Annotated in this window: 82 protein-coding genes and 3 pseudogenes (1 of these 85 cut by a window edge); 24 read left to right on the forward strand and 61 right to left on the reverse strand. The window is 63.6% G+C overall.

What is annotated here, in order from left to right:
* The 3 genes in view from QUV11_RS05935 to QUV11_RS05945 are tightly spaced (at most 8 nt apart) and all read left to right on the forward strand, a layout consistent with a single transcriptional unit that may run on beyond the window.
* A protein-coding gene (locus tag QUV11_RS05935) for a TonB-dependent siderophore receptor (protein ID WP_300881051.1) crosses the window boundary here: on the forward strand, positions 1 to 2,172 show its 3' portion. Its footprint begins 318 nt before the window's first position; only the last 2,172 of its 2,490 coding nucleotides appear in the window; its start codon lies off the left edge, out of view; it ends in the stop codon at positions 2,170 to 2,172.
* A gap of 8 nt (positions 2,173 to 2,180) precedes the next feature.
* Positions 2,181 to 3,317 carry a glycoside hydrolase family 68 protein gene (locus tag QUV11_RS05940; RefSeq protein WP_300881052.1) on the forward strand — a complete coding sequence of 379 codons (1,137 nt, stop codon included), beginning with the start codon at positions 2,181 to 2,183 and terminating at the stop codon, positions 3,315 to 3,317.
* Positions 3,307 to 4,194, forward strand: coding sequence for an ROK family protein (locus tag QUV11_RS05945; protein ID WP_300881053.1), 888 nt, complete (start codon positions 3,307 to 3,309; stop codon positions 4,192 to 4,194). Before QUV11_RS05940 ends, QUV11_RS05945 begins: the two co-directional genes overlap by 11 nt.
* Positions 4,195 to 4,200: 6 nt before the next feature.
* On the opposite strand, the gene yghU is transcribed toward QUV11_RS05945, so the two are convergent.
* The 4 genes from yghU to QUV11_RS05965 all read right to left on the reverse strand — a co-directional run bounded on the left by yghU (position 4,201) and on the right by QUV11_RS05965 (position 6,975).
* Positions 4,201 to 5,088 carry a glutathione-dependent disulfide-bond oxidoreductase gene (gene yghU, locus QUV11_RS05950; RefSeq protein WP_300881054.1) on the reverse strand — a complete coding sequence of 296 codons (888 nt, stop codon included), beginning with the start codon at positions 5,086 to 5,088 and terminating at the stop codon, positions 4,201 to 4,203.
* Positions 5,089 to 5,259: 171 nt separating this feature from the next.
* A complete protein-coding gene (locus tag QUV11_RS05955; protein ID WP_300881055.1) occupies positions 5,260 to 5,484 on the reverse strand; it encodes a hypothetical protein in 225 nt (74 codons plus the stop codon).
* A 421-nt stretch (positions 5,485 to 5,905) separates the two neighbouring features.
* On the reverse strand, positions 5,906 to 6,289 hold the full coding sequence (locus QUV11_RS05960; RefSeq protein ID WP_300881056.1) for a DUF1428 domain-containing protein: 384 nt from the start codon (positions 6,287 to 6,289) through the stop codon (positions 5,906 to 5,908).
* Entirely contained in the window at positions 6,286 to 6,975 is a 690-nt protein-coding gene (locus tag QUV11_RS05965) for a glutathione S-transferase family protein (RefSeq protein ID WP_300881057.1), read from the reverse strand. Before QUV11_RS05965 ends, QUV11_RS05960 begins: the two co-directional genes overlap by 4 nt.
* 152 nt (positions 6,976 to 7,127) lie before the next feature.
* On the opposite strand from QUV11_RS05965, the gene QUV11_RS05970 reads away from it, so the two are divergent.
* The 5 genes and pseudogenes from QUV11_RS05970 (at position 7,128) to mobF (ending at position 14,003) form a co-directional block, all read left to right on the forward strand.
* Positions 7,128 to 7,799, forward strand: a complete 672-nt coding sequence (locus QUV11_RS05970) for a helix-turn-helix domain-containing protein (RefSeq protein ID WP_300881058.1) — start codon at positions 7,128 to 7,130, stop codon at positions 7,797 to 7,799.
* 75 nt (positions 7,800 to 7,874) lie between these two features.
* Positions 7,875 to 8,516: pseudogene (locus QUV11_RS05975) on the forward strand (magnesium chelatase domain-containing protein); the annotation flags it as partial.
* A gap of 536 nt (positions 8,517 to 9,052) precedes the next feature.
* Positions 9,053 to 9,388: a hypothetical protein gene (locus tag QUV11_RS05980; RefSeq protein WP_300881059.1), complete on the forward strand. Its 336-nt coding sequence runs from the start codon at positions 9,053 to 9,055 to the stop codon at positions 9,386 to 9,388.
* On the forward strand, positions 9,385 to 11,196 hold the full coding sequence (locus QUV11_RS05985) for a type IV secretion system DNA-binding domain-containing protein (protein ID WP_300881060.1): 1,812 nt from the start codon (positions 9,385 to 9,387) through the stop codon (positions 11,194 to 11,196). Before QUV11_RS05980 ends, QUV11_RS05985 begins: the two co-directional genes overlap by 4 nt.
* Positions 11,196 to 14,003 (forward strand): MobF family relaxase, encoded by a 2,808-nt coding sequence (gene mobF, locus QUV11_RS05990; RefSeq protein WP_300881061.1) that lies wholly within the window; start codon positions 11,196 to 11,198, stop codon positions 14,001 to 14,003. The genes QUV11_RS05985 and mobF overlap by 1 nt, the downstream gene beginning before the upstream one ends.
* A 131-nt stretch (positions 14,004 to 14,134) precedes the next feature.
* Here the strand turns inward: mobF and drt3b are convergent, their stop codons facing one another.
* From drt3b to QUV11_RS06005, 3 genes are all read right to left on the reverse strand, one after another.
* On the reverse strand, positions 14,135 to 16,165 hold the full coding sequence (drt3b, locus tag QUV11_RS05995; RefSeq protein ID WP_300881063.1) for an antiviral reverse transcriptase Drt3b: 2,031 nt from the start codon (positions 16,163 to 16,165) through the stop codon (positions 14,135 to 14,137).
* Between the two features lie 40 nt (positions 16,166 to 16,205).
* The gene (drt3a, locus tag QUV11_RS06000; protein WP_300881064.1) at positions 16,206 to 17,543 is read right to left on the reverse strand and encodes an antiviral reverse transcriptase Drt3a; all 1,338 of its coding nucleotides are present in this window, start codon (positions 17,541 to 17,543) and stop codon (positions 16,206 to 16,208) included.
* Between the two features lie 284 nt (positions 17,544 to 17,827).
* Positions 17,828 to 19,639 carry a recombinase family protein gene (locus QUV11_RS06005; protein WP_367279843.1) on the reverse strand — a complete coding sequence of 604 codons (1,812 nt, stop codon included), beginning with the start codon at positions 19,637 to 19,639 and terminating at the stop codon, positions 17,828 to 17,830.
* Between QUV11_RS06005 and QUV11_RS06010 the strand changes: the two are divergent.
* Positions 19,572 to 20,453 (forward strand): annotated as a pseudogene (locus tag QUV11_RS06010) (YifB family Mg chelatase-like AAA ATPase); the annotation flags it as partial. The gene QUV11_RS06005 and the pseudogene QUV11_RS06010 overlap by 68 nt on opposite strands.
* Before the next feature lie 39 nt (positions 20,454 to 20,492).
* On the opposite strand, the gene QUV11_RS06015 reads toward QUV11_RS06010, so the two are convergent.
* The gene (locus tag QUV11_RS06015; protein WP_300881065.1) at positions 20,493 to 21,275 is read right to left on the reverse strand and encodes a 3-hydroxybutyrate dehydrogenase; all 783 of its coding nucleotides are present in this window, start codon (positions 21,273 to 21,275) and stop codon (positions 20,493 to 20,495) included.
* A gap of 151 nt (positions 21,276 to 21,426) precedes the next feature.
* Here QUV11_RS06015 and QUV11_RS06020 point away from each other — a divergent pair, with 151 nt between their 5' ends.
* Genes QUV11_RS06020 through QUV11_RS06030 form a run of 3 tightly spaced genes read left to right on the forward strand, consistent with a single transcriptional unit; the run spans position 21,427 to position 24,067 of the window.
* The gene (locus tag QUV11_RS06020; protein WP_300881066.1) at positions 21,427 to 22,515 is read left to right on the forward strand and encodes a patatin-like phospholipase family protein; all 1,089 of its coding nucleotides are present in this window, start codon (positions 21,427 to 21,429) and stop codon (positions 22,513 to 22,515) included.
* A 47-nt stretch (positions 22,516 to 22,562) separates the two neighbouring features.
* Positions 22,563 to 23,318, forward strand: coding sequence for an acetoacetate decarboxylase (locus tag QUV11_RS06025; RefSeq protein ID WP_300881067.1), 756 nt, complete (start codon positions 22,563 to 22,565; stop codon positions 23,316 to 23,318).
* A gap of 11 nt (positions 23,319 to 23,329) precedes the next feature.
* Positions 23,330 to 24,067: an acetoacetate decarboxylase gene (locus QUV11_RS06030; RefSeq protein WP_300881068.1), complete on the forward strand. Its 738-nt coding sequence runs from the start codon at positions 23,330 to 23,332 to the stop codon at positions 24,065 to 24,067.
* A gap of 62 nt (positions 24,068 to 24,129) precedes the next feature.
* On the opposite strand, the gene arsC is transcribed toward QUV11_RS06030, so the two are convergent.
* The 4 genes from arsC to QUV11_RS06050 all read right to left on the reverse strand — a co-directional run bounded on the left by arsC (position 24,130) and on the right by QUV11_RS06050 (position 27,306).
* Positions 24,130 to 24,477: an arsenate reductase (glutaredoxin) gene (gene arsC, locus QUV11_RS06035; protein ID WP_300881069.1), complete on the reverse strand. Its 348-nt coding sequence runs from the start codon at positions 24,475 to 24,477 to the stop codon at positions 24,130 to 24,132.
* Between the two features lie 17 nt (positions 24,478 to 24,494).
* Positions 24,495 to 25,046 carry a single-stranded DNA-binding protein gene (gene ssb, locus QUV11_RS06040; protein ID WP_300881070.1) on the reverse strand — a complete coding sequence of 184 codons (552 nt, stop codon included), beginning with the start codon at positions 25,044 to 25,046 and terminating at the stop codon, positions 24,495 to 24,497.
* 71 nt (positions 25,047 to 25,117) lie between these two features.
* On the reverse strand, positions 25,118 to 26,974 hold the full coding sequence (locus tag QUV11_RS06045) for a ferrous iron transporter B (RefSeq protein ID WP_300881071.1): 1,857 nt from the start codon (positions 26,972 to 26,974) through the stop codon (positions 25,118 to 25,120).
* Positions 26,971 to 27,306 carry a ferrous iron transport protein A gene (locus QUV11_RS06050; protein WP_367279844.1) on the reverse strand — a complete coding sequence of 112 codons (336 nt, stop codon included), beginning with the start codon at positions 27,304 to 27,306 and terminating at the stop codon, positions 26,971 to 26,973. The genes QUV11_RS06045 and QUV11_RS06050 overlap by 4 nt, the downstream gene beginning before the upstream one ends.
* 62 nt (positions 27,307 to 27,368) lie before the next feature.
* On the opposite strand from QUV11_RS06050, the gene QUV11_RS06055 reads away from it, so the two are divergent.
* The gene (locus tag QUV11_RS06055) at positions 27,369 to 28,964 is read left to right on the forward strand and encodes an NAD(P)/FAD-dependent oxidoreductase (protein WP_300881072.1); all 1,596 of its coding nucleotides are present in this window, start codon (positions 27,369 to 27,371) and stop codon (positions 28,962 to 28,964) included.
* A 133-nt stretch (positions 28,965 to 29,097) separates the two neighbouring features.
* On the opposite strand, the gene QUV11_RS06060 is transcribed toward QUV11_RS06055, so the two are convergent.
* The 3 genes from QUV11_RS06060 to QUV11_RS06070 form a co-directional block, all read right to left on the reverse strand.
* Positions 29,098 to 29,451: a multidrug efflux SMR transporter gene (locus QUV11_RS06060; RefSeq protein WP_300881073.1), complete on the reverse strand. Its 354-nt coding sequence runs from the start codon at positions 29,449 to 29,451 to the stop codon at positions 29,098 to 29,100.
* 11 nt (positions 29,452 to 29,462) lie between these two features.
* Positions 29,463 to 30,269 carry a MerR family transcriptional regulator gene (locus QUV11_RS06065; RefSeq protein WP_300881074.1) on the reverse strand — a complete coding sequence of 269 codons (807 nt, stop codon included), beginning with the start codon at positions 30,267 to 30,269 and terminating at the stop codon, positions 29,463 to 29,465.
* 126 nt (positions 30,270 to 30,395) lie between these two features.
* Complete coding sequence (locus QUV11_RS06070; protein WP_300881075.1) at positions 30,396 to 31,628, reverse strand: UbiH/UbiF/VisC/COQ6 family ubiquinone biosynthesis hydroxylase; 1,233 nt, start codon at positions 31,626 to 31,628, stop codon at positions 30,396 to 30,398.
* A 139-nt stretch (positions 31,629 to 31,767) separates the two neighbouring features.
* Here QUV11_RS06070 and QUV11_RS06075 point away from each other — a divergent pair, with 139 nt between their 5' ends.
* Positions 31,768 to 34,104, forward strand: a complete 2,337-nt coding sequence (locus QUV11_RS06075; RefSeq protein WP_300881076.1) for a DNA translocase FtsK — start codon at positions 31,768 to 31,770, stop codon at positions 34,102 to 34,104.
* A gap of 9 nt (positions 34,105 to 34,113) precedes the next feature.
* On the opposite strand, the gene QUV11_RS06080 is transcribed toward QUV11_RS06075, so the two are convergent.
* The 8 genes and pseudogenes from QUV11_RS06080 to QUV11_RS06115 all read right to left on the reverse strand — a co-directional run bounded on the left by QUV11_RS06080 (position 34,114) and on the right by QUV11_RS06115 (position 39,637).
* Entirely contained in the window at positions 34,114 to 35,142 is a 1,029-nt protein-coding gene (locus QUV11_RS06080; protein ID WP_300881077.1) for an AI-2E family transporter, read from the reverse strand.
* A gap of 188 nt (positions 35,143 to 35,330) precedes the next feature.
* On the reverse strand, positions 35,331 to 35,504 hold the full coding sequence (locus tag QUV11_RS06085) for a DUF1328 domain-containing protein (protein ID WP_188512619.1): 174 nt from the start codon (positions 35,502 to 35,504) through the stop codon (positions 35,331 to 35,333).
* Between the two features lie 115 nt (positions 35,505 to 35,619).
* Complete coding sequence (gene erpA / locus QUV11_RS06090; protein WP_300881078.1) at positions 35,620 to 35,964, reverse strand: iron-sulfur cluster insertion protein ErpA; 345 nt, start codon at positions 35,962 to 35,964, stop codon at positions 35,620 to 35,622.
* A gap of 145 nt (positions 35,965 to 36,109) precedes the next feature.
* The gene (locus QUV11_RS06095) at positions 36,110 to 37,225 is read right to left on the reverse strand and encodes an OmpA family protein (protein ID WP_300881079.1); all 1,116 of its coding nucleotides are present in this window, start codon (positions 37,223 to 37,225) and stop codon (positions 36,110 to 36,112) included.
* 50 nt (positions 37,226 to 37,275) lie between these two features.
* The gene (locus QUV11_RS06100; protein WP_300881080.1) at positions 37,276 to 37,614 is read right to left on the reverse strand and encodes a hypothetical protein; all 339 of its coding nucleotides are present in this window, start codon (positions 37,612 to 37,614) and stop codon (positions 37,276 to 37,278) included.
* 246 nt (positions 37,615 to 37,860) lie between these two features.
* Positions 37,861 to 38,190 (reverse strand): annotated as a pseudogene (locus QUV11_RS06105) (terminase family protein); the annotation flags it as partial.
* A gap of 446 nt (positions 38,191 to 38,636) precedes the next feature.
* On the reverse strand, positions 38,637 to 39,170 hold the full coding sequence (locus tag QUV11_RS06110) for an MmcB family DNA repair protein (RefSeq protein WP_300881081.1): 534 nt from the start codon (positions 39,168 to 39,170) through the stop codon (positions 38,637 to 38,639).
* Between the two features lie 80 nt (positions 39,171 to 39,250).
* Complete coding sequence (locus tag QUV11_RS06115) at positions 39,251 to 39,637, reverse strand: hypothetical protein (protein ID WP_300881082.1); 387 nt, start codon at positions 39,635 to 39,637, stop codon at positions 39,251 to 39,253.
* A gap of 257 nt (positions 39,638 to 39,894) precedes the next feature.
* Here QUV11_RS06115 and QUV11_RS06120 point away from each other — a divergent pair, with 257 nt between their 5' ends.
* Together QUV11_RS06120 and QUV11_RS06125 are read left to right on the forward strand one after the other, a co-directional pair.
* Positions 39,895 to 40,737: a TorF family putative porin gene (locus QUV11_RS06120; protein WP_300881083.1), complete on the forward strand. Its 843-nt coding sequence runs from the start codon at positions 39,895 to 39,897 to the stop codon at positions 40,735 to 40,737.
* 131 nt (positions 40,738 to 40,868) lie between these two features.
* Positions 40,869 to 41,609, forward strand: a complete 741-nt coding sequence (locus QUV11_RS06125) for a 7-carboxy-7-deazaguanine synthase QueE (RefSeq protein ID WP_300881084.1) — start codon at positions 40,869 to 40,871, stop codon at positions 41,607 to 41,609.
* On the opposite strand, the gene QUV11_RS06130 is transcribed toward QUV11_RS06125, so the two are convergent.
* From QUV11_RS06130 to QUV11_RS06150, 5 genes are all read right to left on the reverse strand, one after another.
* Positions 41,610 to 43,316, reverse strand: a complete 1,707-nt coding sequence (locus tag QUV11_RS06130) for a DUF87 domain-containing protein (RefSeq protein WP_300881085.1) — start codon at positions 43,314 to 43,316, stop codon at positions 41,610 to 41,612.
* Between the two features lie 106 nt (positions 43,317 to 43,422).
* Positions 43,423 to 44,187 (reverse strand): TIGR02186 family protein, encoded by a 765-nt coding sequence (locus QUV11_RS06135; protein ID WP_300881086.1) that lies wholly within the window; start codon positions 44,185 to 44,187, stop codon positions 43,423 to 43,425.
* Entirely contained in the window at positions 44,184 to 45,101 is a 918-nt protein-coding gene (locus QUV11_RS06140; protein WP_188512633.1) for a sulfite exporter TauE/SafE family protein, read from the reverse strand. Before QUV11_RS06140 ends, QUV11_RS06135 begins: the two co-directional genes overlap by 4 nt.
* Before the next feature lie 160 nt (positions 45,102 to 45,261).
* On the reverse strand, positions 45,262 to 45,864 hold the full coding sequence (locus QUV11_RS06145) for a hypothetical protein (protein ID WP_300881087.1): 603 nt from the start codon (positions 45,862 to 45,864) through the stop codon (positions 45,262 to 45,264).
* A gap of 535 nt (positions 45,865 to 46,399) precedes the next feature.
* Positions 46,400 to 47,944, reverse strand: a complete 1,545-nt coding sequence (locus tag QUV11_RS06150) for a DUF389 domain-containing protein (protein ID WP_300881088.1) — start codon at positions 47,942 to 47,944, stop codon at positions 46,400 to 46,402.
* 141 nt (positions 47,945 to 48,085) lie between these two features.
* Here QUV11_RS06150 and QUV11_RS06155 point away from each other — a divergent pair, with 141 nt between their 5' ends.
* Positions 48,086 to 49,399, forward strand: a complete 1,314-nt coding sequence (locus QUV11_RS06155) for a hypothetical protein (RefSeq protein ID WP_300881089.1) — start codon at positions 48,086 to 48,088, stop codon at positions 49,397 to 49,399.
* Between the two features lie 131 nt (positions 49,400 to 49,530).
* Here QUV11_RS06155 and QUV11_RS06160 read toward each other — a convergent pair whose 3' ends face one another.
* The 5 genes from QUV11_RS06160 to QUV11_RS06180 all read right to left on the reverse strand — a co-directional run bounded on the left by QUV11_RS06160 (position 49,531) and on the right by QUV11_RS06180 (position 67,142).
* Positions 49,531 to 49,953, reverse strand: a complete 423-nt coding sequence (locus tag QUV11_RS06160; RefSeq protein ID WP_300881090.1) for a VOC family protein — start codon at positions 49,951 to 49,953, stop codon at positions 49,531 to 49,533.
* Between the two features lie 13 nt (positions 49,954 to 49,966).
* Positions 49,967 to 50,488 (reverse strand): invasion associated locus B family protein, encoded by a 522-nt coding sequence (locus QUV11_RS06165; protein WP_300881091.1) that lies wholly within the window; start codon positions 50,486 to 50,488, stop codon positions 49,967 to 49,969.
* A gap of 24 nt (positions 50,489 to 50,512) precedes the next feature.
* Entirely contained in the window at positions 50,513 to 64,366 is a 13,854-nt protein-coding gene (locus QUV11_RS06170) for an MBG domain-containing protein (protein ID WP_300881092.1), read from the reverse strand.
* The gene (locus QUV11_RS06175) at positions 64,363 to 66,099 is read right to left on the reverse strand and encodes a ShlB/FhaC/HecB family hemolysin secretion/activation protein (RefSeq protein WP_300881093.1); all 1,737 of its coding nucleotides are present in this window, start codon (positions 66,097 to 66,099) and stop codon (positions 64,363 to 64,365) included. The genes QUV11_RS06170 and QUV11_RS06175 overlap by 4 nt, the downstream gene beginning before the upstream one ends.
* Before the next feature lie 335 nt (positions 66,100 to 66,434).
* Positions 66,435 to 67,142: a methyltransferase domain-containing protein gene (locus QUV11_RS06180; protein WP_300881094.1), complete on the reverse strand. Its 708-nt coding sequence runs from the start codon at positions 67,140 to 67,142 to the stop codon at positions 66,435 to 66,437.
* A gap of 154 nt (positions 67,143 to 67,296) precedes the next feature.
* Between QUV11_RS06180 and QUV11_RS06185 the strand changes: the two genes are divergently transcribed.
* From QUV11_RS06185 to QUV11_RS06195, 3 genes are all read left to right on the forward strand, one after another.
* The gene (locus tag QUV11_RS06185; protein ID WP_300881095.1) at positions 67,297 to 68,103 is read left to right on the forward strand and encodes an enoyl-CoA hydratase/isomerase family protein; all 807 of its coding nucleotides are present in this window, start codon (positions 67,297 to 67,299) and stop codon (positions 68,101 to 68,103) included.
* A gap of 160 nt (positions 68,104 to 68,263) precedes the next feature.
* Positions 68,264 to 69,439, forward strand: a complete 1,176-nt coding sequence (locus tag QUV11_RS06190) for an acyl-CoA dehydrogenase family protein (RefSeq protein ID WP_300881096.1) — start codon at positions 68,264 to 68,266, stop codon at positions 69,437 to 69,439.
* 111 nt (positions 69,440 to 69,550) lie between these two features.
* On the forward strand, positions 69,551 to 70,654 hold the full coding sequence (locus QUV11_RS06195) for an acyl-CoA dehydrogenase (protein WP_300881097.1): 1,104 nt from the start codon (positions 69,551 to 69,553) through the stop codon (positions 70,652 to 70,654).
* 127 nt (positions 70,655 to 70,781) lie between these two features.
* Here QUV11_RS06195 and QUV11_RS06200 read toward each other — a convergent pair whose 3' ends face one another.
* Positions 70,782 to 71,579, reverse strand: coding sequence for a sterol desaturase family protein (locus QUV11_RS06200; protein ID WP_300881098.1), 798 nt, complete (start codon positions 71,577 to 71,579; stop codon positions 70,782 to 70,784).
* Positions 71,576 to 72,679 carry an alkene reductase gene (locus QUV11_RS06205; RefSeq protein WP_300881130.1) on the reverse strand — a complete coding sequence of 368 codons (1,104 nt, stop codon included), beginning with the start codon at positions 72,677 to 72,679 and terminating at the stop codon, positions 71,576 to 71,578. The genes QUV11_RS06200 and QUV11_RS06205 overlap by 4 nt, the downstream gene beginning before the upstream one ends.
* A 73-nt stretch (positions 72,680 to 72,752) precedes the next feature.
* Between QUV11_RS06205 and QUV11_RS06210 the strand changes: the two genes are divergently transcribed.
* Positions 72,753 to 73,661, forward strand: coding sequence for a DMT family transporter (locus QUV11_RS06210; RefSeq protein WP_300881100.1), 909 nt, complete (start codon positions 72,753 to 72,755; stop codon positions 73,659 to 73,661).
* Positions 73,662 to 73,693: 32 nt separating this feature from the next.
* Positions 73,694 to 74,371 (forward strand): COQ9 family protein, encoded by a 678-nt coding sequence (locus QUV11_RS06215; RefSeq protein WP_300881101.1) that lies wholly within the window; start codon positions 73,694 to 73,696, stop codon positions 74,369 to 74,371.
* Positions 74,372 to 74,404: 33 nt separating this feature from the next.
* On the opposite strand, the gene fliS is transcribed toward QUV11_RS06215, so the two are convergent.
* The 18 genes from fliS to QUV11_RS06305 all read right to left on the reverse strand — a co-directional run bounded on the left by fliS (position 74,405) and on the right by QUV11_RS06305 (position 90,100).
* Positions 74,405 to 74,797 (reverse strand): flagellar export chaperone FliS, encoded by a 393-nt coding sequence (gene fliS, locus QUV11_RS06220; protein WP_300881102.1) that lies wholly within the window; start codon positions 74,795 to 74,797, stop codon positions 74,405 to 74,407.
* A 25-nt stretch (positions 74,798 to 74,822) separates the two neighbouring features.
* Positions 74,823 to 76,223 carry a flagellar filament capping protein FliD gene (gene fliD, locus QUV11_RS06225; protein ID WP_300881103.1) on the reverse strand — a complete coding sequence of 467 codons (1,401 nt, stop codon included), beginning with the start codon at positions 76,221 to 76,223 and terminating at the stop codon, positions 74,823 to 74,825.
* Between the two features lie 60 nt (positions 76,224 to 76,283).
* Positions 76,284 to 77,426: a flagellar biosynthesis protein FlhB gene (locus QUV11_RS06230; RefSeq protein ID WP_300881104.1), complete on the reverse strand. Its 1,143-nt coding sequence runs from the start codon at positions 77,424 to 77,426 to the stop codon at positions 76,284 to 76,286.
* Positions 77,427 to 77,430: 4 nt separating this feature from the next.
* Positions 77,431 to 78,213, reverse strand: a complete 783-nt coding sequence (gene fliR / locus QUV11_RS06235; RefSeq protein WP_300881105.1) for a flagellar biosynthetic protein FliR — start codon at positions 78,211 to 78,213, stop codon at positions 77,431 to 77,433.
* Complete coding sequence (locus tag QUV11_RS06240) at positions 78,210 to 78,482, reverse strand: flagellar biosynthetic protein FliQ (protein WP_054135646.1); 273 nt, start codon at positions 78,480 to 78,482, stop codon at positions 78,210 to 78,212. The genes fliR and QUV11_RS06240 overlap by 4 nt, the downstream gene beginning before the upstream one ends.
* A gap of 54 nt (positions 78,483 to 78,536) precedes the next feature.
* Positions 78,537 to 79,370 carry a flagellar type III secretion system pore protein FliP gene (fliP, locus tag QUV11_RS06245; protein ID WP_300881106.1) on the reverse strand — a complete coding sequence of 278 codons (834 nt, stop codon included), beginning with the start codon at positions 79,368 to 79,370 and terminating at the stop codon, positions 78,537 to 78,539.
* Entirely contained in the window at positions 79,367 to 79,720 is a 354-nt protein-coding gene (locus QUV11_RS06250; RefSeq protein WP_300881107.1) for a flagellar biosynthetic protein FliO, read from the reverse strand. The genes fliP and QUV11_RS06250 overlap by 4 nt, the downstream gene beginning before the upstream one ends.
* Positions 79,721 to 79,792: 72 nt before the next feature.
* The gene (gene fliN / locus QUV11_RS06255; RefSeq protein ID WP_289620216.1) at positions 79,793 to 80,143 is read right to left on the reverse strand and encodes a flagellar motor switch protein FliN; all 351 of its coding nucleotides are present in this window, start codon (positions 80,141 to 80,143) and stop codon (positions 79,793 to 79,795) included.
* Positions 80,144 to 80,150: 7 nt separating this feature from the next.
* Positions 80,151 to 81,095, reverse strand: a complete 945-nt coding sequence (locus QUV11_RS06260) for a FliM/FliN family flagellar motor switch protein (RefSeq protein WP_300881108.1) — start codon at positions 81,093 to 81,095, stop codon at positions 80,151 to 80,153.
* A 34-nt stretch (positions 81,096 to 81,129) separates the two neighbouring features.
* Positions 81,130 to 81,696: a flagellar basal body-associated FliL family protein gene (locus QUV11_RS06265; protein WP_300881109.1), complete on the reverse strand. Its 567-nt coding sequence runs from the start codon at positions 81,694 to 81,696 to the stop codon at positions 81,130 to 81,132.
* A gap of 37 nt (positions 81,697 to 81,733) precedes the next feature.
* On the reverse strand, positions 81,734 to 83,197 hold the full coding sequence (locus tag QUV11_RS06270; RefSeq protein ID WP_300881110.1) for a flagellar hook-length control protein FliK: 1,464 nt from the start codon (positions 83,195 to 83,197) through the stop codon (positions 81,734 to 81,736).
* The gene (locus QUV11_RS06275) at positions 83,194 to 83,619 is read right to left on the reverse strand and encodes a hypothetical protein (RefSeq protein WP_300881111.1); all 426 of its coding nucleotides are present in this window, start codon (positions 83,617 to 83,619) and stop codon (positions 83,194 to 83,196) included. Before QUV11_RS06275 ends, QUV11_RS06270 begins: the two co-directional genes overlap by 4 nt.
* Positions 83,616 to 84,947, reverse strand: a complete 1,332-nt coding sequence (locus QUV11_RS06280) for a FliI/YscN family ATPase (protein ID WP_300881112.1) — start codon at positions 84,945 to 84,947, stop codon at positions 83,616 to 83,618. The genes QUV11_RS06275 and QUV11_RS06280 overlap by 4 nt, the downstream gene beginning before the upstream one ends.
* Positions 84,944 to 85,624 carry a hypothetical protein gene (locus tag QUV11_RS06285; RefSeq protein ID WP_300881113.1) on the reverse strand — a complete coding sequence of 227 codons (681 nt, stop codon included), beginning with the start codon at positions 85,622 to 85,624 and terminating at the stop codon, positions 84,944 to 84,946. Before QUV11_RS06285 ends, QUV11_RS06280 begins: the two co-directional genes overlap by 4 nt.
* Positions 85,617 to 86,663, reverse strand: coding sequence for a flagellar motor switch protein FliG (gene fliG / locus QUV11_RS06290; protein ID WP_300881114.1), 1,047 nt, complete (start codon positions 86,661 to 86,663; stop codon positions 85,617 to 85,619). The genes QUV11_RS06285 and fliG overlap by 8 nt, the downstream gene beginning before the upstream one ends.
* Entirely contained in the window at positions 86,656 to 88,440 is a 1,785-nt protein-coding gene (gene fliF, locus QUV11_RS06295) for a flagellar basal-body MS-ring/collar protein FliF (RefSeq protein ID WP_300881115.1), read from the reverse strand. The genes fliG and fliF overlap by 8 nt, the downstream gene beginning before the upstream one ends.
* Positions 88,441 to 88,443: 3 nt before the next feature.
* The gene (fliE, locus tag QUV11_RS06300) at positions 88,444 to 88,785 is read right to left on the reverse strand and encodes a flagellar hook-basal body complex protein FliE (RefSeq protein WP_054135656.1); all 342 of its coding nucleotides are present in this window, start codon (positions 88,783 to 88,785) and stop codon (positions 88,444 to 88,446) included.
* Positions 88,786 to 88,807: 22 nt separating this feature from the next.
* Positions 88,808 to 90,100 carry a sigma-54-dependent Fis family transcriptional regulator gene (locus QUV11_RS06305; RefSeq protein WP_300881116.1) on the reverse strand — a complete coding sequence of 431 codons (1,293 nt, stop codon included), beginning with the start codon at positions 90,098 to 90,100 and terminating at the stop codon, positions 88,808 to 88,810.
* 368 nt (positions 90,101 to 90,468) lie between these two features.
* Between QUV11_RS06305 and QUV11_RS06310 the strand changes: the two genes are divergently transcribed.
* Positions 90,469 to 91,296: a flagellin gene (locus QUV11_RS06310; RefSeq protein WP_300881117.1), complete on the forward strand. Its 828-nt coding sequence runs from the start codon at positions 90,469 to 90,471 to the stop codon at positions 91,294 to 91,296.
* 271 nt (positions 91,297 to 91,567) lie between these two features.
* Here the strand turns inward: QUV11_RS06310 and QUV11_RS06315 are convergent, their stop codons facing one another.
* The 8 genes from QUV11_RS06315 to QUV11_RS06350 all read right to left on the reverse strand — a co-directional run bounded on the left by QUV11_RS06315 (position 91,568) and on the right by QUV11_RS06350 (position 98,072).
* On the reverse strand, positions 91,568 to 92,293 hold the full coding sequence (locus QUV11_RS06315) for a sigma-70 family RNA polymerase sigma factor (protein WP_300881118.1): 726 nt from the start codon (positions 92,291 to 92,293) through the stop codon (positions 91,568 to 91,570).
* A 45-nt stretch (positions 92,294 to 92,338) separates the two neighbouring features.
* On the reverse strand, positions 92,339 to 94,450 hold the full coding sequence (flhA, locus tag QUV11_RS06320) for a flagellar biosynthesis protein FlhA (RefSeq protein ID WP_300881119.1): 2,112 nt from the start codon (positions 94,448 to 94,450) through the stop codon (positions 92,339 to 92,341).
* Between the two features lie 5 nt (positions 94,451 to 94,455).
* Positions 94,456 to 95,253, reverse strand: coding sequence for a transglycosylase SLT domain-containing protein (locus QUV11_RS06325; RefSeq protein ID WP_300881120.1), 798 nt, complete (start codon positions 95,251 to 95,253; stop codon positions 94,456 to 94,458).
* A gap of 310 nt (positions 95,254 to 95,563) precedes the next feature.
* A complete protein-coding gene (locus tag QUV11_RS06330) occupies positions 95,564 to 95,872 on the reverse strand; it encodes a hypothetical protein (protein ID WP_300881121.1) in 309 nt (102 codons plus the stop codon).
* Positions 95,872 to 96,159 (reverse strand): flagellar biosynthesis anti-sigma factor FlgM, encoded by a 288-nt coding sequence (flgM, locus tag QUV11_RS06335; RefSeq protein WP_289620278.1) that lies wholly within the window; start codon positions 96,157 to 96,159, stop codon positions 95,872 to 95,874. The genes QUV11_RS06330 and flgM overlap by 1 nt, the downstream gene beginning before the upstream one ends.
* A 115-nt stretch (positions 96,160 to 96,274) precedes the next feature.
* Positions 96,275 to 96,820 carry a flagellar protein gene (locus tag QUV11_RS06340; protein WP_300881122.1) on the reverse strand — a complete coding sequence of 182 codons (546 nt, stop codon included), beginning with the start codon at positions 96,818 to 96,820 and terminating at the stop codon, positions 96,275 to 96,277.
* A gap of 57 nt (positions 96,821 to 96,877) precedes the next feature.
* Positions 96,878 to 97,357 carry a hypothetical protein gene (locus QUV11_RS06345; protein ID WP_300881123.1) on the reverse strand — a complete coding sequence of 160 codons (480 nt, stop codon included), beginning with the start codon at positions 97,355 to 97,357 and terminating at the stop codon, positions 96,878 to 96,880.
* A gap of 13 nt (positions 97,358 to 97,370) precedes the next feature.
* Positions 97,371 to 98,072, reverse strand: coding sequence for a MotA/TolQ/ExbB proton channel family protein (locus QUV11_RS06350; protein ID WP_300881124.1), 702 nt, complete (start codon positions 98,070 to 98,072; stop codon positions 97,371 to 97,373).
* Between the two features lie 243 nt (positions 98,073 to 98,315).
* On the opposite strand from QUV11_RS06350, the gene QUV11_RS06355 reads away from it, so the two are divergent.
* A partial coding sequence (locus QUV11_RS06355) for a flagellar basal body protein (RefSeq protein ID WP_300881131.1) occupies positions 98,316 to 98,406 on the forward strand: 91 nt, incomplete at its 3' end.

The raw sequence follows: 98,406 nt of genomic DNA on the forward strand, positions 1-98,406 counted from the left end.
GTACGCGGCCTGCCGATCGCATCAGGCGGCGCCAAGTTCCTGCAGCTGCAGGAAGACGGACTGCCGATCCTCGAATTCGGCGACATCACCTTCGGCAACTCCGACATCTTCCTGCGCGCCGATCTCAACATCGCGCGGGTCGAAGCGATCCGTGGCGGTTCGGCGTCGACCTTCGCCTCCAACTCGCCCGGCGGCGTGATCAACATGATCTCCAAGACCGGCAAGGACCAGAACGGCGGCACCATCCAGGCGACGCTCGGCCTCGATTACGACGAGAAGCGGTTCGACTTCGATTATGGCGGCAGCCTGGGCCAGGACCTGTATTTCCATATGGGCGGCTTCGTGCGTCAGGGCGAAGGGCCGCGCGACATCGGCTATAACGGCAACCGCGGCGGCCAGATCAAGGCCAACATCACCAAGGAATTCACCGGCGGCTATATCCGCTTCTACGGCAAGTATCTCGATGACCGCGCGGTCGGCTATCTGCCCAATCCGGTGCAGGTGACGGGGTCCAACGCCAACCCGAACTATTCCAACGTTCCCGGCTTCGACATCCGCTCGGACAGCCTGCACTCGCGCTTCTTCCGTTCCGCGCTGAGCCTTGACGGCAACAACCAGCCGCGCCGGTTCGATATCACCGCCGGCCAGCGCCCCTTGGTCAAGGCTTTCGGATTCGAAGGCGAGTTCGAGGTCGCCGATGGCTGGACGGTCACCAACCGCTTTCGCTTTTCCGACGTGTCGGGCGGCTTCGTCTCGCCCTTCCCCGGATCGTTCGACACCGCCGCCAACACCGCGTCCGCGATCGGCGGTGCAGGATCGCGGCTGGTGTTCGCCAACGGTCTGCAGGCCGGGCAGAACGTCCCCAATGGAGCGCTCGTGGCCAGCGTCGTGCTGTTCAACACCCGGCTCAACAGCCTCGACAACATCACCAACGATCTGCGCATCACCGGCGATTTCGCGGTCGGCAGCGGCACCGCCACGCTAACCGCCGGCTTCTACAAGTCGCGTCAGGACATCAACACCGACTGGCTGTGGACGTCGCACCTGCTCGAGGTGCGCGGCGGCGGCGACGCGGCGCTGATCGATGTGGTCAATGCGGCCGGCACGCGCCTCACCGACAATGGCACCGTGGCCTATGGCGCCAGCTTCTTCGGCAACTGCTGCCGCCGCAGCTATGATCTGCAATATGATACGAACGCGCCCTTCGCCTCGCTCTCGCTCGAATTCGACCGGCTGACGCTCGACGGCAGCATCCGCTATGACTTTGGCGATGCCTCGGGCCGCACCTTTGGCTCGGATCTGGGGGGCGGCCGCGTTGGCGTGACGGCGTTCGATTTCAACGGCAACGGCGCGATCAGCCCGGCAGAGGCGCAAACCGCGACCATTCCCTTGGGATCGCCTGCGCTGGTCGATTACAGCTACGACTATTTCAGCTACTCGTTCGGCGCGAACTATCGCTTCACCGACAGCCTCGCCGCCTTTGCACGCTACAGCCGCGGTGGCCGGGCCAACGCCGATCGACTGCTGTTCAACAACGACAACGTGAACTTCGTCACCGGCGCCATCGCGAACGAAGGTATGGCGGTCGACTTCGTCAAGCAGGCCGAAGCGGGCATCAAGTACCGCTCGGGCGGCGTCGCGGTCTATGCCACGGCCTTCTACGCCGAGACCGAGGAAACCAACTTCGAGGCGACCACCCGCCAGACCTTCGACCGCGTGTTCAAGGCCAAGGGGCTTGAGGTCGAGGCGTCGTACCGCACAGGCGGCTTCACGCTCAGCGCCAGCGGCACCTATACCGATGCCGAGATCAGCCGCGACCGGATCAGCCCGGCGAACGAAGGCAACACCCCGCGCCGCCAGGCCGATTTCATCTATCAGCTGAGCGGCCAGTACGAGCAGGACATGTTCAGCCTGGGCGCGAACATGGTGGGCACCACCGATAGCTACGCCCAGGACAACAACCTGCTGGTGCTGCCGGGCTTCACCCAGGTCAACGCCTTCGTCGCGGTCCGCCCGATCGAACGCGTGCAGCTGTCGATCAACGCCAACAACCTGTTCGACACCCGTGGCTTTACCGAAGCCGAGGAAGGCGCGATCCCGGCCAACGGCTTTGTCCGGGCGCGCTCGATCAACGGGCGCACCATATCCGCCACGCTGCGCTACGACTTCTGACGCAGCCCATGACGACTGCCTGGACCGCCGCGCACATTGCCGCCATTGCCGATCAGCCCATGCCTGCCATGGGTCTGATCGGCGAGGCCGAAGCGGCGCGGATACTGCCCGATCTGCTGCTGTGGGATATGTGGCCGCTGCAAATGCCCGACGGCCGCCTGGCTCCGGTGAACGCCGGCAGCCTGTGGATGGTGCTCGCCGCGCACGATCGCGGCGATCCGATCCTGCGGCATTTCGAGGCGAAAATCCGGTTGCTCCACCTGGATGCCACCGGCTGGCACGACCTGGGCGACATGCTGCCGCAGGGGCTGGGCGATCATGAGCGTGAATGGTCGGGCTCTGCGGTGCTTGAGGACGGCATCGTCACCTTGTATTTCACGGCAGCAGGCTATGCGGATACCCCCGGCGGCTTCCAGCAGCGGCTGGTGGAGACCACCGGCACGCTTGAGGCCGACGGGCGGATCACCGGATGGACCGCTGTGCGCGAGTGCTTTGCCGCGGATGGCACGGTCTATCTTCCTGCCGACAGGCACGATGGCGCCCCCGGCACCGTCAAGGCTTTCCGCGACCCCGCGTTCTTCATCGACCCTGAAGACGGCGCGCGCTATCTGGCATTCACCGCATCGCTGGCGGCATCGGACAGCGCGTTCAACGGTGCCGTCGGTTTGGCACGGATGGAGCAGTCAGGCCGATGGCAGCTGCTGCCTCCGGTCGTTCATGCCGATACGCTCAACAACGAGCTTGAGCGCGCGCAGATCATCGCGCATCAGGGGCTCTATTATGTCTTCTGGTCCACCCAGCGCAGCGTGTTCGCCCCCGATGGCCCCAGCGGCCCGACCGGCTTTTACGGTATGGTGGCGCAGACATTGTCCGGCCCCTGGCGCCCGCTCAACGGCACCGGGCTGGTAATCGCCAACCCCGAGATCGAGCCGATGCAGGCGTTCAGCTGGTATGTCAGTGCCGAGCTTCTGGTGTGCAGCTTTGTCGACCATTGGGGGTTGGGCGGCCGCGACCCCGCACAAAGTGCGTTCACCACGGCCGAGACCTTCGCGGGCACGCCTGCGCCGATGGTGCGGATCGCGCTCGACGGCGAGACCAGCCGCATCGTCGAGAGTTTCCCGATGGACCGCCTTCATGCCCGCTGATCGCCCGCTGCTCGGCGCGATCGAGGCGGGCGGCACCAAATTCGTGCTCGGCGTCGGCCATGGGCCCGATGCCATCATCGAGCAGACACAGATCGCGACGCGCGACCCTGCAGCGACGCTGGCTGAAACCCACGCCTTTTTCGCGCAACATCCCGGTATGGCCGCGATCGGAATCGGCTCGTTCGGCCCGCTCGAACGCGATACGAACGCGCCCGATTGGGGCCATATCCTCGCAACCCCCAAGCCGGGTTGGAGTGGGTGCGATATTGCGGGCAGCGTGGCGCGCGCGTCCGGCGCCCGAGTCGCGTTCGATACCGATGTCAACGCGGCGGCTCTGGCCGAAGCACGGCTGGGCGCGGCCCGCGAGGCCAGGGTCAGCGTCTATGTCACCATCGGCACCGGCATCGGCGGCGGCGTGATCGCCGATGGCCGTATCGTGGGCGGCATTGGCCATCCCGAGCTGGGCCATATGCGGCCGCGCCGCGCCGCCGACGACCGCGACTTCGAAGGGATCTGCCCGTTTCACGGCGATTGTCTCGAAGGACTGGCCAGCGGACCTGCGATCAAGGCGCGCTGGGGTCAGTCGCTCTCGCATCTGCCAGCCGAGCGTCCGGCCCATGCGCTCATCGCGGGTTATCTGGCAGAAATGTGCAACACCCTGCGTGCCGCGCTGGCACCCGACGCGATCACACTGGGTGGCGGGGTGATGGACACGCCGGGCCTGTTCGAGCGGATCGTCGAGGCGGCCGCCGCCAGCGACGGAGGCTATTTCGCATCCGCCGCCGCGCAGGTCATCCGCCGCCCTGCCCTCGCCCCCGTATCCGGGTTGGCGGGAGCATTTCTGCTGGCAGCGGACATGCTCCAGGCGGACGGCTGAGCGCGATCAGGTTGCGGCGGGCTCCGCCAGCTTGTCCTGTGTGCGCAGGTCGAAATCGCTGGCATCGTGGCGCTCGTGCAGCTGCTGGCTGAGGTCATCGCCCCAGGCGCGGTTGACGATCTTGCCGCGTTGCACCGCGGCCCGCTGGCCGACCCTGTCGGCCCAGCGCAGCAGATGGGTGTAGTCCTGCGCCTGCAGAAATTCTGCCGCATCATAGACGACACCGGTCGCCACGCCGCCATACCAAGGCCAGATCGCGATATCGGCGATCGAATATTCGTCGCCCGCCATATAGTCGTTGTCCGCCAGGTGCCGGTTGAGAACGTCGAACTGGCGCTTGGTTTCCATGGTGAAGCGGTCGATGCAGTATTCGATCTTGATCGGGGCATAGGCATAGAAATGCCCGAAACCGCCGCCGAGATACGGCGCGCTGCCCATCTGCCAGAACAGCCAGTTGATCGCGGCTGCCCGCTTGGCCGGATCGGTCGGCAAGAAGGCGCCAAACTTTTCCGCCAGATACAGCAGCATCGAGCCCGATTCGAACAGGCGAGTGGGTTCAGGCGTGCTGTAATCGACCAATGCGGGGATCTTGCTGTTGGGATTGATCGCCACGAAATCGCTGCCGAACTGGCCGCCCTGGCGGATGTCGATCAGCCAGGCGTCATATTCCGCGCCCGAGTGGCCGGCTGCGAGCAGCTCTTCGAGCATGATCGTGACCTTCTGGCCGTTCGGAGTCGCCATCGAATAGAGCTGCAGCGGATGCTTGCCCACCGGCAGCGTCTTGTCGTGTGTTGGCCCGGCAATGGGCCGATTGATGCTGGCAAAGGCCCCGCCATTGTCCTTGTCCCAGGTCCAGACGGCGGGCGGCGTGTAATCGGCGGGGAAATTGGTCATGGGCTGGTGCTCCGCATCGGGGGACGGTTGAGGCAGGGAGGTGCGAAACCCGACCATAGGGGCGGACCGCCGCCGCAATCAACCGACGCGCGCCCAAGCGGCAACAAAAAAGGGCGGCCATTGCTGGCCACCCTTTTCCGAATCAGTTCCTGAACTCTTCTTGCGAAGAAATCAGGGGCTGTTGGGCTCATCATCATCAGCGATGATGATGATGCCGCCGATCACGGCGGCAGCAGCCACGACACCAATGATGATGCCGGTGCTGCCCTCTGCGTCGCTCTCTTCGCTCGAGGCGCTGGACACGCGAGCTGCGGAAGTCGCAGCCTGTGCCAGAACCGGAGCGCCGACCATCGTGGTCAAAGCAAGCGCAGCCAGTGCGGTCTTTGCAAGTTTCATAGAATTGTCCCTTCAGACATGCTGCTAGCAGTCGCCATATCCCACAACGAATTCGCAAATGCAACATGGATTGGGCACTCAGCACGGGAGTTTCATCGCTCTTTTCAGTCGCTTCGTCATAGCCCCAGAACGAAGGAAATTCTCGCGCAATCAGTGATGTAACGTTAAGACCGATATCGCATCCTATGCTGTAACGCCGCGCTCGGCGCGCAACGATTACATGGGCCCGGGGCCATCATGGCAGTTTGGACGGGCGATCACCTTGTCTGTTCTGCGTATTGCCTCGTGCAACCTCGCTTCGTTCGATGCACGCCGCCCGGGTCAAGCGAGCGCCATGGAATGCGCATGCACCATCGGCATCGGGGGTCATCAAATCGTACCAGAGGAAATCGCCGTGCCTGTTGGTCACGGCCGGTCCTCCTCAGGCTGTCAGGTCGACCACCGGGACAAAGCCGCCGAAGATCATTCTCTTGCCGTCGAACGGCATCGGATTCTTGGCAGGATCCATGCGCGGATCAAGTTTGGCGGGATCGGACATCATCTCGGTCATGTGCGCCATCGCCGCATCGCGCGTGGCCTTGTCGGGCCATTCCACCCAGCTGAACAGTACCGCCTCTCCCTCTTCGGCTTTGACCGCCATGCGAAAATCGGTGGTCTTGCCTGCGGGCACATCATCGCCCCAGCACTCGGTGATTCGCAGCGCGCCCATCTCGATGAACATGGCATCGGCGGTGCGCGCGTGTTCGATGAACTTGTCCTTGTTGGCTTCGGGGCAGGCGATCACGAATCCGTCGATATAGCTCATGCGGCTTCTCCTTGCTGTGCGCCGGGTGGCGGGTCGGGGGTGAACGCGGCGATCTGTGCGCCGAGCGCGCGGGCGAAGGCGGGGCGCGCGGTGGCGCGTGCCAGATAGCGCGCGAGAACCGGCCGCTCGGCCAGCAGACCGGTATCCTGCGCCTCGCGCAGCACCGTCGCCATCGCGATGTCGGCGATGCTGAAGCGGCCGGTCAGCCAGTCCCGCTCCCCCAGTGCCGTCGCCAACCGGTCAAACCGCTCGCCGATGAACGCAAGCAGGCTGGGCTTGCGCAGCTCGGCCCAGGGCTCTCCGGCGGCAAACAAGGTGACCTGGCCCAGCTCGAACATCATCGGCTCGATGCTGTTGAACGCGGCGAACAGCCACGACAGCGTGTCGGCGCGCGGCTGCGGCTCGACCGGCAGCAGATGCGGGTGCCTTTCGCCCAGGTGCAGCAGGATCGCGCCCGATTCGAACAGCCTGATACCGCCGTCGTCGATCACCGGAACCTGGCCCCATGGCTGGTCGCGATAATGCGCGACAGGCCGATCGACCGCGCTGATCAGCCTCTCGGCGTAAGGCAGGCCAATTTCCTCGCACGCCCAGCGTGGACGCAGATCGCGAACGAAGCCCTGCGCAAAATCGGGGACCCAGTCGAAGGCCGTGATGACAAGGCTGGCATTGGGATCAACCGGCATGATCAAGCTCCTGCTGCCGGATAGTGCGAGGTTCGTGCGGCTGTCCCCACCTCGTCCGGGATGCGACTCGCATCAGGCTTGTGCAGGGTCTCAATACCCCTTAGAAAAAGCAACTGGAAAGTTATCTTTAATAACCTAGACGAGCCATGCCCTTGAAAAAACGTCAATACGATGATGCCTGCGCGGCCACCCATGCCATCGATATGCTTGGCCAGCGCTGGGTGCTGCCGGTGATGCGCGAACTGATGCTGGGGCCGAAGCGGTTCACCGATCTCAAAAGCGATCTGCGCACGATCAGCGCCAATGTCCTCACCCAGCGACTCGAAATGATGGAAGAGCGCGGGGTCATCACGCGATTGCGGCTCGCGCCTCCGGCTTCGGGCCAGGCGTACGGGCTTACCCCCTGGGGCTACCAGGCCGCGCCGATCTTCCAGACCATGGCCCGCTGGGGCGCGCGGTCGCCCGAGCATGATCCGGCCGCCCCGATGAGCGCAACCTCGCTGGTGCTATCCTTGCGTTCCATGGTCGATCCCGAACGCGCCGCCGGGTTCTGCGCGCTGGTCGGCCTGCATCTCGGACGCGAGACCTTCACGGTCGATTACAATAGCGGCGCGGTGGCTATCGCGCGCCGGACGCTGCCGCAGGACCTTGATGCCGTGATCACCGCGGACCCCGATGCCGTTGCCGCTCTGGTGCATTGTGCGGTGCCGCTGATCGATCTTGAAACGCATGGACGGATGGCGGTTTCCGGCGACCGCTTCGTGATCGAACGGATGGCAACGCTCTATCCGCCGTGTACGCGGGCACAACTTCCACCAGAATGACGCAAACCTCGCGAATCCCCTCGACCCCACGGCATGGACGCGTCAGTCTCGCGCCAGAACAAACAGGGGGCATTGATGGTCGCCATCGTCCAGACCGTGGCGTATCTGGGGCTCGAGGCGCGCAGCGTCGAGGCGCAGGTGCGGATATCGCCGGGGATGAACAAGGGCATCGCGGTGGTCGGCCTTCCTGACAAGGCGGTGGGTGAAAGCCGCGAACGCGTTCGCGCCGCCATCGCCTCGCTGGGTCTGGCGCTCCCTCCCAAGCGCATCACCGTCAACCTGTCGCCCGCCGATCTGCCCAAGGAAGGCTCGCATTGCGATCTGCCGATCGCGCTGGCGATGCTGGCGGCGATGGGGATCATCGATGCCGAATTGGCCAGCGAATATGTCGCGGTGGGCGAACTCGCGCTCGACGGACGGATCGCCGCCTCGCCCGGCGTATTGCTCGCCGCGCTGCACGCCTCTGCCACCGGACGCGGGTTGATCTGCCCGGCGGCGCAGGGGGCGGAAGCGGCTTGGGCGGGCGGCATCGACGTGATCGCTGCGCCCGATCTGCTGACCTTGCTCAACCACCTCAAGGGCAATGGCCGGCTCAGCCCGCCCAAGCCCGGCATCGCCGAAGCGCCCGCACCGGGCCCCGACCTCAAACAGGTCAAGGGGCAGGAGACCGCCAAGCGCGCGCTCGAGATCGCGGCTGCCGGGGGCCACAACATGGTAAGATAATATACGGTTACACCCATGAGCCGGAGCAGTCTGCAACGGCATGCTGGCAGGAGCCTAAAATGGGTCGCAAACGCAATGTATGTTATGAAGTAGTGCTTCGTGATGGTGGTGGGGGGTATTGGCTCACGATTGAGCCGCAGCACCGGACATTCTCCGATGAATTTCTCCTGAGCAAATCCGAGCTACACAGTAGGGCGGTCGCAGTCGTAAGCTCCTTAGGCACGGTCGTCCTGCGAGATGAGACAACCGAAGACGGGTCGGGTGCTGAACGAACTGGGCGCTATTTTGCTGCCCGCGCACCTTGGGCAAACAACGATTACGCCCCTCCGATCACCGATGATGAACCGACCCTCTTCGATGCTCGTCTCATGCCTGATTGGTATTATCGACGCTAAGCAGGGATGCTTCGCATCCCAATTTCAAGCCCCACACCTTTGCACGCGTGCAGCCCCAATTTCCGACGTTGTGATCGTATTGGCCTGTATTGAGTGATCCAAAACCCCTAATTTACAGGTATTGACGAAATACACATGGCCGCCACCACCGTCATTCAGACCCGCATCGTTCCGAAGCTTGCTATGCTGCTAGACAGCCGCGCCGCCGAAGCAGGGATCACACGCGCCGAGATGGTCCGCATAATGTTAGAAGCGGCGCTTGATTCCCCGCAGCCGGTTCGCGCCACAGTGACCGATCCGCTGCTAGGCGAGATCGCTGTAGAGCTGGGTGCGCTCATAGCCCGGGTAGATGCGTGCGAAACCAGCGCACACAACGCCCATGCCACCGCTCGCCTTGCTGCGCTCATGCTCCTACCCGCCGAGCGCCAGCAAGCGTTCATTGACAAGCTCAAGCAGGCCATTCGCTCATGAGCCGTGCGACTGAACAGGCGGGGCGTGGCCATGCCATCGAGAAATGGCGCTTGCGTTCGACGCTCATTCTGTTGCGCACAGGCGTAGCCTTCAGCCTGCTGGGCATGGTGAGCGGTGTAACGTTGGTCGGCCTCGCATCAAACGATACAGACCGCCAGCACGCAATCTCATTCACGAAAGCTAAAGCCTCACAGCATCTGGATGCTGCCATACAGATTGATCCCCGTCGTTCCGTTGCAGCGCCCACAGTTCTAAATAGAGACGCGCCGGAGCGTATCGCTGCGGTCCGACTCTTCTCGCGAATGGCCATAGCTGGCGGCCTCCTCGGACTTCTGCTCGGCATTGGTGGGGTTACGCTTTTGCGGGGCCACTGGATTAAGGCGGCCCAACACGCAGCTCTCGATCAAGTGCTGCGCGGCAACCGGGTCGCGACCGCCGATGAGCTCACGAGGCTTGTCATGAAGAACAAGCCGTCAGAACCTTTGCGCATCGGAGGGGTGCCAATCCCGCCGCAAGACGAGGCTCGGCATTTCTTGGACATTGGTAAATCGGGCACCGGCAAAACCAGCGTCTTGCAAGATCATCTCAGCCAGATCGTAGCCCGCGGAGAAAATGCACTAATCTTCGATCCGGATGGCAGCTACGTTGAACGCTTCTTCCAACCCGAACGCGGCGATATAATTCTGAATCCTTGGGACGGACGCAGCCATCGCTGGAACATGCTCGCCGACATCGCCAGCTTGGACGATGCCCACCGCATCGCCGCCATCTTGCTCCCCAAGCCCTCGAAAGTTGGCGAAAGCAATTTCTGGTTCGATCAAGCCCGAGCCCTGCTGGCCCATATCCTAGATCATACGGCCCACACTGAGTCCGCAAGTTTGGATGCGCTCTCCTCTATCCTTAACACCACCACCGCTGAAGATTTGCGCACGATCGTGACTAACACGGCGGCAGCCCGCATTTTCGAGTCGGGGGGTGAACGAGCCACCGCTAGCGTTCTGTTTATGATGACAATGGCCGCCCGCACCGTCGCAACGCTAGCCACCATCCCGGAGAACGCACCTACCTTCAGCTTCGACTGCTTTTACGCTGGCCTCGCCGAACATGAAGGCCCGAAGCCAATGATTTTCTTGGCGGTACCGCGTCGATATCGCGACGCTGGCGGACCTATAATTGCGGCGTGGATAGATGCGGCAGCGTCGGCCATCCTTCAGCGCAACCCCGGAGACGCGCCAAAGGCTTGGTTGTTTCTGGACGAGTTAGCTTCACTCCCTCCGGTCCAATCCTTGCTCACTCTGCTACCAGAAGGCCGCAAGCACCGAGCCTGCGTCGTCATCGCCTTTCAGTCTATCGCGCAGCTGAGACAGACGTATGGCAATGACGGCGCGGAAATCATTTCCGGCCAAACCGCCACCCAGTTCATTATGGCACCGGGCGATGCGGCAACTGCTAAGTGGGCTGTCGATCTATTCGGCTCGGCTGAGGTTGAGACCCAACGCGCCAGCGAATCCCTGGGTGACGACCCCAAAGCGCACGGGTCACTTGCCATCCACCGCGAGCGCAAAGCCATTGTTATGGACAGCGAAGTCACCAACCTCGCCACCGGCGAAGGCTTCCTGCGTCTGTCAGGCTACCCAATCGCTCAAGTGCTGATCGCGCCGCCTAAAGCCCTGGACATTATTGCGCCAGCCTTTGTTCCTGCGCGCCTAACTCCCCGCACCTGTTCAACTTCGTCCTGCAGCGCACCACCCGTGGACGCAGTTCGGATAGAGGACCGCGATGACTGGTTGTCGATGGGAGGGCTATGATGGTAGCTAAGCCCATCAAACTCACCGACCCCGCTGCGGCTTATAATTATTATCAGGCCGACGATTATTGGAGCCGCGAAGCTGCAGGCCAGTGGAAGGGTCGCGCTGCGCGGGCCCTCGGTTTAGAAGGGGAAGTCGACCCCGACCAATTCATGAGCCTGCTCAAGGGGCAGTTGCCAAATGGCACCCAGATCGGCACTAGCCGCAAAGGCGTGCGCGAGCATACCCCGGGTTTCGACCTCACCATGAGTGCACCCAAGTCAGTATCGGTAATAGGGCTAGTCGCGGGTGACCGCCGAGTCATCGACGCACATGCTCGCGCGGTCGATGTTGCTCTAGGATATGCCGAACGTCATATCGGCGTTACCCGTATTCGCAATGGGGAGACGGTCGAGCGGATCGCTACGGAGAAGCTGGCCATCGCGCAATTTTTGCACGTAACCGCCCGCGAAACCGAAAACGGCACGCCTGCGCCGCAGATCCATTCGCACAACGTCATCCTAAACATGACTCAGGACTGTGACAGCAACTGGCGCAGCCTTGATGCACGTGACCTCTATCGCCTCCAGAAGCACATTGGCGCGGTCTACCATATGGAACTTGCAGCCGAATTGCGGCAGCTTGGCTACAGCGTAATCGTCGCGCCCGATACCACCTTTGAGATTGATGGCGTGCCCGAGCATGTGTTACGCGCCTTCTCGCCCCGGTCCCGTCAGATCGAGGCCGCCTTGGCCGCACGAGGGCAGACCCGCGCCAATGCATCAGCAGCCGAGAAGAGCGTCATTGCGCTGAAAACCCGCGCACCCAAGCGAACTGTCAATTATGCCACGCTCGCCGCCACTTGGCGCACCCAAGCCGATGAACTAGGACTCGACGAAGACGCCCGCCGTGCCCTCGTCGATGCAGCCGAAGCCCAAGCGGTCGGCAGACCCAATCTGGGCACAATCCGACGCATGGCCGAAGCAGACAAGGCCGTTTCTTTCGCCATGGCCAAGCTCTCCGAGCGCCAGGCAGTGTTCACTGCAGCCGATCTTGAACGTGAAGCAGGGCAAAAAGCTAGCGGCGCTGCAACTCATGGTGATGTGGTCGCCGCCATCGCTCGAGCCGAGCGAAAACAGGCCCTTATGGTTCGTGCCGCCCCTCGCATGGCAAAGGGCATTGTAGGCTATACAACCCGCGAGGCCGTCATCACGGAACAGGCAATGCTCGCGATGGAGACGGAAGGACGCGAAACTGGCAAGCCGATAGTTGGACTGGTTAGGGCTGAGGCCGCTATCGCATCGGCTGAGCGCCGTTCAGCCCACGCTTGGACCGAGGGACAAAAGGTGGCAACTCGGCAGTTGCTCCTGTCCTCGTCCGCCGTCACTGGCCTGCAGGGCCATGCCGGAACTGCCAAGACGACAACCGTTTTAAAGACGGTCGCCGAAGCAGCACGCACCCAAAAGAAAACGGTGCGCGCTCTTGCCCCCACCGCAACGGCTGCCGATGTATTAGGTCGCGCGATCAAGGCGGAACCTACAACGGTCGCGAGGATGCTATCCCATTCAAGTGAATTGTCCGAACCAGGTACCGAGGTCTGGATCGTGGACGAAGCTTCTATGCTGTCAGCGCGCGATGCCCGGCGCCTAATTGCCCGCGCCCGCGATGCTAAGGCTAAACTAATTCTGGTTGGCGATGTCGAACAGCTCGGCTCGGTGGAGGCAGGGCGCGCATTTGGGCAGCTTCGAGAAGCGGGCATGGAAACGGCCGTGATGGACGAGATCGTGCGCCAATCAAATCACCACACCCGGAAGGCAGTCGAGGCCATGCTGGCAGGCGATGCCTCGGCGGCTTTCGATGCGCTCGACGCTGGCGGTGGGTCGATAGTCGAGCATGAAGAAGACGATGTGCGCCATGCGCTGATGGCGAGGGATTTTGTCAAGCTGTCGCCTGAGGAGCGCGCGGCCACTATAGTCTTGGACACAACCCGCGAGGGCAGGCAGCGACTCACGGCATCAATAAGATTTGCCCTAGTTAGAGACGGCACACTCGGAGAGCAGGCCATGATCGCGAAGGTGCTAGAGCCTGTTGGTTTCACCCGCGCCGAAGCGCGCAACGCTGCAAGCTATCAGCCAGGGCAGATCGTGACGTTCCGTAAAGGGGCCGGTAAAGGGCAGCCGCGCCCCGGCATCGGATATAAGGTGGACGCTGTTGATGCCGACGCCGGAACCGTGCGGCTGATTGGCGAGAAGGACACGCCGATCATCTGGTCACCGGCGATGTCAGGCGGCGATAGGGCTGAAGCTTTCGTTGAAGTTGAACAGGAATTCCGTGCTGGTGACCGCATACAGTTCACCCGCAACAACTATACTGCCAATCGACTCAACGGCCACACTGCTACGGTGGTAGAACTTGATCCCATCGGCGGCTCGATGGTTGTAGAGCGGCAGCGCGATGGAAAGCTCCAGCGGCTCGACCTGCATCATTTGGCCGATCGCTATGTCCGTCATGGTTGGGTGCAGACCATCCACGCCGCCCAAGGGGCAACCTCTGACCGGGTTATGGCGCATATGGAGTCTTTCCGGACCAACACTGTGGACACTCGAGCCGCCTACGTCGCCATTAGCCGGGCGAGGTCCTATGCAGTGCTCTACACCGATAGCAGGGCCAAACTCGCGCAAGCTCTCGGCTCGCGAGACGTTGCGCAAGTGGGAGCGATCGATGAATTGGATACTACGAAAGGCCAGTTAAAAGACGCTGCTCGAAAAAGCGCCGAAATTTCTTACACAACGAACAAGCCAACGTTTAACGAGGCATATTCAGTTTGATACGCCTGTGTAGATTAATTTGACGGCCCGCTCCTGCCGTCATTTAACCCGACCGCCGGTTGATACGGAAATCGAGATGGCGCTTGTGTGTGGGCTGCCAACAGCCATTTGGTTTGAGCGGAGCGCCAATTTCAATATACGTCACGACTACGCTTCGCGTCCAGTTCCTTTGTGAGATCAAATTTGTCGCCCCAGGCCGTGAACCAATGACTGTTGACCGCCTGAAGCTCTGCCAACTGAGCGGCATCCAAACCGAAGATGGCACCCGCAGAATTTTGAGTAGCGACCGACACGTAAGGACAAACAACTAGGTCCAGAAATAGCATCAAAGCCTCAGCATCATTTGGACAATGCGTCTTGACAAAATCGAGCTTCGCAAGAGCCTGAGCTTCAATAAAGGCGCGAAGTTTTGCATACCTCACTTTATTCTTTACGTATGACAAGAGAACGGTGATTGAAAAGTGATTTAAAAATTTCTCGCGCAGATAAACTCCCGATTTCTCATCCCATTTTATAAGGAAGTGGCTAGCTACAGCCTCTTCCGGAAGCCAATATTCGCGACCAATTCCAGATAGCACTATCAGCAGATACAAGCTCTCAATCTCTCTGTGAGAACTCATTTTATTCTTAGCCAGCATCTCGCGAATATTATCATGCACGAATTTGAAAAGCAGATGCTTGAGCTCATGAGGAAACTGACGACTGGTTAAAAAACCGACTGCTGTCGCCACCATTCGACACATTCTAATAGTATGATTCACTTTCGGACTTGCTGAATAAGCAAAGAACGAAAACTCGAGAAGAGCTATAATAGCATTTACCATTCGGCGGCGATCAATGTGATCCCCATCACTAGCCAAATAAGCCCCGATAATTATGTCAACTTTGTTTTCAATAATTGCGAACGTGTAATTCAATAGATCAGAGTATTCTACTTTCGACTCTTTTATTACTGTCTTGTAACCAACAATTAATCGATTGGCGTTTAAATTACAGCTAAATCTCTTAACAATCTCGCCCCCAGTATCACTATTATCGGTCTCTTCCACAGACGGGTCAATAACTGAATTCATCAAGGTCGAAATATGCTCTTTCGCAATTGTAATTTCAGTTATTATGGGCTTAGGATATACTTTTAACTTTGCGGGATTTATCGCTAATTTTTTCGATTTCAAAATTTCTTGAAGCTCCTCAATGACGTGAAGCTCCGTCGATTTATCATTATAGAAAACAAAAAAATCATCGACGTATCGGAAAATCTCATAATGGCTTTTGTGCTTTAAATTTGCCCGATCGAAAAGAGCGCGCTCCAGTTCAACGTCAACAGACTGAAGAATGATTTCGGCAAATATTCTAGAGAATTCCGGGCCTATTACAATTCCATTAGTCTCATTCTGATTTAGCTGCTGCATCACAGCATCAAAACGACCGCCAAACGTAGATTTTGATCCATCGAGATTAAACTTCGTCTGATTTTTTCCCATTACAGCCCAAGGCATTGAATGGGTGTAAATGCTATCAAAGCATTTACTTATATCTATCTGCATCATTGCGTCATATTTTTTTTCGCAACGATGATATTTATAGGATTCAAAAAACTTGTGTATATTACGATATTTTTGATATACAAAATAGGAACCGATCTGCTCGTATTCCCGGCCATATTCTTCTACCCCGCCTGAGATACTTTCAAGATCTTGGTCGTGAAGCTTGTCCTTAAAGAATGCATATCGCGATACTGAAACTGGTCGACGAATAGAAAAGGAGCTTAGCGATGTATAATATGTGATCATCGCACTGTGGCGAGCATAAAATTCGGCAATACGAACCTGATTACGCGGATGAACAACACTAAGAGTCCGCCCCTCAATTTTATGCGCAACCCGAAAATTAAATGGTATTGTTTCCATTCTGCAGGATTTTAACGGCACACTGCGGCGAGTTATTGGCTTAACAGCCCCCCACTCTTTCTGTGTAGTTGTTTCCACGACAACATTTTTCTTTACGCCGAATATTAGCTTGATGGTTCTTTCCAGGCCAGGCCCGCGATCTATCCATCGAACCCGGCCGTCCTCGATCTCAACCTTATGATCCCGTAAAAATGCAAAAAATCCGCGATTTGTGAAAGTTGGTGGAACTTCGAACGGCAGCATATCGGTCATCACTGCACGCTGCCTACGGTGCGTTAGAGCTACACTTCGTTTAGACATGCCGCCAAGCCTTTACAATTACCTTAAGCTCATCTGCGCTAAAATTATGAAATCGTCGCTGCTCGAATCCAGATTTAAACCGATACCGGTTCAATGAATTCCTCAGTTTCGGCCGCTTTATCTTTAAGATCTGCTTTTTTAGCAGTGTATCTAGAGGATCGTATTTTTTTAGATTTGTGATAATTGGACTATTATAGTATATGCCAGTTGTCGCGCTCGACTTACTATTCTTCAATCGCGCGTTTCCTGTCAGAAATTTCAACCTAGCTACGATCTCGCGGTAGGCCTGACGTTGTCTCGTGGGAACGTCCCGCCAATACTCGGCGAATGCGGCATCAACCCTACTCCTCAGTCTCTCAATCTTTGCATCACTGGGCTCAATTTCTAGTGTTCTCAATGTTGCTGTATAACTGTAACCAAGATAATCAAACTTCTTTGGAGGACCCTTGTCTCCCAAATTAAAATCTTGCGTCTTTTTTACGTTGTTGGTCAAACTATGCTTATTAAGTATCTCTAGCACCAAGTCCTTGTAACTTCCGCTAGCTGCACCGACCGGAGGCCTTGCAAAAACTGCAAAAATGTCATCCACATAGCGGCAGTAGAGGACAGCTCCAGGTAACTCTCTGATAGCTCGGTCAACGGGTCGGAGAAATAGCTCGGCCAAATAGGCGCTAATACCCACACCGCGGGGAATTCCTTTTGGGCTACCGCTGATTTTCCCGTAGGAGGTAAATATCTGACGGATGAATCGCTTGGACGATGAACTCAGCAATTGATCGCTATCGAGTGCTCTATATAGCTTATCTCGATCAATGCTCTCGTAGAATTCAGAAACGTCTGTCCGGACAAATTCGAATGGAAATCCCGTTCCAATCGTATCACGAACGCGACACGCAAGTTCATGCCGATTTGACTGCTTAACTTTATAAATACGATAGATATTCCACTGCAGCTGCTTCACCACAAAGAACGTTTCAGCTGTGCTATCGATGCAGTAGACGGGCTTTCCATTCGGCCCGGTCTTTTGAGAGAGCGTCAATCTAAATTCAGGCTTGGCGACCTCAGCGCTGAGCTTTTCCATCTCGACATCGACGGCATTCGACTTCGTGGCTTTCAATTCGGCAAGCTCGGCCTTTATTTTCGACTCTGCCGTCTCAAATACCGAAGCAACCAAGGATGCTTTGCCCTTCCTCAATTTTCTGAGTTCGGCAACCTTATCTCGAACAGCACCAGTCATTGGGCAAAGATGCGGAAAGTATCTGCCGACGACATCCAGCCCCTTGCGATTTTCCCTGTCGAATATTCGCCGGAAATTTTCGGCCGTGAACATCTGATCTAGCAACTAGCCGTCCCCCATAATATCACGGCTTTTAACCGCCGTTCGGCCCTTAGTCTCCACGCATACGCTGCCATGCTCGAATAAGGGACGCCAGCTAAATACACATTTCCCGTCAGATTGAAGTCAGTTTCCCCGGGAGCCACCCGGAAGCTAGCTGAATGTCAAAAAGTGAGATGGCGCCCCTCACAGCCAGCCGCACTTGCAGCGATCGGCGCGAGCCCTCTGGCTCCAGGCTTTAGCCCTGGATTTCTGTAAGCACCGCTAGCCGTTTCTGATCACGTGTCTTCCCGCCTTGCTGACCTGCGAGCAGCCAGCCCCTTTTGGAGGACGCCCTTTATGGTCCGTAGCTGACGCGGGCTTAGGCCTTCGCGTGACAATCGCCGTCCGCTCACGTAAAAATCTAGCGCAATACTCGTCGTTTTCGCGTCGATCACGACCGTCCGAACACCTGATTTAAAACGAATGCCGACCCTTCGGGCTTTGTGATGGAAACTCATTTTTTCAACTAATTCGGAGATAGCCACGCGAACTATAGACCGCGCCGGAAATCTAACATTCTCATCAGAGGAGTGGATTTCGTTTCTCAATACTTCAATTCGTTTTGCGTGCTCATCTGGCGAAACAGCGCCGCGCGCTTGAACGAGCGATGCGTTCAAATGGGCAATGAGCCCCTCTTGCGCATCGAACAATTCGATCATTTTCTTGTATTTTTCCAGCGTTTCTTCACGTCGCATGCTAATATGCGTCTCAAGCGCGCTATCTGCGCGAGCACGTAGTCGTTCGAGTTCTAATTTTGCTATGGCGCAATCATGTGCAATATTGGCAGCTTGACGCGGTGCGGCAAAATGAGCGTCACCAACAGCATCTGAAAGAATCGCATTGAGCACGCCTTGTTCGACTGACGAGTAATTGAACCGAACGTTATTCTTACATTTGCCTCCGTGGTCTTGAATAATGCCGCGCTGCATCGCATCGCAGACAAGATAGTCCTCGTAAACGACACGACTATCTGCCCGCTTCTTCTGCCCTTTTGATCTTAAGGTCATCTTAGCACCGCACCCAGCACAGTATGCCAGGCCAGAAAAGAGATTAGCCAGGCGCCGACCCTGCCCCATATTTAGCCGAGCCTTATCTTGCATACTAACCCTCGCACGGGCGTAGAGGTCGGCGCTGATAATCGCGGGGTAATAGTTTTTAATAGGGTCGCCAACTAGTGAACGTTTGCCACTACCCGACTTCTTGCCTAGTTGAAATTCACCTAGCACGGCTACGTTGTTCAATATCTTTTGAATGTAAGAAGCATGCCAAGCCTGTGATTTTCCAAACGTTGGCACCTCCTCTTCGTTCAAACGGCGTGCAATATGATGCTTCCCAAACCCTTGCGCTGTCTCTTCGAAGATACGGACAACGACCTGCGCACGGTCTGCAATAATTTTGAAACCCTTTCGTCCCTCACCCACGAGCAACCAAGCCGGCGCTCTGGACGTGAGGATGACATTCTCGCCAGCAAGAATCCGCGCACGCTTGTCGTCCCATGACGCTGTAATGCGCTCACTCTTTTTCAACGACTCGCGGTGAGCAAGATCGGCCTTGACCACCAGCTCGATTATGGTCGCCATGTCGAGATTATCTTGCCGATATTGTCGGTCCCCCTCGACGGTTGCTACGATCACCCCGAGGCTTGTGATTTGCTCCAACCAAGTGAAGACCTTTTTCGGCTCTTCTCGGGATAGGCGGTCCAGGTTCTCGACCAGCAACACGACCCCGTCTTTGAATTCCCCATCCTCTATTCGGGCCTGAATATGCGACATTTTGCCTGCCCGCCGGTGTCCTCCAGTGAATGCCGAAACCCCCTCCTCTATGATCTCCTCGACAATTTTCCACCCACGCACGCTTGCATGCTCGCGGCACCTTTCGAGCTGGCGGACCTTGGATGAACCGGCTGACTGTTCTGCACTGGACCAGCGCACATATAGTATGGTATTCATTTGTAACGATTTATCATAAGGAGTAGCTTGACACAACAGGGTGATGGTCGGGCCGCCGGGCGCGGGCAAGTCGCTGATGGCCTCGTGCCTTCCTGGCATTCTGCCACCGCTGACCCCGGAAGAGGCACTCGAAGTCTCGATGGTCGCATCGGTCGCAGGCACGCTCACCGACGGCCGGATCAGCCGCGCGCGCCCGTTCCGCGCGCCCCATCACAGCGCCTCGATGGCGGCACTGGTCGGCGGTGGGCTCAAGGTGCGCCCGGGTGAGGTCAGCATGGCGCATCTGGGCGTGCTGTTCCTCGACGAACTGCCCGAGTTTCAACGCACCGTGCTCGATTCGCTGCGCCAGCCGCTCCAGACCGGCGAGGTCAGCGTCGCGCGCGCCAATGCGCACGTCACCTTTCCGGCGCGGGTGCAGATGATCGCAGCGATGAACCCGTGCCGTTGCGGGCACCTGGGTGATCCGGCGCTCGGCTGCTCGCGCGCGCCGCGCTGCGCTGCCGACTATCAGGCCAAGGTGTCGGGCCCGCTGCTCGACCGCATCGACCTGCATGTCGAGGTCGAGGCGGTGACCGCTGCCGACCTGACCCTGCCCCCGCCCGCCGAGGGCTCGGCCGAAGTCGCCGCCCGCGTCGCCGCCGCCCGCGCGCTGCAGACCGCGCGCTACGCCGATATCAAGGCGCGCACCAATGCCGAGATCGACGGCGAGGCGCTGGAGCGGTTCGCGACCCCGGATGAGCCAGCGCGGCAGCTATTGGCCCGCGCCGCCGAAGCGATGCGGCTCTCGGCGCGGGGGTATACGCGGGTGTTGAGAGTAGCGCGCACAATCGCGGATTTAAGCGGCGCGGAAACTGTGGGCCGGGTGCAGGTGGCGGAGGCTTTGAGTTATCGGCGAAGGGCGCCGGTGGGGTGAGGCAGCGGAGCCCCCCGACCCCGCTGCCGTCGTCGCATGTTACTGCGCAGTCCAGCCGCCATCGACGGGAATCGCGGTGCCGGTGATTTGCGCTGCCGCTTCGCTCGAGAGGAACGCGGCGAGTTCGCCCATCTGTTCGGGGGTGGCGAACTGCTTGCTCGGCTGCTTTTCGATCAGCAGCTTTTCGGTCGCGGCTTCCACGCTGATGCCCTGGTCGGCCGCCATCGCCTCGATCTGCTTCTGCACCAGCGGGGTGTGAACCCAGCCGGGGCAGATGGTGTTGCTGGTGATCCCGGTGCCGGCGTTCTCAAGCGCGACGACCTTGCTGAGGCCGACGACGCCATGCTTGGCCGCGACATAGGCCGCCTTGTGCTTGCTGGCGATCAGGCCGTGCACCGATCCGATGTTGATGATGCGGCCGAAGCCCTTGGCCTTCATGTGCGGGAGGGCCGCCTGGATGGCGAAGAAGATGCCCGACAGGTTGATCGCAATCACCGCATTCCATTTGTCCGCGGGAAAGTCCTCGACCGCGTCGGTGTGCTGGATGCCGGCGTTGTTGACGAGGATGTCGACCGAGCCCAGCTTTTCGACGCACAATTCGACCATCGCCTTGACATCATCGGGCTTGGACATGTCGGCGTTGCTGTAGACGACCTCGACGCCATATTTGGCGGCGAGGCCGGCGCGCTCCTTTTCTATTTCATCGGCATCGCCGAAGCCGGTGATGACCAGATTGGCACCCTTGGACGCCAGAACATTGGCGATGCCCAGACCAATTCCACTGGTCGAGCCGGTGACGACGGCATTCAGTCCCTTAAGCATGTGAGATCCCCTCGATACGGTTGCGCGGTGCGGCCCGGAAGCATTGTTCGCAAGTGCAGCGAATCGCTCTTGCCGACTCGTCTAACGTGAGTTACCCCTACGTTCCAACGGAAATATACGGGTTTCGCATCAGTTTCTGGGGGGAAATGCGATGGCGACGGCTGACCCGTTGACTGCGGCAGATGCTGCGGGTGCGAAATCCAAAAGTGACAAATATGTTGCGGCCGCGAACAGCAAGCCGGTCAACCTGGCGCTACAGGGCGGCGGTGCGCACGGGGCGTTTGCCTGGGGGGTGCTCGACCGATTGCTCGAGGATGGGCGGCTCAAGTTCGATGCGGTGAGCGCGACCAGCGCCGGCGCGATGAACGCCACTGTGCTGGGCTATGGCCTGACCATCGGCGGCGCCGACGGGGCGCGCGAAGAGCTCGAGAAATTCTGGAAGAAGATCAGCGACGAAGGCGCCAAGGGCCCGCTGCAGCCATCGTGGATCGACAAGGCGATGGGCAACCACAGCCTCGATTTCAGCCCGGCGTTCCTGATGATGGACATCCTCTCGCGGGTGATGTCGCCGTACGAGCTCAACCCGTTCAACCTCAATCCGCTGCGCGATGTCCTGCAAGGCGCGGTGGATTTCAACGTGCTGCGCGAGGGCTGCCCGATCAAACTGTTCCTCTCGGCCACCAACGTGCGCACCGGCAAGGTCCGCATGTTCGAGAACCACGAGATCGGCCCCGATCAGGTGCTCGCTTCGGGCTGCCTGCCGTTCATGTTCCAGACCATCGAGATCGATGGCGAGGCCTATTGGGACGGCGGCTATATGGGCAACCCGGCGATCTTTCCGCTGATCTACGGCAGCCAGACCAACGATGTCGTGATCGTCCATATCAATCCGCTCAACCGCGAGGAAATCCCCAAGACCGCCAAGGATATCCTCAACCGGATCAACGAGATCAGCTTCAATTCCAGCCTGATGCGCGAGATGCGCGCAATCGCGTTCGTCACGCATCTGATCGATGACGGCCAGCTCAACGACGACAAGCACCGCCGGATGCTGATCCACTCGATCCAGGACGAGGTCTTCATGGAAAGCCTTGGCGTCACCAGCAAATTGAACCCCGACTGGGGCTTCATGAAGAAGCTGCGCGATGTCGGCCGCGCCTGCGCCACCAAATGGCTCGACGAGCATTTCGACGATGTCGGGGTCAACTCGTCGACGGACATCAAATCCTTTTTCCTGTGAACTGCCGTTTTCTCTGAACCTCTGGTCAAAAAGGGGGCTGCCTGACCATGACACCTCAAGACATCCTCAAACTGCCGTCGATGCCCGCGGTCGCGCCCAGCTATCCGCTCGGGCCATACCGCTTCGTCAACCGCGAATTCATGATCGTGACCTACGAGACCGATCCGGTCGCACTGCGCGCCGCGGTGCCCGAGCCGCTCGAGCCCAACGCCGACAATCTGGTGCTCTACGAGTGGATCAAGATGCCCGACAGCTCGGGCTTTGGCGACTATACCGAAAGCGGCATCGTCATCCCCTGCACCTATCAGGGCGAACCGATCAACTATACCGCGCAGATGTATCTCGACGACGAACCGCCGATCAGCGCGGGCCGCGAGATCTGGGGTTTCCCCAAGAAATACGCGCTGCCCAAGTTGATCGTCGCCTCGGACACGCTGACCGGGACATTGTCCTATGCGGGGCAGACCGTCGCAATGGGGACGATGGCCTATAAGTGGCAGGAAAGCCCCGGCGGCTGCGAGGCGCAGGCCAAATCGATGACCAAGACATCGTGCAACCTCAAGATCATCCCCGACGTCGATGGCAGCCCCAAGATCTGCCAGCTGGTCGCATACAACCTCGAGGACATTACGGTGAAGGGCAGCTGGGTCAGCCCGGCGCGGTTGCAGCTGATTCCGCATGTCAACGCGCCGGTGGCGGACCTTCCGATCCTGCGCATCGTCGGCGGAAAGCACTTCGTCAGCGATCTCACGCTACCGCACGGGCGGGTGCTGTTCGATTACATCAAAGACGCCGCGGGCTGAGGGAGGGACATATGAACAAGCAGGATGTGCTGCAGCTCAGCTCGATGCCGCTGCAAAGCCCGACCTATCCGGTGGGCCCGTACAAATTCTTCGAACGCCAGTACATGATCGTCAACTATCGCACCGATCCGGCCAAGATCCGCGCGATGCTGCCCGAGCCGCTCGAGCCCGATGGCGATACCGTATCGATCCAGTGGCTCGATCTGCCCGATGGCGAGGGCTTCGGCGCCTATTCGGCGGTCGCGCAGGCGATCCCCTGCACGCTCAATGGCGAGAAGTGCAGTTTCCTTACCCAGATGTATGTCGACAACTGCCCGCCGCTGGCAGGTGGACGCGAGATCTGGGGCTATCCGATGAAGTACGGCATCGCCAAGCTCGACACGGTCGGCGACACGCTGACCGGGGTGCTGACCTATGCCGGGCAGACCGTCGCCAGCGGAACGATGGTCTACAAGCACGGCAGCCCGACCGATCCATCGGCGATCGAGGCGCTGCTCAAGCGCACCCAGGTGACGCTCAAGCTGATTCCCGACATCGACGGGTCGCCCGCGATCGCGCAACTGGTGGGCATCACCTTTGCCGATGTCGTGATCAAGGGTGCGTGGACCGGCCGTGCGCGCGTCGAACTGGTCGATTCGGTCAACTGCCCGCTCGCCGACCTTCCGGTGCTCGAACATACAGGCGGGCTGCATCTGGTGACCGACATGACGCTGCCGTATGGCCGCGTGCTGCACGATTATCTGGGCTGAATCGCCCCACGCGTCCGCTCCGAAACCCCGGCACGGTTACGGCCGCGCCGGGGTTTTCGTGTTCAGAGCAGTTCGGCCACCGTCTCGCTGGGACGGCAGAGCCTCACCGCTGTGGGCGTCACCACGATCGGGCGGTTGATCAAGATCGGATGCGCCATCATCGCATCGATGATCTGCGCGTCGGAGACGCCGGCGTCATCGAGCCCCAGGTCCTTGACCAGGGGCTCCTTGGCACGCAGCAGGCCGCGTGCGCCGCCGTCAGCGCGCGCGATCAGGCTTTCCAGAGTCTCGCGCGAGGGCGGGGTCTTGAGATATTCGATGACCTCAGGCTCATGCCCCGCCTCGCGGATTGCGGCGAGCACGTTGCGCGAGGTGCCGCATCTGGGGTTGTGATAGACGGTGAACGACATCGCCTGGTGCCCTCGGATCAGAACGGCACGTCGTCGTTGAGGTCGTCGTCGAAGCCGCCGCCGCCGCCGCCCCAGTTGCTGCCACCGCCTGAACCGCCGCCCGAACCGCTGTCGTTGAAGCCGCGCGCGCCACCCGAGCCACCGCCCGAAGAGCCGCCGCTGCTGCGTCCGCCACCGAAGTCACCGCCGCCGCCGCCGCCGCCGCCGCCGCCGCCGGGCTTGCCGTCAAGCATGGTCAGCACCGCGCCCGGGCCCTGCAGCACCACCTCGGTGGTGTAACGGTCGGCGCCCGACTGGTCCTGCCACTTGCGGGTGCGAAGCTGGCCTTCGACATAGATCTTGGAGCCCTTGCGCAGGAAGCGCTCGGCCACGCCGGCAAGGCCATCGCCGAAGATCGCGACATTGTGCCAGTCGGTGCGTTCCTGCTTTTCGCCCGAGTTGCGGTCCTTCCAGGTCTCGGTCGTGGCGATGCGCAGATTGGCGACCTTGCCGCCGTTCTGGAAGCTGCGGACTTCCGGGTCGGCGCCCAGATTGCCGATCAGAATGACCTTGTTGACGCTACCCGACATATGCTTTCCCCGGAAATGTGATGCTGTGATGGATGGACCGGGCAAGGTTTCGCGCCGATCGGTTGTGCCGTTTATAGCCCTAAAGCCGTCGCGGTCCAGAAGGTAATCCCAGCCGCGACCCAGGCCAGCCCAAACAGATAGGTCAGCATGAAAATCGGCCATTTCCAGCCGTTGGTCTCGCGCTTGGTCACCGCGATCGTCGAGATGCACTGCGGCGCGAACACGAACCAGGCGAGGAACGCCAGCGCCGTGGGCAGCGACCAGCGCCCCGCAAGGCGTTCGCCCAGCGCCAGCGCCTCGGTTTCCTCGTCGGGCGCATCGATCGCATAGGTCGTCGCCAGCGCCGAGACCGCAACCTCGCGCGCCGCCATCGCCGGGATCAGCGCCAGTGCGATGTCGCGGCTGAACCCGATCGGCGCCACGACCGGTTCGAGCACGCCTGCGATTCGTCCGGCAGCCGAATATTCGGACTGGCTCATGCTGCTGCCTTCGGGCACCTGCGGATAGGTGAGCAGCAGCCACAGGCCGATGGTCACCGCAAAGATGATCGTGCCCGCGCGGCGCAGGAACAGCCAGGCGCGCTGCCACAGCCCCATCGCCAGATCGGCAATGCGCGGCATCTGGTATTTGGGCATTTCCATCAGGAATCCGCTCGCGCCGCCCTTGGCGACGGTCGAGCGCAGCACCAAAGCGACCACCATCGCGCCGATGATGCCGAAGACATAGAGCCCGAACAGCACGAGCCCCTGCATGCCGATCCCCGGGCCCACCGCGGTGGATGGGATGAAGGCGGCGATGATCACGGTATAGACCGGCAGCCGCGCCGAGCAGGTCATCAGCGGTGCAATCAGGATCGTGGTCAGCCGGTCCTTTTCGTCAGAGATGCTGCGCGTCGCCATGATTCCGGGAATCGCGCAGGCGAAGCTCGACAGCAGCGGGATGAACGAACGCCCGGACAGGCCGACGCCCGCCATCATCCGGTCCATGATGAACGCCGCACGCGCCATGTAGCCGGTCGCCTCCATCAGCAGGATGAAGAAGAAAAGGATGATGATCTGCGGCAGGAAAACGACGACCGAGCCGACGCCGGCGATAACACCGTCAACGATCATCGATCGAAAAAAGCCCTCGGGGATCACCGCGCTGGCGAACTCGCTCAGCGCCGCAGCGCCCGCCTCCAGCCCATCGGCAAAGGGCGAGGCCCAGCTGAACACCGCCTGGAAGATGATGAACAGCAGGGCAAACAGGATGATCGGCCCGGCAAACGGATGCAGCAGCACACCATCGGCGCGGTCGGTCCAGCGGCGGCTGTCGGTCTGCGAGACAATGGCAGCGTGCGCGATGGTTTCCGCGCGTCTGCGCCGCGCGCGCATGTCGGGCTCGCCCAAGGGTGCGTGCGGTGCCTGTTTGGCGAGGATCACCGTATCCAGCGCAGCCGCAAGCTCGGTGAGGCCCTTGCGCCGCACCGCGACGGTGGGGATCACCGGGACGCCAAGATCCGCCGCCAGCCGCGCCGGATCGAGCGTCAGGCCATCGCGTTCGGCAAGGTCGACCATGTTGAGCGCGACCACGGTGGGCAGGCCCAGCGCGAGCAGTTCGAGCGCGAACACCAGATGCTGGTCGAGATTGGCCGAATCGAGCACGATGATCAGCGCCTCGGGCTGGCGTTCGCCCGCCTGGCAGCCCATCACCACGTCGCGGGTGACCGCCTCGTCGGGGCTGGTCGGGTCGAGACTGTAGCTGCCCGGCAGGTCGATCAGTTCGCCCGGCCGGCCATCGGCAAAGCTGAACCGACCCGATTTGCGCTCGACCGTAACGCCGGGATAATTCGCGATCTTCTGGCGTGCGCCGGTGAGCGCGTTGAACAGCGCGCTCTTGCCAGCGTTGGGGTTGCCGACCAGTGCGATCAGCGGCTGGTGAAGGGTCATTCGGCGGCTTCCGGTAGGTCAGCAGGCACGGCTTCGAGAGGGCGCAGCGTGATCGCGCGGGCGTGGACACGGCGGATCGCCACCGTCATCCGCCCGATGCTGAGCGCGATCGGATCACGCCCGAAAAAGATGCCGCGATGGCGGATGGTGACGCTCGCGCCTTCGTCGACGCCCAGTGCGCGCAGCCTTTTGCCTTCGTCTGAAGGCAGGACGCTCCAGTCGATCGCGGCAATTTCCGCGCGCTGGCCGGTTGGGAGCTGGTCAAGAAGCATGATGGTGTTGCGAACCGCTATCAATATCCGCTGCGCGACGCCAGCGATTTCTTGTGACACCATCTCCTGGCATGGGCTCGACGAGGCTTGGCGCGACCCGGACGGCGGGCTAGGCCAGACAGATGGCACACGATCCGTCCCAGCCTGACGCGCTTATCATCGGCGGCGGCCACAACGGCCTGGTCTGCGCCTTCTATCTGGCGCGCGCGGGCATGTCGGTGCGCATCCTGGAAGCGCGCGAAGTGGTCGGCGGGGCTGCGGTGACGCAGGAATTTTACCCTGGCTTTCGCAATTCTGTGGCGAGCTACACCGTCAGCCTGCTGCAACCGCGCGTCATCGCCGACATGGGGCTGGTCGCGCGCGGCTATCGCGTGATCGAGCGGCCGGTCTCGAACTTCCTGCCGCTGCCCGATGGCGATCATCTGATTCTGGGCGGTGGCCTGGAGCGGACCCAGGCGGCGTTCGCACGCTTCTCGAAAGCCGATGCCGAGGCGCTGCCCGGTTATTATGCGATGCTCGAGCGGGTCGCCGATGTGCTGCGCGATCTGGCGCTGCGCCCGCCGCCCAATCTCGGCGGCGGCGTCGCCGGGCTGATCGAGGCGCTGACCACCGGGCGGCTGCTGTCGCGCCTGCCGTGCGAGGTGCAGCGCGACATGCTCGACCTGTTCACCAAGTCGGCGCGCGAATTCTTGGCACCCTGGTTCGAGAGCGCGTCCGTGCAGGCGGCGTTCGGGTTCGACGCGGTGGTCGGCAATTACGCCAGCCCGGATACGCCGGGCTCGGCCTATGTGCTGCTCCACCATGTGTTCGGCGAGGTCAACGGCAACAAGGGAAGCTGGGGGCATGTCATCGGCGGCATGGGCTCGATCACGCAGATGATGGCGCAGGCGTGCGCCGAGCACGGCGTCGAGATCAGCCTCAACAGCCCGGTCGAACAGGTGCTGGTCGAGGACGGGCGCGCCACCGGGGTGCGACTGGCGAGTGGCGAAGAGCTGCGCGCGCCGCGGATTATCGCCAATGTCGGGCCGAAGCTGCTCTATGGCCGCATGGTGCCGCGCGCCGCGCTTCCGCAAGATTTCGCGCGGCGGATCCAAGGCTATGTCTGTGGATCGGGCAGCTTCCGGATGAACGTCGCGCTCGACCGGCTGCCGAATTTTGCCGCGCTTCCCGGAGACGGCGAACATCAGCGCGCCGGGATCGTGATCGCCCCCAGCCTCGATTACATGGACCGCGCGTTCAGCGACGCCAAGGCGCATGGCTGGTCGCGCGCGCCGATCGTCGAGATGCTGATCCCCTCGATCGTCGACGACAGTCTGGCGCCTGCGGGGCACCATGTCGCCAGCCTGTTCTGCCAGCAGTTCGACCCCAAGCTGGACTGGACGCCGCAGCAGGAAGCGGCGGCGGCCGATACGATCATCGATACGGTCGAGGCGCATGCACCGGGTTTCCGCGCCTCGATCCTTGGGCAACAGGTGCTCAGCCCCAAGGGGCTCGAGCGCACCTTCGGGCTGATCGGCGGCGACATCTTCCACGGGCGGATGAGCCTCGACCAGCTCTGGGCGGCACGGCCCGTGCTGGGCCACGCCGATTATCGCGGGCCGCTCAAAGGCCTGTATATGTGCGGATCGGGCACCCATCCCGGCGGCGGCGTCACCGGCGCACCGGGGCACAATGCGGCGAAGGTCGTGCTGGCGGATCGCAAGTGGCGGCGAGGATGAGCCTCTCCCCTCCCGCGTGCGGGAGGGGTGGCCGAAGGCCGAGGTGGGCCTGAACTGAACGATCGCGCTTTCCAGGCCCACCCCCGGTCCGGCAAGCCAGACCTGCCCCTCCCGCCTGCGGGAGGGGAGAGGTTTACTGAACGATCTCTTCCTTCACATCGGCCTCGGGCGGCGTCGTGAGATACAGCCCCGTCGTGCCGATCAGCGTCAGCGCGATGAACCCCGCCTGATAGAGATTGATCGACTGGCGGAACACCAGCCAGCCGATCACCGCCACCGCCACCACGCCGACGCCCGACCAGATCGCATAGGCGATGCCCATCGGGATGCGGGTGAAGGCGAAGGCCAGCAGCCAGAAGCACAGGCCATAGCAGGCCATCGACGCCATGCCGAAAGCCGGCTTGCTGAACCCTGCCGACGCCTTGAGCAGGCTGGTGCCTGCGATCTCGCAGACGATGGCCAAGGCCAACAGCACCCATGCATTCATTGTCTGCCCCTTCACCCTGGCTGCTTGGGCAGCGCAAGCGAAACGCCCGCGAGCATCCGCGCCGCGGTCGCCTGTTTCATGAACGCCCAGACCTCGGTATCGAAGCCGGGATCGGCCTGGACCGGCCAATTGTCCATGTCGTCATACATCTTCATCGTGCCAGTCCACATCGCGGGCGAGGCGACATCGGTGAACGGCTTGAGCAGGTCGAACCAGCGTTGGACGAAGCCCGCGGCCGCCTCGCCCGAAGGGTCCATCGGCAGCGCTGCCTTGATATCGTCGCCCAGCGCCTTCCACTCGGCAGCATAAGCGTCCTGATCGAAATCCTCGCCCAGCGCGCCCATGCGGTCGGCCCATTCGGCCTGTTGCTCGGGGGTAAAATAGCGGTCGGTAACCGCCTTCCATTGGTCTTGAGACATCGTGGTACTGTCCTGTTGTTCGTGTCGGATCAGCGAGCAAAAGGTCTCGGCATCGATGGGCTCGCCGCGATCGATGCGTGACTTGACGGAAACGAGCAGCGTTTGCGCCTCGGATATGCGCCGCGCCTGCGCCTCGAGATGGTCGAGCTGCGCGGTAATCAGGCCGTGCAGGTCGATCCTGCGGTTGGCGGTCAGCCGCTGGATCTGCGCCAGCGTGAGCCCTGCCTTCTTGAGCGACAATATCAGGTTGAGCCGCTCGAGCGCTGCGGCATCATAATGCCGTCGCCCCGACGCGGTACGCAACGGCTGCACCAGCCCGCGCGCCTCGTAGAACCGCAGCGCGCGGGCGGTGAGACCAGTCAGCCGGGTGACGGCGGCGATGTCGAGCGAATCAGCCATAAGCGGCTTATGCCACTTGACGCAGCGTCAACATCAAGGGGTTTTCTCAGGCGCGAACGGCGGCCGTGCACCGGCACAGGACAGGCCGGCGCTTCACGGCGACGGGCACCTATCGAATGATCAGCCTCAATCGTTCGCCAACAGCAGGTCGGGCAGGTCGCCGCTCGCGCCGCGTGCCTCATCGATGATGAACCGCCGGATCAGGCCGGTGCGCCCGACAATCTGCATGCCCAGACGCCGCACCAGCGACGGCCCGCTTCCTGGCAGACCGTAAAGCCGGTTGAGCACATCGGTCGCACCAGCCATCATCGCATTGTCGAGCATCCGCCAGTTCTGATAGCGCTTGAGCTGGGCCAGATCGCCGGGATCAAGCCCCAGCCGCGCGCCTTCGCCCAGCACCTGCGCCAACGCGGCGGCATCGCGCAACCCAAGGTTGAGCCCCTGCCCCGCGATCGGATGAATGATGTGGGCGCTGTCGCCTACCAACGCGATCCGCGGCGCGACCATGGCGCTGGCCTGACACAGGGTCAGCGGCCAGCTGCTGCGCGGCGCGACGGGCGTGATATCGCCCAGAAACCCGCCGCTCATCTTGGTCAGCGCAGCGCCGAAGGCCCGGTCGGACAACGACACCCAGGCATCGGCCTTGCCTTCGGGCACCGTCCAGACGATCGACGCCATCGCGCGGCCCTCGTCGTCATCGTTGAGCGGGAGAATGGCGAGCGGGCCATCGGGATAGAATATCTCGAACGCGGTGTTCTGGTGCGATTTTTCCAGCGTCACCGCCGTCACGATGCCGCGCTGCCCATAGGACCATTGGCCCAGAGTGATCCCGGCCAGATCGCGCGTCGGCGACTGCCGGCCTTCGGCGCCGACCAGCAGCGATGCGGAAAATGCGCGCCCATCAGCAAGCGTGATCGTGGCGCGGTGCGCATCGACTGAACGGGTGGCGACTTCGGCAGCCATCACCAGATCGATGTCCGGGTCGGCGCTCGCCGCTTCGAACAGGCACGCGCGCAACAGGCTGTTGGGCAGCATCACCCCCATGCCCTCGACCCCGGCATCGAAATCCAGTCCGCCCTTGCGCAGCCCATCGCTGACGGCAATGCGATCGATCGGGCAGGCATCGCGCCACAATGCGTCGGCCAGGCCCAGATTGTGCAGCATCTGCCAGCTCGTGCTCGCCAGTGCCGACGCGCGCCCGTCAAAGGCGGGGTCGGCCAGCGTTTTTGGCGTGATCCGGTCCACCACCCGAACGCTCATTCCGGAACGCGCCAGCGCCAGTGCCAAGGCAAGGCCGACCGGCCCTGCGCCCATGATGAGGATGTCGCTATGCTGTGCTGAAGTGGGGGTCTGGGTCATCGCGCCAATGTAGGACGCAAGATGCCCGCTGAACAGGGGCTTTGCCGCCCGGACTCGCGCTTAAGTCCTTGCTTGACGCGGAGTCCGTCCTCTGCGCAAAATGGGAGATATTTACCATATTGCCGGAGTAATGCAGGACATGGCCAGTCGCGCCGCCACCAGAAACGCGCCCGATTGGCGCGACCTGATGCGTCAAAGCCTGTTGCGCAGCGGCAGCCTGATCCTGTCGTTGACGCTGTTTACCGTCGCGGTGTTCGTGGCGATCTCGATGATCACCTATGAGCAGACCGATCCGTCGTTCAACACCGCGGCAGGCGGTCCGATCGATAACTGGATGGGGGCGACCGGCGCCTGGATTTCCGATCTCATGTTGTTTCTAGCAGGGCCTGCCAGTGCGCTGATCCTTCCGATCACCGCGGTGCAGGCGCACCGGATGTGGATCAACCGCCCCTTGGGCCATTGGCGCCGCGCCTTTCTGGCAACCTTGGCCAGCATCCTGCTGCTCGCCGTGGCGGCGGCGATCTTTTTCGGCGAGTCTGCGCAAGCCTTTCCTGCCGGGCCCGGGGGTCTTGCCGGATTGATCGGTGCGCGCGGCGTCGCGGCCCTCGGCAATCTGCTCCCACCGGCGGGCGCTGTCTGGGGGATCTATGGCAGCGCAAGCCTGTTTGCCCTGGTCGGAACGCTTTTGGGCTGGAAGGCGCTCGGTCTCGAACGCGGGCTGCTGCGGATGCCGCCGATCAAGGTCAGCGTGCCTGAAGCGCTGTTCCGTAAGCCCATCGGTCCGGTGATCGATGAAGACGACGCTGACAGCCTCGACAACGCGCAGGAGCCTCAGCGTCCTGCGCTGGCCGCGCCGCGCAAGGAAGCCGTTCCCGACAACCGTCCGCCGCCGGAAATTACCGAACCTTCGCTGCGTCCGGCCAAGGCCCAGCTTGGCCCCAAGAGCAAGCAGGGCGATTTCTTCGGGCCCTATGACCTGCCCTCGGTCGACCTGCTCGATCCGCCGCCATCCAGCACCGGCCCGGCGCTCGACAAGATCGCGCTGGAGCGCAACGCGCGGCTGCTCGAGACCGTGCTCAGCGACTTCAACGTCAAGGGTGAGATCACCGCGGTCCGTCCCGGCCCGGTCGTCACCCGCTACGAGCTGCTGCCCGCGCCCGGCATCAAGGCCAACCGCGTCATCCAACTGGCCGACGACATCGCGCGCAACATGTCGGCGCGGTCGGCGCGCGTCGCAGCGATCCCGTGCCGCAAGGAACTGGGCATCGAGTTGCCCAACCAGCACCGCGATGCCGTGGTGCTGCACGAAATGATCGGGTCGAGCCACTTTGCAGAGAACACCGGCCAGCTTCCGGTGATCCTGGGCAAGAACATCTCGGGCGACCCGGTGATCGCCGACCTGGCGCCGATGCCGCATCTGCTGATCGCGGGGACCACCGGATCGGGCAAGTCGGTCGGCCTCAACGCCATGATCCTGTCGCTGCTCTACCGGATGACGCCGGAGACGCTGCGGTTGATCATGATCGATCCCAAGATGCTCGAGCTGTCGATCTATGACGGCATCCCGCATCTGCTCTCGCCGGTGGTCACCGAGCCGCAAAAGGCGATCCGCGCGCTCAAATGGGCGGTCGAGCAGATGGAAGAGCGCTACCGGATGATGAGCGAATTGAAGGTTCGCAGCCTGGTCAACTTCAACGACAAGATCCGTGTCGCCAAGGCCAAGGGCATTCCGCTGGGCGAAGAGGTCCAGACCGGCTGGGATCCTGTCAGCGGCCAGCCGCAATATGAAAAGAAGCAGCTCGATTACGAGCCGATGCCCCAGATCGTGGTCATCGTCGACGAGCTCGCCGACTTGATGATGACCGCGGGCAAGGAAGTCGAGTTCCTGATCCAGCGGCTGGCGCAGAAGGCCCGCGCAGCAGGCATCCATCTGATCATGGCGACGCAGCGTCCCTCGGTCGACGTTATCACCGGCGTGATCAAGGCCAACCTGCCCACCCGGATCAGCTTCCACGTCACCAGCAAGATCGATTCGCGCACCATCCTGGGCGAACAGGGTGCCGAGCAGCTGCTGGGCAAGGGCGACATGCTGTATATGTCGGGCGGCAAACAGGTCGAGCGCGTCCACGGGCCGTTCGTGTCCGATGAAGAGGTCCGCCGGGTTGCCGATCACTGGCGCTCGCAGGGCGCGCCCGACTACGTTCAGGCGGTCACCGAAGAGCCCGAAGACGGCGGCTTTGCGCTCGATGGAGCAAGCCTCGATGATACGCCCGAAGAGCAGATGTACCGCAGCGCGTGCCAGATCGTGTTCGAAAGCCAGAAGGCCTCGACCAGCTGGCTGCAGCGCCAGTTGCGGATCGGCTACAACAGCGCGGCGCGGCTGGTCGAGCGAATGGAGGAAGACGGCTTCATCAGCGCGCCCAACCATGTGGGCCGGCGCGAGGTGTATCGCGACAAGGACGGCAACCCGCTATAAGGTCGCGGGTCACTTCTGACCCGCGACCTTGATATCCTTGTCGAGCAGCGTCTTCACATAGAGGCGCTGAACCATGACGAAGATCACGACGGTCAGCGGCGCCGCCAGCAGGACGCCCATAAATCCAAAGAGCAGCCCTGCGGCAACCACGGCAAACAACAGCACCGCAGGGGGCACGTCTACCGCGTGCTTCTGGATCATCGGCTGCAGCAGATTGCTCTGCAGCTGCTGGACTATGATGTACAGCACCAGCGTCCAGAGTGCGATCGTGGGCGAAACGGTGAACGCCAGCAGCACCGCGGGGACGGCCGCGATGATCGGGCCGACCATGGGGATGATGTCGAGTAGACCAGCGATCAGTCCCAGACCGCCGGCCGCGGGGACACCCAACAGCGCAAGTCCCGCCGCCGAAAACATGGCGACAAAAATCGACGAAACCGCCTGCCCCAGCATCCAGCCGCGCAATCCGCGAGCTGCATCCTCAAGCGCATCATCGAGCGGCTTTTCCGCACGCTGCGGCATGAGCAGGACGACGCCGCGCCGATAGACCTGAGGGTCGCTGGCGATGAAGATCGCGCCAAAGAAGATGAGCAGAAAGTTGGCGAGACTGTTGGTTGCCGTCATCGCGAACCCGCCAAGGCGCGATGCCATGCTGGAGATGTCGCCGCTACCCTGCTTGAAGAGGTCGCGGGCCGATTGCCCGAGACCGATCTGGTCGAGCTGGGCTTCGACACTGTTGATGGCGGGCGGGATGCTCTGCTGGATGGTATCGAACTGGCTGGCGAGCTGTGACCCGAACAGGGTGAACACGCCCGCGAAAACGCCCAGCAGCAGGACCACCGAAATCGCCAGGGCCGGGCCGCGGCTCATACCGGTAACGCGACACACGCCACCTGCGATCGACGAAAGGATAGCTGCAAGCACTAGGGCGGCAAACACCATCATGAGGAATCCGGCGAGTTCCACCAACAGCCACGCGAGGCCCAAGATGGCCACGACGACCATCGTCATGGCAGCGACCCGGCCCATTCCCGTCATGCGGTCAGGCCCATCACGGTTTGCAGGCTCCATTATGTCAGACTTTCACAAGAGAGCAGCGCCACTGGTACCTGACCAGTGGCGCTGATGATTAGAATGAGGTGAATACCATCGGTGATTGACTTGGAAAAGCAGGGACGATACCCGGCACCAGATCGATGTCGCAGAAGCGCGAAGCGCTGGTGGCTTCAGGTTACCTTTTTGTAGATGAAGGTACCGATGACGAACAGGGCGACGGCTATCACCACCGCGATCCAGAACAGGATTTTAGCAAGGTCCCAGGCGAAGCCAGCCAGTCCGCCAAAACCCAGCACCCCCAGAACAAGTGCAATGATCGCGAAAATGAGGGCGGCTCTAAGCATGGGAAGTCCTTCCAGCGGCGGTTGGCAATAACGTTTCGATTTACGTTACGCGACGCTGCGCCGAAAGGTTCCCCACCAGCGACGGTTGCCTGTCATCAGGCGAACGCTTTAGGCCTTAGATGGAGAAACTCGACCCGCAGCCGCAGCCGGAGGCAGCGTTCGGGTTGGTAACCTGAAAGGCAGAACCACCGAGCGATTCAACAAAGTCGACCGCGCTGCCGCGTACCAGATCGAGGCTCATCTCGTCCACAACGAGCGACACGCCGTCCTGGACCGCGATGGTATCCCCTTCCTCGGCAGCATCCGCCAGACCGAAGCGGTACTGGAACCCCGAGCACCCTCCGCCTTCGACCGACAGCCGAAGCACGGCCGGCTTGCCCTGCTTCGCGGCAATCGCCGCGACGCGGTTCGCGGCACTTGGGGTGAGGATGATATCGGCGGTGGCTGTCTGCTGGTCCATGGCTTCAACATAAGCCTTTCGGCTCGCAGCGACAAGCGGCGTGCATCAAATGCCCAACTTCGCTGTGCGCGCCAGACACAAAAAAGGGGCCGGTCCGAAGACCGACCCCGATTTTGTTGCCAGATCTTGCGATCCAGCGAGTGGCTTACATGCCCGAACCCGGACCGTACGTGATTTCCACGCGACGGTTCTGAAGTTCGCGAACGCCATCGGCGGTCTGCACGCGGTTCTGGGTTTCCCCGAAAGCCTGAGTGCTGATCGCGCTTGCCGGGATGTTCCGCGAGACCAGGTAGGCCTTGACGGATTCGGCGCGGCGCTGAGACAGACCAACGTTGTAGGTAGCCGGACCCGAACGGTCGGCGTGACCTGCCAGCATGACCGGAACCGAACCACAGCTGCCATAGGCTGCCACGGCGTTGTCCAGAATGGTCGCTGCTTCCGGCGTGATGTTCGACTTATCGAAGTCGAAGAACACGATGTACGGACCCTTCTCGCAAACCGGCGGAGGCGGCGGCGGAGGAGGCGGCGGGGGAGGCGGGGGCGGCGGGGGCGGCGGCGGCGGGGGAGGCGGCGGAGCCACTTCTTCACCACCGAAGTTGTAGATGATGCTGCCCAGGACCGAGTGGCTGCGGAAGCGGCCATCGAAATCACGTCCGGCGCTATCGATCAGGCTGACCGAATCGCTGTTGAAGAAGCGATACTTCAGACCAACGTCCCAGCTGTCGCTCAGCGGAGCGCGAACGCCTGCCAAGATCTGCCAAGCAAAGCCGGTGTCGGAATCGTCGACAAAACGACCGGTGCCGGGCTGGGTCGAACCGTTGATGTCGGTACGAGCCACGCCGACGCCGCCGCCGACAAAGCCCTGAAGGCCGTCATCGGGGCCGAAGTCGACCAAGCCGTTGAGCATGAACGAAAGCACGTTCGCGCTGCCGACTGCGTCAAAGCGACCAGTCTGGAGCGGACCGACGCCACGCGAGATGCCGACGCCATTGGCCTGAACGCCGTTGATATCAGCTTCACGATAGCTGACTTCGGCTTCCATACGGAACGGACCGAAATCGTAACCCACGATGCCGCCGACATCATAACCGGTTCTGGTATCGGCGACCACAGCATTGCTGACCGCACCGACATCAAATTCGATGTCCTCGACGAGCATGGCGCCGCCTTCGACGCCAACATACCACTGGCCATCACGGGCAAGCGCCGGTGTGGTCAGGGCGGTAGATGCCAACGCCAGTCCTATGACTAACTTTCGCATAGATATTCCCCTTATAATTAGGATTTGGAAACGACAACTCGGCAACGTTACTAACCCCAACAAGGTTGCCACGCAAGCGCGGTTTTGCCGATAGTGTTGCCGAAATGTCGCCATTTCAGGGGGTGCCTGACAAAAAAAGGCGTTGCTGGCGTACCAGCGGCGACGATGCACGCATCGGCCTCGCCCAGCGAATCATAGTCCCATAATACCCATGAGATCAATCGTGTAGCGTTGATCAATTCCAGGTCGCGCAGCGCCGACAGCAGCGCTGCCACCGTCGACCGTGCCTGGGTATAGACGATGTCTCCGCCTGCAGGGCCGCAGACCGCGGCCGGCGTTATCCACGTAATGCCACCAAAGATCCGAACGATGGCGCTGGTCCGTTCCAAAGACCCGCATTTTGACGGCGGGCGGCGCAAACCGCCAGCCGCCGGCAGTGAAGACGTCCATTGCAGTTGCGTGGTAAGCTAAAAGGCTGACGGGCGAAGGCCCGACAATCCATGCTTGCCTGCATCGGCATTTACCCCGTCCGGGATCAGCCGCCATCCCTTCGACACAGCCGCACCACGCATCGATCACCACGAGCGCCTCGTTGTTCGTGATTTCCTTTTGCGACTCCGAGGCGAACTCGGCTGTTGTGGACCGCGCAAAATTTCGCGCTCGGCGGCCGAGCACAGCGTCGCCTGCGCCCCGCCCGGTCAGCGCAGGCGGCGCAGCGACGGTTTCCAGCGCGGGCATATGGCGGCCGATGCAATCGGCCAGCAACCCGTTTTGTCCCTCAACCATCACTTTGCGCGCTTCGCCCGGACTGGCTCCGACCAAAGTGGATCGGGCTTCGCTTCGCCATTCGCGCGAGCCCACTCGGCGCCCGCCCGCGTCTTGCCAAAGCCCCTCCCCGCCATGGTCAGCCATATCCACCACGGGCCAAGCGGCGCGATCTGCCTGGGCCGTGCCCAGAAGGGCCAGCAGCGCACAAGCCCTGAGCCCCCGAGCGTCATCGTATTGGGTCGCATTGCCAATGCTGGCATCAGGGCGCCTGACCGGTTTTGCGCGCCGCGCCTCGCGGTGTTAAGCATCCGGAGCTCAAGGTCGCCATGGTCGGCAGCGATCGCGTTTTGCCGCCCGCTGCGAAACGCCGGACTGCTCACGCGCAGCCAATGCACCGCTGAGCGCGACACTCCGGCACGCTTCGCCGCGACCGAACGGTTGAACGCTTCGGCCAGATGATCGAGGAACACCCACAGGCAATCCTCTTATATCAAATCGGACAACAGGCGTATCCGCAAGGGGCCGGGCATGTCGCACGGCATCGCCAATCCCGATCACGCGATCGACCCGATCCTCTCTTTCGCAATGTTCCTGTCTTACTCCTGATCAGCATCACAAAGTTGACAGTAAACCTATACGGTTATCAATAGAGCCCATCAGGTGGTGCGGGGTCATGCAGCTGGTTCAGTCGGCGCAGCGCAACGCAGGCCAATCTGGCGGTTTCGCTCTTGCGCCGAGCCGGAGCGAGGGGCCGGGTAGACGCGGGGCGAATGATCTCTGCGTCATAGGCATCGGCAATGATCAGCCCCGTCGTCTCGGGTAGGAAGGCGGGCAACTGGACCAAGCCCGAATCCAGTGTCGGAGGAAGGCCCCAATAGAAGCGATCGCAATGATCGAGATATTCGGGCCATTTGGCATCGCCCAGCAGATCGGCGCGTGCGACCTTGATTTCGACGATTACGATTGCGCCACGCGAATCGATTCCCATCAGGTCGGCCCGGCGGCCGTTGGGCAGCGCGATTTCGGGCGCCACCCAGATCTGGTTGCGGCGGAAAAGGCGCGCTATGCCCCGCGCCACCGCCGCTGCGCCCTGCGGCGGGCCGCAGCTATCGATCGGCGCCTGCAGAGATTGGGTATCTGCCGGAACAGACATGTGATGGAGCACGGCGTCGGTCATGCCGCAGCCCTAATACAAAACAAGAACAAATGAAAGTCTGCGGTGCAAGCCCCATTGGAAAGCTGGGCGGGATCGCGCGATCAGAGGAGCGGTGGGTATCCAGCATCGGCCAGGATCTGCCGATAAGCCTCGTCGGATTCCGTGTGGAGCAGTCGGGCGGCAGCGTGGCTAAACCGTCCTTCCGCCCGCGCCTTGTCGAGCGCCATGATTCCTGCCTGCAGGACAACCCCCAGTGTCTCGAGGTCGTAGGCAACGATCCGCCGGAGCTCAGGTGACAACGCGACCAGCAATCCGGACAGGTCCGCGCCCAGTGCCAGCGGGTCGGTGGCGGGTTTCAGCGGGCACCCTGCCAGCCGCGCGACGGTTGCCATAACCGGTGCGAGCGCCTCGACTCGCGCAGTGATGCCCTGCGTCTCGGCGCTTGCATCGGCATCAGCAGCCAGAATCGGGGCGAGTGGGGCGAACATGGGAATCAGTCATAGCCAGACGGGGTTAACACCTCTCTAAAGGTCCGATGCGGGCACTTCATCGTGGCGAGAAAGACACAATCTTTCGCCAAACTTGATGTTTTTAGCATTTTCCTCTTGTGCAGCGCAGCATGACACGGCAGCATTACTGTCGCTGATCATGAGCACCCCAATCTAGCGCCCAGGGACGCTGTATTAAAAGAGGGTCGCCATCGCAGCGCAGGCGGGACGAAACGCATCCAGTTGAAAGGAAAAACATGCGTACGTCCAAATTCCATCGGGGCCTTGCTGGCCTCGCCATCCTCATATCGTCGGCCGTTGCCACCCCTGCGTTCGCGCAGGAGGAAGAGGCATCGCCGCCGGTCACCATCTCGGGCTCTGTCGGTCTTGTTTCGGACTATCGCTTTCGCGGCGTATCGCAGTCCGATGAAGGCGTCGCGATCCAGGGCGGTTTCACCGTCAGCCATGAATCGGGCTTCTATGCCGGCACATGGGGGTCCAACCTCGCAGGCTGGGGAACCTTCGGCGGACCGAACCTCGAGGTCGATCTGTTCGCAGGCTATGCAACGACTGTCGGTTCTGCCGGCATCGACGTCGGCGTTACTTGGTACATGTACCCCGACGGCTTCGACAACACCGACTTTTTTGAAGGCTATGCCAAGCTCAAGGGCACGGCCGGGCCGGTCGGGCTGACGGCGGCTGTGTATTATGCGCCCAAGCAGGAAGCGCTGGGCAACTTCTCTGCCACACCGTTCAGCCGCGGACAGAAGCAGGACAACCTGTATCTCGCAGGGGACGCGGCGATCGCCATCCCCGACACACCGCTGACGCTGACCGCGCATATCGGCTATTCGGACGGCAACCCCGGCCTCGGCCCAAATGGCACCAGTATCGCCCCAACCGGCAAATACTGGGACTATTCGTTTGGGGCAGCGGTCAACGTCTATGGGCCACTGACCCTCAGTGTCACCTATGTCGACACCGACATCACCCGCGCCGAATCGGCCTATCTGTTGCCCAACTTCCAGAAGTTCCGCAACGGTGGCGGCGGACAGATTGCCGACTCGGCAATTGTTTTCGGGGTAACCGCAGCGTTCTGATCCACGCCTGACTTCAAATGCTTTCCTTTGGGGGGATGGCCGCATCTGTCTGCGACGGGTGCGGCCAGTCTTTTTTGGTCGGTTTGCTTTGTTTGGCAAACCGGCGGCTTTTTCGCTAAAGGCCGGGGCGCATGACCAGATTGCGCCTTGCCACCACGACACCGGGAGAGCCCGAGATATTCCATTCGCTGCAGGGCGAGGGGATATCCGCAGGCAGGCCGTCGGTGTTCGTTCGCCTGTCGGGATGCAATCTCGCCTGTCAGTGGTGCGATACGCCCTACACCTGGTATTTTACGGGCCATCCGGGCAAGCATCGCGGGGACCAGACCTACCAGCGCCGCGACAACAGCGTGACCCTCGATATCGCCGATGTGGCCGATCAAATCGCTGCCCATGAGTGCCGGCATATCGTCTTCACCGGCGGCGAGCCGCTGCTGCAGCAGCCCGCACTCGCGGCGCTGTGCGATCTTTTGGGGCCGGATTATCATATTGAGATCGAGAGCAACGGCACGGTCGCGCTGGCAGCGGGCTTTGATCGCCATGTCGATCAGCTCAACCTGTCACCCAAGCTTGCGCATTCAGGCAATGATCCGGGCCTGCGGATGAATGAGGCAGCGCTGGTGGCCTATGCCCGCGACACCCGCGCTTGGTTCAAGTTCGTTGTCGCCCAGCCGCACGATGCGGAAGAGATCACCGCTTTGGCCGACCGCTGCGGCATCGCTTCGGACCGCATCCTGCTGATGCCCGAAGGCACCTGCGCGACCGATCTGCACGCACGCAGCCGCTGGCTGGGGCCCTTGTGTCTCGAGCGTGGCTGGCGCTTCACCGACCGGCTGCACATCCATCTGTATGGCGATACGCGCGGAACATGATCAGCGTAGGGCAGTGAGGTTGCCCTGATTGCGCCAGCGGCCGACAACACGGGCGACCATCTCCTCTTCGCCGCCGTGCTGACACCACAACGTGCTGAACAGTGGATCGTCCGATGCCGGGCGGCGGGCCTCGGCCAGATCGTCGAACGACACGCGAATCGGGATCGACACGCCCTCGCCGCAAATGATGCACTCACGGTTGCGCAGCGCGGGGATCGAATCGAGAAAGCCACGTGCCCCTTCGGGCATCGCCGAGCGGACATGCGCCTGGTCGCGGTCGTTGTTCAAACGCATCGCGATGATGGTGCCACACTGCGACAGCACCCCTTCGGAAAGATCGGACGGACGCTGGGTGATCAGGCCGAGCGATACGCCGTATTTGCGGCCCTCCTTGGCGATGCGGCTGAGCACATTGCGCACCGCGCTGTGTTCGAGCACCCGGTCGGAAGGAATGTAGCGGTGCGCCTCTTCGCACACCAGCAGCACCGGGGTGATCTTGTCCTTGCGGCTCCAGATCGCAAAGTCGAACACCATACGGCTGAGAACGGCGACAACCGTCGAGGTAATGTCGGAAGGAACGCCGGACACATCGATGATCGAGATCGGCTTGCCATCGGCGGGCAGGCGGAAAATCCTGCCGATGAAGTCGGCCATATTGTCCCCAACTAGCATGCCGGAGAACATGAAGCTGTAGCGCGGATCGGCCTTGATCTCCTCGATCTTGCCCTTGATCCGCAGGAACGGCGCGCTCGATGTCGCCTTGTCCAGCCTGCCCATCTCGTTCTGGATGTTGGCGACAAGGTCGGACAGCATATAAGGAATGGGGGTATCGACCGTCACGCGCGAGGCGCCCTGCGCCGCCCTGCCCTTCAGCCGCGCGGTCAGCAGGCACTTGGCCAGAATTTCGGCATCGGTCTGCCGCTCGGCGCCCGAGGAGGTGAGGAACACCTCGCAATGCTCCTCGAAATTCATCAGCCAATAGGGCATCGACAGATTGCCGACATCGAACAGCGCGCCATTTTCGGCAAAGGCAGTGGAATACTCGCCATGGGGATCGACCATCACGATATGGCCTTCGGGCATCATATCGCAGATGCGGTGAAGGATCAGCGCGGCAGCGGTCGATTTTCCGGTGCCTGTGGACCCAAGCAGTGCAAAGTGCTTGCTCAGCAGCGCGTCAACATACAGTGCCCCGCGGGTGTCCAGGGTCGGATAGACCGTTCCCACCTCGATATGCGGACGGGCATCGGCAGCGTAGACCTGTTTCAGGTCGGCGCTGGTCATCGCGAAGAGCGGCGTTCCGGGGACCGGATAGCGTGTCACCCCGCGCCGGAAGTTGAAGATTCGCCCGGTCAGCTTTTCCTCTTCGCCCTCGCCGAGAAAATCGATCTGGCAGACGATCAGTCCGGCTTCGCGCTGGTGCATCCGCTGCGTGCGGACATTGGCCACCAGCCAGCGTGCACCCATGCGGATCTTGACCTGGCTACCCACCTGGCCTGCCATCGACACGCTGGGATCCTTGTGCGTCATCAGCGTGGCAAGGCGACTGGCATCGAGCAGCACCTGCGAGCTCGACCCGGCAATTTCGATGACCTCGCCGATCTTGAGATGCTCGACAGGACGGTGGACCGTCCGCTCCAGCGAGGGAAGGTCGGCAGGGTCGGCTGGTGCGCGATCCTGGAAATTGCGGGGATTAAGTTCAACCATCGCGCCGTCCGGAGCCTTTCTGAAGCAGGTACACCCCGCTCTCTAACCGGATTGGGTAAATTTTCCCTCTATGCTGAATGGCTTGGATGGACGGCAGAAACCCGCATCAAATCTTGCGGAACACCACGCCGCCCAGCCAGCCGAGCAACAGGGAGATCAGCACGGCACTGACGCCATAAAAAAAGGGCTGATATTCCGCCATCGTCGCCACAAACCGTTCGAAGCCAAACTTGCGGATCTCGATCTCACGCACCGCTGCGGCGAGAACCTGACCATCCCGGACGAGAAACGTCTCTGCCGTGTAGGTGCCTGTGGGAACACTGGCGGGAATCGAAAGCCGTGCCTGATACAGCACGCCTTCCAGGATCTCGACGCTGCCTTCCTGCTGCTTGTAAAGCCCTTCGCGCCGGTTGAGGTCGACCAACCCGGCCAGAAAGCGCTGCTGCTCCTTGGGATCGATCGAGCCGGCGGGCGACAGCTGCAGGTTGGGCAGGCCGAATTCGTAAATGGCTGCGGTGCGCTCATCGACGATCTTTTCGATCGGGCGCGACGAGGCCAAGGCGTAATATCCGGGTGCCGAACGGAATTCGGTGCTTGCAGCGTTGATCCATATCCCTGCTATCTGCTGCTTCTCGCGCAGGATGATCGACTGCGGCGGGCCCTTGAGGATCACCACAATATCGCTGTTGCCCGAAGGCGGGGTACCGCCGGGGTAGACGATCGCGCCGAACAGCAGCAGCTCTGCGCCGGTAAAGCCGTACTGGATCTGGATGTCGCGCTGCGACACTTCGGGCACCAGCACCGGTTCGGTCGCAGCAGAGGTCATCAGCCACGTCCCCAGCAGCAGGGCCAACCACCGCAGCGCGCTCATGGCAGCAACTCTACCGAATAGATTTCCGCCGGGCGGAAGCCCAGCCCGATCCCCAACCGCAAAGCCACCAGCAGCACCAGCACCGACAGCAGCAGTCGCAGATATTCGGGCGGCAGCTTCTGCGCGAAACGCGCTCCGATCTGCGCGCCGGTGACGCTGCCGATCAGCAGCAGCACTGCAAGCACGATGTCCACCGCTTTGGTGGTCAGGCTGTGGACCATGGTCGAGGCGAGGGTCACGAACAGGATCTGGAACAGCGAGGTACCGACCACGACCTGCGCGCCCATGCCCAGCAGATACAGCATCGCAGGCACCATCACGAAGCCGCCGCCCACGCCCAGCAGGATCGTCAGGATACCCGTGGCAAAGCCCAGGATCAGCGGCGCGAGCGGCGAGATGTACAGGCCCGAGCGATAAAACCGCCAGCGCAGCGGCAGGTTGGCGACCAGCGGGTGATGCCGCCGCTTCTTGGCGGGCAGCTTTTCGCCGCGCCGCATCGCCAGCACGCTGGCCAGGCTTTCGCGCGCCATGATGCCGCCGATCGACCCTAGCAGCAGCACATAGACGATGTTGATCACGGTATCGATCTGGCCGAGCTGCTGCAGCGCCCGGAACAGCGCGGCGCCGGCAAACGTTCCGAATATCCCGCCGACCACCAGCACCCCGCCCATCTGGTAATCGACCCCCTTGCGGCGGCTGTAGGCGATGACGCCCGACACGCTCGATCCGGTGACCTGGGTGGAGGCGGAGGCCGCCGCCACGGTCGGCGGAATGCCGTAGAAGATCAGCAGCGGTGTGGTGAGAAATCCACCGCCCACCCCGAACATCCCCGACAGAATGCCTACAAGCCCGCCCAGCCCGATGATGACGAAGCCGTTGACCGAAAGATTCGCGATGGGAAGATAGACGTCCATGGTGTGCGATCGACGCTAGACGCTTTGCAGGCTCAGCAGAAGGGGGCACGCGCCCTTCAACGCGCACCTTGGGCTTAAAAACCGGTGGACAGCGTCGCTGCCGCGCCCGAAGCGGGCTGCGCGTTGCCATCCACCCGCTGACGCCAGTCGAGCGCGACCGTCATCTGGCTGTCCCCGAGTGGCATCGCCAGCGCTGCGCGCGGCCCCATATCGACCCAGTGGACCCAACGCAGCGCACCATCGGAATCCGATTCCTGCTGGCCACCGGCCCAGAGCCCGCCGCCCACCGATACAGTATGCCGATCGCGCGCCGCAACCTGCCGCGTGGACACCATCTGCCCATCGAAAACCCCCGGCGGGTGTTCAGGCCGACAACACCTGCCTGCGCAAAGGCTTTGACCTTAATCTGGCTACGGCCCAGCCTGGTGGCACCACCGGACACCAGCATCGCTGCGAACCGGGCCTTCTGGCCTTCGAAGAGGCCGAAGCGCCGCTCCACAGCCAGCTCGAGCGGAATGTTGCCCCATGGCCGCGCAGTGATGCCCAGCGCCAAGGTGCGGTCATCGGCACGTGCAAGTGCAGTGGCAGCGCAGGCATAGAGCGCAGACGCCTGCCCGCCATCGCCCAGGGCATGGCGCACGATCAACCCTGCCTGACTGCCGCCATACTGAGCGCCCAGCGCCAGCGCTGCGCTTCCGCCATTGGGGCGCACCAGCGACCAGGCATAGATCCACCAGCTTTTTTGTCGGGCCTGCAAAGCCAAGGCCCGGCCCCTATCGCCGCCGCCATGATCGCAAGGACATTGCCGACATGAGCGCGAGGGATCGACCACAGCGCCTGACGACAGCCAATTTGTGCTGCTACACGAATACCGCACCACCATCCGCCACGCCAGCATCAGGCCTGCCGATCAGAAGGATGCTGAACACCGGGTAAAGAGGCGCAGGCGGATAAATGCCGGCACCCGCACACGCACCTGCGCGGGCGTTCAGCCAGCACACGAGCCCGCAATACCCCGCGATCACTCGCATCGCCAACAGCACAGAACGCCGGTCGTGCGCGCGCATCCAGATACCGGCGGTGCTGCGGCCCTAAACGGTACGCTCCCAGCCGCTAATTGCGTTGTAAATGGTCCATCGGGTCTTTTGCCGCACCGACGCGGTCGGCTCACCCGGAACATAGAAACAGGTTGCGATTAGATCGCCCGCCGCTCTGGTGAATGTGAATGCGAAAGGTGATCGCCAAGTTGCTGTTCGGCCGTCCCAAGAATTCCGCCCGGCGGGCCGGTCATCGCCCTGTCAAAGCGCCCAGGCCATCGGCAGGGAGCCGTCTGAATTGCGCGATCCGCTACTTTGTGCCTGAATGCCTGCTTCGCGCAATTTCGTCATAACATAATCGGTGGCATCGCCGCTGCCTCCTACCGTCACCGTCAGCCCCGTGCGCCGCCCCGCCCAGATCGCCAGCGCAAGGTTCGATGCCCCTTGCGTGTCGGGCGCGTCGCCATCGAAACTGACCGAGGGCAGCGGCACGGGGGGCGGGATCAGCTGCATCTGCCATTGCGGCTCGGCCTGGGCGAGACGCTGCTCGAGCGCACGATAGGTGGCAAGGCTGGCCCCGGGCAATGGCAGCGCGCGGACCTGCGCCAGCCTCTTGTCGCGATCCACCAGCACCGCATCGGGCGAAACGCCCGCCATGATGGCCAGTTCGCGCCCGACCAAAGCCACGGCCTGCCGCTCCTTGCTGGCCTTGTCCCGCGCGGACGCCGAGGCGAGCTGGGCCGCTTCGGCATCCCCTGCCGCGGTGCCGACCCGGAACTGGTCGAGGCTCAACTTGACCGGCCGTTCCAGCAATTTCTGCAGCGAGGCTTCGCCCAGCCGGGCCGCGTCGTTGCGGTATTCGGGGGTCAGGATCGTCGCCCTGACCAGCAGCGGATCGGTCGAAAAATCGATATCGAGCTGATCGATCTTGGCCTGGCCGGGGAATTGGTCGGCCAGCGCATCGCGCGTCTGACGCTGGGCACGGGCTTCCCAGGCGATCTGGCTGAGCGAATAGCCCAGCGGGATGGCCAGTGCCAGAAAAGCGGCGGTAATGACCGCCGCCTGGACGCCGCTCTGGCGGCTGGTCAGCTTCGGGCCGAACCCATACAGCCGCGCCATCACGGCAGCGGCGATCGCGATCGTCATCAGGTTGGTGACGAACAGCATGAGCGCCCCGAAGAATACCGTTCCGTTGAGCGTCGCCAGCCCGAAGCCGACGGTGGCCAGCGGCGGCATCAACGCGGTGGCGATTGCCACGCCGACGATGGTGCCTTCGCGCCCGCGAATCATCGCATAGGCGCCGGCAAGGGCGGAAAACAGCGCGACCAGCAGATCGAACAGGTTGGGCCGGGTGCGCGCGACGATTTCGGGCGTGATGTCCTTGATCGGCGAGAAGAACACGATCAGCGCGGTAAACAGCACCGCCAGCAGCACGCCGCCGGCCAGGCTCATCGCCGTGCGGCGGATCTCGTTGCCGTCGACCAGTGCCATCCCGAAGCCCAGGCCGATGATCGGGCCCATCAGCGGCGAGATGAGCATGGCGCCGATCACAACCGCAGGCGAGGACAGCAACAGCCCCAGCACCGCGATGCCTGCCGACATCAGAATCATGAACGCATAACGCGGGGTCAGCCCGGACTCGTCATCGACCTTGGCGATGACCGCGCGGTGCTCGATCGAGGGGATCACCGATCCGCGCCACCATCGGCCGAGCGGGCCGGCGATCTGCACGGCAAACGCTTCGAGGCGACCGGCAATGCCACCGCGTCTTTGCGCGATCACAGTCTGGTCGGGCTGGTCGGTCATCGTCTCTCACCATCTGCGGCCTGGCCAGGGGTGGACCGGCTAAGGCTTTGGCGATAGACGGATAAGGCCCGCCGTGCCAGATGCCCGCAGCGTTTTTTGCCGCGACGCGACCGCGAATGACAGTAAAAAGGTGACACAGCCATGACCAGGATCAACCGTTTCGGCCTGCTGGTGCTTTTGCTGCTGTGCGCGGCTTGTGCCCCCAAGACCGGACCCCAGGCGACGGCCAGCACAGATCCGATCGACGATATCGCGCGGCAATATGTCATGCTTTCGCTCGAAATCGGCACGCACGAAGATGGCTATATCGATGCCTATTACGGCCCGGCGGAGTGGAAACGTGCGGCCGAGGCCTCGCCGCGCGCGCTACCTGCGCTCGCCCAGGCAGTCGATGCGCTGGACGGGCGGATCGCTGCACTTGATGTGACCGGCCGCGAAGCGATGGTACAGCGCCGGGTCACGTTCCTGCGGGCCCAGCTCAACGCGGCGCGGACCCGGCTGCGGATGCTGCGCGGCGAGACATTGAGCTTCCGCGAGGAATCGCTCGGCCTGTTCGGCGCCACCCCGGACATCCAGCCGCTGGCAAGCTATGACCCTGTGCTCAGCCGGATCGAGGCGCTGCTCCCGGGCGCGGGCACGCTCGCCGAGCGGGTCGATGCGTTCCAGGAGCAATTCGTCATTCCCGCCGACCGGCTGCAACCCGTGTTCGACCGCGCGATCGCCGAATGCCGGGCGCGCACCGCGGCCCACATCCCGTTGCCCAAGGGCGAGAGCTTCCGCATGGAGTTCGTCACCGGCAAGCCGTGGAGCGGGTACAATTATTATCAGGGCAACCTCGCCAGCCTGATCCAGATCAACACCGATCTGCCGATCCGCATCAGCCGCGCGGTCGATCTGGGCTGTCACGAAGGCTATCCGGGCCATCACGCGCTCAACTATCTGCTCGAACAGCGACTGATGCGGGGACGCGGCTGGATGGAATACAGCGTCTATCCCCTTTACAGCCCGCAAAGCCTGATCGCCGAAGGCTCGGCCAATTACGGGATCGACCTGGCGTTTCCCGGCGACCAGAAGCTCGCCTTCGAAATGCGCGAGCTTTATCCGCTGGCGGGACTGGCCACCACCGATGCGGCGCGTCTGGCCGCGCTGCAGGAGGCGTTGACCGGCCTGCGCGGCGCGCGTTTCACGATCGCGCAGATGTATCTGGATGGCCAAATCGACCGCGATCGTGCCATCGCCCTGACGCAGAAATACCAGTTGATGAGCGAGGCGCGGGCAAAGCAGTCGATCGGCTTTACCGACACCTATCGCAGCTATGTCATCAATTACGGGCTGGGGCAGGACATGGTGGGCGAATTCGTCGAGGCCGCAGGATCCGATGCCAAATCCCGCTGGGCGGCGATGGAACGCGTGATCAGCGAACCGACTTTGCCCGCTGATTTGGCGGTGCGCTAAGCACCACTTCCGTCATTCCCGCGAACGCGGGAATCCCGCTATTGCGCCAAGGGCAGCGCACAAGCGGGACCCCCGCCTGCGCGGGGGTGACGTGGTGAGATGCAGCCATCCAAGGCTATTGGAACGCCCGGTCAGCTTGCAAACAGCATCGCGTCGTCGGCAAACGCCTTGAACTCGAGCGCATTGCCGGCCGGGTCGTGAAAGAACATCGTCGCCTGTTCGCCGACCTGGCCGGCGAACCGGATATGCGGTTCGATGACGAAGCGCGTCCCCGCCGCATGCAGCCGCTCGCCCAGCGCCTGCCAATCCGTCATGGTCAGAACGACGCCGAAATGCGGAACCGGCACATCATGGCCATCGACGGGATTGTGGTGCGCTCGCGCGCCGCTGGCTGCGGGATCGAGATGCGCGACGATCTGGTGACCGAACAGGTCGAAATCGATCCAGTGATCGGACGATCGTCCTTCGCCGCAGCCCAGCACATCGCGATAGAAGCGCCGCGCGGCGTCGAGGTCATCGACCGGGAAGGCGAGGTGAAAGGGTCTGAGAGCCATGAATACGCGCGGCTCAGAAAGTCGCCAGCGCGGCGCCGAGCCCGGTGGCCACGACGTTGATGACGATCGGCTTGCCTTCAAGGTCGAGAAATACCAGTTCGAGCTTCTGCGCTTTCTTGAGGTGGTCCATATCGGCAACGGCCAAGGGCTTTTCCGCAATGCAACCTTCGGGCAGGCAGCGGCTGAACACGATCTGGTCGATGCCCTTTGCCTTGTCGCCGTCGATCTGGATCAGCGCGCCGGTGTCCAGCCGCACGCCCAGCGGTACCTTGACCAGCAACCCGGTCTTGCCGGTCGACTTCTGCTTGGCGATGGCGACGCGGATCACTTCCTTGCCGTTGGCCTCGTCGATCAGCGACTGGACGGTATCGCAGATTTCGGCCTCGCCAGCGCCCTTGCATCCGGTGGTCCAGGGCTTGGCGCCATCGGCCACCTTCTGGGCGGCGGCAGGCGCTGCCTGCTGCGGCGCCTGCTGGGCCGCCAGAGGTGCGCCCATCAAGGCAACGGGCGCAAGACAGATAAGGGTGCGGAGCATGAAGCGCATCACATCAAACTTTCTTCATTGGGCGGGCTGAAACGTCCACAGCGGTACCGGCGCAGCCGAGCACAGGCTGATATACGTACAGCCGGTACGCTGTCCACCGCCCCGCGACGGATCGCCGGGCTGCGCGGAATCGAGCGGACGGGTTTCGGGCGCGAGCAGCACCGGCAACGGCGCGGCCAATCCCTGGAGGACCTGGAGCGGCGATGTCGCATTGGGGGTCTCCGGCATCGCAACGCTACCCTGACCGGGCAATGCGATCACCGGCGGAGGAGGGTTTGCCGGCACAGGCGTCGATGGCGCTGCATCCGATCCAGCCCCGGGAGGCTGGGCCACCGGGTCGTCGCCGGTCGTTCCGCCCCCGGCCGGAGGCGGCACGATAACGGGAGGATTGGCGGCTGGCGGGTTAGCGGCCGGCGGATCCTGCGTCGGTGGCATGATCGGTGCGAGCACGGTCATCACGCCGGGACGGTAGGTGATCTGATAGTTGCGCGCGGTACCGCGCGAGGCGTTGATGACATACTGGCCGGAGGCAGCGCTTCCGCCACCCGACGAGCGCAGCACCAGCCCGGTGACGACATCGCCAGTATCGCCATTGCGCAGGCCCGAATAGCTCACCGTCAGCACCGGATCGCCGCTGCCTTGCTCTGTCACCAGGCTGTTCGCGGTGATCAGCAGCCGCGCGCGATCGATTGTCAGGCGACCGGCCGTGTAAGCGAAGTCGTAGTTCAGCGCTGAAGCACCCGATGCGGTGATTGCGTAGCTGCCGACATCCGAGCCGATGGAGGCAACGGTGCCGAACGTCAGGCCGCTGACGACATCGGCGCGATCGCCGTTGCGGAAGCCTGTGATCATCGCGCCGAATGCGGGGTTGTCCAGTCCGTATTCACGATTGGCATTGCTGACCCGCACCTGCAGCAGCGCCTTGGTGATGGTCAGCGTGCCGGGGATGTAATCGAAACGGTAATTGGCCGCCGTGGCTCCCGATCCGGTGATCACATAGTCGCCGACGTTAGTCCGCACGATTGCCCCGGTGCGCAGCCTGAGCCCTGAGACCACCGCATCGGTGTCACCATTGCGGAACCCGGTGATGCTGGCGGTCAGCGCGGGGTTGGCAGAGCCATACACCCGGGTTTTGCTGTCCACGGTCACCGTGAGCGGCGCAGGCGTGATCGCCAGCGTGCCGGGGATGTACGCGAAGTCATAGTTCAGCGCGCTGCCGCCTGATACGCCTATGCTGTAATTGCCGACACCCGATGCATTGGTCGCAGGGGTCGCAAGCACCAGCCCGCTGATCACAGATGCGGTGTCGCCATTGCGAAGGCCAGCGATCGTGCTGGTCAACACAGGATTGGCAAGGCCGTATTCGCGAGCCAGGCTGTCCGCGCTGATGGTCAGCAGCGCCCTGGTGATCGTCAGCGTGCCCGGCACATAGGCGAAGTCGTAATTGGTGGCAGATGCCCCCGATCCGGTGATGACATAGCTGCCGACATCCGATCCCGCCGTGGCGGGGGTACCGTACACCAGCCCGGAGATCACGCTCGCGGTATTGCCGTTGCGCAGGCCGGTCACCGATCCGGTGAAGCCCGGGTTGGCCAGGCCATATTCGCGCGTCGCATCGTTGGCGGTCACCGTCAGCAGCGCCCGCGTGATCGTCAGCGTACCGGGCGTATAGGCAAAGTCGTAATTCGCCGCCGCGCCGCCCGATCCGGTAATCGCGAACGTGCCGACGTCGGACGCGGCGGTGGCCGCCGAGCCGTAGACCAGACCCGAGACCACGCTGGCGGTATCGCCCGCGCGCAGCCCTGTGATCGATCCAGTGAACACCGGGTTGGCGAGGCCGTATTCGCGGCTCGCATCGTCGGCGGCAACGGTGAGCAGCGCCCGCGTAATCGTCAGTGTGCCGGGAACATAGCTGAAGTCGTAATTGGTGGCGGACGCCCCCGAACCTGTGATGGCGTAGCTGCCAATGCCCGAGTTGAGCACCGCGTTGCTGCCATAGACCAGCCCCGACACCACGCCGTCATCGTCGCCATTGAGGAACCCGCTGATCGAACCGGTGAACGCCGGGTCGGCAAGGCCATATTCGCGCGTGGCATCGTCGGCGATCACGGTGAGCAGAGCCTTGGTGATCGTCAGCGTGCCCGGAACATAGGCGAAGTCGTAATTGGTGGCAGATGCCCCCGATCCGGTGATGACATAGCTGCCGACATCCGATCCCGCCGTGGCGGGGGTACCGTACACCAGCCCGGAGATCACGCTCGCGGTATTGCCGTTGCGCAGGCCGGTCACCGATCCGGTGAAGCCCGGGTTGGCCAGGCCATATTCGCGCGTCGCATCGTTGGCGGTCACCGTCAGCAGCGCCCGCGTGATCGTCAGCGTACCGGGCGTATAGGCAAAGTCGTAATTCGCCGCCGCGCCGCCCGATCCGGTAATCGCGAACGTGCCGACGTCGGACGCGGCGGTGGCCGCCGAGCCGTAGACCAGACCCGAGACCACGCTGGCGGTATCGCCCGCGCGCAGCCCTGTGATCGATCCAGTGAACACCGGGTTGGCGAGGCCGTATTCGCGGCTCGCATCGTCGGCGGCAACGGTGAGCAGCGCCCGCGTAATCGTCAGTGTGCCGGGAACATAGCTGAAGTCGTAATTGGTGGCGGACGCCCCCGAACCTGTGATGGCGTAGCTGCCAATGCCCGAGTTGAGCACCGCGTTGCTGCCATAGACCAGCCCCGACACCACGCCGTCATCGTCGCCATTGAGGAACCCGCTGATCGAACCGGTGAACGCCGGGTCGGCAAGGCCATATTCGCGCGTGGCATCGTCGGCGATCACGGTGAGCAGAGCCTTGGTGATCGTCAGCGTGCCCGGAACATAGGCGAAGTCGTAATTGGTCGCGGTCGCGCCCGAGCCGGTGATGCTGTAGAGTCCGGCATCGGATGTGATCAGCGCATCGCTGCCATAGACCAGCCCCGAGATCACGCTTTGCGTGTCCGAATTGAGCAGGCCGGTGATCGATCCGGTGAACAGCGGATCGGACGCGCCATATGGGCGGCTGGCATCATCGGCGGTCACCGTCAGCAGCGCCTTGGTGATGGTCAGCGTGCCCGGAACATAATCGAAGTCGTAATTGTCGGCAAAGGCCTCGCCCAGATCGATGGTATAGCTGCCCACGTCCGAGGTGATGTCGGCGATGGTGCTGAAGCTGGGGCTGGACAGGATCACGCTTGCGTCATCGCCGTTGACGAAGCCCGAATAGGTGACCGTGAACGCCGGATTGTCGAGACCATATTGCCGCGTCTGGTCGTCGGCGCGTGCGGTGAGCAGCGCCCGCAGCGTCGTCAGCGCGCCGGTGACGAAATCGAAGCCATAGCCGACATCGGAGACCAGCGTGCCGGCATCGATGAAGATCGTGTCGGTGCCGGCATTGCCCGAAGCGAAATCGAACAGGTTCGGCGCGCCGCTGAACGCATAGGCCTCGCTCTCGCCATTGACCAGTCCCGAGAACTGGAAGCCATAGGCCGGCGTTGCCTCGCCATAGGTCCGCGTCGCATCATCGGCGGTGAAGGTGAGGATCGGCTGGCGGGAGAAGATGAACAGGTTGCCCGGCTGGGTGATGGTGTCGGGCTGCGCCAACACGAAATTGCGGTTATACAGATTGTTGCCGGTCAGGCCGCCGCGATCGATAACGTCATAGTCATCCGAATAGACCAGGAAGCGGCCACTACCGGTCAGGTTGAAGACACCGGCGCCTGCCAGATTGGTAAACACATCGCTGCGCACGACAATGGCGTAGTCAGGGCCACTCGCGGTCAGCACCGCCCCTGGCAGAAGCGTGACACCGGCGTTGCCCGACATCCCGGCATTGAGGACTTCGATCGCGCTGGCCGTGACCGACCCCAGGCTGATGGCACCGGACTGGAAGAACGTGTGATCGTTGCCCGACGAAATGCCGACACCCACAAAACCGGTTCCGGCGTCGATGAAGCCGCCCGGGCCGAAGGTGATCACCGCATCGCCTGAATCGCGGAAGGCATCGACCACGCCATTGGCCACGAGATCATTGGCGATCAGGTTCACGCTGCCGTTATCGGAGACGATCCCGGCGTTGACGAAGATCGAACGGCCCGCCCGGAAGGTCAGGAAACCGCCGTCGCCCGAAGGGTTGTCGACGAGAATAGCGGCATTGACGGTGATGTCGTTGTTGGCCTGCAATTCGACACCGGTGCCGCCGGACAGGATCGCGGCGAGCGCGCTGGCGCTGATCGTCACGTCCGCGCCGGGATCGTCGCCAAATCCGAACCCGGGCAGTACGCTTTCGCCCAGCGAGAAGAAATAGGCCGCGCCCGATGCTTCGGCCTGACCATCGGGTCCGTTGCTGCGCGGCGCGCCGACAACCAGGCGCCCGGCGTCGATCGACAGACCGAGGCCGAAATCGCTGTCGAGCGTGTCTGCAACCGCAATGTCATTGGGGCCGGTGACGTCGGCCCCGGCGCGGAAATCCAGACCGGGCGCTGCAAAGCTGGGGTTGGCGAAGCTGAACACATAGGCAATGCTCGAACCGAAGGTGCCCGCCGCCAGGCTGAGCCCGTCGAGCGCGACCGACGCGCCGAAACCGGCCAGCCCGCTGAGCGAAAGGTTGTTGCCGCCGGCATAGCCCTCGCCGATGGTGCCCACCAGCGAACCGCCGGTCAGATCGCTGCTCGCAAAGGTGAACAGATGCACCGCGCCGGCCTGCGGAGCCGCGTTGGTGAACCCGCCATCCAGCGCCGCGCCGACAGCGAGCCGATATCCATCCAGCGCCACCGACGAGCCGAACCGGTCCGCCGCATCGAGGACGGCCGAAAGGTTGACGTCGCCCGCGCCATTATACCCGGCGCCCATCGTCCCGATCAGCGCCGTACCGGTGAACATGTCGTCGGCAAAGCCGAACAGATAGACCGCACCGGAACCCGCCACATCACCGCCAAAGCCGTTATCGTTGGGCGAACCCACGGCAAGACGGTTGCCGCTCAGCGATACGGCGGTCCCGAAGCCCGCGCCGGCTGCCAGCGCGAGGTTTAAGTCGCCGCCACCGAGATAGCCATTGCCGATCCGCGCTATCTGGGCAGGGTCGCTGAAGGCCGCGTCGCTGAAGCCGAACAGATAGACCGCGCCGGACAGCAAGGCGCTGTCCCCCTCGCCGCCATCGAACGGCGCGCCGACCGCCAGCCGGTTGCCGTCGAGCGAGACAGCGGTGCCGAAAAGGTCGTCGGCGGCCAATCCGCCGACCGAGAGGTTCTTGCCCCCCGAATAGCCCGCGCCGATGACACCCTCGAGCACCGGTGCGGCAAAATCGGCATCGGCGAAGGTGAACAGATAGACCGCACCCGCGTTAGCCACAGCACCCAGCGCACCATCGTCGCCCGGCGCTCCCACCGCCAGCCGGTTGCCATCGAGCGAGAGCGAGCGACCGAACGCATCGAACGCCCCATCGGGACCCTGCGCGCCGTCTGGAAATGTCAGGTCGATTCCCAGGGCCGAGCGATAGCCCGCGCCGATCGTGCCGGCCAGCCTTCCGCCCGTGAAAGCAGGGTCGTCGAAGGTGAACAGGTGCACCGCGCCGATGTTGAAAAAGGCATCGCCCGGACCATCGTCGGATGCGGCCCCCACCGCCAGGCGATTGCCATCCAGCGCCACCGATATGCCGAAATCGTCGAAGAACCCGAGGTCTACACCGACATTCTTGCCGCCGGAATAATCCCGCCCGATGGTCGCCTCGAGCACGGGACCGGTGAACTGATCATCGGCGAAGCTGAAGGCGTAGACCGCACCGGCCCCGTCTGTGTCATTGAAGGCGCCATTGTCCCGCGTCGCGCCAACGACAAGGCGGTTGCCGTCGAGCGACACGCTGGTTCCGAAATAATCGCCTGAAGACAGCTGCGACAGATCGATGTCGTCCGCGCCGGAATAGCCGAAGCCGATGGTCGAGCGCAGGCTGCCGCCGCCGAACTGATCGTCGGCAAAGGCGAAGGTGTACACCGCACCCAGATCGAAGACACTGGCGGCGATCCCGCCATCGTCCAGCCTGGCACCGACCGCCAGTCCGCGCCCGTCCAACGCCACCGATGTCCCGAAGACATCGCCCGACCCCAGCATGGTCATGTCGATATCGCCGGGCTGGGTGTAGCCAAATCCGATCTTGCCAACCGACGTGATCGCAGAGGGAATTGGCCCTGCAAAGCTGAACAGATACACCGCGCCGGCTTCGTTCACATCGCCTTCGACACCATCGTCGCCCGGCGCTCCGACCGCCAGCCTCAGGCCGTCCAGCGCCACCGAATGCCCGAAAAGGTCTTCGGATGTGTTGCCGGGATCAAGATCGATGCCCGCACCGTAACCCTGCCCGATGGTCGCCTGCAACGACGGCGCGGCAAACATCGCGTCGGCAAAGCTGAACAGATACACCGCGCCGGCGTCGAACTCTTCATTGGCGATGCCGTCATCGCCGATCGCGCCGACCGCCAGCATCGTGCCATCGAGCGATACCGATGTGCCGAAGAGATCAAAGGCCCCGAGGCTGTCGACCGAAAGGTTGCTGCCGCCGCTATAGCCCGCGCCGATCACCGAACGCAGCACCGGCGCGCCGAATGCAAGATCGCCAAAGGTCAGCAGATAGACCGCGCCCGACAGCGGCCTCAGACCCGCCGCGCCGTCATCGTCAGGCGAACCGATCGCCAGCCGCAATCCATCGAGCGACACCGAAGCGCCAAAACGCTCGTCAAAGGCTATGCCATTGGCGGCCAGCGAGCTGCTCAGCCCATTGGCATAGCCGCTGCCGATCGAACCTGCGAGCGACAGCCCGGTAAAGGCGGTGTCGGCGAACGTGAACAGATAGACCTTGCCGATCCCGAAACGATCAGCCGTGACACCGTCATCGCCCGGAGCACCGACGACCAGCCGCCCGGCATCGAGCGCGACGCTCGATCCGAAAGAATCTCCCGGGGCCAGCCCGGTGATCGAAAGATTGCTGTCGGTGCCCGAATAGCCCGCGCCGACTATCCCCCACAAAAGCGGTGCGGAGAAGTCGGTATCGCCGAAATTCAGCAGATAGACCGCGCCAGCGTTCGGGCCGTCTTCCAGGATACCGCGATCACCGCGCGATCCGACGGCCAGCGTGGTGCCGTCGAGCGAGACCGCGCCGCCGAATTCGTCGAACGCGTCCACGCCCAAGATCGACAGGTCGTTCGAACCGCTGATGTAATCGCGGCCCAGCGTCGACGCGAGCGAGATGCTGGCAAAGCTGGTGTCGGCAAAGTTGAAAAGATAGACCGCGCCGGCACTGTCTGCGTCATTGTTGGCGCCATCATCGCCCGAGGCACCCACCGCGAGGCCCAGGGTGCCGAGCGATACGGCGGATCCGAACTGATCTCCGGTTTCCAGCGTCAGGCTGAAATCGCCAGCGAGAATGTTGTAACCATCGCCGATCGTCCCGGCTCGCTCGCCGCCATTGAAGATGCTGTTGGTGAAGGTGAACAGATAGGCCGCACCGGTATTGGTGACGTTGTTGCCCTGACCGTCATCGCCGGGAACGCCGACTGCCAGTTGGGTGCCGCGCAGCGACACGCTGGCCCCGAAGCTGTCACCCAGGGTGAGATCGCCGACCGAGACGTTCTTGAACCCGCTATAGTCGCGGCCGACCCGCGCCTCGAGCACAGGGCTGGCAAAGCCGGTGTTGGCGAAGCTGAACAGATAGACCGCGCCGGCATTTGCGGTGTCATCGTTGGCGCCATCGTCGCCAGGAGCGCCGACCGCCAGCCGCAACCCATCCAGGGCCACCGACGCGCCGAACATGTCGCCATCCTCGAGAACGGCGACATCGAAATTGCCAGCGCCCGTATAGCCCTGGCCGATGATGCCGGTGACGGTCGGGGCGGAAAAAGTCGCGTCGGCAAAGGTGAACAGATACGCCGCGCCGAACGTCGTGCCGGGATCCCCGCCGATGCCCGCCACGTCGGGGGCGCCAGGCACGCCGATGACCAGCCGGTTGCCAAGCAACGCGACCGACACGCCGATATTGTCGCCGGGGTCGCCCAGCAGGTCGAGGTTCTTCTGCGCGCCATAGCCCGTGCCGATCGTGCCCCTGAGCGCAAGGTCACGCAAGCTTCCGCCATCGAAGCTGAACAGATAGACCGCGCCGGAATTGAAGCTGGTGTCGGCAAAGCCGTCCGCGCCGACTGCACCTATCGCGAGCCGGTTCTGGCTGAGCGCTACCGACGAACCGAACTGGTCATCATTGTCCATCTCGCCCGGCGCATAGTCCAGGAAATCGGTATAGCCTGCACCGATGAGGCCATTCAGCGAGAACCCGCCCTCGTCATCGTTGAACACATAGACCGCCCCTGTGCCCTCGCGCAGATCGCCCGCACCATTGTCGCCGGGCGCGCCCACGGCCAGATACGAGCCATCGAGCGCGAGCGACGAACCGAACCGCTCGGCACTGCCGATCCCGTCGATATTGAGGTCGAGGCTGCCTTCATAGCCTGCTCCGATCGTGCCGATGAGCGAACCCTCACCAAAACCGGGGCTGAAAAACCCGAACTGATAGACCGCTCCGGCGCCAGACAATCCGTTCCCATCGCCCTGATCGCCCGGCGCGCCGACGAACAGCCGAAACCCATCCTGATCGAGGGCGACCGCGCTGCCGAACAGGTCGCCTGAATCGAGCTGGCCAACGTCGATATCCTTGATGCCCGTCGCGCCCGCGGCGACATAGCCTTCAAGCTGCCCGCCATTGAAAGCTGCATCGGCAAAGCTGAACAGATAGGCCGCGCCGGAATCGAACACGCCATTGCCCTGCCCGTCGTCGAACGGGGCGCCCACCACCAGCGCGTTGCCACGCAGCGCGACCGACGCGCCGAAATTGTCGAAATCCTCCAGCCCGGCCATATCGATGCTTTGCGCGCCGACATAACCGGTGCCGATCTTGCCGACCAGAGCCCCGCCACCGAACTGCGCGTCGCTGAACGTGAACAGGAACACCGATCCGACGTCGAAGCCCGGCGGATCGCCGTTGCCCCGGTCACCAGGAACGCCGACGGCCAGCCGGTTGCCGTCGAGCGAAAGCGCGGAGCCGAACCGGCTGCCGAAATCCAGCGGGACCGAGACATTCTTGCCGCCGGCATAGCCATCGCCGATGATCGCCTCGAGCATCGGCGACCGGAACGCCAGATCGGCAAAGCTGAACAGATACACCGCGCCCAGGTCCACGCCCGATCCCGCGCTGCCGCCATCGCCGGGAACGCCGACCGCTAGCCGCCGTCCGTCCAGCGCCACGGCCGCGCCGAATTGCGGCCCCAGGAAACTGCCCGATGACGTAGGAAGCGACAGCGAGAAGTTCTGCTGCCCCTCATAGCCCGAACCCAGCGTGTCGATGAGCCGCGGCTCGGCAAAACCCGCGCCGCCAAAGGTGAACAGATAGGCCGCGCCGGATCCCGGAGCGCTGTCGTTCGGCCCCGAACTGTTGGAGGCGCCTGCGACCAGCCGGTTGTTGTCGAGCGAGACGGCACTGCCGAGCTGGAAGCCAGCCTCGATCGCGCGCAGCTTGAGCGAATAATCGCCCGCACCGGCATAGCCCGATCCGATCTGCCCGGTCTGGGTTATGCCCGAGAAGCCGCTGCCGCCGAAGGTGAACAGGAACACCGCGCCGGAATTGCCCTCGAAGCCGCTGGCACCTGCATCCCCCATCGCGCCGACGGCGAGCTGCCGCCCCTGCAACGAGACCGACTGACCGAAACGGCTGCCGCCAGGCACCGAAAGGTTGAGGCCCGGCGGCGTGAAATCGTCGCTGCCCAGGTAAAACGCACCGATCGTGGCATCGAGCGTCGCATTGGCATAGGCCGTGTCGGCAAAGCTGAACAGGAACACCGCGCCTGGATCAAAGAAATCGTCCATGAACCCGTCATCGCCGGGCGCGCCGACCGCCAACCGCAGCCCGTCCAGCGCCACCGCGCTGCCGAACCGGTCGCCACTCGAAAGATCAGCGAAATCGGCGTCGCTGCCACCCTCATAGCCCTTGCCGATGGTCGACAGCCTGATCGGGGTGGCCGAGAAATCGGGCGAGCCCAGATCGAACAGATGGACCGCGCCTGCATCGAACGCGGGAAGCACCGGATCGGTACCCGCATCGCCTGCCGCGCCGACCGCGATGAAGTTTCCGTCGAGCGATACCGCGCTGCCGAACTGTGCGCCCTGAGCCGAGATCGATCCCCCGGTGAACGTCTCGAAATTCAGCACACGGGCCAGCGCGCCCGCATCGAACGTCGTGCTGCCGAAGGTGAAGAGATAGACCGCGCCGGCGTCCAGATCGCCCGAATTGTTGTTCAGGCCGTCGTCACCCGGCGCCCCCACTGCCAGCCTCAGCCCGTCGAGCGAAACCGAGGTGCCGAACATGTCGCTCGCGTCGAGCCGTGCGACCGACAGGTTTTTGCCGCCGCTATAGCCCGATCCGATGACCGACTGGAGCACCGGCGCGCTGAACTGCGCATCGCCGAAGGTGAAGAGATAGACCGCGCCGGCATTGGGGTTGCTGTTGCCCGCGCCATCGTCGAACGGCGCGCCCACCGCCAGCCGGTTGCCATCCAGCGCGACCGAGGTGCCGAAGCCGTCGAACCGTTCCAAGCCTTCGCCGGCCAGCGACAGGCCGGTGAAATCGCGATATCCTGCGCCCAGCGTCCCGACCTGCCGGCCGCCCTTGAAGGTGGCTTCATCGAAGGTGAACAGATAGACCGCACCGGCATCGGTTGTGGCGTCGTTTTGCCCGTCGTCATTGGCCACGCCGATGACCAGTCGATTGCCGTCGAGCGCCGCCGCACCGATGGAGTCGCCAGCACCATAGCCCGCCAGGGTCAGATCCCCGAAGGCGTTGCCGTAGTTTGCGCCGATCGTGGCCCTGAGCTGCGGTGCCAATCCCGGGTCATCCGACAGCGTGAACAGACGGACCGCGCCGGAATCGGGCGCGCTGTTCTCGCCACCATCGTCGAGCGACGCCACCACCGACAGGCGATTGCCGTCGAGCGAGACCGACTGCCCGAAATGATCCGATGGATCGAGAAAGTTCAGATCGACATCGCTGGAGCCGGAATACCCAAACCCGATTCTCGACTGCAGGGTGCCGGATTCGAACGCGGGAGAGTCGAATGCGAACAGATACACCGCGCCTGTGCTGAAGCTGGCATTGCCTTCGCCATCGTCGAACACCGCCCCGACCGCGAGGCGGCTGCCGCTCAGCGACACCCCCGCTCCGAAATAATCATTGGCATCGAGCGCCAGCGCGATGTCCTTCGCCCCGCCATAGCCCTCGCCGATGGTCGCCTCGAGCAGCGGGTTGCTGAACAGGCTGTCGGCGAACGAGAAGAGATACACCGCGCCGGCATCACTGGCAGCGTTGGTTGCGCCATCGTCGAACAGTGCCCCCACGGCCAAACGATCACCGTCGAGCGAAACGCTCGCCCCGAACAGATCGCTCGCCTCCAGGTTCGCAACCGACAGGTTCGCCGGGCCGGAATAGCCCGCGCCCACAATGCCGCGCAGCGTGCCGTTGCCGAATGTCACGTCATCGAAGGTGAACAGATAGACCGCGCCTGCATCGGTCGCGGCATTGCCTTCGCCGTCGTCGTTTCTCGCCGAAACCGCCAGCCGCTGCCCATCGAGCGACAGCGCATAGCCGAACAGGTCACCCGCCTCGAGCCCGGCCAGCGCGATGTTCCGACCGCCGCTATAGCCCGACCCGATGACCGCGCTCAGCACCGGCGCGGCAAACAGGCTGTCGGCGAAGGAGAACAGATAGACCGCCCCGGCGTCAGGCTGGCCATCGTCGGCGCCATCGTCGCCGGGGATCCCGACGGCCAGCCGGTTGCCATCGAGCGAGAGCGCTGACCCGAACCCGTCGCCTGCCGCGATGCTGGCCGGAGCGGCACCTGGCCCTGAAGCGCTGAACGCCTGCAGCACGAGCCCGTATTGGCTCGGCGTGTTGGTGACATCGGCGATGATGATGTTCTTCGGATCGAGCAACAGCTTGCCGCCGCGCTGGCCGTCGCGCGCGGTTTCCACCGTGCCGCGATAGACCAGCGTCTCCTTGCCCGAAATCTCGATCTGGCCACCAAGACCGCCGACCAGGCCACCAAGCGCGATCGCCTTGCCCAGAAACGTCGTCCGCTCGTCCGACCACAAGACGATCTCGCCGGCATTGCCGCGCATGCCGATTGCCGAGACATCGATCGTCACCGCATCGGTTGCGACCAGTGTCCGCGCGTTGGGCAGTTCGTCGAGGCTGAGACCCCTGCCGCCCTGGAACTCTCCGCCCAGCCGCACCCGGCCACCGCGCACGCCACCCTGCGCATAGAATTGCGCCGAGAACAGGTCGAGCCGCGGTGCACTGACATCGATCGATCCGCCAAAACCATGGCTGCCCGATGCGCGGAACCTGCCCGAGGAGATGATCTGGTCGTCCGAGACATAGCGGATCGTTCCGCCGTGCAGCCCGCTCGCATCGATGAACGCATCGCCGGTGTCGATCGCACGGCGCGTGGTGTGGATATCGACATTGCCGCCTTTGCCCAGCCCGGCGTTGACCGTGATCCGCCCGGCGAGCGAGAATCCGCCCGCATCGAGCTGGATCTTGCCACCCGCATCCGCGCCGCTGGCCGAAAGGATCGAGCCGAACGAGAGAAAATCGCTGCCGGTGATGTGCGCGGTGCCGCCGGCCTTGCTGCCATCGAGGTTGATCGTGCCATCGAGAATGGTGCGCGCAGCCGAGATGGTCAGCGTACCCCCGGTGCCGCTGGCCGCCAGCGCCTGGCCCGGCGCGGCGGCGGCATCGCCGTCGAGCGAACCAACCCAGCCGATATTGCTGTTGTTGCCGCCCTTGGCCGGGCGGCCGCCTGTCTGCACGGCATTGGTGCCCGATGACAGGTCCATCGCGACATTGCTGCCGACCTGCACCTCGCCCGGAGCCGCGATCGTGACCTTGGCGGCGATCAGCGAGACCTTGCCGTCGGCGCCGACCTGCATGCTGGCAGCCTGCGGGGTGCCGATGCGCACCGACTGGTTGACCAGATCGCGCGCCGCCGAGGCGGTGATCAGCAGCGATCCGCCGCGGGCATCCACCACGCCGTCGATATCGACCAGCGCGCCCTTGTCGTCGAGCTTGGTGACCGCATCGCCGACCTGGAAGCGGATCAGGTTGTCGCCGTGCAGGTCGAGCGTGAACGCCTGCGCGCCGCCAAAGGCGATCCTGCCCATATGCGCGGTGATGATTCCGTCATTGGCGACCTGCGGCGCGACGAACGCGGCGATGCCCGCATCGCGCACCGTGATCGTGCTGTGATTGATGATCTTCGCGCCGGCCCGCCCGGGCGTGCCGAAGCGCAAGCTTCCGCCCGCCATGAAGGCATCGTTGCCGATATCCGCGCTGGTCGCGACCAAGCCTGCGACATCGACCCTGGCATCCTTGCCGAAGACGATGCCGTTGCCGTTGATCAGATAGACCTGACCATTGGCGGTCAGCTCGCCCATGATCTGGCTGATTTCGGGCCCGGTCACCCGGTTGAGCGCGATCGACCGTGCGCCGGGCTGGCGGAAATCGACGCCCTGGCCCGCGCCGATCGAAAAGCTGTCCCAGTTGATGACGACGCGGTCGCTGGTCTGGTCGATGCGCACCCGGTCGGTGCCCTGACCGTTGATCGTCGCATTGCCCGCGACGACATTGCCGCCCCCGGGGTTGGCCAGTGCCGTCTGCGCGGTGACGATGGCAAGGCCCGCCACCCCGGTGCGCAAGGCGGTCCGCCAGCCTGCACTGCGGCGGTGACGTGGGCGAAGGGTCAGCAAATGGCTCATCGTGTTGCCCCGATCGAGAAGAAGATACGCGGATCGCTGCTGCCATCGGGCGTGAAGCGGGCCTTGCCCGGCCATGCGGCATAGACCTCGCCGAACAGGCCGTAAGGCAGCGCGATGCGCGACCCGCCGCCTGCCGACCACAATTCGGTGACCCGCAGCTCGGCAAAATCGAGCCGCCCGCTCTGGCGCAGGATGCCGGCGTCGACGAACAGGAACGGCTGGACGGTGACCGGGCCGAAGCTCAGCCGGTCGTTGAGTTCCATCGCCACGTTGATGCAATGGTCGCCGCCTGCTGCGCCATAATCATAGGCCCGGCCGAAGCGGTCGCCGCCGAAATTGCATTCGCGCGAGGCTGCCGCGCCGCGGTTCAGGCCCATCTGCGCCTCTGCCGTCACCCGCACCCGGCTGGTGCCGACCAGCGGCGCGTTCCACACCAGCGATGCGGTGGCGGCGGTGAACTCGGGATCGCCCTGGGTACGGCTGCGCAAGGGGTTGAACCGGCCGGTGGCGCCAAGACCATCGATGCCCTGGCTCACCCCCAGTCGGAACAGGCCGATGGTGCCATCGCTTGCCGCCCAGTCATAGCTGCCATAAAGTTCATAAAAGCGGCTGCGGTCATCGATCAGGGTCACGCCGAAGATGCCGCTGTCGGAGTTGATCGCGGTCGCGTCCAGTCCGACGATCAGGCTGGAGTTGCGCGTCCGCCGCAGCGGATAGCTGAGCCCGGCGCGCACCACTTCTTCCTCGCCCTCGAACTGCAGGATCGAGAGGAACCCGCGCACCGCCCGCGACCGGGCACGCGAATAGGACAGGGTGCCGGTCAGGCCATCGTCGGTGATCGGCGCGCTGTACTGGACATAGCCCGAAACGAAGCCGTCGGTGGGCAGGGTCGCGCGCGCATCCAGCAGCAACTGATCGCCGGGGATCAACAGCGAATTGACCGTCACCCCGGCGCGATAGCGCTGCTCGCCCAGATTGTCCCGGATGCGATTGTCGAACTGCGCCTCGAGCACCACCGGGTCGAGATCGACCACCACCAGCAGGCTGGCGGCACCGGGGGTGGCTTCGGATGGGCGGACCACGACCGAGACGTCCATTCCGCCGAGGTCGCCGCTGGTCAGGATCGCGCGTTCGAGTTCATCGACCTTTACCGGACCGCGCTTGATGAGCGGCGTGAACCGACGGCGGATCATGTCGGTCAGCCGCGTCTCCCCGACCAGCCCCGCACCCGATTTGAGCTGGATCTCGATGGCATCGACGCTGCCCTCGACCACCTGGAGCACGACCACGCCATCCGCCACGTCTTGGGTTGGGACGATGGCGAATGACAAGGCATAGCCTGCCTCGGCATAGACTCGGGTGAGCAGGTCGGCGGCGCGATAGATATCCGCCAGCGACAGCTCCTGGCCTAGAAAGGGCGCGAGCGGTGCCTGCAGCCGGTCTTCGGCGATCACATCGAAGCCGACGATGCGGAACCGGGTGACCCGGACCCTCGCGGTATCGTCGATCGCGCTCGGATCAGTGCGCGGCCGATCGATGGTGAAGGGCGTGCGCGGCGTGGACAGCGGCACTTCGGGCTCACGGTTCTCGCGCTCGAATGTGCCGGCAGGCGGGCGAAGCGGGCCGGGAACAGACTGGGCGGCACCGGCTGCAGGCCATGCCATGGCGGTCGCCAGCGCGAAGGCTATACAGCCACGCGACAGGGCGCTGCGTTTGACGCCGAGTGTCAACATCCGCGAAAGGTTCATGCGGGGTGATCGTCCGATTTCCCCGAAGGGCGTTGAGAGGGCGCGACCCCGTCTCGGGAAATCAGAGTGAAACCCCTGTCACCCGGTACCGTGTTGTCGTGATGCAGCTATGCGGCCGATCACAACGCCATCATTACCGGACGATCAGCCGACCACGCAAATCCAATAGGGATTGCGCACCGCCAGCCAATCAGGGGAGGCCCCCGCCTCCTGCCGGAACGCTATGCAGGCAGGGCACAAAAACGCAAGAAAAACCGTCGGTTTGTGGGCAATAATACGGCAGGTCGATGCGCATTTCCCACACCGCGTTCGAGCGGGCGCTAGGCTGCCAGCGCCGCCGCGTTGCGCAGCACCAATGTGCCCGCGCTGCGGCTTTCGCTCCAGCCGCCACGGCGGCGGAACTGATCGGCGCAGTTGGGTTCGAGATAGATGATCGTGACCGGCTGGGTCAGCGCGCAGAGCCGCTCGGCGACCGGCGCCATCACGGCATCGTCGAAAGGATCGTAGAAATAGCACAATAGGGGCACGTCGTTCGGCGGGACATACTTGCGCGCATCCATGCACACGACCTCGATCGGCGCAACCAGCCCCCCTTTCGCCTGCACGATGTCGCGGTTGGCGAGCGCGATCTTCGCCAGTTCGGGCGCGAATTCGACTCCGATCACCCGGTGGAAGCCGAAGCGGGCGGCCTCGAGCAGCGCCCGGCCCTTGCCGCAGCCATAGTCGATGAACACCGTCCGGCCAAAATCCACGCCCAGCTCGGCAAACCAAACCGGCATGTCGGCGCCGTTGCTCGACTGATAGCGCCGGGCATGCGCAGCGACCGAAGGATCGACCTCAAGTGTGTGCAGTTCTCTGATCGCAAAGGTGTCCGTGCCCCAGGTCTGGTCGAACGCCTGGAACTGGCGGTCGCGCGCCCTGGCCCGCGGCGTCATTTCGCGCGCATGATAGGCGATGTTGTGTGCCACCAGACGCACGATCTCGGCGGGTGAGCGGCCCTTGAGGCGGCGGACGAGCGATGTCATCATGTCTGGGCAGGCCTTCGCAGTTGACGGGCGTCCGGCGGGGACGGCAAGCTCACCGCCGACCAGCTTCCTACAGGGTAGAACCCGCTTAACCATGATCCACCGATATCTGCGGGGGAATTTACCTGCATTTACAGTGCAATTAAGGACAGACTGCATGACCGACCCAATTCGGATCACATCGTTCGGACAGGTGGAAACGGTGACGCTCGCCCGCCCCGAGGCCCTGAATGCGATGGACGAGCCGATGATTCTGGCGCTGCAGGACTATTTCCGCACCCTGGCCGAGCGCCCGCAGGTGCGGGTCGTGATTCTCAATGCCGAGGGCCGCGCGTTCTGCGCCGGGCTGGATCTGAAGGGCTGGGCTCCGCGCCAGCAAGACGGCGAGACCGAAGGTGCGGTGCATGGCGGCTGGCGCACCCAGCGCGCGATCGCCACCGTGATGCAGCTGATGCGATCCTGCCCGCAACCCGTCATCGCCTGCGCACAAGGCGCGGCGTGCGGCGGCGGGATGTCGCTGCTGCTCGCCAGCGACGTGCGCTATTGCACCCCCGATTTTCGGATGAACGCCGCGTATATCCGCATCGGCCTGGGCGGTTGCGATATGGGGTCGAGCTATTTCCTGCCGCGGCTGGTGGGCAGCTCGCTCGCGTCCGAAATGATCCTGTCGGGGCGCTTCGTCGGTGCCGAGCGCGCGCTGGCGGCAGGCTTTGTCAGCGAGATCGCGGAACAGGGAGATATCATGGCCAGAGCCGAGGCCCTGGCCGCTGACATGCTGCTCGCCAGCCCGATGGGGCTGCGGCTGAGCAAGGACGTGCTCAACCGCAACATCGATGCAACCGGGTTCGAGGCGGCCCTGGCGCTGGAGGACCGCCAGCAGATCATGCTCAGCATGACCGAGGACTATGCCGAGGCGAGACGGGCGTTCGCCGAGAAGCGGGTGCCGCAGTACCGCGACCGTTGAGGCGCGCGAAAAATCACGTTGCCAAGCGCCGCGATGCCGTAACGTCAGCCTGTGATCGCGCGGAAATCCGCACGTTTGCGGGTCGATGGCGCTTTGCTTTTGCGCGCTTCCGGTGCAGATTGGCGTCCAACGCCCGACACGGGCAGCAAAGGTGAGGACCATGACTGAAGACGAAGACCTGGAAAGCTTCCGCGCCGAAGTGCGCGCCTTTCTCGATGCAGAACTTCCCGCCGAAAAGCGCTTTGCCGCCGACGGCTTTGCCAACGCCAGCAAGGAACTGACCGCCTGGTGGCAGGGCGTTCGCGCCAAGCGCGGCTGGGGTGCTCCCGGCTGGCCAAAGCAATATGGCGGCAGCGAATGGTCGCTGGCCAAGAAGCGCATCTTTGCCGATGAATCGACCAAGGCGGGCGCGCCGTCCTACAGCCCGTTCGGCATCACCATGGTCGCGCCGGTCATCTATACCTTCGGTACCGAAGAGCAGAAGGCAGAGCATCTGCCGCACATCCTGAATGGCACGCGCTTCTGGTGCCAGGGCTATTCCGAGCCCGGCGCAGGATCCGACCTTGCCAGCCTCAAGACCCGCGCGATCCGCGATGGCGACGACTATGTCGTCAACGGCCAGAAGACCTGGACCACGCAGGGCCATTGGGCCGACTGGATCTTCTGCCTGGTACGCACCAACACCGAGGTGAAGCAGCAGAACGGCATCTCGTTCCTGCTGATCGACATGAACACGCCCGGAATCGAGGTCCGCCCGATCCGCACCATCGACGGCATGCACCACCTGAACGAGGTGTTCTTCACCGATGTTCGCGTGCCGGTAAAGAACCTGGTCGGCAACGAGAACGACGGCTGGACCTATGCCAAGTTCCTGCTGGGCAACGAGCGTGCCGGGATCGCGGGCGTCACCCGCACCAGCGGCGACATTGCGCGCCTGCGCGAATGGGCCAGCTCGACCGAGCGCTTCATCGATCCGCCGATCAACGATCCCCGGATCGCGCAGCGGCTCGACGATCTCGAGCAGCGGCTCGCCAAATTGGCGGCGCTCGAAGCCCGCGCGCTCGAATCGCCCAGCCAGTCGATGGAAGCGATGCGTCTGGTCGCGCCGTTGAAGCTGCTGGGCACCGAGCTGTCGCAGGACGTGTCCGAGCTCGCGCTGGATATCGCAGGGCCGGCCGCGCTGCCGCGTCCGGCGGAAAACCCCGCGCATCCTTACGGCCAGGAAGGCGAGCACGCGATGTCGGTGTTCCTCTTCGGCCGCGCGCAGTCGATCTATGGCGGCACCAACGAGGTGCAGAAGAACATTCTCGCCAAGATGATGGCCGCCGGGCTCTAAGGCCCGTTCCCGCCATCTCCGTTTGTCCCGAGCGAAGTCGAGGGACGTACGCACAAGACCTGGCGCGGATGACCCCATCTGCGCCAGGCAGATATTCAGGACGAAACACCCATGTTCGCACCCAATGATGACCAACAGCTGCTGACCGACAGCGCCCGCCGCTTTACCCAGAAACATTATGCCGACGACAAGCTCGGCCAGATGGGCGAAGCCCCGCTCAACACCGCTCTGTGGGCCGAAATGGCCGAAGCCGGCTGGCTGATGCTGCCGTTTGCCGAGGCCGATGGCGGACTCCAGCCCGACGGCCAATCGGGCCTGGGCGATTGCGTCAGCCTGTTCGAAGTGCTCGGCGAAGGCCTGGTGGTCGAGCCCGTCCTTGCCAGCACGATCCTGGGCGGTGGCCTGATCGCCGCGAGCGCTGAATCGCAGCAGCGCAGCGACCTGATCGAAGCCATCGTTTCGGGCGGCGCCCCCATCGGCGTCGCGCTGCACGAGCCGCGCGCCCGGCACGACATCTGGTATTGCGAAGCCCGCGCCACCCAAAGCGGCGACGGCTGGACGCTGTCGGGCCACAAGTCGCTGGCGCATGGCGCGGCAGTGGCCGAGCAGATCATCGTTCTCGCCCGGATCGAAGGCGAACCCGGCAGCGGCGGCCAAGGGCTGGGGCTGTTCCTGGTTCCCGCCAATGGTGCTGGCGTCACCGTAACCGCTTACCGGCTGCGCGACGACCATTGGGCCGCTGACGTGGCGCTGGACAATGCCGCAGTCGGCGCGGATGCGCTACTGCTGGGCACCGGCGATGCCGCTGAGGTCCTCGCCAAGGTGATCGACAAGGCGCGGCTGCTGCTGGCCGCCGAGGGCACCGGCATCATGCGCCGGCTGTGCCTGGCGACTCAGCAATACACCACCGAGCGCAAGCAGTTCGGCGTGCCGCTCGCCACCTTCCAGGTGCTGCAGCACCGCATGGTCGACATGTCGGTGGCGTTCGACCAGGCGCGCTCGCTCGTGTATGAGGCGGTGACGCACGACCTGGCCGGCGATGCCGACGCCATGACCCGGTCCGCACGCGCCGCCTATCGCGCGGTCAGCGAGGACGGCGTCGAGGTCGGCAAGCAGGCGGTCCAGCTGCACGGCGGCATGGGCATGTCCGAAGAGCTGCCGCTGGGCCGCGCGCTGCGCCGCCTGCTGGCGATCCGCCAGGCGTTTCCACTCTAACTCGCGCTCTTTTCAGCTGCCCGTCATTCCCGCGAACGCGGGAATCCCGCTTGTTCGCCAAGGGTTGGACAGAAGCGGGACCCCCGCTTTGGCGGGGGTGACGATCCAGAGCGCGATCCTTCCCGGCTTACCGGAACGGCAACCCCATCGACCAGCCGAAGCGGCTGGATTCTCGGCCGGGATAATCGGTCAGGCCGATCGCCATGGTTTCGTGCCCGCCGCTGGGCCGCGGGCGATAGGTGCCCAGCAGCCGGTCCCAGATCGACAGGCAGAAGCCGTAATTGCTGTCATGCTCCACCCGCCGGGTGCTGTGGTGGACGCGGTGCATGTCGGGCGTCACGATCACCCACCGCAACACGCTGTCCAGCCACAAGGGCAGCGCCAGATTGGCGTGGTTGAACATCGGCAGCACCGCGAGCAGCACCTCGAACACGATCAGCGCCCATAACGGCGCCCCCAGCGCGAGGGCTACGCCCAGCTTGAACAGCATCGACAGCCCGATCTCGAGCGGGTGGAAGCGCAAAGCCGTCGACATGTCGAGGTCGCGATCAGCGTGATGCACCCGGTGCAAGCGCCACAGCAAAGGCAGCCGGTGGGTGGCCCAGTGCTGTGTCCAGACCGCCAGATCGAGCAGCAGGATCGCCAGCACGCCCTGCAGCCAGCCGGGCCAGCCGGTCAACGGCAACAGCCCGAAATCGGGCTGTTGCGCATAGCCGGTCACTGCGCCGAACACGCCAATGAACACCAGGGCCTGCACCCCGCGCTCGATCGGCATGTTGACCAGAACGAAGCCCAGATGCGTGCGCCAGCGCGGCGCCACCGGCAAGCGACGCCGCCGCGGCCAGAGCGCCTCGGCGAGCAGCAGCGCCAGCGCCACGCCGATCAGCAGCGCGCTGATAAGCAGAGGCTGGCTGCTGGCGATCATGATGCGGCGGCGAGTTCGGACTGCTGTGCCATCGTCGGGTAATCGGTATAGCCCTCGGGTCCCTGGCCATACCAGCGCTTGGAGTTGTCCGGGGTCAACGATGCGTCGATCGCCAGCCTTGCGGGCAGATCCGGGTTGGCAAGGAAGGTGCGGCCAAAGCTGATCGCATCGGCGCTTCCCGCCGCCATCGCGGCAGCCGCGCTTTCCAGCACATAATCGCTGTTGAGCACCAGCGGCCCTTTGAACACCTTGCGGATATGCGGGCTGACCGGGGGCACGTCGCTGGCCCCGAAGGTACCGTTGGCGGGCGGCTCGCGCAGCTCCAGGAACGCGATTCCGACGCTGTCGAGCAAGGCAGCGGCTGCGGTGAAAGTGTCCTCTGGCGTGGCATCGTTGACGCCCTGAGTCTCGCCGTTGGGCGACAGCCGCACCGAGACATGCTCGTGGCTCCACACGCCGACCAGCGCTTGCGCCACCTCGCCCAGCAGGCGGATGCGGTTCTCGATCGCGCCGCCATACTCATCTTCGCGCAGGTTGGAGGACGAACGGATGAACTGGTCGATCAGATAGCCATTGGCGGCGTGGATCTGCACCCCATCGAATCCGGCGCGGCGGGCGTTCTCGGTGGCGCGGGCGTAATCCTCGATCACGCGCGGGATCTCATCGACCGGCAGCGCCCGCGCCGTATCATAGGGCTTGGTGCCCTCATAGGTGTGCGCGTGATAATCGAAGCGGGTCGCCGACGCCGAGATCGGCGGCTTTCCGCCGATGAAATCCGAGTGCACCAGCCGGCCCATATGCCACAATTGGCAGATGATCCGCCCGCCCGCTTCATGCACCTGCTCGGTGATCGGCTTCCAGGCTTCGACCTGCGCGTCGTTCCAGATGCCCGGCGCATAAGGCGTACCCAGTCCTTCGGGGCTGATCCCGGTGGCTTCGGAAATAATCAGGCCTGCACTGGCGCGCTGCGCATAATAGTCCCCCATCAGCGGCACCGGCACGTGCGCCTTGGTGCTGCGGCAGCGGGTGAGCGGCGCCATCAGGATGCGGTTGGGGCAGGCAATCGCTCCCAGCTGGATCGGGTCGAACAGCGTTGGCATAAGCTTCATATCTCCATTCACGCTGCCCCGGTTTTGCCGAGACAGGATTTAAGCGATTGGCTAAGGCCCCGCGATGACAAAAGCAACCGAGCGCGGAGGCGGTATCGCCCTTCTCGCGCTGATATTCGCCAATGTGGCGCTGGCGTTCGGCCCGCTGTTCGTGCGGATGGCCGATACCGGGCCGGTGTCCGCCGGTTTCTGGCGGCTGACGCTCGCGCTGCCGGTTCTGGTGCTGATCGCGATGCGGCAGCGCGAGCCGCTGTCGGGCTTTGGCAAACCGATCTGGTGGATGCTCGCTCTGGGCGGGTTTGCCTTCGCGCTGGACCTGGCCAGCTGGAACTTCGGCATCGAGCGCACCAAGCTCGCCAACTCGACGCTGTTCGGCAACATGGGCAGCATCATTCTGGTGCTCTACGGTTTCGTCATCAGCCGCGCGCTGCCGCACAAGGCTGAAGCCGGCGCGGTGGTGCTGGCGATCATCGGCGCGGGCCTGCTCATGGGCAGCTCCTACGAACTCGACGTGCGCAATCTGGTCGGCGACCTGTTCTGCCTGGCCGCAGGGGTGCTGTATGTCGTCTATCTGCTGAGCATCCGCCATGTCCGCAAGGACCTGGGGAGCTGGTCGGTGCTGGTCTGGTCGACCATCTTCGGCATCGGTCCGTTGCTGGGGATCGCGCTGCTGATCGGCGAGCCGGTCTGGCCGACCGACTGGACCGCGGTGCTGCTGCTCGCGGTGGTGTGCCAGCTCTTCGGCCAGGGGCTGATGGTCTATGCGGTGAGCCACTTTTCGCCGGTGGTGCTGGGGATCGTGCTGCTCATCCAGCCGGTGATTGCCTCGGTGGTTGGCTGGGTGGCGTTCGATGAGCGGCTCTCGCTGCCCGACTGGATCGGCATGACCGCCATCGGAATCGCTTTGGTGCTGGTGCGGCTGCCCGAGGCGCGCCGCGCCGCACGGCTTGCAGGTTCGCCCGCGGCTTCCTAATTGATAGGCATCCAAGGAGGCATCTGACGCCCATGTACCGCCCGACCAAGCTCGATACCCTGCCCGCCGATGCCACGCTCGACGAGGTGCGGCTGTTTCTTCCGCCGTTCATCGCCGATGAGGCAGTGTTCGATGGCTGGACTCCGGCGGCGCGCGATGCCGCTGCCAGCGCGCAGGGCGTGGAGGCCGGGCTTGCCCAGCTTGCCTTCGATCAGGGCCCGATGGACATGATCGAGGCATGGATCAGCCATGTCGACGCGCAGATGATCGAGGCGTTTCCCCCCGAGCGTATCGCCGCGATGAAGATCCGCGAACGCATCGCTTCGCTGGTCGCATTCCGCTTCGAGGCGGTGGCGCACCAGCGCGAGGCGCTGCGCCGCGCGACCGCGATTATGGCGTTGCCGGCCAACCTCGGCCGCGCGGCCAAGCTGTCATGGCGGACCGCAGACCTGATGTGGCGGCTCGCTGGCGACACCGCCACCGACTACAACCATTATTCCAAGCGCATGATCCTGTCGGGCGTCTATGGCTCGACGCTGATGGCATTCCTCGACGACGAAAGCGCCGATTTCGCCGACACCCACGCGTTTCTCGGCCGCCGCATCGACAATGTCATGCAGTTCGAAAAGGCCAAGGCCAAATGGACTAAGGGCGGCGAGAGCCTGAGCCTCACCCGCTTCCTGGGGCGTCTGCGCTACCCGGCGCGGTAGACCCCGATCCTTGCTGAAACAGGGTCTGCGCGATCACCGCGGTGCGATGGTGCGCCAGGCTTCGGCGATTTCGGCGAGCATCTGGCGGGCAGAGCTGAGCAGGTCCACCTTCTCGACGCTGATGGCCGCGTTGATCCGGCGGCTGGCCTCGCGGTAGATCCGCGCCAGTGCCAGCGCCAGTTCGCCACCCTTTTCGAAATCCAGGCTCTCCTCGAGCGCGATCACGATCGCCGACGCCCGTGCGCGCGCCTGGATCATCGGGACGCTCTCGCCACGCTGGGCGTGACGCACCGCCGCGTCGAGCCGCAACAGCAGCTCGTCGAACAGGATGACCACCAGATCGTGCGGGCTCGCGCCCTCGACCCGGCTGACGGTGTCGACGGCCTTGTAGCTGCCCATGTGGCGGCGAGGCGAAATGAAGCTCATGGCGTTCCCTTATCGTTTCTTGTTCTTAGCGGTTGTTCGAGTTCGACCAGACCGAAACCTGCTGCTCGATATAGCTCTGGGTCGAGCGCAGGATGGTCAACTGGCGGTCCATGTCGCCAAAGGTCTTTTCCAGCTGTTCGCGGTAGCGGTCGCTGTCTTCCTGAACCTTCTCGAGTTGCTCGGCGAGGTTGGACGCCAGCTTCTTGAGACGCTCCTGCGCTCCGGTCAGCGAGCTGCTCGGCGCCTTGAGGCTGGTCTTGACGTCCTCGAAGGCCTTGGCGAGTCCGGGATTGCCCGCAGTCGGCGTGGCCGGCTCGAGCATCCTGGCCACGCCCTCAGGATCGGCAGCAAGTGCCGAATCGAAGCGGGCGCTGTTGAGGGTGAGAGTGCCGTCGCGGCTAGTGCTGACGCCGATATCGGCGAGCGAGCGGAAGGCGCCGGTGTCGGTGAGCGGCTTGGTGGTCAGCGATGCCATCGCCCGCATCATGTCGCGCGCGGCGCGTTCACCCGCCAGCGGACCGCCGCTCGCACCCTCGAGCCCGGGCGCGGTCGCGTCGTTCAGCGCGGTGCGCAGATTGTTATAGGCCTTCACGAATTCGGTCAGCACATCCTTGACCGTCGCAGTCGGCTGGTCGCCACTGATCACGACATTGGTGCCAGGCGCTGCCGACAGCAGGTTGATCCGGACACCCGGCACGGCCGTGTCGATCTGGTTGGAGCTGTTGACGACCTGGATGCCATTGACGTTGACGATGCTGTCGGCCGCGGTGGTCACCGAGTTCATGCCCGCACCGCCCGCAGGTGGATAGGCAAAGGCATCGAGCGCGGTGCCACCGCCCGATCCGGTGACGGTAAAGGTGTTGGCCGAGCCTTCCTGACCGCGCAACACCAGCCGCGAGCCCGAATTGTCGGTGACGATGCTCGCGGTTACGCCGCCATCGGCAGCGTTGATGGCATCGCGCAGACCGCTCAGGCTGTTGTTGGTGGCATCGATTACGACATCGAAGCTGCCGCCTGCGGTGGTGAACGTCAGCGTGCCCTCACCCACCTGGGCGTTGGCGGCGAGCGAGTTTGCCGACACCAGGCTCTGCGCCGAGGCAAGCTGCGTCACCTGCACCGTGGCGGGCAGGCCCTGCGGCTTCTGCCCGGGAATGAAGCTGGCGGCGACCAGATCGCCGCGAGTCGACACCAGAGCGCCAGAGAATTTGCGGCCGTTGAGGATTTCCGTGAGGGCGTTCGAGAAGGTATCGAGCGCCGAGGATGCCGAAGCGAGCGCGGAAATGCGCGCCTGGTTGAGGTTCTGCCGTTCGCGCACTGCCGCCTGTTTGGGCTGCAGCGATGCCGCCACCAGATCGTTGACCAGCGATGCGCTGTTCACGCCGGTGAAACCGGTGATGAGATTCGAAATTCCGCTATTGGTGACCATGGCCGTGTCCTCTTCGATCCGTTAACGGCGCAGGCGTGCCGGGTTTAAGCAGTTTTTCCGTCATTTCTGCGGCTTTCCGTCCATATCGAACCGCATGTCCGCGGGCACCACCAGCTCGGGCTGGCCGAAGCCAACATCCATCTTTTCGTTGATGCGGAAGACGAAGGCGAGCAGCGTCGCGACCGCCATATACAGCCGCTCATCGACGATCGCGCCGGGGCGCGAGGTGAAATAGATCGCGCGGGTGAGTTCGGGATAGCGCAGGATGGTCACGCCCTTTTCCATCGCCATTTCGCGCATCGCCTGGGCGATCGCACCGCGCCCGCGCGCCAGCACGACAGGGGCTGCATCGCGCAGCCGGTCATAGCGCAAGGCGATCGCAAAATGGGTCGGGTTGACCAGGATCACGGTGGCCTCCTCGACCGCCTTGCGGGTCGACCCGTTGAGCATCTCGAACTGCCGCCGCCGCACCGCCTGCTTGAGTTCGGGCGAGCCTTCGGTTTCCTTGTGCTCGTCCTTGACCTCCTGCTTGGTCATCTTGAGCTTCTGGTTGCGCTGGAACCATTGCGCCGGAACGTCGATCATCGCGATTAGACCCAGACAGCCCGCCATCGCCATCAATGTGATCCCGAACAGCTCGCCGAACGCGCCGATCCCGGCGCGCACATCACCATGGCCCAGCTCCGCCATCTGCGGCAGCATCGACATGATCATCACCACGCCGACCGTGCCCATCAACGCGACCTTGGCCATGGATTTGCCCAGTTCGATCAGGCCGTGCATCCCGAACATGCGCTTGAAACCCGCCATCGGATTGAGCTTGCTCGCCTTGGGCTGCAGTGCGCTCCAGCGAAAGCCGAGCGACCCCAAGGAGGCAGGCGTTGCCACCGCCGCGAGCATCAGGAAGAGGAACAGCCCGCCAAACGGCAGCATCAGCGGCGCGAGCAGCGTGAAGGTGCGCTGGCCGACATTGAAGTCGGTCGCATCGTGCAGGTCGAACACCAGCCCGGCGCGCAGCATCGCTGCGATCGCCGAGACCATGACATCGCCGAACAGCACGAATGCCAGCGTGCCGCCGATGACGATCATCGCGGTGCCGAGCTCCTTGGACTGGAGAACGTCGCCCTTTTCCGCCGAATCGCGAAGGCGCTTTTCGGTCGGTGCTTCGGTCTTTTCACCGCCGCCGGGAGGCTGGTCTGCCATAGCTTCAGCCCTCCCCTGCCATCACTTCGGATTGCTCGAGACCCATTTCGATGGCGCGCATCATGCCATCGGCGAGCACGGGGGCCGCGATCGCCAGCAGGACGATGCCCGCGAGCACCGCAACCGGAATGCCGACCGAGAACAGGTTGAGCTGCGGCGCGGAGCGGGCGAGCATCGCCATCACCAGCTGCACGATGATCAGCGCAGCGCCGACCGGCAGCGCGATGAGCAGCCCCATCGAGAACAATGTGCCACCGAACTCGACCAGGTTGAAGATGACCCGCGGCGACAGAAAGGCATCGCCCGGCGGCAGTGTCTCATAGCTGTGCACGATGATCGCGATCAGCATCAGATGACCGTCCATCGCCAGCAGCAGCAGCACCGCGATGATCGACAGGAAGCTGCCGATCACCGGGCTCGAGGCACCGCTCTGCGGGTCGCTCATCGAGGCAAAGCCCAGACCCATGGTGTTGCTGATCGCCTCGCCCGCGACGAACGCGGCCGAATAGCCGATCTGCAACGCAAAGCCGATCGCCGCGCCGCAGATCACCTCGCCCAGAATGAAGACAAAGCCGGTGTAGCTGACCAGCGTGCTCTCCGGCAGGTTGATGGGTACCGAATTGGCCGCGGCGATGCCGATCATCGCCGACAGGATGATGCGCACCTGCAGCGGAACGGCGGTCGCACCGAACACGGGCGCCACCATCAGCGCGGCACCGGGCCGGATCATCGCCATGATCCAGATCCACAATTGCGCTTCGACAGAGGCAAAGCCCGGTGCGATCACAACAGAAGATCCGGGATGCGGCTGAAGATCTCGACGGTGAAGTCGGCGATCAGATAGAGGATCGATCCGCCGAACAGCGCGAGGATGATCGCGAGCACGACCAGCTTGGGCACGAAGCTCAAGGTCGCCTCGTTGATCGAGGTCGCCGCCTGCACCATGCCGAGCAGCACGCCGACCAGCAGCGCCGGGATCAGCAGCGGGGCAGAGGCGAGCGCGGTGATCCACAAGGTCTGCTGCGCGAGGCCGATGAAATAGTCGGTCTGTTCCATGTCAGAATCCGGTCCAGGCAAAATCGGGAGTGTGCGGGCGGGCGGTCATCATGGTCACGTCACGAACGAGCCGGCAAGCGACCCCATGGTCAGCGCCCAGCCATCGACCAGCACGAACAGCAAGAGCTTGAACGGCATCGAGATGATCGTCGGCGACAGCATCATCATGCCCAGAGCCATCAGCGTCGAGGCGACGACGAGGTCGATCACCAGGAAGGGCAGGAAGATCATGAAGCCGATCTGGAACGCGGTCTTGAGCTCGCTGGTCACGAACGCGGGCAGCAGGATCGAGAAGGGAATGTCCTGCGGCCGCTCGAACGACTTTTCCTTGGCGAGGTCCATGAACAATTTGAGGTCGGTCTGACGCGTCTGCTTGATCATGAACTTGTGGAATTCGCGGCCCGAAATCTCGATCGCGGTTTCCAGTTCGATGGTGTCGGCGGCATAAGGCGCGACGGCGCGCGAATTGATCTCGGTAAAGGTCGGCGCCATCACGAACATCGAGAGGAACAGCGACAGCCCGATCAGCACCTGGTTGGGCGGGGTCTGCTGCAGCCCCAAAGCCTGGCGCAGGATCGACAGCACGATGATGATCCGCGTGAAGCTGGTCATCATCAGCAGCATCGAGGGCAGAATGGTGAGCAGACCCATCAGGACAAGGATCTGCAGGCTGAGGGTCAGCGGCTTGCCGTCGCCTGCGACGTCGTCAAGCGCGCGGCCCAGCGCCTCGGACGCGCCGGGGACCGCGACCGGGCCGGTGGCCTGGGCAAAAGCGGGGCTGGCGAGAAAGATGGCGAGGATCGCGAGGAGGATCGCGGCGATCCACCAGCGCAGCAGGCCGGAGCCTGCGCGGCGGCGGTCGCGGCCTTGAGCGTTGGCGAGAATCATGCCCGGCGTCCCTGGAACGCCGCGAGCAGGTCGCGTTCTGATCCGGCCAGCGTCGCCGGGGGGTTTGGTACGCTGGCCGGACCGCTTTCAGCATCGGCACGGGCGATCGTATCGATCCGCGCGCGCGTCACCGAAACCAGAATTCTTTGTCCCGCGAACTCGACCACCGCGAGCTTGCCCGACACGCCCAGGCTGACCGTCTCGACGATCTTGAGGTCGCGCTGGGGGCCTGCCATATCGAGCCGGGCCATCATGCCGGGCTGATACTTCTTGTACAGCCACAGGCTGCCATAGATCATGCCGGCCATGATCGGCAGCATGATGACGAGTTTGATGATGTAGTAGGTCATGCAGGTCCGCTTCTTGTCCTCCGCCGCGCCGCCGGGTTTGCGGCGGGCTTGGCGGGGACAATGCGGACCCCGTCAGACTCGCCGTTCGACCCGTGCCTGGCCGACGTTCTTTGTCACCACCTCGGCGACCCGGATTCCGAACCGGCCGTCGACAGTGACAACTTCCCCTCTTGCAACCAGCGTGCCATTTACGTTGATGTCGAGCAGCTCATTGGCCTGGCGGTCGAGTTCGACCACCGAACCTTCGGCAAGCTCCATGATTTCGGCGAGGCGCAGCGATACGCTGCCCACCTCGACCGACAGCCGCACCGGGATATCGGCAAGAAAGCGGTAATGATTTGCCGCCTCATGCAATCCGTTGCCGCCCAGGTCGAGAGCATCGGCAGGGCCGCCCAGCATCGGGGCTTCGGTCATGTCGCTCATGGATCTCTTATCCTCTTTCAATGGTTTCGATGCGGAACGCAGCCAGGCCGTTCTGTTCACCCAAGCTGCCACGCGCGAACACGCGGTCACCGATGATCAGCGGCAGGTTGCGCGCCGGTGGAATGGGAATGATGTCGCCGGGCTTGAGATCCGCCAGCTGCGGCAGCGTCAGCACCGGGCGCGCCAGCACCGACCGGGCGGGCAGGCTGACATCGGCCAGCACGGTGCCCATATGCTCGCGCCAGGCGGGGTCGGGTCCACGCTCCTCGGCAAAGCCTGCGGGCGTCAGGCACTGGTCGGCGCCCTGCAGGCCGTCGAGCGGATAGACCATCTCGATTTCATAGCGGCTGTTGCCGGGCAGCGTCAGGCGGAAGCGCTGGATCACCATGCGCGCCGCAGGCGCCGCGATCCGCGCTCCGTCGACGCTGCTCGAATGCCCCGCGGCGTGGCAGGCAAAGCTGCCGACCTCGTTCCACGCCCCGCCGATCTGCTCTCCGATCGCCTTGGCCATGCGGCCGATCAGGCGGATGTCGGTCTGGGTGAACTCCTTCTTGGCCGTCGCGCTGTCGCGCGGCGCGCCGCCGAAAAAGGCATCGAGCATTGCCGATACCATCGCCGGCTCCATCCGCAGCAGCACGCGACCCTTCATCGGGCTGAGCTGAAACTGGGTGATGCTGACCAGCTCGGGCTGGCGGTCGCACCAGCCGTCGAACTGGGTGAACTCCGGATCGGGCGCGTCGATGCGCAGCTTGACCCCGGCAATCGGCTCCAGCGCGGTGCGCAGGCCGACGCACAGAATGCGGCCCACGCGGCGCAGCACCGGCACGACCGTCTTCTGGTCGGCATCAGCCCGAGCGAAGCTGTGCTCGGCCGGACGACGTTCCGCCACGGGGGCAGCCGTCTCGCCGGGCGCTTCGGCAGCCTTGGGTGCGGTGGTTTTGGCCTTGCTCATGAAATGCTGTCGCCCCGTGTCATCGAAGTGTGTCTCACTGGACCACGATGCTGGTGAAATAGACGTCCTCGATGCCGCCAAAACCGGTCTTTTCGGTCAGCGTGGCGTTGACGACGTCCTTGATCTTGCCCTTGAGCGCTTCCTTGCCTTCGAGCGATTCGAGCTGCATCGCGTCGAACTCGCTGATCGTCATCAGCACCGCCGAGCGCACGGCAATGTTGTGCTCGGTCATCGCTGCGGTGATCTTCTCGTCGAAATAGGTCGAGACCGCGAGCGACATCTGAGCAAAACCGGTGTCGCCGCGCAGATTGGCGGTGAACGGCTCCTCGATCGGGAAATAGGTGACCTTGAACTTGGCATCGAGCTGCGTCGCCGATCCCGGGTTCTTGAGGCCCGCAGCCTTGGCGGACACGGTCGTTCCGTCCTTCAGGACCACCTTGGGCGCGTTGGGGTCTTCATGCTCGCCGCCGCCAATCATGCCGGCAGCGAAGAAGCCCGCCGCCGCACCACCGCCACCAAGTACCGTGACGGCAAGGAGCGGAATGAGCAGCTTTTTGACCATGCCGCCCTTCTTCTTCGGTTCCTTTTCGGTTTCAGCCATCTGTCGATCCTTAAGAGAATGTCATGTGTTCAAGAGGTTAAGCGTAGCGCACATTGCCGCGCAGGCGGCGTTGGGCGGGAGTGGAGTCTGTCGGGGCATCCGCCGCGGTCTGCCGTGCCATCGCGTCGCGGGCTGACCCGGCGTCTTGGCCGGCCTGGCCACGCTGCTGCTGCGCCGATCCACCCTGGGTTCCGGGAGACTGCTGGCGCAGTTCCACCGTGACATCGGCGGTTCGCTGGCTGGTGTTGCGCAGATCCTGCTCGAGCCGGACCTGCGACTGGACCAAGGTATCGCGCACGGCGTCATGCTCTGTCGTGATGCGGACGTGGTCACGTTCGGGCCCTGCCAGCATCTCGATATCGATCCGGCCGAGATGCTCGGGGCTGATCTGCATCCGCACCATCTGGCTGCCGCCGATCACCCGTGCGATCTGCGTTTCCACCGAGCCGATGAAGTCGGCGTCGAACATCAGCGTTTCGAGCGGTGCTGCCTCGGCGGGGCCGGTCGGCAGCGGTGCGGCGAGTTCCTGCAGGCTCTCTCCGGTCGCCGGCGGCACGACCGCATTCAGCGCGGCAGCCCAGGACGGGGGAACAGCTTGCGACCCGGTGCCCAGGGCCGTCGACCGACGGATCGATCCAACCGACTGAGCGGAAGTCTCGTCCACATCGGACACTGCGGCGGGCGCCTGGTCCGGGCGCGCGGACCGCGTTGCGGCCTCGATCGCGCGCTGGGCAGAGGCTGTCCCGCGCACAGACGGCACCGAAACCTGGCCGGACGCCTGAATCTGCGTGGCCTGGACGATCTCGCTGGCAGCCGCCGAGCGAGTGGACTGGACGTCTTCGCCTGCAGGGGCTGCGTCACCCGCCGCCATATCCGGTCCGGCTGCGCCGGTGACCGAGGGTTGCGCACTGATCGCGGTCCGCGCGCTGCCGGTTTCCGGCGCGATCGCTTCGGGGCGGATCGGCGCGGGGGTGGCAGGCGGGATGAAGGGCGCCGCCAGCGGAACGGCGTCAGCGGCAGAGGCGACAGCCGTGCCCGGCTTTGCGGCAGGGCGTTCGGCGTCTGAGTCAACGTCACCCATCAGCGCGTCTGCGTCGACGGCTTCGGGCAAGGCCTGGGGCACGAAGGCTTCCATATCCGCCGGGCCAGCCTTGGTGGCCCCCGGGGTGATGGTGCCCTTGAGAACCGCCTCGAGGATCTGGCTGGGGCTGGCATCTTCGGGCAATGCCAGGATGTCTGCGGGAACGGGCGCCGCAGCGGCATCCGATGCTGCGTCGGTTGCGCTTTGTCCGGCGAGCGTGGCTGCAAAATTGCCGTCGCCCAGGCCCGGCGCATAGCCACTGGCACCGGCCAGCGAGCCATCGGCTCCGGTCATCAGCGCCAGTTGACTGGCAAAGGGGTTGGCATCAAGCATCATGCCCGACTTCACAGCAGGAAGCGTGCCAACTGAAAGCGACATCAGCGAAGATCCCGACAGCGCCTGCATCATGTCCTGGCTCATTCTTCCCCCTCCTTCTTGAGTCTGCGCCGGATCGGCAGCCTCGCGGCCTTGCGGTCGGCGGTATCGTCGGCATGGGCGATCGCCCGGTCGAGCAGCTTCGATGTGGTTTCGCGGTCGATATAGGCGGCAGTGCGTTGCCGCTCGACCTGGGCAAGATGCTGCCGCGCGCGCAACAGCGCGGCGTTGATTTCGCCATCCGCCCGGATCAGCCGCTGTGCCAGCTCGAGCTGCGCGTGCAGCGCCGCGCCATTTCCGCAGTGCCCCGCCTCGAACGCACCATCGCGCAGCTTCTTGAGCCGCTCGGCGTTGTTCATCAGGGTCGCCTCATTGCGCATCGCGGTCGTGGCCGCGCCGATCGCGAGCTTGACCTGCGCATCGCGCACCGCGTGGACCCGGCGCCAGGATTTGGGCTTGAGGCTCATGCGCCAAAGCCCTGCAGCAGATCAGCCACACTGGCGTCGAGATCGACCCGGTCCTGCGGTTCCTGGCGGATGAAGTCGAGCAGATCGGGCCTGCGCGCCACCGCCTCGTCGATATTGGCATCGGTGCCTTCGCGATATGCGCCCATCAGCAGCAGATCGCGGTTTTCTTCATAGGCCGACCAGATCCGGCGGAAATTCGCCATCGCCCGGCGGTGCTCGTCGGAGATGATGTCGGTGGCGACACGGCTCAGCGATTTGCCGATGTCGATTGCGGGGAAGATGCCCTGCTCGGCCATCGACCGCGACAGGATGATGTGCCCGTCGACGATCGCGCGTGCGCCATCGACGATCGGATCATCCAGATCGTCGCCATCGGCAAGCACGGTGTAAAGCGCGGTAATCGATCCGCCGCTCTCGCGGTCGTTGCCGGCGCGTTCGACCAATTTGGGGATCAAGGCGAGTGCCGAGGGCGGATAGCCCTTCATCGTCGGCGGTTCGCCCAGCGCCAGCCCGATTTCGCGCTGCGCGTGCGCGATGCGGGTGAGGCTGTCGATGATCAGCAGCACCTTCTTGCCCTGCTTGCGGAAATATTCGGCGATCGCGGTGGCACGATAGGCCGCGCGCAGCCGCAGGATCGGGCTGTGATCGGCAGGCACCGCGACGGTCACGGTGCGCGACTTCATCGGGCCCGACATTTTGGTCTCGACGAAATCGCTGACCTCGCGGCCGCGTTCGCCGATCAGCCCGACGACGATGATGTCCGCCTCGGCAAAGCCGATGATCTGGCCGATCAGCACCGATTTGCCGACGCCCGAGCCTGCCGCGATCGCGATGCGCTGGCCATGGCCTGCGGTGAGCAAGGCGTTGATTGCGCGCACGCCCAGGTCGATGGTTTTTGTCACGCGGCCGCGGTTGAGCACGTTCTCGCGCTTGCCCGCGAGCGGCCAGCGGTCGTGCGCGATCACCGGGCCGAGGCCATCGAGCGGCTCGCCCATCGGCCCGATCACGCGGCCGAGCAGCGCCTCGCCGACCACAGCCATGTTGGCCTGGGCGTCGGGTTCGACCCGCGCGCCGCTGCGCAGTGCGGCATCGCTTTCCAGCGGAACCATCATCGCGCGCGATCCGCGAAAGCCGGCGATCTCGGCGCGGATGCGGCGGCCATCGGCGGCGCGGACCGATCCGCCATAGCCGATCGGATAATCGAAGCCGGTGACTTCGAGCATACCGCCTTCGTGCGCGACCAGACGCCCGACGCGGCGCGGCCCTGCTCCCAGAGCCGCCACCTTGTCGGTGAACTGGCGGACGGCGTCTTCCTGTGCGGCGATCATTGGTCCCCCTCCAGATCATCGATCAGACCTTGCAGTGCATCGAGCATCGGCTGTGTTCCTTGCTCAATCCACCCATCGGCATGGTTAAGCGAAACCGTACCGCGCCGGATTGTCGGATCAGGGGTGAGCACCAGGCCGCATTCGGCGTTGCCGAGCAGCTTCATGTCGTCCGGGTGCAGATGCAGCGCGCTGCCGCGCATGTCGCGGGTGACCAGCATCGCCAGCGACTGGCAGTGCTTTTCCAGCACCACGGCGTCGGGCTCGGCAAAGCCGGATGAGCGTTCGAGCATCTGCTTCATGGCGTGGAGCAGCATGGCGCACAGCCCTTGCGAGAGCTGCGGGCGCAACGCGGTGATCGCTTGCGCCAGCGCCTGAGTCGCGGCATCGCTCGACTGCAGTTCGGTGGTGGCCTGGGCGATGCCATCGGCAACCCCCTGGTCATAGGCCTGGACCAGCAGTTCCTCGGGCGACGGGCCGGCGTCGATCACGGGCTCGTCCTCGAGATCGTCTTCTTCGTCAAAGTCGATGATCGGCGGTTGCGTATCGGCGCTGGCAAAGCCTGCCATCGCGGTGAACAACGCCGAGGGACGGAACACCGCAGGCGGCGCCTGCATGTTCCACACCGGCAGGAACTCCGCGGCGCCATCCGGCGCGATGGTGATCGGGCGGTCAGACATATTCGTCGCCGCCGCCGCCGATCACGATCTCGCCCGCATCGGCCATCCGCTTGGCGGCCTGGACGATCGCCTTCTGCGCCTCGAGCACCTCGGACAGCGGCATGGGGCCACGGTCGGCGATGTCGTCGGCGATCGACTGCGCAGCGCGGCTGGACATGCAGCCGAACATCTTGTCGCGCAATTTGTCGTCGGCACCCTTGAGCGCGGGGACCAGCACTTCCGCCTCGATCGACCGCACCAGCGCGCCCAGATCCTTGGGGTCGAGCCGCAGCAGATCGGCAAAGACGAACATCTCGTCCTCGATCTTGCGCGCGATGTCCTTGTCGCGCTTGGTCACCGCGCGGATGATCCGCGCGCTTTCGCGCTTGTTGATGATGTTCATGATCGCGGCCGCATCGGACGTTCCGCCCGACGAGCTCGATCCGCCGTTGCGCTGGCTGGCGCCCTGGCTGGCGAGCAGGGCATCGATGGTTTCCAGCGCTTCTGCACTGACCGGACCCAGCGTGGCGAGCCGGAACACCACGTCCTCCTGCACATCCGCCGGAAGCAATTGCAGCACATTGGCGGCAACCTCGGGCTTCAGATACGACAGCACCACGGCAGCGATCTGCGGGTGTTCATGCTCGACCAGCAGCGCGATTTCCACCGCGTCCATCCATTTGAGCGCCTCGAGCCCGTTGCCGGACTTCTTGGGCGCGACGCGGGTCAGCATGGTTTCGGCGCGGCGGTCACCCAGTGCGCGCTTGAGCATGCCCTCGATCTGCTCGTCGGCCTTGTAGCCCAGGGTCGTGCGGTTGCGCGCCTTGTCGATGAACAGGTCGAGCACCTCGTTGATCTCCTCGGCGCCGACATCGGCCACCGAATACATGATCTCGCTGATCTGGCGCACTTCCTCGGGCTCGAGCCGGGTGAGGATCTCGGCGGCCTGTTCTTCGGCAAACAGCAGCATCAGGATGGCAGCGGCGTGCTCGTTCGGGATCGGGCGACGGCCAGCAGGGGCGATGCCGTCTTCGACCACGGCGTCCAGGGCATCAGGCATCGACCGGCTCCTTGGCGGCATCGGCATTGCCCTTCAGCAGATCACGCACCACCAAAGTGGCGTGATCGGGGTTCTGCCTGACGAAGTTCTGGATCAGCAGCGCGCGTTCCTGATAGCTGGAGGCGGCATTGATCATGTCGAGGGTCACCGGCTCGTTGTCCGGGGCCGAGCGCCCTACGGCGCGCGGGTCGGCGCCATCGCGGGCCAGCGCCTGGACGAGCAGGCCGGTCGGCCCTTCCACCGCAGCGGCGGCGGCCAGCGCGGCTTCCTTGTCCTCTGCCTTCTGCTTGGTGTAGCGCTTGAGCAGCGGGCGACCGATGCCGAAGATCAGCGCGAGTGCCACGAGCAGCGCCGAGATGTTGCGCACCAGCATGTTGAACCAGCTGGTTTCATAGAACGGCTCTTCCAGCGTGGTCACCGGCTCGAAGTTGCGCGACGAGATGGCAACCTGGTCACCGCGGGCGACATCGAAGCCGATCGCACCCTTTACCAGAGCCTCGATCGCGGCGATTTCCTGCGCGCTGCGTTCCTTGCCACCAGCGAGGTTCTTGACCGCGACGGCGACCGAGATGCGCGTGACCTTGCCCGAGGGCTCGCGGGTCACGGCGACCTGACGGCCGAGTTCGAAGTTGCGGTTGACCTGTTCGTTGCGCGTCGTGGTCTGGCCGGGGGCAGCGCCCTCGGCACCTGCCAGCTCCGCGCCGGGTTCGGTCGCGACATTGGGGTCGGCGGGCGGCTGGTTGGCCAGCGCGCCGGGAATGCCGCCGGCAGGCGCCGGCAGGGCTTCGGTGGAGGTGACGGTCTGTTCGCTGCGCACCCGCGCCTCGTCGGCAGGGAAGCTTTCGGTTGTTGCCTGGCGTTCGGCGAAGTTCACTTCGGTCGAGACTTCGGCAACGAAATTGCCCGCACCCAGCATCGGGGTCAGCAAGGCGGTGAGCTGACGGCGATAGCGCTCCTCGATCGTCTCCTTGACCTCAATCTGACGCTCGGCCTGGTCCATCGCGCTGCTCTTGGAGTTGCTCGACAGCAGCCGGCCGTTCTGGTCGACCAGCGAGATGTTCTCGGCCGACAGACCGGGGACGGAGCTTGCCACCAGATGGACGATCGCCTGGACCTGCGATTCAGGCAGACGCCCGGAGTCGACCAGATGCAGCACCACCGACGCGGCGGGTTCGTTGCGATCGCGGATGAAGATGCTCGGCGGCTCGACCGCAAGATGGACGCGCGCCGACACGACCGAGTCCATCGCCTCGATGCTGCGGGCCAGGTCCAGCTCGCGCGCAGCACGCAGCTTTTCGTTCTCGACCGCGCGGCTTGCGCCCATCGGCATCGACGAGATCAACTCGTCGCCGCTGGGCGAGCTCTTGGGCAGACCCTGCGCCGCGAGTGCGATCTTTGCTTTATGATAATCATCTTCCGACACCATGATCGTGCCCGACTTGTCCTCGAAACTGTACGGGATGGTCGAGCCGTCGAGCGCGGCGATGACGGCAGCCTTGTCGCTGTCGGGAAGCCCGCGGAACAGATCGCGCTGGGGCGGCTCACGCAGCGCCGCCCAGGCCAGGATCGCCAGCATGACGACGCCGATGAAGCCGATCAGCGGCATCGCCTTGGCGACCGCCGGCTGGCTGACGAAGTTGCGGACCTGCGCCGGAATGGCGGTGCCACCCAGGATGCGCGACGAGGCGCCCGCGCCGCCTGTCCCCGCGACGATCGCAGGTGCAGGGTTGTACGCGCCACCGTCGGATGGATTGGGGCTGATGGTAATCTCTGACATGGATTATACCGGCATGTTCATGATGTCCTGGTAGGCGGACAGCAATTTGTTACGGACCTGAAGTGTCGCTTCGAAACCGATCGACGCCTTCTGCTTGGCCATCATCACCGCCGCGATGTCGGTGGTCTGGCCCATTTCATAGGATGTCGCGGCATTCGAGGATGCGTGCTGCACCTGATTGACCTGGTCGAGCGCGGTCTTGAGCGTGCCTGCAAAGCCGTCGGGCTTGGTCTCGGTCGCTTCGGTGCCGAGCATCGGCGATTTCTTGGACAGCTGCTGCAGCGCGCTGTTCTGCTGGAGGATCGCGTTGCGCGCCGCCATTATGGTGCTGCTGATGTTGCTCATGGCTTAGCTCCTCTCGGCCCGGTCACGCTGCTGCGGCCAGTTCGCGCATATTGGCGAGACGATAGCGCAGCGTGCGTTCCGAGATGCCCAGCATCCGGGCGGTTTCGCGGCGGTTGCCGCCATTTTCGTCGAGCGCCTGCTGGATCGCATCATGCTCGACAGCGCGCGACAGGCTGTGCAGATCTCCGGCGCGCATCATGCGGACCGTGCCAGCGGCGGGCACGGGGTCGGCACGGGGGCCGGACATGGCGGGGGCAGCCGCGGGCGCGGTAAACAGACGGACAGGCGCAAGCCCGAGGTCTTCGGCTTCGATCGCATCGCCGTCGCGCAGCACCAGGGCGCGCTGCAGCACGTTGCCCAGCTCGCGGGCATTGCCCGGCCAGCTGTGCGCCTGCAGGGTTTCCAGCGCTTCTGCGCTCAGCCAGGCGAAGTCACTGCCGTCGCTCTGCATGCGCAGCAGCATCGCAGCGGCAATGGCACGGACATCCTGACGGCGATCGGCAAGTCGGGGCAGCGCGATCGGCATCACGTTGAGGCGCCAGTAAAGGTCTTCGCGGAACTCGCCCGCGGCTACCAGATCGGCAGCATCGCGGTTGGCGGCGGTGACGATGCGGACATCGACCTTGACCGAGCGGGTTTCGCCGACGGGCAGAACCTCGCCCTCCTGCAGCGCGCGCAGCAACTTGGCCTGCAGCGCCAGCGGAAGTTCGGTGATCTCGTCGAGGAACAGGGTGCCGCCATCGGCAGCGCGGAACAGGCCTTCGCCATCAGCAGAGGCGCCGGTGAAGGCACCCTTCTTGTGGCCGAACAGGATGGCTTCCACCATGGTTTCGGGAAGTGCGGCGCAGTTGACCGCGATGAAGGGACCTTTTGCGCGGGGGCTCTGGTCATGCACCAGACGGGCCATGCCTTCCTTGCCGGTGCCGGTTTCGCCCTGGATCAGCACGGCAGCCTCGCTGCGCGCGATGCGTGCGGCATAGCCCATCAACTTGGCCATGGCGGGTTCGCCGACGGCGGGGCCACGGCCAGCACGGAGCAGCTCGGCGATCAGCGCGAGGCCGAGCGGCATGTCGTCAAAGCCGAAAGCGATGCGGGCGGGAAGACCGTTGGCAGCGCGCACCAGTTGCGGTGCGCCGTCGCGCAGGTCGACAAGAATGTCACGATGGCTGGCCGAGGCGATTTCCTGCGCCATCATCACCTTGACCGTTCCGGCGGTTGCGGCCTGCGCAACCGGGTTGATCCAGGCCGACTTGAGCCAGCTGTCCAGCATGGGCAGGTTCGTACGAACGGCCTCGCTGAGTGTGCATTCGATCATTTTTCAGTCCCCCGACTTAATGGATCGCGGGGTCTGCCGTTAAAGAGAGGCCCCGCAAGGCCTATTCTAGCAAGGCCTGTGCCAAACACTCACAATGGCGGGAAAGCGTGCCTCTGGGCCGCCTGTATATAAGGCATTACCCGCAGGCGTCATTTTATTGACGCGAGCAGTCAAGGAACCGGTGACGGATTTTTGACGCCTGGCACGGACCTGACGGTGGATTGACGCCCCCGTGCTTTCCTTTCCGCGCCGGCAAAAACCAAGCTGTCGATTTTTTTCTTAAGCTGTCCTGCCCTGCACCGTTAACGCTTTCGAGGCCGCTTTGGTGGGACCGAGCCGCCCCGTTCAAGAACTGAAAGGAACAACAGATGACTGTTATCGGAACCAACGTCGCGGCAATGCGTGCATCCTATGCCTCGACCAGTGCACAGAATAGCCTGTCGAAGGCAATCGACCGCCTCTCGACCGGCAAGCGCATCAACTCGGCTGCAGACGATGCCGCCGGCAACTCGATTGCCACTCGCATGACCTCGCAGATCCGCGGCCTGAACCAGGCTGTGCGCAATGCGAACGACGGCATTTCGCTGGCGCAGACCGCAGAAGGCGGCATGAACGAAATCACCAACATGGTGCAGCGTATGCGTGAACTGGCAGTGCAGTCGGCTACAGGCACGCTGAGCCCGGAAGACCGCCTCAACCTGCAGGAAGAAGTTAATGCTCTGGCTCTCCAAATCGAAGAGATCGGAACCAAGACGGATTTCAATGGTGTCGATCTGCTGAGCGCCGACACCACGGTTAGCATCCAGACCGGTACCAACGCCACGGATACCATCGATATTACCCTGACAGACGTAACTGCAACAACGTTGGGACTGTTCGATGGCACCGACGGGATTGACATTTCGACCGACGCCGGCACCGCACGCACCGCGCTGACCGCGCTCGACAACGCTCTCGATACGCTGACCACGGCACAAGCAGCGCTCGGTGCCGGCCAGAACCGTCTGCAGGCGACCGTTTCCAGCCTCGTCAACCGTGCGACCAACCTCTCGGAAGCGCGTTCGCGCATCCAGGACGCCAACTTCTCGGAAGAATCGACCCAGCTCGCCAAGGCGCAGATCCTGAGCCAAGCATCGACCGCGATGCTGGCCCAGGCGAACCAGAGCCAGCAGGGCGTTTTGAGCCTGATCCGTTAATCGATCGGGAACAAGTAGCGACCTCAACCGTATAGGCTCAGCACCGGTTATTTTACGACAACTCAACGACCGGAGCCTTTCGAATTCCGAACAACCCTCTTCCCCGTCCAACGGGAAGGGGGTTTTTCGTGTTTGGGGCGGAGGTATCTAAAATCCTCCCCTGCAAGGGGAGGTGGCAGTCCAAAGGACTGACGGAGGGGTGTCCACGTCTGCGGGAGGTGACACCCCTCCACCGCTTCGCGGTCCCCCTCCCCTTGCAGGGGAGGATTATTTACCGGGTGCTCGCCAGCCGTTTGCGCAGCTTTTCCAGCGCGGCCTTCTTGATCTGGCAGACCCGTGCGGCGGTGATGCCGAGGATCAGGCCGATCTCGTCGAGGTTCATTTCCTCGATATAATGCAGTTGCAGGATCAGCTTCTCGCGATCCTTCAGGGTTTCGATGCTGGCGTTGAGCAGTTGCTTGAGGTTGTCCGCCTCCATCCGGGTCTCGGCGGAGTCCTCGTGATCGGCAAACCACATCGAATGTTCGGAATAGACCTCGTCCATCGATTCAAATCGCACGTCCTGCGCAGCGTCCGAGCGCATGCGATATTCCGCAGCGTCCATGCCCAGCGCCGTGGCCACTTCGCTTTCGGTCGGGTTGCGACCAAGCTGGCGGACCAGTTGCTCCTGCGCGCGGCGCAATTTCTTGCGGAAATCCATGGCCGAGCGGCACATGTTGCTGTTCGATCGCAGATGATCGATCAGCGCCCCGCGGATGCGCATGCTGGCATAGGTCGCAAAGCCATGGCCGCGATCCTCGTAATGATTGGCGGCCTCGACCAGGGCGACCATGCCGATCTGGATCAGGTCCTCGATCTCGATGACGCCGGGCGCCATGCCGCGGACATGCCAGGCCAGCTTGCGGACCAGAGGCAGATGCGCCTCGATCAGCTTGCCCGGCGCGATCGCTGCCGGCTTGCGGCCATAGGTAATCGTCTCGATGGGAAGGTGCTGCATATTATGTGTCCAGCTTCATGAGAATGTCGGGCTGCGGCTTCGGTTTCAGCCGCGCGAGAAGGAGTGTTCGGCCTGCGGCGCGCGCTGCTGCGGCTGACCGCCGACGGTGGCGACCACCTCGACCGGCTTGTCGTCGGGCAGCTCGCGGAACGAGAGCACCGGCGTATCGGGGAAGCGCGGGCGCAACAGGTCGGCGAGCGGCTTGCGCGCCAGCGGCGAGGTGACCAGCGCATAATTGCGCTGTTCCATCATCAAGGGGCGTGCGGCCTGTTCGATCGCGCCGAGGATGCGCTGGGCAAGGCCCGGCTCGATCGGGAAGGCGGCATCGCCCGCGACGCGCAGCGACTGCGCGAGCAGCGTCTCGAGCTCGGCATCGAGCGTGACCACCGGCAGCGGCAGGTTCACCGGCACCAGCGACTGGATGATGATCGATCCGATCCGCTGGCGGACGCCTTCGACGATCTGCGGCACGGTGGTGCCTTCGCCCGCGGCTTCGACCATGGCCGAGCAGATGCGCCGGAAATCGCGCAACGGAACACCCTCGCGCAGCAGTTCGCGGCACACGGCGGAGATCGTGAACAGCGACAGCGGCTGCGGGGTGAGCCCGTCGACCAGCTCGGGCGAGCTTTCCTTGAGCGTTTCGAGCAGCTTCTTGGTCTCGTCCATGCCGAACAGCTGCGCGGCGTTGAGGCGGACCATCTGGTTGAGATGGGTTGCCATCACGGTGGCGGCATCGACCACGGTATAGCCCGCGACGATCGCCTCGGCGCGCATATCGGCCGAGATCCACACCGCGTCCATCCCGAAGGTCGGGTCCTTGCACGTGCGGCCCGCAATCGGCGTATCGATATCGCCGCTGTCGAGCGCGAGCAGATCGTCGGGCCAGATCTCGTCCTCGGCGACGATCGTGCCGCCGATGGTGATGCGGTAATGGTTGGCGGGCAGGCTCATGTCGTCCTTGATCCGCACCAGCGGGATGACGAAGCCCAGTTCCTTGGAGATCTGTTTGCGGATGCCGGTGACGCGCTTCATCAAGGGCGCATCGCGACGTTCGTCGACCAGAGGCACGAGGCCATAGCCGACATCGATGCCCAGCATCGCGCCATCGGAGACGTCCTGCCAGTCGATGGCATTGGGGTTTTCGGGCGCAGCGGGAGCGACCAGCTCGACCACCGGCGGCTTGGGACGCGACAGCTTCCACGCGATGAACCCGGCGATGGCCGCTGCGGGCAGGATGATCATGTGCGGCATCCCGGGCAGCAGGCCCATGATGCCGAGGATCCCCGCAACCGGCACCCAGGCCTTGGCGATGCCGAACTGTCCCGAGATCTGTCCCGGAAGGTCGAACGGTGAGTTGACGCGGGTGACGATCGAGGCGGCGGCGATCGACAGCAACAGCGCAGGCACCTGCGCCACCAGCGCATCGCCGATGGCGAGCATGGTGTAGTTGGAGGCAGCCTCGCCGATCGACAGGTCGTGGCTGACCGTCCCCAGAATGATGCCGCCGATGATGTTGACCACCAGGATGAGCACGCCGGCGACCGCATCGCCCTTCACGAACTTGGACGCACCGTCCATCGAACCATAGAAGTCGGCTTCGGTGGCAACCTCGACCCGGCGGGCCTTGGCTTCCTCGGGCGTCATCAGCCCGGCGTTGAGATCGGCATCGATCGCCATCTGCTTGCCGGGCATCGCATCAAGGGTGAAGCGTGCCGACACTTCGGACACGCGGCCCGCGCCCTTGGTGATCACGACAAGGTTGATGATCATCAGGATGGCGAACACGAAAATGCCGACGACATAGTCACCGCCGATGAGCAGGCTGCCGAACGCTTCGATGACATGGCCCGCCGCCGCGCCGCCCTCATGGCCGTTGACCAGCACGACGCGGGTCGAGGCGACGTTGAGGCCGAGGCGCAGCAAGGTCGCGAACAGCAGCACGGTGGGGAAGCTGGAGAAATCGAGCGGCTTGGTGACGTTCAAGGCCACCATCAGCACCGCAAGGCTGATCATGATGTTGAAGATGAACCCGATGTCGAGCACCAGAGCGGGCACCGGCAGGATCAGGAACACCACCAGCAGCAGCGTTGTCAGCGGCAGGATCGCACCGCGAGACAGGGCCAGGATACCGCTCAGTTTGGAGGGCGCAGGGTTCATCGAGGTCAGGCTCCCATCGCGGCGAGCAGCATATAAGCCAGCCGCGCGTTTTCGTTTCCGCCCAGCGGGGCGGCAGTATCGGGTCGTGCGGCGCGCGCATTGGCGAGCCGGAGATAATCGGCAGGCTGGACCTGCGGCAGGTCATTGCCTTGCCGCGGCAAGCGGCTGCCGCCGGCATTTGCCGCTCCGCCCAGCTTGTCGGCAAAGCGGTTGCGGATCTCCGCAAAGCTGCGCGGACTGCCACCGCGGTCGTAGAAGATGTTGCGGTTGGCCTGTGCCGCGCGGCCGAACATCGGCGCAGCTGCGGCATCGGGATTGGCATCGTGCGATGCCAGGAACTGGCGGGCGCCTTCGGGGCCCAGGAAATGCGCGAGATACAGGTCCACCGGGGCGGCCTGGCGACCGAGGCTGCCTTCGAGATACTGGCGGTTATCGGCGGCGAACTCCCCCGCCATCAAGGCCGCAACTTCGGGGTTCTTGCGCAGCGCGAGGATCGCATGGCGCGTTTCAGGATCGGCGACCCGCAGGCGGCCCTTGCTGTCGCGCTGGATGGCGTTGGCTGCCCAGTCGAGCCCGTGCTTCGAGCCGTGCTTGTCGACAACGCCGAGCCAGCTCTGGTCGATGAACTGATACAGGCCGGTGGCGGACGACGTCGACGCCTTGGCATCGGGATTCATCCCGCTTTCGACCTTCGCCTGGCCCATCAGATAGTTGAAATCGACCCCCGTGCGGCGCGCAGACGCAGCAATCGCGCGGGTGACGCGATCTCCGTTGCTGCCGACACTGCCAAGATACGAGGACAAGAGGTCATCTCCAGAAGGTTTCTGAAGAGAGTATCAGCAAGGTCTGTGCCAGTTTGAGGGGGTCGGCGTGGCTTGGCAGCGACGAGGTCGCAGAACACCTCTCTCCCCTACCGCTTGCGGGAGGGGCAGGTCCGGCTCGCCGGTCCGGGGTGGGCTGGGAGCACGACCCTCAGAAGGATTCACATAGTCTCAGGCCCACCCCGGCCTGCGGCCACCCCTCCCGCAGGCGGGAGGGGAGAGGGTTGCGCACACAAAAAAGCCCCCCATCCGTCGCCGGATGGAGGGCCTGCCCCACTGTTATCTCAATACTTTAGGCGCGGCGCGCAGGCGCGCTATAGGTCGCGGCGGCTTCGCTGCCCTGGATCTCCGCGACGCGGCGATCGACATGGTCGCGCAGGAAGCGCAGCCGCTGGGCGGCGGCGGTGTTGAACTTCATCAGCCGGTCGAGCTGGCTGCGGGTGCTGGTGTCCGCGCGCAAGACGCCCTGGTTGCGCAGCGCATCGGTGATCCCGCCGAGATCGCGCGTGTGCGTGATCATCGCTGCAGTATCGCCCGCATCCAGGGCCGCGATCAGCGCGCTTTGCGTGTCGGCGAAGCGCTCAAGCAGGTCGGCCTGCATCAGTTTGCGACTACGCCGAGGTCGAGTTCGATCATCTTGGCCGCAAGCTTTTCGGCATCGATGACATAGCTGCCATTGGCAAGCGCATCGCGGATCGCAGCGACGCGGCCCTCGTCGATCGGCGCAGCCGAGGCTGCGGCCTGGGCAAAGCTGGTGGTGGCTGGCGCGTTGCGGACGGTGTTGTCCGATGCAGCGGTGGTCGCCGAAGCTTCCACGGCCTTCTCGGTCGCCCCGCCCTTGCGGGTCGCGCCGATCGCCGGACTGCCATATGCGGTTATGCGGGACATGGAATAAAGACCTCGTTCTAGCATGACTTACGTCCTTTAACGGCCCTGGCCTGATTTGCTTAAGGCGAATTTTTGACAAAAGGTTAATGCGGTTCTGCCCGCATTGGTAAACGTCTCAGTTACCAAGGATCGTGGCGCGACCGGGTTCGACGATGCGCACGAAGATCGGCTTGCCGCGGGGTTCATCGCGCACCGAGATGACCTCCCCGACGCGGCCGTCCTTGTCGGCGATCATCACCCGCGACAGCGAGAAGTTCGGCCTTTCGACGGTCAGCAGGATGGGCTCGCCGCGCTTGATCGCTGCCTCTCCGATACCGGCGAGACTGCGCTGCTGGGGTCCGCGCGGTGCCATCGCCTGGCTCGGCTCGGCGGTCAGATCCAGCGGCACGCGGATGCGCCAGCCCAAGGTCGGGCACCGCACGGCGGCCGCGCCCATATCGGGACCGGTGATTTCGAGCGCGACCGGGCACGCCTTGAGCTTGAGACGGCGGTCGACCAGCGCGCGGGCGCCACCGGGCTGACCGACCTCGGCACCCATGGTGGCGGCGACCAGCACGTCGATCTCGCCCAGGTTCTGCATCGCCTGGGCATTCGCCGGCAAGGATGCGGCGAAGACCGGGGCCACAAGCAGGGCGGCAAGCGCGGTTTTAGGAACAAACATAAGCGGTCCTTTGATGACTGTCGGTCGAGTCACAGCAAGGTCCGTGCCAGAACAGGCCTATGGCTGCACGCCGATCGGACGTACCATCAGCGTCACCTCGCGCGGTTCGGCGGTCCCGCTGCCCGGCTGGGCGAGATCGGGAATCATCGCGCTGTCGGCGATCCCCTGCTCGGCAAGCACCCGCATGATCGCTGCAGTGCGCGCAGCGGCAAGCTCCCAACGGTCGAGCCGCGATGCGCCTTTTTCTGCCACCACCGGCACCCGGATGCCGATATGAGCGCCCTTGGCCTTATGAGCGAGAGCGGCGATCTGCGCCACGCCCTGCCCGGTCAGCCGCGCCTCCTGCGGCTCGAACAGCCGCGCGATCGGAAGAGTGGTGGGTTGCGCCGATGCTGCGCCTGGGGTGCCGAAACTATCGACAAGTGCCTCTGCCACCGCCGGATGGCGGTCACCGACGCTGGCGATCATCGCCATCACCCCGGTCATGATCAGGGCAAGGTCGAGAAACGACAAGGTTGTGCGCTGCGCGGGGGTCATCACATCGCCACCATCAGGGCGAAACGACGGACGCGCGGGCCGGACGCGGCTCTTCGGTCGCAACGACCAGGCCGCTGGCGGTGATGTCGGGATATTCGCGGCGGCCGATCTCGATCAGGCGGCGCGCGGCGTCCTCCTCCCAGCCGATCTGCTCGCTGGCGATGCGGGCCAGCCTTTGCGCGATCGGCCCGGCGATCAGGTTGGACAGCACCAACCCGTATAAAGTGGTGAGCAGGGCGACCGCCATCGCGCGCCCGATCGATGCTGCGTCCGAGACGTTGCCGAACAGCAGGATCAGGCCGATGACGGTACCCAGCATCCCCATCGCGGGCGCGCAATCGGCAACGTTCTCCCAGAAGCGCACCATCGCGGTCAGCCGGGCGCGGCGGTGTGCGCCCAGCCGCAGCATCGCGGCCTGAAAGCCATCGAGCGAGCGGTTGTTGGCCATGGCATCGGCGGCGGCGGCGACAAAGGCCCCGCCCGCCTTGACCCGGTCGGCGCAGCTGATGCCGCGGCTTTCGACCGTGTGTTCGATGCGCAGCACCGCGCGGTGCCCCTCGTCGGCCTGGTCCTGGGTTTTCATCCACAGCTCGCGGCGTAGCGCGCCAAAGCCGCTCAGCGCCGCTGAGGTGCCGTTCTGCACCCACGCGACGGCGAAGCTGCCACCGGCGACACAGCCCAGCGCCAGCGGGTCGAGGAAGGCGGCAATCGTCATGATCTGTCCTGTTTCCAATCCCGGTTGCCAGCGGACCAAGGCGGCAAAACCTTGCCGCAGGACCGGCAAAACCTTGCCGCGCGGCGCTGGCCTCTCCCGCATGATCTGCAACACCTCCGCCTGAAACCCCCGGAAACCCGGTGTTTCAGGAAAATGGCACGGGCATTGCTTACCATCTGGGCGACGCATTCTGTCTATCGCTTATGACGGCAGGTGCAGCCATTGGTTAAGAGGAATGGTCCCATGGGGGCAGACAAGATTTTCGGAATGCACGGCACCGCGCTGCAGCTGCGATCGCAGCGGCTGTCGATGCTGGCATCGAACATCGCCAATG

Source organism: Blastomonas sp. (assembly GCF_030373265.1).
Taxonomy (GTDB): Bacteria; Pseudomonadota; Alphaproteobacteria; order Sphingomonadales; family Sphingomonadaceae; genus Blastomonas.

Excerpts from the sequence above, each read along its gene's own strand:
- flgM (WP_289620278.1), bottom strand. The coding sequence starts at position 96,159 with ATGTCCCGCATAACCGCATATGGCAGTCCGGCGATCGGCGCGACCCGC.
- QUV11_RS06240 (WP_054135646.1), bottom strand. The coding sequence starts at position 78,482 with ATGGAACAGACCGACTATTTCATCGGCCTCGCGCAGCAGACCTTGTGG.
- QUV11_RS06055 (WP_300881072.1), top strand. The coding sequence starts at position 27,369 with ATGGCACACGATCCGTCCCAGCCTGACGCGCTTATCATCGGCGGCGGC.
- QUV11_RS06345 (WP_300881123.1), bottom strand. The coding sequence starts at position 97,357 with ATGACCCCCGCGCAGCGCACAACCTTGTCGTTTCTCGACCTTGCCCTG.
- QUV11_RS06075 (WP_300881076.1), top strand. The coding sequence starts at position 31,768 with ATGGCCAGTCGCGCCGCCACCAGAAACGCGCCCGATTGGCGCGACCTG.
- QUV11_RS06265 (WP_300881109.1), bottom strand. The coding sequence starts at position 81,696 with ATGGCTGAAACCGAAAAGGAACCGAAGAAGAAGGGCGGCATGGTCAAA.
- QUV11_RS06210 (WP_300881100.1), top strand. The coding sequence starts at position 72,753 with ATGACAAAAGCAACCGAGCGCGGAGGCGGTATCGCCCTTCTCGCGCTG.
- QUV11_RS06205 (WP_300881130.1), bottom strand. The coding sequence starts at position 72,679 with ATGCCAACGCTGTTCGACCCGATCCAGCTGGGAGCGATTGCCTGCCCC.
- QUV11_RS06330 (WP_300881121.1), bottom strand. The coding sequence starts at position 95,872 with ATGCAGGCCGACCTGCTTGAGCGCTTCGCCGACACGCAAAGCGCGCTG.
- drt3a (WP_300881064.1), bottom strand. The coding sequence starts at position 17,543 with ATGTTCACGGCCGAAAATTTCCGGCGAATATTCGACAGGGAAAATCGC.
- QUV11_RS06125 (WP_300881084.1), top strand. The coding sequence starts at position 40,869 with ATGACCAGATTGCGCCTTGCCACCACGACACCGGGAGAGCCCGAGATA.
- QUV11_RS06190 (WP_300881096.1), top strand. The coding sequence starts at position 68,264 with ATGACTGAAGACGAAGACCTGGAAAGCTTCCGCGCCGAAGTGCGCGCC.
- QUV11_RS06315 (WP_300881118.1), bottom strand. The coding sequence starts at position 92,293 with ATGCAGCACCTTCCCATCGAGACGATTACCTATGGCCGCAAGCCGGCA.
- fliN (WP_289620216.1), bottom strand. The coding sequence starts at position 80,143 with ATGAGCGACATGACCGAAGCCCCGATGCTGGGCGGCCCTGCCGATGCT.
- QUV11_RS05955 (WP_300881055.1), bottom strand. The coding sequence starts at position 5,484 with ATGAAACTTGCAAAGACCGCACTGGCTGCGCTTGCTTTGACCACGATG.
- QUV11_RS06350 (WP_300881124.1), bottom strand. The coding sequence starts at position 98,072 with ATGACGATTGCCGCCTTCCTCGACCCGCTGGCGCTGGGCTGTGTCGCC.
- QUV11_RS06060 (WP_300881073.1), bottom strand. The coding sequence starts at position 29,451 with ATGAATGCATGGGTGCTGTTGGCCTTGGCCATCGTCTGCGAGATCGCA.
- fliS (WP_300881102.1), bottom strand. The coding sequence starts at position 74,797 with ATGAGCTTCATTTCGCCTCGCCGCCACATGGGCAGCTACAAGGCCGTC.
- QUV11_RS06150 (WP_300881088.1), bottom strand. The coding sequence starts at position 47,944 with ATGACCGACCAGCCCGACCAGACTGTGATCGCGCAAAGACGCGGTGGC.
- QUV11_RS06310 (WP_300881117.1), top strand. The coding sequence starts at position 90,469 with ATGACTGTTATCGGAACCAACGTCGCGGCAATGCGTGCATCCTATGCC.
- QUV11_RS06070 (WP_300881075.1), bottom strand. The coding sequence starts at position 31,628 with ATGACCCAGACCCCCACTTCAGCACAGCATAGCGACATCCTCATCATG.
- QUV11_RS06270 (WP_300881110.1), bottom strand. The coding sequence starts at position 83,197 with ATGAGCCAGGACATGATGCAGGCGCTGTCGGGATCTTCGCTGATGTCG.
- QUV11_RS06305 (WP_300881116.1), bottom strand. The coding sequence starts at position 90,100 with ATGATCGAATGCACACTCAGCGAGGCCGTTCGTACGAACCTGCCCATG.
- QUV11_RS06095 (WP_300881079.1), bottom strand. The coding sequence starts at position 37,225 with ATGCGAAAGTTAGTCATAGGACTGGCGTTGGCATCTACCGCCCTGACC.
- QUV11_RS06065 (WP_300881074.1), bottom strand. The coding sequence starts at position 30,269 with ATGGCTGATTCGCTCGACATCGCCGCCGTCACCCGGCTGACTGGTCTC.
- QUV11_RS06135 (WP_300881086.1), bottom strand. The coding sequence starts at position 44,187 with ATGAGCGCGCTGCGGTGGTTGGCCCTGCTGCTGGGGACGTGGCTGATG.
- QUV11_RS06185 (WP_300881095.1), top strand. The coding sequence starts at position 67,297 with ATGACCGACCCAATTCGGATCACATCGTTCGGACAGGTGGAAACGGTG.
- QUV11_RS06160 (WP_300881090.1), bottom strand. The coding sequence starts at position 49,953 with ATGGCTCTCAGACCCTTTCACCTCGCCTTCCCGGTCGATGACCTCGAC.
- QUV11_RS05980 (WP_300881059.1), top strand. The coding sequence starts at position 9,053 with ATGGCCGCCACCACCGTCATTCAGACCCGCATCGTTCCGAAGCTTGCT.
- QUV11_RS06215 (WP_300881101.1), top strand. The coding sequence starts at position 73,694 with ATGTACCGCCCGACCAAGCTCGATACCCTGCCCGCCGATGCCACGCTC.
- QUV11_RS06045 (WP_300881071.1), bottom strand. The coding sequence starts at position 26,974 with ATGACCCTTCACCAGCCGCTGATCGCACTGGTCGGCAACCCCAACGCT.
- QUV11_RS06250 (WP_300881107.1), bottom strand. The coding sequence starts at position 79,720 with ATGACCTACTACATCATCAAACTCGTCATCATGCTGCCGATCATGGCC.
- QUV11_RS06260 (WP_300881108.1), bottom strand. The coding sequence starts at position 81,095 with ATGAGCAAGGCCAAAACCACCGCACCCAAGGCTGCCGAAGCGCCCGGC.
- mobF (WP_300881061.1), top strand. The coding sequence starts at position 11,196 with ATGGTAGCTAAGCCCATCAAACTCACCGACCCCGCTGCGGCTTATAAT.
- ssb (WP_300881070.1), bottom strand. The coding sequence starts at position 25,046 with ATGTCGGGTAGCGTCAACAAGGTCATTCTGATCGGCAATCTGGGCGCC.
- arsC (WP_300881069.1), bottom strand. The coding sequence starts at position 24,477 with ATGTCGTTCACCGTCTATCACAACCCCAGATGCGGCACCTCGCGCAAC.
- QUV11_RS06285 (WP_300881113.1), bottom strand. The coding sequence starts at position 85,624 with ATGTCTGACCGCCCGATCACCATCGCGCCGGATGGCGCCGCGGAGTTC.
- fliE (WP_054135656.1), bottom strand. The coding sequence starts at position 88,785 with ATGAGCAACATCAGCAGCACCATAATGGCGGCGCGCAACGCGATCCTC.
- yghU (WP_300881054.1), bottom strand. The coding sequence starts at position 5,088 with ATGACCAATTTCCCCGCCGATTACACGCCGCCCGCCGTCTGGACCTGG.
- QUV11_RS06005 (WP_367279843.1), bottom strand. The coding sequence starts at position 19,639 with ATGCCAGGAAGGCACGAGGCCATCAGCGACTTGCCCGCGCCCGGCGGC.
- QUV11_RS06175 (WP_300881093.1), bottom strand. The coding sequence starts at position 66,099 with ATGTTGACACTCGGCGTCAAACGCAGCGCCCTGTCGCGTGGCTGTATA.
- drt3b (WP_300881063.1), bottom strand. The coding sequence starts at position 16,165 with ATGACCGATATGCTGCCGTTCGAAGTTCCACCAACTTTCACAAATCGC.
- QUV11_RS05945 (WP_300881053.1), top strand. The coding sequence starts at position 3,307 with ATGCCCGCTGATCGCCCGCTGCTCGGCGCGATCGAGGCGGGCGGCACC.
- QUV11_RS06130 (WP_300881085.1), bottom strand. The coding sequence starts at position 43,316 with ATGGTTGAACTTAATCCCCGCAATTTCCAGGATCGCGCACCAGCCGAC.
- QUV11_RS06085 (WP_188512619.1), bottom strand. The coding sequence starts at position 35,504 with ATGCTTAGAGCCGCCCTCATTTTCGCGATCATTGCACTTGTTCTGGGG.
- fliD (WP_300881103.1), bottom strand. The coding sequence starts at position 76,223 with ATGGTCACCAATAGCGGAATTTCGAATCTCATCACCGGTTTCACCGGC.
- erpA (WP_300881078.1), bottom strand. The coding sequence starts at position 35,964 with ATGGACCAGCAGACAGCCACCGCCGATATCATCCTCACCCCAAGTGCC.
- QUV11_RS06155 (WP_300881089.1), top strand. The coding sequence starts at position 48,086 with ATGACCAGGATCAACCGTTTCGGCCTGCTGGTGCTTTTGCTGCTGTGC.
- QUV11_RS06115 (WP_300881082.1), bottom strand. The coding sequence starts at position 39,637 with ATGTTCGCCCCACTCGCCCCGATTCTGGCTGCTGATGCCGATGCAAGC.
- QUV11_RS06110 (WP_300881081.1), bottom strand. The coding sequence starts at position 39,170 with ATGACCGACGCCGTGCTCCATCACATGTCTGTTCCGGCAGATACCCAA.
- QUV11_RS06025 (WP_300881067.1), top strand. The coding sequence starts at position 22,563 with ATGACACCTCAAGACATCCTCAAACTGCCGTCGATGCCCGCGGTCGCG.
- QUV11_RS06165 (WP_300881091.1), bottom strand. The coding sequence starts at position 50,488 with ATGCTCCGCACCCTTATCTGTCTTGCGCCCGTTGCCTTGATGGGCGCA.
- fliF (WP_300881115.1), bottom strand. The coding sequence starts at position 88,440 with ATGTCAGAGATTACCATCAGCCCCAATCCATCCGACGGTGGCGCGTAC.
- QUV11_RS06020 (WP_300881066.1), top strand. The coding sequence starts at position 21,427 with ATGGCGACGGCTGACCCGTTGACTGCGGCAGATGCTGCGGGTGCGAAA.
- flhA (WP_300881119.1), bottom strand. The coding sequence starts at position 94,450 with ATGAACCCTGCGCCCTCCAAACTGAGCGGTATCCTGGCCCTGTCTCGC.
- QUV11_RS06140 (WP_188512633.1), bottom strand. The coding sequence starts at position 45,101 with ATGGACGTCTATCTTCCCATCGCGAATCTTTCGGTCAACGGCTTCGTC.
- QUV11_RS05985 (WP_300881060.1), top strand. The coding sequence starts at position 9,385 with ATGAGCCGTGCGACTGAACAGGCGGGGCGTGGCCATGCCATCGAGAAA.
- QUV11_RS06275 (WP_300881111.1), bottom strand. The coding sequence starts at position 83,619 with ATGAGCCTCAAGCCCAAATCCTGGCGCCGGGTCCACGCGGTGCGCGAT.
- QUV11_RS06080 (WP_300881077.1), bottom strand. The coding sequence starts at position 35,142 with ATGACGGGAATGGGCCGGGTCGCTGCCATGACGATGGTCGTCGTGGCC.
- QUV11_RS06340 (WP_300881122.1), bottom strand. The coding sequence starts at position 96,820 with ATGTTTGTTCCTAAAACCGCGCTTGCCGCCCTGCTTGTGGCCCCGGTC.
- QUV11_RS05960 (WP_300881056.1), bottom strand. The coding sequence starts at position 6,289 with ATGAGCTATATCGACGGATTCGTGATCGCCTGCCCCGAAGCCAACAAG.
- fliG (WP_300881114.1), bottom strand. The coding sequence starts at position 86,663 with ATGCCTGATGCCCTGGACGCCGTGGTCGAAGACGGCATCGCCCCTGCT.
- QUV11_RS06180 (WP_300881094.1), bottom strand. The coding sequence starts at position 67,142 with ATGATGACATCGCTCGTCCGCCGCCTCAAGGGCCGCTCACCCGCCGAG.
- QUV11_RS06170 (WP_300881092.1), bottom strand. The coding sequence starts at position 64,366 with ATGAGCCATTTGCTGACCCTTCGCCCACGTCACCGCCGCAGTGCAGGC.
- QUV11_RS06200 (WP_300881098.1), bottom strand. The coding sequence starts at position 71,579 with ATGATCGCCAGCAGCCAGCCTCTGCTTATCAGCGCGCTGCTGATCGGC.
- QUV11_RS06015 (WP_300881065.1), bottom strand. The coding sequence starts at position 21,275 with ATGCTTAAGGGACTGAATGCCGTCGTCACCGGCTCGACCAGTGGAATT.
- QUV11_RS06195 (WP_300881097.1), top strand. The coding sequence starts at position 69,551 with ATGTTCGCACCCAATGATGACCAACAGCTGCTGACCGACAGCGCCCGC.
- QUV11_RS06120 (WP_300881083.1), top strand. The coding sequence starts at position 39,895 with ATGCGTACGTCCAAATTCCATCGGGGCCTTGCTGGCCTCGCCATCCTC.
- QUV11_RS05940 (WP_300881052.1), top strand. The coding sequence starts at position 2,181 with ATGACGACTGCCTGGACCGCCGCGCACATTGCCGCCATTGCCGATCAG.
- fliP (WP_300881106.1), bottom strand. The coding sequence starts at position 79,370 with ATGATTCTCGCCAACGCTCAAGGCCGCGACCGCCGCCGCGCAGGCTCC.
- QUV11_RS06030 (WP_300881068.1), top strand. The coding sequence starts at position 23,330 with ATGAACAAGCAGGATGTGCTGCAGCTCAGCTCGATGCCGCTGCAAAGC.
- QUV11_RS05965 (WP_300881057.1), bottom strand. The coding sequence starts at position 6,975 with ATGCCGGTTGATCCCAATGCCAGCCTTGTCATCACGGCCTTCGACTGG.
- QUV11_RS06280 (WP_300881112.1), bottom strand. The coding sequence starts at position 84,947 with ATGATCGCCGCACAGGAAGACGCCGTCCGCCAGTTCACCGACAAGGTG.
- QUV11_RS06230 (WP_300881104.1), bottom strand. The coding sequence starts at position 77,426 with ATGGCAGACCAGCCTCCCGGCGGCGGTGAAAAGACCGAAGCACCGACC.